Source organism: Erwinia sp. 198, assembly GCF_003937915.1.
GTDB lineage: Bacteria > Pseudomonadota > Gammaproteobacteria > Enterobacterales > Enterobacteriaceae > Erwinia > Erwinia aeris.
In genome coordinates, this window is sequence record NZ_RHUM01000016.1 from 1 (window position 1) to 89,756 (window position 89,756).

At 56.9% G+C, this 89,756-nt stretch carries 80 protein-coding genes, 6 tRNA genes, 1 rRNA gene, 3 other RNA genes and 1 pseudogene; 25 read left to right on the forward strand and 66 right to left on the reverse strand.

Translation table 11 applies throughout. The annotated features are described in order from the left end of the window. Positions 1-373: 373 nt before the first annotated feature. The 4 genes from hemG to pepQ are packed head-to-tail and all read right to left on the reverse strand — an operon-like array spanning position 374 to position 4,346. Positions 374-910 (reverse strand): menaquinone-dependent protoporphyrinogen IX dehydrogenase, encoded by a 537-nt coding sequence (gene hemG / locus EGK14_RS19035; RefSeq protein WP_125290672.1) that lies wholly within the window; start codon positions 908-910, stop codon positions 374-376. Positions 911-925: 15 nt separating this feature from the next. Then, positions 926-2,377 carry a Trk system potassium transporter TrkH gene (gene trkH, locus EGK14_RS19040; protein ID WP_125290673.1) on the reverse strand — a complete coding sequence of 484 codons (1,452 nt, stop codon included), beginning with the start codon at positions 2,375-2,377 and terminating at the stop codon, positions 926-928. 26 nt (positions 2,378-2,403) lie between these two features. Then, positions 2,404-3,015, reverse strand: coding sequence for an IMPACT family protein (locus tag EGK14_RS19045; RefSeq protein ID WP_125290674.1), 612 nt, complete (start codon positions 3,013-3,015; stop codon positions 2,404-2,406). After that, the gene (gene pepQ / locus EGK14_RS19050; RefSeq protein WP_125290751.1) at positions 3,015-4,346 is read right to left on the reverse strand and encodes a Xaa-Pro dipeptidase; all 1,332 of its coding nucleotides are present in this window, start codon (positions 4,344-4,346) and stop codon (positions 3,015-3,017) included. Before pepQ ends, EGK14_RS19045 begins: the two co-directional genes overlap by 1 nt. A 179-nt stretch (positions 4,347-4,525) precedes the next feature. On the opposite strand from pepQ, the gene fadB reads away from it, so the two are divergent. After that, positions 4,526-6,709: a fatty acid oxidation complex subunit alpha FadB gene (gene fadB / locus EGK14_RS19055; RefSeq protein WP_125290675.1), complete on the forward strand. Its 2,184-nt coding sequence runs from the start codon at positions 4,526-4,528 to the stop codon at positions 6,707-6,709. A 10-nt stretch (positions 6,710-6,719) separates the two neighbouring features. Further along, positions 6,720-7,883, forward strand: coding sequence for an acetyl-CoA C-acyltransferase FadA (gene fadA / locus EGK14_RS19060; RefSeq protein ID WP_125290676.1), 1,164 nt, complete (start codon positions 6,720-6,722; stop codon positions 7,881-7,883). Positions 7,884-7,928: 45 nt separating this feature from the next. Here fadA and fre read toward each other — a convergent pair whose 3' ends face one another. Then, complete coding sequence (gene fre, locus EGK14_RS19065) at positions 7,929-8,630, reverse strand: NAD(P)H-flavin reductase (protein WP_125290677.1); 702 nt, start codon at positions 8,628-8,630, stop codon at positions 7,929-7,931. Between the two features lie 21 nt (positions 8,631-8,651). After that, positions 8,652-10,154, reverse strand: coding sequence for a 4-hydroxy-3-polyprenylbenzoate decarboxylase (gene ubiD / locus EGK14_RS19070; RefSeq protein WP_125290678.1), 1,503 nt, complete (start codon positions 10,152-10,154; stop codon positions 8,652-8,654). Between the two features lie 290 nt (positions 10,155-10,444). Here ubiD and rfaH point away from each other — a divergent pair, with 290 nt between their 5' ends. Next, on the forward strand, positions 10,445-10,933 hold the full coding sequence (rfaH, locus tag EGK14_RS19075) for a transcription/translation regulatory transformer protein RfaH (protein ID WP_125290679.1): 489 nt from the start codon (positions 10,445-10,447) through the stop codon (positions 10,931-10,933). Positions 10,934-10,935: 2 nt separating this feature from the next. Here the strand turns inward: rfaH and tatD are convergent, their stop codons facing one another. The 9 genes and pseudogenes from tatD to udp all read right to left on the reverse strand — a co-directional run bounded on the left by tatD (position 10,936) and on the right by udp (position 19,293). Further along, positions 10,936-11,724, reverse strand: a complete 789-nt coding sequence (tatD, locus tag EGK14_RS19080) for a 3'-5' ssDNA/RNA exonuclease TatD (protein ID WP_125290680.1) — start codon at positions 11,722-11,724, stop codon at positions 10,936-10,938. A gap of 65 nt (positions 11,725-11,789) precedes the next feature. Continuing rightward, positions 11,790-12,539 (reverse strand): Sec-independent protein translocase subunit TatC, encoded by a 750-nt coding sequence (tatC, locus tag EGK14_RS19085; protein WP_125290681.1) that lies wholly within the window; start codon positions 12,537-12,539, stop codon positions 11,790-11,792. A 311-nt stretch (positions 12,540-12,850) separates the two neighbouring features. After that, positions 12,851-13,363 (reverse strand): annotated as a pseudogene (gene tatB, locus EGK14_RS21645) (Sec-independent protein translocase protein TatB); the annotation flags it as partial. Positions 13,364-13,366: 3 nt separating this feature from the next. Then, positions 13,367-13,612: a Sec-independent protein translocase subunit TatA gene (gene tatA / locus EGK14_RS19095; RefSeq protein WP_125290683.1), complete on the reverse strand. Its 246-nt coding sequence runs from the start codon at positions 13,610-13,612 to the stop codon at positions 13,367-13,369. 99 nt (positions 13,613-13,711) lie between these two features. Next, entirely contained in the window at positions 13,712-15,349 is a 1,638-nt protein-coding gene (gene ubiB, locus EGK14_RS19100; RefSeq protein WP_125290684.1) for a ubiquinone biosynthesis regulatory protein kinase UbiB, read from the reverse strand. Continuing rightward, the gene (locus EGK14_RS19105) at positions 15,346-15,951 is read right to left on the reverse strand and encodes an SCP2 domain-containing protein (RefSeq protein WP_125290685.1); all 606 of its coding nucleotides are present in this window, start codon (positions 15,949-15,951) and stop codon (positions 15,346-15,348) included. The genes ubiB and EGK14_RS19105 overlap by 4 nt, the downstream gene beginning before the upstream one ends. Positions 15,952-15,963: 12 nt before the next feature. Continuing rightward, entirely contained in the window at positions 15,964-16,719 is a 756-nt protein-coding gene (gene ubiE, locus EGK14_RS19110; RefSeq protein ID WP_125290686.1) for a bifunctional demethylmenaquinone methyltransferase/2-methoxy-6-polyprenyl-1,4-benzoquinol methylase UbiE, read from the reverse strand. 74 nt (positions 16,720-16,793) lie between these two features. Next, a complete protein-coding gene (gene rmuC / locus EGK14_RS19115) occupies positions 16,794-18,326 on the reverse strand; it encodes a DNA recombination protein RmuC (protein ID WP_125290687.1) in 1,533 nt (510 codons plus the stop codon). A gap of 205 nt (positions 18,327-18,531) precedes the next feature. Next, a complete protein-coding gene (udp, locus tag EGK14_RS19120) occupies positions 18,532-19,293 on the reverse strand; it encodes a uridine phosphorylase (RefSeq protein WP_125290688.1) in 762 nt (253 codons plus the stop codon). A 268-nt stretch (positions 19,294-19,561) separates the two neighbouring features. On the opposite strand from udp, the gene EGK14_RS19125 reads away from it, so the two are divergent. Beyond that, positions 19,562-20,389, forward strand: a complete 828-nt coding sequence (locus EGK14_RS19125; RefSeq protein WP_125290689.1) for a dienelactone hydrolase family protein — start codon at positions 19,562-19,564, stop codon at positions 20,387-20,389. A 382-nt stretch (positions 20,390-20,771) separates the two neighbouring features. Here the strand turns inward: EGK14_RS19125 and metE are convergent, their stop codons facing one another. After that, positions 20,772-23,042, reverse strand: coding sequence for a 5-methyltetrahydropteroyltriglutamate--homocysteine S-methyltransferase (gene metE / locus EGK14_RS19130; RefSeq protein ID WP_125290690.1), 2,271 nt, complete (start codon positions 23,040-23,042; stop codon positions 20,772-20,774). A gap of 135 nt (positions 23,043-23,177) precedes the next feature. On the opposite strand from metE, the gene metR reads away from it, so the two are divergent. The 3 genes from metR (at position 23,178) to EGK14_RS19145 (ending at position 25,167) form a co-directional block, all read left to right on the forward strand. Further along, positions 23,178-24,119, forward strand: coding sequence for an HTH-type transcriptional regulator MetR (metR, locus tag EGK14_RS19135; protein ID WP_125290691.1), 942 nt, complete (start codon positions 23,178-23,180; stop codon positions 24,117-24,119). Positions 24,120-24,277: 158 nt separating this feature from the next. After that, on the forward strand, positions 24,278-24,757 hold the full coding sequence (locus tag EGK14_RS19140) for a DUF1456 family protein (RefSeq protein ID WP_125290692.1): 480 nt from the start codon (positions 24,278-24,280) through the stop codon (positions 24,755-24,757). Between the two features lie 155 nt (positions 24,758-24,912). Further along, positions 24,913-25,167: a hypothetical protein gene (locus EGK14_RS19145; RefSeq protein ID WP_125290693.1), complete on the forward strand. Its 255-nt coding sequence runs from the start codon at positions 24,913-24,915 to the stop codon at positions 25,165-25,167. A 45-nt stretch (positions 25,168-25,212) separates the two neighbouring features. On the opposite strand, the gene EGK14_RS19150 is transcribed toward EGK14_RS19145, so the two are convergent. Next, positions 25,213-26,064, reverse strand: coding sequence for a carboxylate/amino acid/amine transporter (locus EGK14_RS19150; RefSeq protein ID WP_125290694.1), 852 nt, complete (start codon positions 26,062-26,064; stop codon positions 25,213-25,215). A 333-nt stretch (positions 26,065-26,397) separates the two neighbouring features. Here EGK14_RS19150 and glpT point away from each other — a divergent pair, with 333 nt between their 5' ends. Both glpT and glpQ read left to right on the forward strand, forming a co-directional pair. Continuing rightward, on the forward strand, positions 26,398-27,741 hold the full coding sequence (glpT, locus tag EGK14_RS19155) for a glycerol-3-phosphate transporter (RefSeq protein ID WP_125290695.1): 1,344 nt from the start codon (positions 26,398-26,400) through the stop codon (positions 27,739-27,741). Further along, on the forward strand, positions 27,738-28,784 hold the full coding sequence (gene glpQ, locus EGK14_RS19160) for a glycerophosphodiester phosphodiesterase (RefSeq protein ID WP_125290696.1): 1,047 nt from the start codon (positions 27,738-27,740) through the stop codon (positions 28,782-28,784). Before glpT ends, glpQ begins: the two co-directional genes overlap by 4 nt. Positions 28,785-28,823: 39 nt before the next feature. Here glpQ and yigL read toward each other — a convergent pair whose 3' ends face one another. Together yigL and pldB are read right to left on the reverse strand one after the other, a co-directional pair. Continuing rightward, on the reverse strand, positions 28,824-29,624 hold the full coding sequence (gene yigL, locus EGK14_RS19165; RefSeq protein ID WP_125290697.1) for a sugar/pyridoxal phosphate phosphatase YigL: 801 nt from the start codon (positions 29,622-29,624) through the stop codon (positions 28,824-28,826). Positions 29,625-29,673: 49 nt separating this feature from the next. Then, on the reverse strand, positions 29,674-30,654 hold the full coding sequence (gene pldB / locus EGK14_RS19170; protein WP_125290698.1) for a lysophospholipase L2: 981 nt from the start codon (positions 30,652-30,654) through the stop codon (positions 29,674-29,676). A gap of 103 nt (positions 30,655-30,757) precedes the next feature. On the opposite strand from pldB, the gene rhtB reads away from it, so the two are divergent. Next, entirely contained in the window at positions 30,758-31,381 is a 624-nt protein-coding gene (gene rhtB / locus EGK14_RS19175; RefSeq protein WP_125290699.1) for a homoserine/homoserine lactone efflux protein, read from the forward strand. Between the two features lie 78 nt (positions 31,382-31,459). On the opposite strand, the gene recQ is transcribed toward rhtB, so the two are convergent. Both recQ and pldA read right to left on the reverse strand, forming a co-directional pair. Beyond that, entirely contained in the window at positions 31,460-33,286 is a 1,827-nt protein-coding gene (gene recQ, locus EGK14_RS19180) for an ATP-dependent DNA helicase RecQ (RefSeq protein ID WP_125290700.1), read from the reverse strand. Positions 33,287-33,336: 50 nt separating this feature from the next. Beyond that, complete coding sequence (gene pldA, locus EGK14_RS19185; protein WP_125290701.1) at positions 33,337-34,215, reverse strand: phospholipase A; 879 nt, start codon at positions 34,213-34,215, stop codon at positions 33,337-33,339. Positions 34,216-34,376: 161 nt separating this feature from the next. Between pldA and EGK14_RS19190 the strand changes: the two genes are divergently transcribed. The 4 genes from EGK14_RS19190 to mdtI all read left to right on the forward strand — a co-directional run bounded on the left by EGK14_RS19190 (position 34,377) and on the right by mdtI (position 36,819). Further along, positions 34,377-34,850: a thioesterase family protein gene (locus tag EGK14_RS19190; RefSeq protein WP_125290702.1), complete on the forward strand. Its 474-nt coding sequence runs from the start codon at positions 34,377-34,379 to the stop codon at positions 34,848-34,850. A 28-nt stretch (positions 34,851-34,878) separates the two neighbouring features. Continuing rightward, entirely contained in the window at positions 34,879-35,778 is a 900-nt protein-coding gene (rarD, locus tag EGK14_RS19195) for an EamA family transporter RarD (protein ID WP_125290703.1), read from the forward strand. Positions 35,779-36,152: 374 nt separating this feature from the next. After that, positions 36,153-36,503 (forward strand): multidrug/spermidine efflux SMR transporter subunit MdtJ, encoded by a 351-nt coding sequence (gene mdtJ / locus EGK14_RS19200; RefSeq protein ID WP_125290704.1) that lies wholly within the window; start codon positions 36,153-36,155, stop codon positions 36,501-36,503. Then, positions 36,490-36,819 (forward strand): multidrug/spermidine efflux SMR transporter subunit MdtI, encoded by a 330-nt coding sequence (gene mdtI, locus EGK14_RS19205; RefSeq protein ID WP_125290705.1) that lies wholly within the window; start codon positions 36,490-36,492, stop codon positions 36,817-36,819. Before mdtJ ends, mdtI begins: the two co-directional genes overlap by 14 nt. 37 nt (positions 36,820-36,856) lie before the next feature. Here the strand turns inward: mdtI and corA are convergent, their stop codons facing one another. The 9 genes from corA to EGK14_RS19245 all read right to left on the reverse strand — a co-directional run bounded on the left by corA (position 36,857) and on the right by EGK14_RS19245 (position 44,276). Then, complete coding sequence (gene corA, locus EGK14_RS19210; protein ID WP_125290706.1) at positions 36,857-37,810, reverse strand: magnesium/cobalt transporter CorA; 954 nt, start codon at positions 37,808-37,810, stop codon at positions 36,857-36,859. A gap of 119 nt (positions 37,811-37,929) precedes the next feature. Next, complete coding sequence (gene ysgD, locus EGK14_RS21925) at positions 37,930-37,986, reverse strand: YsgD/CorL family protein (protein ID WP_367317867.1); 57 nt, start codon at positions 37,984-37,986, stop codon at positions 37,930-37,932. A 194-nt stretch (positions 37,987-38,180) separates the two neighbouring features. Continuing rightward, entirely contained in the window at positions 38,181-40,343 is a 2,163-nt protein-coding gene (gene uvrD / locus EGK14_RS19215; RefSeq protein WP_125290707.1) for a DNA helicase II, read from the reverse strand. Positions 40,344-40,397: 54 nt separating this feature from the next. After that, entirely contained in the window at positions 40,398-41,114 is a 717-nt protein-coding gene (gene yigB, locus EGK14_RS19220; RefSeq protein ID WP_125290708.1) for a 5-amino-6-(5-phospho-D-ribitylamino)uracil phosphatase YigB, read from the reverse strand. After that, positions 41,114-42,019 (reverse strand): tyrosine recombinase XerC, encoded by a 906-nt coding sequence (gene xerC, locus EGK14_RS19225; protein ID WP_125290709.1) that lies wholly within the window; start codon positions 42,017-42,019, stop codon positions 41,114-41,116. Before xerC ends, yigB begins: the two co-directional genes overlap by 1 nt. Beyond that, positions 42,016-42,717 (reverse strand): DUF484 domain-containing protein, encoded by a 702-nt coding sequence (locus EGK14_RS19230; RefSeq protein WP_125290710.1) that lies wholly within the window; start codon positions 42,715-42,717, stop codon positions 42,016-42,018. Before EGK14_RS19230 ends, xerC begins: the two co-directional genes overlap by 4 nt. Beyond that, positions 42,714-43,538: a diaminopimelate epimerase gene (gene dapF / locus EGK14_RS19235; protein ID WP_125290711.1), complete on the reverse strand. Its 825-nt coding sequence runs from the start codon at positions 43,536-43,538 to the stop codon at positions 42,714-42,716. Before dapF ends, EGK14_RS19230 begins: the two co-directional genes overlap by 4 nt. Positions 43,539-43,565: 27 nt before the next feature. Then, on the reverse strand, positions 43,566-43,802 hold the full coding sequence (locus EGK14_RS19240) for a lipoprotein (RefSeq protein ID WP_125290712.1): 237 nt from the start codon (positions 43,800-43,802) through the stop codon (positions 43,566-43,568). A 153-nt stretch (positions 43,803-43,955) separates the two neighbouring features. After that, on the reverse strand, positions 43,956-44,276 hold the full coding sequence (locus EGK14_RS19245; protein WP_125290713.1) for a cupin domain-containing protein: 321 nt from the start codon (positions 44,274-44,276) through the stop codon (positions 43,956-43,958). Positions 44,277-44,540: 264 nt separating this feature from the next. Between EGK14_RS19245 and EGK14_RS19250 the strand changes: the two genes are divergently transcribed. Continuing rightward, positions 44,541-45,353: a helix-turn-helix domain-containing protein gene (locus EGK14_RS19250; RefSeq protein ID WP_125290714.1), complete on the forward strand. Its 813-nt coding sequence runs from the start codon at positions 44,541-44,543 to the stop codon at positions 45,351-45,353. 15 nt (positions 45,354-45,368) lie between these two features. Here the strand turns inward: EGK14_RS19250 and EGK14_RS19255 are convergent, their stop codons facing one another. The 3 genes from EGK14_RS19255 to EGK14_RS19265 all read right to left on the reverse strand — a co-directional run bounded on the left by EGK14_RS19255 (position 45,369) and on the right by EGK14_RS19265 (position 50,647). After that, positions 45,369-46,664: a BNR repeat-containing protein gene (locus EGK14_RS19255; RefSeq protein WP_125290715.1), complete on the reverse strand. Its 1,296-nt coding sequence runs from the start codon at positions 46,662-46,664 to the stop codon at positions 45,369-45,371. Positions 46,665-46,667: 3 nt separating this feature from the next. Further along, positions 46,668-47,930, reverse strand: a complete 1,263-nt coding sequence (locus tag EGK14_RS19260) for an MFS transporter (protein WP_125290716.1) — start codon at positions 47,928-47,930, stop codon at positions 46,668-46,670. A gap of 167 nt (positions 47,931-48,097) precedes the next feature. Continuing rightward, the gene (locus tag EGK14_RS19265) at positions 48,098-50,647 is read right to left on the reverse strand and encodes a class I adenylate cyclase (RefSeq protein WP_125290717.1); all 2,550 of its coding nucleotides are present in this window, start codon (positions 50,645-50,647) and stop codon (positions 48,098-48,100) included. Between the two features lie 287 nt (positions 50,648-50,934). Here EGK14_RS19265 and hemC point away from each other — a divergent pair, with 287 nt between their 5' ends. Genes hemC through hemY form a run of 4 tightly spaced genes read left to right on the forward strand, consistent with a single transcriptional unit; the run spans position 50,935 to position 54,957 of the window. Next, positions 50,935-51,876, forward strand: coding sequence for a hydroxymethylbilane synthase (gene hemC / locus EGK14_RS19270; RefSeq protein WP_125290718.1), 942 nt, complete (start codon positions 50,935-50,937; stop codon positions 51,874-51,876). Next, positions 51,873-52,613, forward strand: a complete 741-nt coding sequence (gene hemD, locus EGK14_RS19275; RefSeq protein ID WP_125290719.1) for a uroporphyrinogen-III synthase — start codon at positions 51,873-51,875, stop codon at positions 52,611-52,613. Before hemC ends, hemD begins: the two co-directional genes overlap by 4 nt. Positions 52,614-52,636: 23 nt before the next feature. Continuing rightward, positions 52,637-53,764, forward strand: coding sequence for a uroporphyrinogen-III C-methyltransferase (gene hemX, locus EGK14_RS19280; RefSeq protein ID WP_125290720.1), 1,128 nt, complete (start codon positions 52,637-52,639; stop codon positions 53,762-53,764). Positions 53,765-53,766: 2 nt separating this feature from the next. Then, a complete protein-coding gene (gene hemY / locus EGK14_RS19285; RefSeq protein WP_125290721.1) occupies positions 53,767-54,957 on the forward strand; it encodes a protoheme IX biogenesis protein HemY in 1,191 nt (396 codons plus the stop codon). A gap of 734 nt (positions 54,958-55,691) precedes the next feature. Here hemY and EGK14_RS19290 read toward each other — a convergent pair. The 19 genes from EGK14_RS19290 to trxA all read right to left on the reverse strand — a co-directional run bounded on the left by EGK14_RS19290 (position 55,692) and on the right by trxA (position 69,896). Further along, positions 55,692-55,805, reverse strand: a non-coding RNA gene (locus EGK14_RS19290) — RtT sRNA. A 35-nt stretch (positions 55,806-55,840) separates the two neighbouring features. Next, a non-coding RNA gene (locus EGK14_RS19295) (RtT sRNA) lies at positions 55,841-55,954 on the reverse strand. A gap of 35 nt (positions 55,955-55,989) precedes the next feature. Next, a non-coding RNA gene (locus tag EGK14_RS19300) (RtT sRNA) lies at positions 55,990-56,103 on the reverse strand. 35 nt (positions 56,104-56,138) lie between these two features. After that, a tRNA-Pro gene (locus EGK14_RS19305) sits at positions 56,139-56,215 on the reverse strand. 26 nt (positions 56,216-56,241) lie between these two features. Next, a tRNA-Leu gene (locus tag EGK14_RS19310) sits at positions 56,242-56,328 on the reverse strand. Between the two features lie 10 nt (positions 56,329-56,338). Continuing rightward, positions 56,339-56,414 (reverse strand) — tRNA-His (locus tag EGK14_RS19315). A gap of 74 nt (positions 56,415-56,488) precedes the next feature. Next, positions 56,489-56,565: transfer RNA gene (locus EGK14_RS19320), tRNA-Arg, on the reverse strand. A 168-nt stretch (positions 56,566-56,733) separates the two neighbouring features. After that, a complete protein-coding gene (gene wecG / locus EGK14_RS19325) occupies positions 56,734-57,474 on the reverse strand; it encodes a lipopolysaccharide N-acetylmannosaminouronosyltransferase (protein ID WP_125290722.1) in 741 nt (246 codons plus the stop codon). Positions 57,475-57,489: 15 nt separating this feature from the next. Then, on the reverse strand, positions 57,490-58,848 hold the full coding sequence (wzyE, locus tag EGK14_RS19330; RefSeq protein WP_125290723.1) for an ECA oligosaccharide polymerase: 1,359 nt from the start codon (positions 58,846-58,848) through the stop codon (positions 57,490-57,492). Next, positions 58,845-59,915, reverse strand: a complete 1,071-nt coding sequence (locus tag EGK14_RS19335) for a TDP-N-acetylfucosamine:lipid II N-acetylfucosaminyltransferase (protein ID WP_125290724.1) — start codon at positions 59,913-59,915, stop codon at positions 58,845-58,847. The genes wzyE and EGK14_RS19335 overlap by 4 nt, the downstream gene beginning before the upstream one ends. Then, positions 59,912-61,162 carry a lipid III flippase WzxE gene (gene wzxE, locus EGK14_RS19340; protein WP_125290725.1) on the reverse strand — a complete coding sequence of 417 codons (1,251 nt, stop codon included), beginning with the start codon at positions 61,160-61,162 and terminating at the stop codon, positions 59,912-59,914. The genes EGK14_RS19335 and wzxE overlap by 4 nt, the downstream gene beginning before the upstream one ends. A gap of 1 nt (position 61,163) precedes the next feature. Beyond that, a complete protein-coding gene (gene rffA / locus EGK14_RS19345) occupies positions 61,164-62,291 on the reverse strand; it encodes a dTDP-4-amino-4,6-dideoxygalactose transaminase (protein WP_125290726.1) in 1,128 nt (375 codons plus the stop codon). A gap of 4 nt (positions 62,292-62,295) precedes the next feature. Then, complete coding sequence (rffC, locus tag EGK14_RS19350) at positions 62,296-63,000, reverse strand: dTDP-4-amino-4,6-dideoxy-D-galactose acyltransferase (protein WP_125290727.1); 705 nt, start codon at positions 62,998-63,000, stop codon at positions 62,296-62,298. After that, positions 62,997-64,259: a UDP-N-acetyl-D-mannosamine dehydrogenase gene (gene wecC / locus EGK14_RS19355; protein WP_125290728.1), complete on the reverse strand. Its 1,263-nt coding sequence runs from the start codon at positions 64,257-64,259 to the stop codon at positions 62,997-62,999. The genes rffC and wecC overlap by 4 nt, the downstream gene beginning before the upstream one ends. Beyond that, positions 64,256-65,386: a non-hydrolyzing UDP-N-acetylglucosamine 2-epimerase gene (gene wecB / locus EGK14_RS19360; protein WP_125290729.1), complete on the reverse strand. Its 1,131-nt coding sequence runs from the start codon at positions 65,384-65,386 to the stop codon at positions 64,256-64,258. The genes wecC and wecB overlap by 4 nt, the downstream gene beginning before the upstream one ends. 45 nt (positions 65,387-65,431) lie before the next feature. After that, a complete protein-coding gene (gene wzzE / locus EGK14_RS19365; RefSeq protein ID WP_125290730.1) occupies positions 65,432-66,460 on the reverse strand; it encodes an ECA polysaccharide chain length modulation protein in 1,029 nt (342 codons plus the stop codon). 41 nt (positions 66,461-66,501) lie between these two features. Beyond that, positions 66,502-67,581, reverse strand: a complete 1,080-nt coding sequence (wecA, locus tag EGK14_RS19370) for a UDP-N-acetylglucosamine--undecaprenyl-phosphate N-acetylglucosaminephosphotransferase (protein WP_125290731.1) — start codon at positions 67,579-67,581, stop codon at positions 66,502-66,504. A 312-nt stretch (positions 67,582-67,893) separates the two neighbouring features. Beyond that, a complete protein-coding gene (rho, locus tag EGK14_RS19375; RefSeq protein ID WP_125290732.1) occupies positions 67,894-69,153 on the reverse strand; it encodes a transcription termination factor Rho in 1,260 nt (419 codons plus the stop codon). Between the two features lie 410 nt (positions 69,154-69,563). After that, positions 69,564-69,896 carry a thioredoxin TrxA gene (gene trxA, locus EGK14_RS19380; protein ID WP_125290733.1) on the reverse strand — a complete coding sequence of 111 codons (333 nt, stop codon included), beginning with the start codon at positions 69,894-69,896 and terminating at the stop codon, positions 69,564-69,566. A 117-nt stretch (positions 69,897-70,013) separates the two neighbouring features. Between trxA and rhlB the strand changes: the two genes are divergently transcribed. Together rhlB and gppA are read left to right on the forward strand one after the other, a co-directional pair. Next, positions 70,014-71,303, forward strand: coding sequence for an ATP-dependent RNA helicase RhlB (rhlB, locus tag EGK14_RS19385; RefSeq protein WP_125290734.1), 1,290 nt, complete (start codon positions 70,014-70,016; stop codon positions 71,301-71,303). Positions 71,304-71,307: 4 nt separating this feature from the next. After that, positions 71,308-72,792, forward strand: coding sequence for a guanosine-5'-triphosphate,3'-diphosphate diphosphatase (gene gppA, locus EGK14_RS19390; RefSeq protein ID WP_125290735.1), 1,485 nt, complete (start codon positions 71,308-71,310; stop codon positions 72,790-72,792). A 45-nt stretch (positions 72,793-72,837) separates the two neighbouring features. On the opposite strand, the gene rep is transcribed toward gppA, so the two are convergent. Beyond that, positions 72,838-74,862: a DNA helicase Rep gene (rep, locus tag EGK14_RS19395; protein WP_125290736.1), complete on the reverse strand. Its 2,025-nt coding sequence runs from the start codon at positions 74,860-74,862 to the stop codon at positions 72,838-72,840. Positions 74,863-74,949: 87 nt separating this feature from the next. Here rep and ppiC point away from each other — a divergent pair, with 87 nt between their 5' ends. Further along, positions 74,950-75,231 (forward strand): peptidylprolyl isomerase PpiC, encoded by a 282-nt coding sequence (gene ppiC, locus EGK14_RS19400; protein WP_125290737.1) that lies wholly within the window; start codon positions 74,950-74,952, stop codon positions 75,229-75,231. A 398-nt stretch (positions 75,232-75,629) separates the two neighbouring features. Here ppiC and EGK14_RS19405 read toward each other — a convergent pair whose 3' ends face one another. The 3 genes from EGK14_RS19405 to ilvC all read right to left on the reverse strand — a co-directional run bounded on the left by EGK14_RS19405 (position 75,630) and on the right by ilvC (position 78,342). Beyond that, positions 75,630-75,881: a hypothetical protein gene (locus tag EGK14_RS19405; protein ID WP_125290738.1), complete on the reverse strand. Its 252-nt coding sequence runs from the start codon at positions 75,879-75,881 to the stop codon at positions 75,630-75,632. Positions 75,882-76,127: 246 nt separating this feature from the next. Then, entirely contained in the window at positions 76,128-76,343 is a 216-nt protein-coding gene (locus EGK14_RS21650) for a DUF2778 domain-containing protein (protein WP_233598540.1), read from the reverse strand. A gap of 520 nt (positions 76,344-76,863) precedes the next feature. Next, positions 76,864-78,342 (reverse strand): ketol-acid reductoisomerase, encoded by a 1,479-nt coding sequence (ilvC, locus tag EGK14_RS19415; protein WP_125290739.1) that lies wholly within the window; start codon positions 78,340-78,342, stop codon positions 76,864-76,866. 155 nt (positions 78,343-78,497) lie between these two features. Between ilvC and ilvY the strand changes: the two genes are divergently transcribed. After that, positions 78,498-79,379, forward strand: a complete 882-nt coding sequence (gene ilvY, locus EGK14_RS19420) for an HTH-type transcriptional activator IlvY (protein ID WP_125290740.1) — start codon at positions 78,498-78,500, stop codon at positions 79,377-79,379. On the opposite strand, the gene ilvA is transcribed toward ilvY, so the two are convergent. The 6 genes from ilvA to EGK14_RS19450 all read right to left on the reverse strand — a co-directional run bounded on the left by ilvA (position 79,376) and on the right by EGK14_RS19450 (position 85,928). Further along, positions 79,376-80,920, reverse strand: a complete 1,545-nt coding sequence (gene ilvA / locus EGK14_RS19425; protein WP_125290741.1) for a threonine ammonia-lyase, biosynthetic — start codon at positions 80,918-80,920, stop codon at positions 79,376-79,378. The genes ilvY and ilvA overlap by 4 nt on opposite strands. 3 nt (positions 80,921-80,923) lie before the next feature. Beyond that, positions 80,924-82,774 carry a dihydroxy-acid dehydratase gene (gene ilvD, locus EGK14_RS19430; protein ID WP_125290742.1) on the reverse strand — a complete coding sequence of 617 codons (1,851 nt, stop codon included), beginning with the start codon at positions 82,772-82,774 and terminating at the stop codon, positions 80,924-80,926. 54 nt (positions 82,775-82,828) lie between these two features. Then, positions 82,829-83,761: a branched-chain amino acid transaminase gene (locus EGK14_RS19435; RefSeq protein WP_125290743.1), complete on the reverse strand. Its 933-nt coding sequence runs from the start codon at positions 83,759-83,761 to the stop codon at positions 82,829-82,831. 18 nt (positions 83,762-83,779) lie between these two features. Then, positions 83,780-84,037, reverse strand: coding sequence for an acetolactate synthase 2 small subunit (gene ilvM, locus EGK14_RS19440; protein ID WP_125290744.1), 258 nt, complete (start codon positions 84,035-84,037; stop codon positions 83,780-83,782). Next, positions 84,034-85,680: an acetolactate synthase 2 catalytic subunit gene (ilvG, locus tag EGK14_RS19445; protein WP_125290745.1), complete on the reverse strand. Its 1,647-nt coding sequence runs from the start codon at positions 85,678-85,680 to the stop codon at positions 84,034-84,036. The genes ilvM and ilvG overlap by 4 nt, the downstream gene beginning before the upstream one ends. Positions 85,681-85,829: 149 nt before the next feature. Further along, on the reverse strand, positions 85,830-85,928 hold the full coding sequence (locus tag EGK14_RS19450) for an IlvGEDA operon leader peptide (RefSeq protein WP_125290746.1): 99 nt from the start codon (positions 85,926-85,928) through the stop codon (positions 85,830-85,832). Positions 85,929-86,255: 327 nt separating this feature from the next. Between EGK14_RS19450 and EGK14_RS19455 the strand changes: the two genes are divergently transcribed. Continuing rightward, positions 86,256-87,773, forward strand: a complete 1,518-nt coding sequence (locus EGK14_RS19455) for a YifB family Mg chelatase-like AAA ATPase (RefSeq protein ID WP_125290747.1) — start codon at positions 86,256-86,258, stop codon at positions 87,771-87,773. 61 nt (positions 87,774-87,834) lie between these two features. On the opposite strand, the gene EGK14_RS19460 is transcribed toward EGK14_RS19455, so the two are convergent. Next, complete coding sequence (locus EGK14_RS19460) at positions 87,835-88,173, reverse strand: DUF413 domain-containing protein (protein ID WP_125290748.1); 339 nt, start codon at positions 88,171-88,173, stop codon at positions 87,835-87,837. 121 nt (positions 88,174-88,294) lie between these two features. On the opposite strand from EGK14_RS19460, the gene hdfR reads away from it, so the two are divergent. Further along, positions 88,295-89,119, forward strand: a complete 825-nt coding sequence (gene hdfR, locus EGK14_RS19465; RefSeq protein ID WP_125290749.1) for an HTH-type transcriptional regulator HdfR — start codon at positions 88,295-88,297, stop codon at positions 89,117-89,119. Positions 89,120-89,387: 268 nt separating this feature from the next. Here hdfR and EGK14_RS19475 read toward each other — a convergent pair. From EGK14_RS19475 to rrf, 3 genes are all read right to left on the reverse strand, one after another. Next, a tRNA-Trp gene (locus EGK14_RS19475) sits at positions 89,388-89,463 on the reverse strand. Positions 89,464-89,470: 7 nt separating this feature from the next. Next, positions 89,471-89,547: transfer RNA gene (locus EGK14_RS19480), tRNA-Asp, on the reverse strand. Between the two features lie 100 nt (positions 89,548-89,647). Then, positions 89,648-89,756, reverse strand: a 5S ribosomal RNA gene (rrf, locus tag EGK14_RS19485); the annotation flags it as partial.

Sequence of the window (89,756 nt, forward strand, 5' to 3'; positions counted from 1 at the left end):
CAAGTGTAAAACGTCATAATGAATTTCATTATGTGTTCACTCTTAAGACTTGATATTTTTTGCGTCCGGAGACGCTGATATCAATCCTGCGAGTGCCCACACAGATTGTCTGATAAATTGTTAAAGAGCGTTGCGGTAAGCGCCTTGGCGACTTACTGCGAGGTGGCGTATCTTACGCTTTCCTCCCTCAGAGTCAACCTCTTTTTCAGAAGTTTTTCTCCGGCGGTTCAGTTTCCTGAACCTCCTGAGCCGCTGGCCCGTAAGCCGTTGTGCCGTCTCAGTGGTTGCGCATTATAGGGAGTTCTCGACGGCTGACAAGCGTTTATTACAAATAAATGAACGACAGCCGTATTTTTCAACAAAGCGTCCGTTTTTACTCCACATTGCCTGATAAAGCGGCAAATTCATGGGCAAAACGCGTTACCTGCTCCCAGTCGGTATACTCCACTTCTTTACTGGCATCCGTTTCGCCGCCGGTCATGCGCATAATCAGCTGGATCATAAAGCGGTCGAAGAAACCGTAACGCGGATAGCGCAGCGCGCCCGCAAATACGGCGCAGCAATCTGGCTGCCACGGCGAGTTCAGCAGGAACTTACGCGTGTAGGCGTTCGTCTGCGGCGTACGCTTCTCCGGCTTGCGCGCAGTCAGGTTAACCGAGAAGAATCCCGAAGGCCTTTTGCCGAGTTCGCTCAGGTGCTGCTTAACAAACTTGTCGACCTTAGGGTGGAAGTGGCCATAGCGAATAGAAGCGCCGATCAGCACTCTGTCGTAGCAGGCCCATTCAATGTTATCCGCCTGAAGGATATTGATCGTATCGCATTCCTGATGCGCTTTGAGCTGGTTAGCTATATAAGCCGCGATTTCACGAGTTTGCCCGTCGCGGCTGGAATAAAGGATAAGTGCTTTCATAAGATCCAACTTTTATTATTCGCGCCAGAAGGTTGGCGTAAACAGAACCAACAGCGTGAAGACTTCAAGACGACCAAACAGCATTGTCAGAATCAAAATCCATTTCGCCGTATCATTCATAGTAGTGAAGTTATCCGCTACTACCCCTAAGCCCGGCCCCAGATTGTTCAGCGTTGCGGCGACGGCGGCAAAGGCTGAAAAATCATCCACGCCCGTGGCGATAATGGCCAGCATGCTCAGCAGGAACACCAGTGCGTAGGCAGAAAAGAATCCCCATACCGCTTCCAGTATTCTTTCCGGCAGCGCTCGCTGTCCCAGCTTAATAGTGTAAACGGCATTAGGATGCACCAGCCGCTTCAGTTCGCGAGATCCCTGTTTGAACAGCAGCAGGATGCGGATTACCTTCAGGCCGCCGCCGGTCGATCCCGCACAGCCGCCGATAAAAGCGGAACAAAGTAACAGCACCGGTAAGAAGAGCGGCCAACGGGCGATACTGTCCGTGGTGAAACCTGCCGTCGTCGCCATGGAAACGACCTGGAAAAAAGCCTGGTTCAGCGTCTGCAGCCCGCTTTGATAGACATTGTGCGCCCAAAGCACCAGCGTACAGATAATGACCAGCGTAAACTGCACGCCGATAAACATGCGGAATTCCGGGTCGCGCCAGTAAACACGCAAATTACGTCCGCTGAGCAGCGTAAAATGCAGACCGTAGTTACAGCCAGAAATCAGCAGGAATATGGCAATAATGCTGTTAATGGTCGGGCTGTGAAAATAGCCGATACTGGCGTCATGCGTGGAAAAGCCGCCGATAGCTATAGTAGAAAAGCTGTGGCCGATGGCGTCAAACAGTGGCATCCCGGCCAGCCAGAGGGCCAGCGCGCAAATGACGGTTAACAACACGTAGATCAGCCAGAGCGTTTTCGCCGTTTCGGCAATTCGGGGCCGCATCTTGTTATCTTTCAGCGGGCCTGGCATCTCCGCGCGGTAAAGCTGCATCCCGCCGACGCCCAGAATAGGCAGGATAGCCACCGCCAGCACGATGATCCCCATCCCGCCCAGCCATTGCAGCATTTGCCGGTAGAACAGGATGGCTTTGGGTAGCGAATCCAGCCCCACCAGCGTCGTGGCACCCGTGGTGGTGAGGCCGGAGAAAGATTCAAAGAACGCGTCGGTCAGCGACAGGTTGGGATGTTCGGCAAAGATAAAGGGCATCGCCCCGACGCTGCCCAGCACCGTCCAGAACAGCACGACGATCAAAAAACCTTCTCGCGGCTTCAGCTCGCTTTTCTGCTTGCGGTTCGGCCACCACAGCAGCGAGCCGATCAGTAACGCCATAAAGAAGGTTTGAGTAAAGGCTCGTCCGGCGCCGTCACGGTAGATTAGCGCCACCAGGCCCGGCACGATCATGGTGCCCGAAAACAAAATGACCAGTAAACCCACGATGCGGGTGATGGCACGAAAATGCATGTAGCCTTTCCTTTCCTGACAAGGTGTTAGTCGGTCGGGGCCAGATGGAGCGCCCCTCTGCTGAAATCGGTGAGGTTGCGCGTGAAGCCTGCGACCTGCGCATGGGGCAGCGCCAGCGTCAGCGAGACGCGCTGTAAAAACTCGCTGTGCAGCAGCTGACCGTTAAAACGGGCGACCATCCTTTCTATTTCCGCCAGCTGCGCGTAGTCGCAAACCAGCGTAAAGGTCAGCATGGGCACCTTCCGCGCACGAGGCAGCAATTTCAATGCCTGCTGCACGCCGCCGCCGTAAGCCTTAACCAGCCCGCCGGTGCCCAACTGTATACCGCCGTAATAGCGCACCACTACTGCCGTTATCTCGCCAACGCCGCTGCCCATCAGCTGGGCCAGCATCGGTTTGCCCGCCGTGCCGGAAGGCTCGCCGTCATCCGAGAAACCCAGCTGCTGCGAATCGTCAGGCGCACCCGCTACCCAGGCCCAGCAGTGATGTCGGGCGGCAGGATGCTCGCTTTTCACCTGCTGTACAAAAGCGCGCGCCGCCTCCACGCCTTCGGTATGCGCCAGCAGCGTGATAAAGCGGCTTTTTTTTATTTCCTCGCTAAAGCTGAAGGTTTCAGCGGGGATCTCCCAGGCGTCCATTAATCCAGCTTCAGATCCCGGGTCATGTTTTCCACGCCCTGCTCATGGATCACCACGTTATCTTCGATGCGGATACCGCCGTAAGGCTTCAGCGCCTCAATGCGCGCCCAGTCGAAGTGCTGGCTGAACCTGCCTTCGCGCCACGGCGCGAGTAGCGACTCGATAAAGTAGATGCCGGGTTCAATCGTCAGCACCATGCGCGGTTCAAGGATGCGCGTACAGCGTAAAAAAGGATACTGCTGCGGCGCGGCCAGATGGGTGCCGCTGTCATCCTGCATAAAGCCAGCGACGTCATGCACCTGTAGCCCAAGCGGATGACCCACGCCGTGCGGCATAAACGGCCCGGTAAGATTTTCCGCCACCATCGCTTCTTCGCTCAGCCCTTTGACCAGCTGGTGTTTCAGCAGCAGTTTTGCCAGCCGCTGATGCATCTGCTGATGGTAGTCGGTATAGCGCACGCCCGCCTTCAGCGTGGCAATCAGCGCCAGCTCTTCTTCATTCATATCCTGAATAAGCGTCGCATAGTCGCTGGCGGGATCGTAAGCGTAGCTGCGCGTCAGATCCGCTGCATAACCGTTATATTCCGTGCCTGCATCCAGTAGAAAGCTGCGCGGCTGTTCCGGCGGCAATTGATCAAGCTTAGTGTAGTGCAGCACGGCGGCATGTTCGTTCAGCGCGACGATATTGCCGTAAGGCACGTCGATATCGCGATGGCCGGTAGCGCTGAGGTAAGCAATATTGATATCGAACTCGCTCATGCCGGAAAGGAAGGCTTCCTTCGCTGCGCGATGACCGATCACCGCCGTCTTTTGCGCTTCGCGCAGGCAGTAAAGTTCGTAATCGGTTTTATAAGAGCGATGATAATGCAGGAAGTCGATCACCCCTTTTGGGTTGATCGCGGCGGCGTTGATGCCAAGCTGAGCGGCACGCTGCGGCACCGGGCCGATATAGGCAACGTTTTCACGGTTTGTCGGCAACAGCTGGCCGATTTCATCCGCTTTTTTCAGCGCCGTAATCTCCATGCCGTCCGTCCAGAAGCTTTGCGGCAGCGGCTCGACGTTGTGCCAGTAATCCACCGGCGAATAAAACCAGAGCTTCGGCTTGTTGACGCCGTCGACCCACAGCCAGCAGTTGGGCACGGTGGTCACCGGCAGCCAGGCTTTAAACTGCGGGTTTACTTTGAAAGGGTAGTCGTGGTCATCCAGAAAAACCGTCAGCAGTTCGCCGGAATGGATCAGCATGGCATCCAGCTTAAAGCGGGCCAGCACCTGCTGCGCGCGCGCCTGTAGCGTCTTCAGATGCTCATGATAAAGGGCGCTCAACGAGTCCATCACTTTACCTCCGTTAATCACGTAATCAGGCGCATCTTAGCACGGCGAGATCGTTTTGCCGCGCCTGTGATCTTGTTTGCAAATAAGCAAACTCTCGTTTGCAAATAATTAACATCAACTCCACACTCTCGATCATCTGGTATGACCAGATCCCTTTAGCGCGGCAGCAGGAGAGAAGAATGCTTTACCAAGGCGACACCCTGACCCTGAACTGGCTGGAAAATGGTATTGCTGAACTGGTTTTTGATGCGCCCGGTTCAGTTAACAAACTGGATACGCAAACCGTCGCCAGCCTGGGCGAGGCGATAGCCGTGCTGGAGCGGCAGCCGGATCTGCAGGCGGTTCTGCTCAGTTCGCGCAAACCGGCGTTTATCGTCGGCGCGGATATTACCGAATTTTTATCGCTGTTCGCCGCCCCGGAGGAACAGCTGACGCAGTGGCTGCATTACGCCAACGCTATCTTTAATCGGCTTGAGGATCTGCCGGTGCCGACCTTGTCGGTCGTACAGGGCTATGCGCTGGGCGGCGGCTGTGAATGTATCCTGGCAACGGACTTCCGTATCGCCACGCCGGACGCGCGTATTGGCCTGCCGGAAACGAAGCTGGGGATCATGCCTGGTTTTGGCGGCTCGGTGCGCCTGCCGCGTCTGCTGGGCGCCGACAGCGCGCTGGAAATTATCGCCGCCGGAAAAGATGTCGATGCGCAAAAAGCGCTGGCGCTGGGCCTGGTGGATGCCGTTGTGGCGGCTGATAAGCTGCGCGATGCGGGCATCGCCATCCTGCGCGAGGCCATTAGCGGCAAACAGCCGTGGCGCGAACGTCGCGAGCCGAAGCTGCAACCGCTGAAGCTCAGTAAAATTGAGGCGATGATGAGCTTCACCACCGCCAAAGGCGTGGTGCTGCAAACCGCGGGCAAGCACTACCCTGCTCCGCTGACGGCGGTAAAAACGATTGAGGCCGCTGCTGCGCTGGGCCGTGATGAAGCTTTGCTGCTGGAAACGCAGGCTTTTGTCCCGCTGGCCCGTTCCGACGAGGCGCGTGCGCTGGTCGGCCTGTTCCTTAACGATCGCGCGCTGAAGGCGAAAGCGAAAAAGCTGGCGCAGAATAGCGCGCTACCGAAGCAGGCTGCCGTATTGGGCGCGGGCATTATGGGCGGCGGCATCGCTTATCAGGCGGCCAGCAAAGGCGTACCGGTATTAATGAAGGATATCAATCCGGCCTCGCTGGAACTCGGAATGAAAGAGGCGGCCGGACTGCTGAACAAGCAGCTGACGCGAGGGAAAATTGACGCGATGCAGCTGGCGGGCATCATCGGCGCTATCCATCCAACCCTGAGCTATGAAGGATTTGAACGTGCCGATATGGTCGTCGAGGCCGTGGTGGAAAACCCGCGCGTTAAAGCGGCGGTGCTGGCAGAGACGGAACAGCATCTTCGTCAGGATGCCGTTCTGGCTTCCAATACCTCGACCATTCCCATCAGTCAACTCGCTGGTGCGCTACAGCGCCCGGAAAACTTCTGCGGAATGCACTTTTTTAATCCGGTGCACCGTATGCCGCTGGTTGAAGTGATCCGGGGGGAAAAAACCTCGGACGCCACGCTGGCGAAAGTGGTGGCCTGGGCCGACCAAATGGGCAAGACGCCCATCGTGGTGAACGACTGTCCCGGTTTTTTCGTCAACCGCGTGCTGTTCCCCTATTTTGCCGGCTTCAGCCTGCTGCTGCGCGACGGTGCGGATTATCGTCAGATAGATAAAGTCATGGAAAAACATTTCGGCTGGCCGATGGGGCCTGCCTGGCTGCTGGACGTAGTCGGTATTGATACCGCGCATCACGCGCAGAGCGTGATGGCTGACGGTTTCCCGAACCGTATGAAAAAGGATTACCGTGACGCCATCGACGTGCTGTTCGAGGCGAAACGGTTCGGACAAAAAAATCAGGCCGGGTTTTATCGCTGGGAGAAGGACAGCAAAGGCAAACAGAAGAAAATTGTCGATCCCGAAGTCGATAAACTGCTGCAAAGCGTCAGCCAGCCGCAGCGCGTTTTCAGCGATGAAGAAATTGTGGCCCGAATGATGATCCCGATGGTTAACGAAGTGGTGCTCTGCCTGGAAGAAAACATTATCGCCACGCCGGCCGAAGCGGATATGGCGCTGGTTTACGGGCTGGGCTTCCCGCCGTTTCGCGGCGGCGTTTTCCGCTATCTGGATACGCAGGGCAGCGCCCGCTTTGCCAGCCAGGCGGCCTTCTTTGCCGCGCTCGGCCCGCTTTATCAGCTGCCGGCCAGCCTGCAGGAAAAAGCGCAGCATAAAACGCAGTGGTATCCGCAGGTTCAACCGGCCGATGACGTCCTGAAAACGGCGTAAGGAAAGAGAAATGGAAAAAGTCGTAATTGTTGATGCCATCCGCACGCCGATGGGCCGCTCCAAAGGCGGCGCTTTTCGTTATGTCCGGGCGGAAGATCTCTCGGCGCATCTGATGCGCTCGCTGCTGAGTCGCAACCCGGCGCTGGCGGCGGCAAGCCTGGATGATATTTACTGGGGCTGCGTGCAGCAAACGCTGGAGCAGGGTTTTAATATCGCCCGTAATGCCGCCCTGCTGGCGGAGATCCCGCATCGGGTGCCCGCTACCACCGTCAACCGCCTTTGCGGCTCCTCAATGCAGGCGATGCATGATGCCGCGCGCGCTATTATGGTTGGCGATGCCGGCGCCTGCCTGGTGGGCGGCGTGGAGCATATGGGCCATGTGCCGATGAGCCACGGCGTCGATTTTCATCCGGGCCTGGGCAAAACCGTGGCGAAAGCCGCCGGGATGATGGGCCTGACGGCGGAAATGCTGGCGCGTATGCACCAGATTGGCCGGGAAATGCAGGATGAATTCGCCGCCCGCTCACATCAGCGCGCCTGGGCCGCCACGCAGGCGGGCCACTTTGCTGCGGAGATCGTCACGACCAGCGGTCATGACGGCGACGGCGTGCTTAAGCGCTATGATTTTGATGAAGTGATCCGTCCCGATACCACCGCAGCGGGTCTGGCCGCGTTGAAGCCCGCCTTCGATCCGGTTAACGGTACGGTAACGGCGGGCAGCTCTTCAGCGCTTTCCGACGGCGCGGCCGCCATGCTGCTGATGAGCGAATCGCGTGCTCGCGAGCTGGGCCTGAAAGCGCGGGCGCGGATCCGCTCGATGGCGGTTGTCGGCTGCGATCCGTCGATTATGGGCTTTGGCCCGGTGCCCGCCTCCCGACTGGCGCTGAAGAAAGCAGGACTGAACGCCAGCGATATCGATCTGTTTGAGATGAACGAAGCTTTCGCCGCGCAGGTGCTGCCGTGTATTAAGGAGCTGGGATTGATGGAGGAGCTGGATAACAAAATCAACCTGAACGGCGGCGCTATCGCGCTGGGTCATCCGCTGGGCTGTTCCGGCGCGCGGATCGCCACGACGTTGTTGAACCTGATGGAACGACGCGACGCACAGTTTGGTCTGGCGACTATGTGCATCGGTTTGGGACAGGGCATCGCTACCGTACTGGAAAGGGTTTGATGCAGCCGCCCGTGACGGGCGGCTTTTTTACGCTATCTTGCCGGCTCAGATAAAGGCGAAGGCGTCGCCAAACATCTGTTCAGCTTTCGCCTCGCGCTCGGCGCAGAAGCGTTCGCGCGCGATTTTCGCCATTTCAAAACGGCCCGCGATATAGATCTCGTACTCGGCCAGGCTGCGGTGGTCGTTCATGACCGCCGTCAGCACGGTGCCGCTACGCCCTTTCCAGCCCGGCTCAGGCTGTTCCACCACCGGGATCACCTTCAGGTTCGGGTGCTTCACCGCCAGCGCTTCCAGTTCGTCCATATCATAGAGGTGCTTGAGTTCACGGCCGCCCCAGTAAATTTCGATATGGCGCTCCGGCCGCTGTGCCAGCGCGGTCAGCAGGATAGAACGAGCGTAGGAAAAGCCCGTACCGCCCGCAATCAGGATCAGCGGACGGTCGCTCTCTTCACGCAGCCACGCATCGCCGTGCGGAATATCCACGGTAATGCTGCGCTGCTCCTGGATCCGTTCCATCACTGCCATCGCGTAGAGATTGAGTTCCGAAGCGCCAATATGCAGCTCAATAATCTCTTTTTCCATCGGCGTGGAAGCCAGCGAGAACGGGCGTTTGTCGCGCTCGTCCATCACTACCATCAGATACTGACCGGCCCGAAAGCTGAAATCGGCTTCCGGCACCATACGGACTCGGTAAACGGTATCGGTTATCGCCTCTACCGAGATCACTTTACAGCTTAACGTTGTCATGCGTTCCCTCTGTCGGGTCGATTATTTGCCGGGCGCGTTTTTGCGCGTGGGCGACTCACTGAAGATGCCTAACTCGTCCCATATGGCATCAATGCGCGCGATGACGGCGGGATCTTTGCGAATAGGGCGGCCCCATTCGCGCTGGGTTTCTCCGGGCCACTTGTTGGTGGCGTCCAGGCCCATTTTAGAGCCTAACCCGGAAACCGGCGAAGCGAAATCCAGATAGTCGATAGGCGTGTTCTCTACCAGCACCGTATCCCTGGCCGGATCCATCCGGGTCGTAATGGCCCAGATAACGTCGTTCCAGTCGCGCGCGTTCACATCGTCGTCACATACGATAACAAACTTAGTGTACATAAACTGGCGCAAAAATGACCAAACGCCCATCATTACCCGTTTGGCATGGCCTGCGTACTGCTTTTTCATGGTCACTACCGCCAGACGATAGGAACAGCCTTCCGGCGGCAGATAAAAATCGACGATCTCCGGGAACTGCTTTTGCAGGATCGGCACGAAGACTTCGTTCAGCGCCACGCCAAGCACGGCAGGCTCATCCGGCGGACGCCCGGTATAGGTGGAATGATAGATGGCGTCGCGGCGCTGCGTAATGTGCGTTACGGTAAACACCGGGAAGTTATCGACTTCATTATAGTAGCCGGTATGGTCACCGTACGGCCCTTCCGGTGCCACTTCGCCCGCCTCGATATAGCCTTCCAGCACGATTTCCGCGCTGGCGGGCACTTCCAGATCGTTGGAGACGCACTTCACGACTTCGGTTTTGGTGCCGCGCAGCAGTCCCGCAAAAGCATATTCAGAAAGCGTATCGGGAACCGGCGTGACCGCGCCCAAAATGGTGGCGGGATCGGCGCCCAGCGCGACGGAGACCGGGAAGCGCTCGCCGGGATGCTGCTGCGTCCATTCCTGGAAATCCAGCGCGCCGCCGCGATGCGACAGCCAGCGCATAATTAGTTTGTTCTTACCAATAACCTGCTGGCGGTAGATGCCGAGGTTCTGCCGCTCTTTGTGCGGGCCGCGCGTAACCGTCAGGCCCCAGGTGATCAGCGGCGCGGCATCTTCCGGCCAGCACTTCATCACCGGAATGCGGCTCAGATCGACTTCATCACCCTGCCAGATTTGCTGCTGGCACGGCGCGTCGCGCAGGCGCTTCGTCGGCATATTCAGCACCTGCTTCCACTGCGGCATTTTGTCGAAAAAGTCGCGAAAACCGCGCGGCGGTTCCGGCTCTTTCAAAAAGGCGAGCAGGCGGCCCACTTCACGCAGCGCCTTCACGTCTTCCTGGCCCATACCCAGCGCAACGCGATCCGGCGTACCGAAAAGGTTGCACAGCACCGGCATATCATAGCCTTTGGGGTTTTCAAACAGCAGCGCCGGCCCGCCGGCTCGCAGGGTGCGATCGGCAATTTCGGTCATTTCAAGATCGGGATCGATCTCTTGCTTAATGCGTTTTAATTCCCCGCGCTGCTCCAGCAGGGAAAGGAAGTCGCGTAGGTCGTGGTATTTCATGACTTCTCATCAATACGGTCAGTGAATCGGCCATTATAGGGAGGATTAAGCTCTCGTGCTTAGTTTTTCGCGGCAGGTGGTCGGCGCGCTCACGCTGCGCCGGCCAAAAATTTTTTCTTCCGGCATGCCGACTCACCAACCGATCCGCTGATAACTGCAGTTAATAAGCTTTATGCTTAACGCTATCCGTTCATTCATCGCGATTTCAGGCGCCTTCTGGCCTGCATGTTGCTATAACTATCACGCTATTTTTGTTATTCTTAGCGACCCTGTAATTGCAAAGTGACGTTATGGAATCCTGGTATTTACTTTATTGCAAACGTGGCCAGCTTACCCGCGCGAAAGAACATCTTGAGCGCCAGGCGGTGCATTGTCTCAGCCCCATAATTGCCTTAGAGAAACTGGTGCGCGGCAAGCGTACTCAGGTAAATGAGCCGCTGTTCCCGAACTACCTTTTTATTGAGTTCGATCCGGAAGCGATTCATACCACGACCATCAGCGCCACGCGCGGCGTCAGCCATTTCGTTCGCTTCGGCAATCTGCCCGCGACCGTGCCGCAGGACGTGATTGAAGCGCTGCAAACGCAGGCGACGGTGACGCTGCCTGCGCCGACGCTACCGCAGCCCGGCGACAGAGTATTGATTACCGCTGGCGCTTTCGAAGGCCTGAAAGCAATTTTTACCGAACCGGACGGCGAGGCGCGTTCTATGCTGCTGCTTAACCTGCTGAATAAGCAGATCTTCCGCAGCCTGGACAATCGGCAGTTCCAGAAACTCTGAGGCTACTGCGCGTTCAGGCGGAAAAGCGCTCGCGCATTGCTGTCGCACTGCTGCCCCAGCATAGCCGCCTCTTCGCCGCGCAACAGCGCAACCTGCTCCACGATATGCGGCAGAAAGCACGGCTCGTTACGTCGCGATGCGGGGCGGGGACGCATGTCACGCGGCAGCAAATAAGGCGCATCCGTTTCCAGCAGCAGCCTGTCAGCAGGAATAAGCGGCATCAGCTCGCGCAGTTCAAGTCCGCGACGTTCATCGCACACCCAGCCCGTAATGCCGATATAAAGCCCGGCGGCCAGACAGGCTTCCAGCTCGGATTTGCTGCCGGTAAAACAGTGTATAACCGCGCCGGGCAGCTTTGGCAGCCAGGGCGTCAGGGTAGAAAGAAAGCGATCGTGCGCTTCGCGACAGTGCAGAAAAACGGGCAGCTGCAGATCGGCCGCCAGCTCAAGCTGAGCATTGAAGGCGTAAGCCTGCTGTTCCGGCCCGCAGATGTTGCGGTTGAAATCCAGCCCGCACTCGCCAATCGCTGCCACCTCCGGGCTTTCCGCCAGCCTTCTTAAGGTGGCGGCCGTTTCCGCTGACCATTCGCTGGCGTGATGCGGATGAACGCCTGCCGTAGCCCAACAGTAGCCGGGACGACGTTTCGCCAGGCTCTGCGCCTGCTGGCTCTCCAGCGCATTGGTGCCGGTAATCAGAATGCCGGTGACGCCCGCGTCAACGGCGCGTTTTACAACCTTGTCACGATCTTTGGCGAACTGCGTGCTGGTCAGATTGACCCCAATATCAAACATAGCGTGTTCCAAACAGTAACCGCCCTTACGGGCGGTTATTTTTTAATGTGGGCAGGCCTTCGCGGCTACTCCGTCTCCTGGTCGCTCTCTTCCCGACGTAATCCGGTATAGAAACGTGAGAAGAACACGCCGACCTCAAACAGGCAGTACATCGGAATGGCCAGCAGCGTCTGGGAAAGCACATCCGGCGGCGTCAACAGCATACCTACGATAAAAGCGCCGACCAGAACATAAGGCCGCTTGGCCTTCAGTTCCTCCGGCGTGGTCACGCCGGTCCAGCACAGCAGCACGATAGCAATCGGCACTTCAAAAGAGACGCCGAACGCCATAAACAACGCCATCACGAAATCGAGATAGTTATTGATATCGGTAGCTATCTGCACACCGTGCGGCGCGGTTTTAGCAAAAAAACCAAAGGCCAACGGGAAGACAACAAAGTAGGCGAAAGCCATCCCTATATAGAATAGGAATGAACTGGAAATCAGCAGCGGCACCACCAGCCTGCGTTCGTGGCGGTAAAGCGCGGGCGCGATAAAGGCCCAGATTTGGTAAAGGATCACCGGTACCGCAAGGAAGACGGAAACGATCATGGTCAGCTTGACCGGCGCGAAAAAAGGCGAAGCCACGTCGGTCGCGATCATGCTGGCACCGGCCGGCATCTGTTCGATTAGCGGCGCGGAAACCATCTGATAAATATCGTTGGAAAAGTACGCCAGGCAAAGGAAAATCGCCACCACGGCGATAATGCAGTTCAGCAGGCGCTTACGCAGCTCAATCAGATGGCTGATAAGCGGTTGGGTATCTTCAACAGCCATGTTTAGCGTTCATCCGGTTGGGTGGTGGAAACAGGCGCACGGCTGGAAAGCGTCGGCGCTTCGTCTTTAACGACCTTTGGCTTTTCAGGCGCGGCGGCTGGCGCAGTATTCGACACGGCATCCGCTTTTCCGGCGGCGGTTTCATAAGGCGCGCTGGCAGCGGCTGGCGCTTCAGCGGCCCTGGCCGTCGCGGATTTTGCTACAGCCGCATCGCTTGCGGCAGGGGAAACAGATTCAGCGACCTCAGCTATACCGCTTGCAGCAGACGAAGCTGGCTCAGCGACGCGAACCGTAGCGGAGTGCGCTGCTGCCCTGTCGCTCGCCGCAGGCGAAACATGCACCACTGGCGCATGTTGTTCCTGCTGCGCAGCAGGCTGTGCCGCTGCACTGGTTGCTGCCTCTGGCGCCTGCGCTGGCGCGCTGGCCTGATGATCGGCTGCGGCAGGCGTCACGCCTTCATGAGAATCCTCGGCGTTTTTCACCAGCGGATTGTGGATCGTGTTAGCTTCGTCGTCCGCTTTTTCGTTCTCGCCCAGATAGGTACGCTTCATGGATTCCGCCGACTGCTTCAGCTCTTCCATTGAGGCTTTCAGCTCCGGCGACAGGCTGTTCTTACTGGCCTCTTCCACTTTTTTCAGGCTATCCTGCAGCTCCTGAAGTTTCAGCTCCTGCGCCAGTTCGTTTTGCACATTAGCCGCCAGCGAGCGTAACGCACGGATCCAGCCGACCACGGTTTTTACCGCGACCGGCAAACGCTGCGGACCCAGCACTACCAGCCCGATAATAAACACCAGAATCAGTTCACTAAAACCTATGTCGAACACGGCTTACACCTTGTCGTTCTTAACGTCTTCTTTCTTCGCTTCTGCGTGCTGTTTGTCGGCCAGAGTGGCTTTAAAATCAGCATCGTCGGCATGTGTTTTTGGCTTTTCGTCATCGTCGCTCATGGCTTTTTTAAAGCCTTTGATCGATGAACCGAGATCGGAACCCAGCCCGCGCAATTTTTTCGTGCCGAAGAGCAGCACAACGATTACGGCAATAATTAACAATTGCCAGATACTAATACCGCCCATAATTTTGCCTCAGATGTCAGTTAATGCAGGTTTCGCAGTATATAAGCCGGGCTGACCACGCGCAAAGCGCTGCCAGCCCCTCTTTACCTTTCATGACAGTCAGTCGGTTTTACGCCAGCCGACCAGCCAGCTTACCAGACCACCGGCGACCATAACCGCCGACAGCAAATCCCACTGCGGCCTGGTCAGCAGAATAGCCGTGCCGCTCAGCAGCAGCGTGGCGCCGATACCGAACAAATAGCGTGACTGATGATGCCGCACCCGGTCGTTGCGCAGATCGTAGGAAAGCTTATCGACGCTGTGCTGCAGATGCTTGTGCCGCTTCAGGCTTTCGTAAACCAGCTCCGGCAGCTCCGGCAGTTTTTCCGCCCAGAACGGCGCTTTTTCTTTCAGCGCGCGCACGATAGCCGGAATGCCGATCTGATCTTTGATCCAGTCTTCCAGAAACGGCTTGGCGGTTTTCCACAGGTCGAGCTGCGGGTAAAGCTGTCGTCCGACGCCTTCCACATACAGCAGCGTTTTCTGTAACAGCACCAGCTGAGGCTGCACTTCCATATTGAAGCGGCGCGCCGTATTAAAGAGGTTCAGCAGCACGTGACCAAAAGAGATTTCCGCCAGCGGCTTTTCAAAAATCGGTTCGCAAACGGTACGAATAGCGAACTCGAAATCCTCTACGTTGGTATCCGCCGGCACCCAGCCGGAATCAACGTGCAGCTCGGCAACCTTGCGGTAATCCCGGTTGAAGAAGGCGATAAAGTTCTCCGCCAGATAGCGCTTATCCTCTTTATTCAGCGAGCCGACGATACCGCAGTCGATACCGATATATTGCGGGTCTTCAGGATGCTCATAGCTGACAAAAATATTGCCCGGATGCATATCGGCGTGGAAAAAGCTGTCGCGGAACACCTGGGTAAAGAAAACCTGCACGCCGCGCTCGGCCAGCAGCTTCATGTTGACGCCGCGCTGTTCAAGCTGCACCACATCGGAGATTGGGATGCCGTAAATGCGCTCCATTACCAGCATGGTTTCGCTACAGTAGTCGGAATAGATTTCCGGTACGTAAAGCATGTTGCTGCCTTCGAAATTACGGCGCAGCTGAATGGCGTTCGCCGCTTCGCGCAGCAGGTTGAGTTCGTCTATCAGCGTTTTTTCGTAATCCGCCACGACCTCCTGCGGACGCAGGCGGCGCCCGTCCGGCAGCAGGCGAGGCACCCAGGCCGCCATGCGGTTGATCAGCTTCATATCGGCTTTGATCACCGGCAGGATATCCGGACGAATAACCTTGATGACCACTTCTCTGCCGTTTTCCTTCAGCGTGGCGGTGTGCACCTGCGCGATGGAAGCGGAAGCGAGCGGCGTGATCACAAAGTCATCAAACAGGGTTTCCACCTTGCAGCCAAGCGACAGCTCAATCTGCTTTTTCGCCTGTACACCATCGAAAGGCGCAACCTTGTCCTGCAGCATCGCCAGCTGATCGGCGATATGCGGCGGAAAAAGATCGCGGCGCGTGGACATCATCTGACCAAATTTGATCCACACCGGGCCAAGCTGCTCCATGGCTAACCTGATACGCTCGCCAAGCTGACGCTCTTTGTGCAAATTAGGCATCCAGAACAGCGTCCGGCGCCACAGGCGCAGCGGCAATGCCAGCCGGGTTTTTGGGATCAGCTCATCCAGTCCGTAGCTCAAAAAGATACGGATGATAAAATAGAGACGACGTATTTCTCCGAGGGTCATTTGCCCTCCAGTTGTTTAAGGCGAGTTTCCAGCGCAGCCAGCTCGCGAGCGGCGGCGTCGACTTCTTCAGCAAACCAGGCCAGCTCCAGGCCGCCCGGTGCCAGGCGCCACTCTTCCGTCAGCGCCTGTCCAAGGTAGCTTTGTTTACGGTCAAGATTGCCGCGCACCAGCTGTAGCCCACGACGGGCGGCCTGGCTGATGCCCTGAGCGGCAATATCGCCAATCCAGGGCGCGAGATATTCGGCAGGGTCTAGCTCGGCCAGATCGATCAGCGCAGAGAACTGCTGGACGACCTGTAGATCGCCCTCAACCTCCAGCTCGCCGCTGCGGATCAGGCTGGTTAACTGCTGACGGTCGCGCAGCTTACGCAGCGTTGCCAGACGGGTTTTCACCTTGCAGTCTGGCGTGTCGCACCAGTCGCCCAGCACATCGACCTGTTGGTCGCTGAAAATAAAGATCAGCGGCTGCTTCAGCTCGGCCAGCTCAATGGCCAGGCTGCGGCCGTTAAGACGCTGACGCGCGGCTTTCAGGCCGCGATCGCGATAAAGGATCTGATTGAGCGCCGTTTCCAGCCCTGCGGTTAACAGCGGCGTTAAGGTCATTCGCTATCCTGTTCAGAACTTGAATCCGCGGTGCAGCGCAACGATGCCACCGGTAAGATTGTGATAGGTAGTATTCTCGAAGCCGACATCATCCATCATCTGCTTTAACGTATCCTGATCCGGATGCATTCGGATAGATTCGGCCAGATAGCGGTAGCTTTCGGAATCTTTCGCCACCAGCTCGCCGATACGCGGCAAAACATGGAATGAGTAGGCGTCATACGCCTTGCTTAGCGGCTCCAGCAGCGGTTTGGAAAACTCCAGCACCAGCAGGCGTCCGCCCGGCTTCAGCACGCGGAACATCGAGGCCAGCGCCTTCTCTTTTTCGGTGACGTTACGCAGGCCGAAAGCGATAGTGATGCAGTCGAAATGGTTGTCCGGGAACGGCAGCGCTTCGGCGTTAGCCTGCACGTAGTTCACGTTGCCGATAATCCCGTTATTACGCAGTTTCTCACGGCCCACTTTCAGCATGGAGCTGTTGATATCCGCCAGCACCACCTCACCCGTTTCACCCACCAGGCGAGAAAATTTAGCGGTCAGATCGCCGGTGCCGCCGGCCAGATCCAGGACGCGCTGTCCGCGACGTACGCCGCTGCAATCGATAGTAAAACGTTTCCAGACACGGTGGATGCCGAACGACATCAGATCGTTCATCAGGTCATATTTGGCCGCAACGGAATGGAAAACATCAGCCACCATTTCAGCTTTGTCGCTTTTCGCTACCGTGCGAAAGCCGAAGTGCGTGGTATCCTTTGATTCATCTGCCATTTGTTTTGCCTGCTCTGCAATCAGTTATCTGCCAAGTGTATCAGAGTCCCGCAGGCCAGGCACAGCCTTGCGGGTTATTCATTAACGCGGGCCGCGCCTGGCCCGGTTTGCGTCGCCAGATACGCGATATCTTCCTCATCTTCGTTCTCTTCCTCGTCAGCCTCATCCGGCATCGCCTGCGCTACCAGGCGGGGATTAATAGGTCGCTTGATGGCTACGCCCAGCTGCCGAAAACTTTCCGTCTGCGCGATCAGGTTGCCCCGCCCTTCCGCCAGCTTCTTCATGGCCTGACGATAGCTTTCGCTGGCCTTATCGAGGTTCTGCCCCATTGCCGACATGTCGTCGACAAACAGGCGCATTTTGTCATAGAGCTTAGCCGCTCTGTCGGCGATACGCTGGGCATGACGGCTTTGGTGCTCGTAGCGCCACAGGTTATTGATGGTGCGCAGCGCCACCAGCAGCGTGGTGGGGCTGACCAGCATGATGTTTTGACCCAGCGCCTCGTTGATCAGTTCCGGCTGACGGTCAATAGCGACCAGAAAAGCGGGTTCGACCGGAATAAACATCAGTACGTAGTCCAGCGATCGCAGGCCGGGCAGCTGCTGATAATCTTTGCGGCTCAGCAGGCGGATATGGCTGCGAATGGCCGCGACGTGCTCGCCGATGGCGATTTCGCGCGTGGCTTCGTCTTCGCCGTTGAAATAGCGTTCGTAAGCAACCAGCGTCATCTTCGCGTCGATCACCACGTCTTTGCCCTGCGGCAGACGGACAATCACATCTGGCTGCATACGGGCGTTATGCTCCAGCTGAATATTGACCTGGGTTTCATATTCGTGCCCTTCCCGCAGGCCAGAGGCTTCCAGCACGCGGCTGAGCACGACTTCTCCCCAGTTTCCCTGCATTTTATTGTCGCCCTTCAGGGCTTTGGTCAGGTTGATCGCTTCCTGCGCCATTTGGGCATTGAGCTGTTGCAGATTGCGGATTTCATGCGAAAGCGTATGGCGCTCGCGCGCCTCCTGACCGAAGCCTTCCTGAACCTGACGACGAAATCCTTCCAGCTGTTCGCGCAGCGGCGAGAGCAGCCCGTCCAGGCTCTGGCGATTCTGCTCATCGACGCGGCGGTTGCTGTGTTCAAAAATACGGTTGGCAAGGTGTTCAAACTGCGCGTTCAGCCGCTGCTCGCTGTTGACCAACAGGCGCTGCTTCTCCTCCGCCGCCATTTTGCTCTCTTCAAGCCTGATGGTGACCTCGCGCAGTTCCGCCTCCTGGGCGCTGTTGATCTCCAGCTGGGTACGCAGTTCACGCGCCAGCTGTTCGGCCTCGCCGCGCCAGTGGTCAAGCTGGGTTAGCTTCTCCTGGGTAGCGGCGAGCGTGCCATGCAGCTGACGCAGCTCCAGCTCCTGCTGTTTTTGCGCCTGCTGCTGCTGGCTCTGTTGCTGCGTCAGGCGATCGCGCTCCTGCTTCAGCTGCTCGCTGGCCTGTTGCAGCAGCCTGCGCTCCGTTTCCTGGTGCGCCGCGCGCTGCTGGCTGTGATACCAGGCGATAAGCCAGCCGACCAGCGCGCCCGCCAGGCCTGAGCCAATGCCGTAACCGATTATTGCATCCACGCGCCTTCTCCCGTCCAGGCTTCTCTGGCAGAAAAGGTAAGGGCAGGCCGTGGCAATGTCGAGTTAAAAAGCGCGATGTAACGGGATCGAAGGGGTTTTCATCAGAATGTCAGAGACGGCTCGAAAAATTTGCCGCGATTGGCGTGACGGCGAAGCCATTAAGGGAGGCTGGCTCCCTTAATGGCGGACGAAGCTGGTACAACCACTAAAGCAGGCGGCGCGCCGCCTCAACCACGATACGCACCGCATCGCTTTCGGTTTTCTTCATGGTTTCCGCATCGGGAATTTCCTGCTGGGTGCGGTTCACGATCACGCCCGCCACCATGCCGGCACGCAGACCCTGACTGGCGCACATGGTCAGCAGCGTGGCGGATTCCATTTCGTAGTTCAGCACGCCCATTTGCTGCCACTCTTTCATGGAGTTCTGGAAACGGCTTACCACGCGGCCAGAAAAGGTGTCGTAACGCTCCTGTCCCGGATAAAAAGTGTCGGAGGACGCGGTGACGCCGATATGCGTGGTTGCGCCAAGCACTTTCGCCGCTTCGACCAGCGCGGTGGTGCAGGTGAAATCGGCCACGGCCGGGAATTCCAGCGGCGCAAAATGCAGACTCGCGCCGTCCAGACGCACCGAGCCGGTGGTTACCAGCACGTCGCCCACGCTGATGTCAGGCTGAATCGCGCCAGTTGTACCTACGCGCAGAAAAGTACGGATGCCCAGCTGCGCCAGCTCTTCTACCGCGATGGAGGTGGAAGGGCCACCGATGCCGGTTGAACAGACGATAACGGCCTTGCCGTCAATGTCGGCACGCCAGGTGGTGAATTCGCGGTGCGACGCCAGATGAACCGGATTATCCATCAGCGCGGCAATCTTTTTAACGCGCTCGGGGTCGCCTGGCACAATGGCAAGGGTGGCGCCCTGAAGATCGGCTTTGGTTAAACCCAGGTGAAAAACGTCTGACTGTGCCATGACAAGATCCTGTAATTAAAAGGCGATGAAGCGCTTACAGTAGCGCAAAGCTGTGGGGATTTATGTGAGTAAATTCACTCTGAGCAATGAAAGTTACATTTGGAGTCTATTGAATCGTGACAGCAATCACACAAAAGAGCCTTCCCGCACGAATCGCGCTGTCGGAAAACGATAACGCCGTCAAAGATGACAGGCTGACCTTTACCCGATCGAAACGTAATCCTGGCTATAGTTAGCTGATTGCGCTACTGCATGTATGGAGAGGACAATGAAAAGCGACGATAATCCGACTCAAACATTGAGCAATAAGGGATTCGCTCCTGCGGTTTCACCTGCCGCATCGACCACCATCATTACCGACAGTGCCGATATCGTTTCCGGCGAAACGTCAATTCCGACGCAGGGCGAGAATATGCCTGCTTTCCACGCCAGACCGCGCCAGACCGATGGTTCGCTGCCGGTGGTGCTGGTCGTGCAGGAAATTTTTGGCGTGCATGAGCATATTCGTGATATCTGCCGTCGCCTGGCGACCGAAGGCTATCTGGCCGTGGCGCCCGAACTCTATTTTCGCCAGGGCGATCCCGCCGGGTACGATGATATTCCTACGCTGTTTAAAGAGCTGGTCAGCAAGGTGCCGGATAGCCAGGTGCTGGCCGATCTGGATCACGTAGCCAACTGGGCATCGCGCCACGGCGGCGATATGCGCAATATGGCCATTACCGGCTTTTGCTGGGGCGGCCGGATAACCTGGCTCTACGCCGCACACAATCCTCAGCTGAAAGCGGGCGTTGCCTGGTATGGCAAGCTGACAGGCGATAAAACTTTACAGCAGCAGAAGCACCCGGTTGATGTTGCTGTTGACCTGAACGCGCCGGTATTGGGGCTGTACGGCGCGCTGGACGAGGGCATTCCGTTAGAAAGCGTGGAAACCATGCGCCAGGCGCTGCGGGCGGCGAACGCCAAATCGGAAATCGTGGTTTATCCCGAGGCCGGGCACGCGTTTAACGCCGATTATCGTCCCAGCTATCATGAAGAGTCTGCCAAAGACGGCTGGCAGCGAATGCTGGCCTGGTTCAGACAGCACGGCGTCAGCTAACGCTCAGGCCCGCCTCAATCGGCGGACTGAGGTTGCTGACAAACTCAAACTTAGGCCGCTTGCAGATTGATGAAAAGCGGCAGAGGCAGATCGGAACACGGACACGCCGTAGATACGTCCATGTAGGCTCGTTTCGCGCGTCCATGCGCGAAAACGGTCCGCTTATCCGCTCAGCCTCTGCCACCGTGAAACAGCTGGGTTGCTGTAAGAAACACCAGGATGCATCCGCTATTTAGATTTGTCAGCAGTCTGAGCCCGCCTCAATCGGCGGGCTTTATTTATGCCGTTCTCGCTGCGGGCACCACGCCAACTTCAGCGCCCGTACATTCCAAACGCCGCTAAATGCCATCAATAAACGAGAGGCTCACGGGCAACATCGCCATCAGACAGCGGCTTTGCGAAGATTGCGTGCCGCCTCCACCATATTAGCCAGCGCCTGACGGGTTTCCGGCCAGCCGCGCGTTTTCAGGCCGCAGTCCGGGTTCACCCACAGACGCTCCACCGGAATACGCTTTGCCGCTTTCAGCAGCAGCGCCTCTATCCATGCCACGCTCGGCACGTTCGGCGAATGAATATCGTAAACGCCCGGGCCGATTTCGTTCGGATAATCAAATTCCTCGAACGATTGCAGCAGTTCCATATCGGAACGTGAGGTTTCGATAGTGATCACATCCGCATCCAGCGCGGCAATGGCGTCCATGATGTCGTTGAATTCGCAATAGCACATATGGGTGTGAATTTGGGTCGTGTCCTGCGCTACGGCGGCGTTCAGGCGGAACGCGCCCACGGCCCATTCCAGATAGGCAGCCCACTCTGACCGCCGCAGCGGCAGGCCTTCACGCAGCGCCGGCTCATCAATCTGGATAATGCCGATACCGGCTTTTTCGAGATCGGCCACTTCGTCCCGCAGCGCCAGCGCGATCTGCTTAGCGATGGTTTCACGCGACACGTCTTCACGAGGGAAAGACCAGCAAAGGATGGTTACCGGGCCGGTCAACATGCCTTTTACCGGCTTGTCGGTCAGCGACTGCGCATATTTTGCCCACTCGACGGTGATCGCTTCCGGCCGGCTGACGTCGCCGATAATCACCGGCGGCTTCACGCAGCGGGAACCGTAGCTCTGTACCCAGCCGTTTTGCGTAAAGGCAAAGCCTTCCAGATTTTCGCCAAAGTATTCCACCATGTCGTTGCGCTCGGCCTCGCCGTGAACCAGCACGTCGAGCCCCAGCCGCTCCTGCTCCACAATCGCCTGCCTGATATGTTCAGCGATGCCGGTGCGGTAGCTTTTCCCGTCCAGGCGCCCCTGTCTGAAATCCAGGCGCAGGCCACGAATTTCAGTGGTCTGCGGAAAAGAGCCGATAGTGGTGGTTGGCCAGGCCGGCAGCTGAAAGCGCTGACGCTGGACTTCGGCACGCGCCTTATAGCTGCTGTTACGCTCACTGTCTTTAGCGATGATAGCGGCCAGCCTTTTGCTGACGGCCTCGTTATGCACGCGCGCAGAGTCGCGGCGGGCACGGATTGGCGCACTCCAGGCTTCCAGCGACCTTGCGTCGTTGTGGTTTAACGCATGGCTCAACAGCGCCAGCTCCTGGCATTTCTGTAGCGCAAAGGCGAACCAGCTTTTTACTTCTCCATCCAGACGGGTTTCGGTACTTAAATCGATGGGGCTGTGCAGCAGCGAGCAGGAAGAGCCGATCCATAGCCGCTGACGCTTGCCGACCAGCGGCTGTAAACGCTCAAACCAGCTGCTGAGATCGGCGCGCCAAACGTTGCGGCCGTTGATCACGCCGACGGAAAGCAGCCAGTCGGCCGGCACTTTAGCGTTCAGTGCGGCGATATCGTCTTTACCCTGTACCAGATCGACATGCAGACCCTGAACCGGCAGCTTAACGATAGCGTCCAGATTGGTGCCGACGCTGTCAAAGTAGGTGGTCAGCAGCAGTTTGGTTTGCCCTTGCAGCGCCTCATAAGCCGGTTTAAAGGCGTTGAGCCATGCCTGCGGCAGCTCCAGCACCAGCGCAGGCTCGTCGATCTGAACCCATTCGATATCACGCCTCGCCAGCTCGCTCAGCACCTGGTGATAAACGGGCAGAATTTCGTTTAACAGGCTCAGACGGTCGAACGGCTCGCCTTTAACTTTACCCAGCCATAAATAGGTCACCGGGCCAAGCAGCACGGGCTTCACTTTATGACCCAACGCCAGCGCTTCGTCCACTTCGTCCAGGATCTGCGTCCAGCTGAGCTTAAACTGCTGCCCCCGGGTAAATTCAGGCACCATATAGTGATAATTAGTGTTAAACCATTTGGTCATTTCAGCCGCCGCCGCAGGCTCGCCGGTTGGCGCACGGCCACGGCCCAGACGGAACAACGTATCCAGATCGACAGAGCCATCTTTATTTTGATGACGGGCAGGCACGTTGCCCAGCAGCAGGCTGGTAGTCAGCACATGATCGTACCAGGCGAAATCACCGACCGGCACATAGTCTACTCCAGCCTGTTTCTGCTGTTCCCAATGGCGGGCGCGCAGCTCGCGACCTACCGCCAGCAGCGCTTCCTGCGAGCTGTTGCCTGCCCAGTAGCTTTCCTGTGCTTTTTTCAGTTCGCGACGCAGGCCTACGCGGGGGAAGCCGAGCGTATGGTTCAGAATAGTCATCAATGCATTCCTCAGTTACCGCCCGCTGTCGTGGCAATCGGGCTTTTAGACGTCCAGATGTTTACACATCTATAATCCGCAGGTACTGTATTCCCCACAAGCGCAAATTGTTCATTGTCGATGTGAAGGACTCTCATGATCGAACTCAAACACCTGCGGACGCTGCAAGCGCTGCGCAACAGCGGTTCGCTGGCCGCCGCCGCCGCTCAGCTTCATCAAACGCAGTCGGCCCTGTCCCATCAGTTCAGCGATCTGGAGCAGCGCCTGGGCTTCCGCCTGTTTGTGCGTAAAAGCCAGCCGCTGCGCTTTACGCCGCAGGGCGAAATTTTGCTGCAGCTTGCCGAGCAGGTGCTGCCGCAGATCCAGCACGCTTTACAGGCCTGCCACGAACCGCATCAGGCCACGCTGCGTATCGCTATCGAGTGCCACAGCTGTATCCAATGGCTGACGCCAGCGTTGAGCAACTTCCGTCAGAGCTGGCCGCAGGTGGTGATGGATTTTAAATCCGGGGTGACTTTCGATCCCCAGCCTGCGCTCCAGCAGGGGGAGCTGGATGTGGTGCTCACCTCCGATATTTTGCCGCGCAGCGGGCTGTTCTATTCGCCGATGTTTGATTTTGAAGTTCGCCTGGTGCTGGCGCCGGACCATCCGCTGGCGCAGGTTGATCGTATTTCACCGGAGGATTTGGCCAGCGAAGTGCTGATGATTTATCCGGTGCAGCGGCAGCGCCTGGATATCTGGCGGCATTTTTTGCAGCCCGCAGGCGTCAGCCCGGCGTTAAAAAGCGTGGATAATACGCTGCTGCTGATCCAGATGGTGTCTGCGGGCATGGGCATCGCCGCTCTGCCGCATTGGGTTGTGGAAAGCTTTGAGCATCAGGGACTGGTGGTGACCAAAACGCTCGGCCAGGGTTTATGGAGCCGATTATATGCCGCCGTGCGCGACGGCGAGCAGCGTCAGGCAGTAGTTGAAGCTTTTATCCGCTCCGCCCGTCAGCACGCCTGCGAGCATCTGCCGCTGGTCAGGGACGCTTCCGCGCCGGGCACGCCGCTGCCGACCTCTTTGCATCATTCCTGAACGGCCAGCGTGGGCGATTGCTTTTGCGCGATGGCCCTTTTAGCACAGCCGCACCCTTATAAGGCGCTGGCCGCCCGCCTTTTTGCTGACGGTATTCCTTTATCCATCGCCATTTGTCTCTATAATGCGGCCAACGATCCTGAACCAATGAGATTTTTATGACCAATAATGACGTTTTGCGCAGCGTGCGCTACATGCTGAGCCTGAGCGATGCTCAGATGGTTGGCATTCTGGCGCTGGCGGAAAGTGAAGTCAGCGAAGCGGAAATGCAAGGCTTCCTGAAAAAAGAAGACGAAGCGGGCTTTCGCGCCTGTCCTGACGTGGTAATGGGCTATTTCCTGAACGGGCTGATTTTCCAGCGCCGTGGCAAAAGCGAAGATGCGCCTGAGCCCTCTGTCGAACGCAAAATGACAAATAATATTATTATTAAAAAACTGCGCATCGCTTTCGATTTAAAAACTACGGATATTATTGACGTGCTTAAGCTGGCGGACTTCGCCGTAGGTCAGTCTGAAATTGGCGCTATTTTCCGAAAGCCGGGGCATAAAAATTACCGTGAATGCGGCGATCAGATTTTAAGGAATTTCCTGAAAGGAATGACGATGAAATTACGCCCTGCCCCTGTTAAAAAAGCTTAAATATTAGTGCAGCCTTCGGGCTGCCTGCCATTTTAAATACCTGAAAATGGATATATTATATTTCCCTTCCATCTTGACAGCTTAAATAAGGCCTCATAACATCCGCCAGGTATTTACGCATCGTAAATACGGCAAACCATGAAAAAGGATATATCATGAGAGAGCTTAATAGCACTGAAGTCGCCGTCGTCAGCGGCGCAGGTAAAATTCAGGACACCACCACAAATATGTTCGGCACGCTTTTTTCTAATATCTATAAGCTGCTCCCGCTGTCAGAACTGGGCTATACCGCCGATCAGGTAAGGACTGCGGGGGAAGATATGGGTAGCCGTATCGGCAAAACCATCGAAACAAATCTTAATCTGCTAAGGGACAAAATCATAGCGGCGCTTGATTCGTTAACAAGCTAAGCCATGTCGCTAAGCAGGGCCTGGCACGCCCTGCTTAGCGTGGTTTTATTTTTTGATCACCCAGTGTCGGTGTACCCATAGCGAGGCGAAAATTACCGCTGCGCCAACGATAAAGCTCGGCCAGTGCGGCTGCTGCTGCCAGATTGCAAGATTAACCAGTAACCCGGCTGGCACGTGCATATTATTCATAATGCCCAACGTGCCGGCATCAACCTGCGTCGCGCCGTAGTTCCACATAAAATAACCCAGTCCCGAAGCCGCCACGCCCAGCCAGATCAGGATGCTCCACTGTAGCGTGGTTGTCGGCAGCTTTTGCGGATTGCCCCACAGGCACCAGGCGATGACCGCGACGAGCGCTGCGCCCATATAAAACCAGGAAAAGGCGGCGTGCTGCGGCATCGGACGCGTTTCCTGCAGACGCTTGTAGCCCACCATGCCCACGGCAAAGCAAAGGTTGGCAAGCTGCACCAGCAGCAGGCCAAACCAAAAGTGGTCACTGACTTTGTCGTAGCGAATAATCGCCGCGCCCGCCACCGCCAGCAGCGCGCTCAGCGCATAGCCGGGCCGCACGCCTCTTCCGCTCATCAGGTCATAAATCAGGGTGATATAGAGCGGCGTCATCACCGTAAACAGCAGCAGCTCGGAAACGCTGAGGTAGAGATAAGCCTCAAAGCTAAACAGATACATAATGCCCAGCTGCAGCGCGCCTACGCCCATATAGAGCAGCAGCGTTGACGGCCGATAGCCGCGCCAGCGCAGAAACGGCAGGAAAACCACGGCGGCCAGCAGCAGGCGGATCAGCACGGAAAAGACGCTGTCGACCTGACCTGCCAGATATTCGCCGATCAGGCTGAACGAAAAGGCCCACAGGATAGTGGTGATTATCAGTAAAATCACGATAAAAACTCGCTGGTGAAAAGTAGGCACAGTGTAGCGAAATCATCCTGACCAGGGGGAAATATCTGATTGACATCTGATTGTAAAATGTACGCACTAGTTTTTACCCGGCCATTTTAGTGAGCCTGCTCACACTCCTTTCCGACATGGCTAAAAGCATTCAGAGAAGCGTGCTGCATAATTCGTTTGATTGTCATAAAAATGTAACCTTTGGGTTCTTCTTCACAGCGAAACCCTGCGTTTTCTTTTAGGCTCTTTCCGCTACGGATCGTGTTTATTATCTGTTGCTGCACTACGTAAAAAAACGAATATAAATTGCCATCGGAGGCTGTTATGTTATCTGTTTTTAAACCTGCGTCGCATCGAACGCGCGTAGATACCAGCGAAATCGATCCGCTTTATCGTAAATTACGCTGGCAGATATTTTTTGGTATTTTCTTCGGCTATGCGGCCTATTATCTGGTGCGAAAAAACTTTGCGCTGGCGATGCCTTCGCTGATTGAACAGGGTTTTTCTAGGGGGGATTTAGGCTTTGCCCTTTCAGGTATTTCCATCGCCTACGGTTTTTCTAAATTTATTATGGGATCCGTTTCCGATCGCTCGAATCCACGATACTTTTTGCCCGCTGGCTTAATTCTGGCGGCGGCAGTCATGCTGTTTATGGGATTCGTTCCGTGGGCCACTTCCAGTATTACCGTGATGTTCGTGCTGCTGTTTTTATGCGGCTGGTTCCAGGGCATGGGATGGCCGCCCTGTGGACGCACTATGGTGCACTGGTGGTCGCACAAGGAGCGCGGCGGTATCGTTTCCGTCTGGAACTGTGCGCACAACGTCGGCGGCGGTCTGCCTCCGCTGCTGTTTCTACTGGGCATGTACTGGTTTAACGACTGGAAAGCATCGCTTTATATGCCCGCTTTCGCCGCCATTCTGGTGGCCGTCATCGCCTTTACGTTAATGCGCGATACGCCGCAATCCTGCGGTCTGCCGCCGATTGAAGAGTATAAAAACGACTATCCGCCCGACTACGATAAAAGCCAGGAAGAGGAGCTGACCGCCAGGCAAATTTTTATGCAATACGTACTGCCCAACCGGCTGCTCTGGTATATCGCGCTGGCCAACGTATTTGTCTATCTGCTGCGCTACGGCATTCTCGACTGGTCGCCGACCTATTTAAAAGAGGTGAAGCATTTTACGCTGGATAAATCCTCCTGGGCCTACTTCCTTTATGAGTACGCAGGCATCCCCGGCACGCTGCTGTGCGGCTGGATGTCCGATAAGGTCTTCAAGGGCAATCGTGGCGCGACCGGCGTCTTTTTTATGCTACTGGTGACAATTGCTACCGTAGTTTACTGGCTGAATCCCCCCGGCAATCCGGGCGTGGATATTACCTGCATGATCGTTATCGGCTTTCTGATTTATGGGCCAGTGATGCTGATCGGGCTGCACGCGCTGGAGCTGGCGCCGAAGAAAGCCGCGGGTACGGCGGCAGGCTTTACCGGGCTGTTCGGCTATCTTGGCGGCTCGGTGGCCGCCAGCGCTATCGTCGGCTATACCGTTGATTACTTTGGCTGGGACGGCGGTTTTATCGTGATGATCGGCGGCGGCGTGCTGGCCGTTATCCTGCTGGCTATCACCATGCTGAACGAACACAAGCACAAAAAAGGGGCAACGCAATGAAAAAGCTGATAGCTATGCTGCTGCTGGGCGCTTCGTTCGGCGCAATAGCCGTAGAAGCGCACAAGATCGTCATTGCCCACCGTGGCGCGAGCGGCTACCTGCCGGAACACACGCTGCCGGCCAAAGCGATGGCTTACGCGCAGGGATCCGACTTTCTTGAGCAGGATCTGGTGATGACGCGAGACGATCGGCTGGTGGTGCTGCACGATCGCTATCTGGATCGCGTAACGGACGTGGCGAAACGCTATCCAGACCGCGCCAGAAAAGATGGGCGCTATTACGCCATCGACTTTACGCTGGACGAAATCAAGGGGCTGAAATTTACGGAAGGCTTTACGCTAAAAGACGGCAAAAAAGTCCAGACTTATCCGCAGCGTTTCCCGATGGGCAAGTCGGACTTCCATGTGCATACCTTTGCCGAAGAGATTGAATTTATTCAGGGGCTGAACCACTCGACGGGAAAAAATATCGGCATCTACACCGAAATCAAAGCGCCGTGGTTTCACCGCCAGGAAGGCAAAGATATTTCCGCAAAGGTGCTGGATGTGCTGAAGCGGTACGGCTACAGCTCGAAAAGCGACAACGTCTATCTGCAATGCTTTGACTATAACGAACTTAAACGCATTAAAACGGAGCTGGAGCCGCAAAGAGGCATGGACGTCAAACTGGTGCAGCTGATCACCGAAACGGACTCAAAAGAGACGCAGGAGCAGCAAAACGGCAAATGGGTGAACTACAGCTATGACTGGATGCTGCAACCCGGCGCGATGAAAACGCTGGCCCGTTACGTCGACGGCATCGGCCCTGATTATCATATGCTGATTGCCAACGGCTCGACCAGGGGCGCGGTTCACTTTACGCAGATGGTGCAGGAGGCGCATCAGAATGGCCTGGCCGTGCATCCCTATACCGTGCGGGCCGACCAGCTGCCCGACTGGGTAGATAATGTGGACGAGTTGTACGACGCGCTCTATAACCAGGCTGACGTGGACGGCCTGTTTACCGATTTTCCGGATAAGGCCGTGCACTTCCTGAAGCGGTAAGCGTTGCCGCCTCTGTGACAGAGGCGGCTTTTACAGGCTTCAGACGTTATAAAGCTTGCGCAGATAGTTCGGCACCGCGTTATCCGCATTGCTGCCAATCACTTCCAGTTCGGGCAGCAGATCCTTCAGCCGCTGATGCGAATTACTCATGATGCAGCCTTTGCCCGCCATGTTCAGCATCTCTTTGTCGTTCATGCCGTCGCCAAATGAGATGCAGTCCGCCAGCGTAAAGCCCAGCAGTCGGGATACCGCGTCCAGCGCGTGGCCTTTGGAAACGCCGCCCGCCATCACTTCCAGACAGGTCGGCAGCGAGAAGCTGACGTTGACCCGATCGCCCCAGCGCGCCATCAGTGCCTCTTCCAGCGGGATCAGCAGTTCCGGCCTGGCGCAGGTAAAGAACACCTTGCTGATGCCGTCGGTTGGCAGCGAATCCGGCTGATAGGTTTGATAGTTAAAATTGGACTCGCGGAAAAAATCCATCTCTTCCGGGCGATGGCGGTTAAGGAACCACTCTTCATCGCGGTAGACGTTGGTATAGATATCCTGGTGGCTGTGGTGTAAAGCAAAAAGCTCACGGGCGATGTCTTCTTCCAGGTTATGACTGAAGATCAGCTCGCCTGCGGTATTGTGCACGCGCGCGCCGTTCGAGGTGATCATATAGGCATCAATACCCAGGCTGTCACGCATCTGCCCGACATCAATGTGATGGCGACCGGTGGCGAACACAAAATGGACGCCCTTTTGCGTCAGCAGCTGGAGCGTTTCACGGGCGAAAGCGGATAAACGGTGATCCGGCGACAGCAGCGTGCCGTCGAGATCGGAAGCAACAATCGGGTACATAAAACCTCTGTTAATGGTGAGCTAGGGTTGCTATATCTGAGCAGTAAAATCAGGGATGCCGCGCAAAAAACGCCGTAATGGCCTCCAGCGCTTCGGCGCGCATGCTGTCTTTTTCAAACAAGATCTCATGACGCGCGCCTGCGATAGTCAGCGGGCCCTCGCAGGGGTTTTCCGCCGCTTTCATGGCCTGACAAAAGAGATCCTGAGCGCGGTTATCCACCACCTTATCCGCGCTGGCCTGTAACAGCAGCAGCGGCGTTTTGATCTCTTTTGCCTGAGCCAGAATGTTTTTGCCGGCCAGAATGCCTTCTCTGACCCAGTGATAAGTCGGCCCGCCGACGCGCAGCGCCGGATCGTCGGCGTAAAAGCGCAGGTTGCGCCGGTAGCGCTCGCGGCTGTGGGTCAGCTGGTTCATGCCGAACGGCCTCGGCTGCCACTGGCCGGTGCCGATGGCGTAACCGTCGCGCACCACGGGACGTTTTTCCGCCCAGTTCAGAATACAGTGCGTCATCCACAGCGGCATCGGCAGAAAGATCCCAAACATCGGCGCGACCAGCGCCACGGCGTTAAAGGCCTGCGGCTGCCTGGCCAGCATCAGCGTCAGGATCGCGCCGCCCATTGAGTGCGCCAGCGCATAGCGATGCTGATAGTGACGGCTGAGGATCGCTTTCAGATAGAGCGTCTCCAGATCTTCAACATAGTGGTCGAACAGCTCCACATGGCCGCGATGGCTATCCTGTAGCAGCCTGCCGGAACGGCCCTGCCCGCGATGATCGACAATAATCACATCATAGCCGCAGTGAAACAGGTCGTAGGCCAGCTCCGGGTATTTTACGTAGCTTTCGATACGGCCGGGGCAAATCAGGATAACGCGGCTATGTTGCGATGACGTGAAACGAACGTAGCGAATGGGCACGTCTTCTACGCCGATAAACTCGTCTTCCTCCCGCCGCCGCCAGAAATCCAGCAGCGGGCCGGTGGCGAAAGCGGCAAAAGCTTTTTCACGATTTCGCCAGCCATGCTTTTTCATTGACCCGATCTCCGCTTTTTTCACATTCCGCCCGACCCCGTAGCCTGCGCAGCCGCAATGGCGTATTGTGTCATACTTCTGTGCTATCAGGGAGTCTGACCCAATGACCATGCAGTGGTGGCTGGCCTATCTGTTAACGACCAGCATCTTAAGCCTTTCGCCGGGTTCCGGCGCAATCAATACCATGAGTACCGGTATCAGCCACGGCTATCGCGGCGCGGCGGCCTCTATTTCCGGCCTGCAGGTTGGGCTGGCGGTGCATATTCTGCTGGTCGGCATCGGCCTGGGCGCGCTGTTTTCGCAATCCGTGCTGGCTTTTGAGGTGCTGAAATGGGCGGGCGCGGCTTACCTGATCTGGCTGGGCATCCAGCAGTGGCGCTCGGCAGGCGCGATAGATCTTCAGGCGGTCGCCAAAGCGATGCCGCGCCGCAGGCTGTTTAAGCGTGCGGTGCTGGTGAACCTGACCAACCCAAAAAGCATTGTTTTCCTGGCGGCGCTCTTTCCGCAGTTTATCATCCCGCACCAGCCGCAGGCGATGCAGTATCTGGTACTGGGCGTGACGACGGTGGTAGTCGATATTATCGTGATGATCGGCTACGCCACGCTGGCACAGCGGATTGCAGCCTGGATTAAAGGGCCAAAACAGATGAAGCTGTTAAATCGCCTGTTTGGCGGCATGTTTATGGCGGTCGGCGCGCTGCTGGCTTCCGCCCGGCGTATTGCCTGATGCATCAGAGGCTGGCATGGAGGACGCGCTGACCATACCTTGCCCGTGTCCTCCACGTTCTCCGGCCACCCGCCTGGTCTACTCTTCGCCGTCGACGTGCTCGCGGATCATCACCATAAACGGCTTGCCGAAGCGCTCCAGCTTGCGCTGGCCAACGCCGTTGACGCTCAGCATTTCTGAGGCGGTCAGCGGCATCTGCTCGGCCATTTCTATCAGCGTGGCGTCATTAAATACCACATATGGCGGAATATTCTCTTCATCGGCAATGGCTTTACGCAGCTTACGCAGCTTGGCAAACAGCTTGCGATCGTAGTTGCCGCCAAACGATTTCTGATTGCTGTTGCGCGGCTTGACGCTGACCATGCGCGGCACCGCCAGCAGCAGCGGGGCTTCGCCACGCAGCAGGGGACGCGCCGCTTCCGTTAACTGAAGCGCGGAATGCATCGCAATATTTTGCGTTGCAAAGCCCAGATGAATGAGCTGACGGATCACGCTTATCCAGTGTTCGTGGCTCCGATCGCGGCCAATGCCATAAACCGGCAGCTTGTCGTGCTGCATATCGCGAATACGCTGATTGTTGGCGCCGCGCAGCACTTCCACCACGTAACCCATGCCAAACCTTTGGCCGACACGATAAATGCAGGAAAGCGCCTTTTGCGCTTCTACCGTGCCGTCGTAACGACGCGGCGGATCGAGACAGATATCGCAGTTGTCGCAGGGCTGCTGACGCCCTTCACCAAAATAGTTCAGCAGCACCAGACGGCGGCAGGTCTGCGCTTCCGCAAAAGCGCCCATCGCGTTCAGCTTGTGGCGTTCAATATCCTGCAACGGCCCCGGCGCTTTCTCTTCCAGACAGCGGCGCAGCCAGGCCATATCGGCCGGATCGTAAAGCATCAGCGCTTCCGCCGGCAGGCCATCACGACCGGCACGGCCCGTTTCCTGATAATAGGATTCGATGTTGCGCGGGATATCAAAGTGCACCACAAAGCGCACGTTGGGCTTGTTGATGCCCATGCCGAAGGCGACCGTGGCGACGACGATCTGAAGATCGTCACGCTGGAAGGCTTCCTGCACGCGGGCGCGATGCACGTTATCCATCCCGGCATGATAGGCACCGACGCTCAAGCCACGGCTTTGCAAACGCGCGGCGGTGTCTTCCACCTTCGCCCGGCTGTTGCAGTAGATGATGCCGCATTTGCCGCGCTGATCCTGCACGTAGCGGATCAGCTGATCCGTTGGCTTGAATTTTTCCACCAGCGTATAGCGGATATTAGGCCGGTCGAAGCTGCTGACCTGGATCAGCGGATCGTCAAGCTGTAGCAGGCGCGCGATATCGTTACGGGTGGTTTCGTCGGCGGTGGCGGTCAGCGCCATCACCGGCACGTCCGGCAGCCGCTGACGCAGCTGGCCCAGCGCGCCGTATTCCGGACGGAAATCGTGGCCCCATTGCGAAATACAGTGGGCCTCGTCTACGGCCAGCATTGCCGGGTTCCAGTGCGCCAGATTATCCAGGAAGTTATCCATCATCAGGCGTTCAGGCGCGATATAAAGCAGCTTGATCCGGCCCGTGCGGCAGCCGGCGAAGACCTCCTGCTGCTCTTCCCGCGTCTGCGTTGAGTTCAGACAGGCGGCGGCCACGCCGTTAGCCAGCAGCTGGTCGACCTGATCCTTCATCAACGAGATCAGCGGCGACACCACCAGCGTCAGCCCCTCGCGCACCAGCGCCGGGATCTGATAGCAAAGCGATTTGCCGCCGCCGGTCGGCATGACCACCAGGCAGTCGCGCCCTTTCAGCGACGCCTGAATAATAGTTTGCTGCCCCGGACGAAATTGCTGATAGCCGAAGGTTTCCTGCAAAACCTGTTGCGTCAGCATTTCCTGATTGATCACTGCAGCCGTAGACACGTGTACTCCAACTTGATGGCGGGCAGCACGTGATGGCCGCCCGGAAAGCATTAAAACAGGTCGTTCAGAATGACGCCGACGCCGACCCTGGTCTGACGATGGTTATAGTCAATCAATGATTCACCATAGCCGCTAAAGACTTGCGTATAGAAACGGACATGTTCGGTAATCGGGTAGCTCCAGCCTGCCTGCGCGCCACCGAAACCGCTGTTCCAGTTGTAGTTGCCCTGAAGGCTGAAGACGCTTTCGCCCAGCTGATAGCCGACCGTCAGGCGATAATACCCCATGTACTTAGTGATATCAGGGTTATCGTCATTATTTTCGCCTTCTGGAAGACGGTACCAGGGTTTGGCTTCGACCATCCAGTTACCGTTCTGCGCCATCAGGCGGGCGTAAACGCGGTTCCAGCTGCGGGAGGTCGGCTCCGAGCGGCCGTTGGACTGATGGTTCAGGCCCAGCTCCACGTCGCGTAGCGTCCAGCCGGCGAAGCTGTAGTCGGTGGCCCAGCCGAGGAAAATCTGCGGCTGATAGTCGGTTTCGCGAAACGGCGACGAGGCGCCACGGTTAGAGAGCTGCCACCAGGAAGACTGAGTATAGGAGGCAGCAAGCACCGAGTTGTCACCTAAAATGCCTCGCCAGAGAGGAAAGGCCAGGCTCAGCTGGAATTTTACCTCATCGTGCTTCGCCTTATTCGACCAGTTATAGGAATCAATCGCCTCTTTATTGATGTTGCTGGTATCGGTGTACAGCAGATAGTTGCTTTCATAAGGAAAAAGCACAAAAGGGTTGTCATGCTTTTCCAGAAGATTAGCAATAATACTGCCACGCACCGCGGGCTGGTCATGCACCTCTGTGACCTGAGCCTCTTGCGCCAGGGCCAGACAGGGGAAAAGGAGCGCTGCAGCCAGCGGGCCTTTCAGCATCGACATAAGATTCTCCAGAACTGATAAAGGTGATGAATAAAAAGCACGCCATTCTACACAGAATTACTGGTCGACATTAGTGCTGTTTTTGTAAAGTAAACGACCCGTTAGCAGCGGATAAAAATAGTCAGTCTGATAAGCGACTTACGTTGTAAAGGAATTTTGCTATGACCTCATCTGCGCCGCTCGATCGGCAGGCCGCTCGTCGCCTGATTGGCGACATCTTTGTTTATGATATGCCGTTTAACCGTACGCTTGGCCTCACGCTGGATCGGCTGGAGCCGGATTATGCGGAGCTGAGCTTCGCTAACCAGCCGCAGCTGGTGGGCAACATCGCACAAAAAATTCTGCACGGCGGTGTAATTGCGGCCGTACTGGACGTGGCGGCCGGTCTGGTCTGCGTCAGCAGCTCGCTCACCCGGCAGGAGACCATTACGGAAGAAGAGCTGCGGCAGCGCCTGTCGCGCATGGGTACTATCGATCTGCGGGTGGACTACCTGCGGCCCGGTCGCGGCGAACGCTTTATCGCGACCAGCAGCCTGCTGCGCGGCGGCAATAAGGTCGCGGTGGCACGCGTTGAGCTGCATAATGACGCTGGTCTTTATATTGCCAGCACGACGGCAACCTATCTTGTAGGTTGATTCCCCGACATTAACGGAGTGATGTTACATGGATGCGCAGCAAACTCGTCAGGGCATTTTTTATGCCCTGGGCGCTTATTTTATCTGGGGCATAGCGCCTGCCTATTTCAAACTTCTTCAGCAGGTTGCGCCAGGGGAGATCATGACCCATCGGGTGATCTGGTCATTCTTTTTTATGCTGCTGTTGCTGAGCGTCAGCCGCAGCTGGGGCAAGGTTAAAGCGATTTTCAAAACGCCGAAGAAGGTGCTGCTGCTGGCGGTCTCCGCGACGCTGGTGTGCAGCAACTGGCTCATCTTTATCTGGGCGGTCAATAATCAGCATATTCTGGAAGCCAGCCTGGGCTATTTTATCAACCCGCTGCTGAACGTGCTGGTAGGGATGCTGTTTCTGGGCGAACGCTTCCGGCGGCTGCAATGGCTGGCGGTGGCGCTGGCGGCCTGCGGCGTAATTATCCAGCTTTGGCGATTTGGGTCGGTGCCGGTCATTGCGCTGGGTCTGGCGGTGACCTTTTCGCTGTACGGGCTGATGCGCAAAAAAATCGCCGTCGACGCGCAGACCGGCATGATGATTGAAACCAGCTGGCTGTTGCCCTTCGCCGCTCTTTATCTTTTCGGCATTGCGGACAGCAGCACCAGCCATCTGACGCAAAATGCCTCGTCGTTAAACCTGCTGCTGATCGCCGCTGGCGTGATAACCACCGTGCCGCTGATGTTGTTTACCGCTGCCTGCACGCGCCTGCGCCTCTCTACCGTTGGGTTTTTCCAGTACCTTGGCCCAACGCTGATGTTTCTGCTGGCGGTGATCTTTTACGGCGAGAAAATGACGCCGGATAAAGTGATGACCTTCAGCTTTATCTGGGCGGCGCTGGCCTTATTTATTTTCGATGCGCTTATAACGTTAAAACGCAGGCGGCCCGCTGAGGTCTGACGGTTAATTGCTTTCCCCGGTTACTGCCTGGCCGGGGAAAGTAACACCTAAGTAAAAACTTTATAACCTGACGTTCCTATCGTAAATCAGTGCAAATCTTTTGGCACAGCAGGTCTGGATAATGCCAGAATAGCCGCGTGTTTAACTACTGAGGACAATATTCACTCCACCAGGATGAGAAGCAATAGCGTGGATGAGTTGTAAATCTATGGACAGTTTGTTCATTTCACTGATACTCCCTGCATTTTCCCGCCCCCGGCTTGCCTGCCGTCCCGTCTCTGACCAGCACTGGCGTTTCGCGCTGTAGCGCACTCTCTACGGATTTTCTGCCGCGCATCAATTGCGCTAATTATTTCAGTTTCCGGAGAGAGAAAATGTTTTATTGGTTATTGTTGGCGCTTGCCATCGTTTTTGAAATTGTTGGCACGCTGGCCATGAAATGGGCCAGCCTTAACGGTCACGCCGCCGGTTATTTTTTTATGCTGGCCATGATCGCCCTTTCTTATATTACTTTGTGTTTCGCCGTTAAAAAAATCGCGCTGGGCGTGGCCTATGCTATTTGGGAAGGCGTGGGCGTCCTGTGTATTACGCTGTTCAGCGTCATGCTGTTTGGCGAGGCGCTGCCCCTGATGAAAGTGGTCGGACTGGCGACGCTGGTGACCGGTATCGTACTGGTGAAGTCGGGTACGGTAAGCCGCAAGGAGGCCAGCCATGCTGCCGCTTAACGGGACGCACCTGGCCTGGCTGGCGCTCGCCGTGGTGCTGGAAATCCTGGCCAATATTTTTCTTAAATATTCGAACGGCTTTCGCCGCCCGCTGTATGGCCTGTCGTCGATTGTTGCCGTGCTGGCTGCCTTTAGCGCGCTGGCGCAGGCGGTTAAAGGTATCGATCTGTCGGTAGCCTATGCGCTGTGGGGAGGTTTCGGTATCGTCGCGACGGCGGCGGCAGGCTGGATACTGTTTGGTCAGCGTCTGAGCCGCCGCGGCTGGTTCGGCCTGGGCGTACTGCTGGTCGGAATGGTGTTGATCAAGCTTGCCTGAGAGTGGAGAGCGTCCCCGAACGCTCTCTTATCGTCTGCTACAGCCAGTTTTTACGCTTGAAATAGGCGTAAGGCGCCAGGCCCGCCAGGATCATCAGGCAGATAGCACCCGGATAGCCGAAGCTCCACTTCAACTCCGGCATAAACTCAAAGTTCATGCCGTAGCTGGAAGCAACCAGCGTTGGCGGCAGAAACACTACCGATACCACCGAGAAGATTTTGATAATGCGGTTCTGCTCGATATTGATAAAGCCCATCGCCGCCTGCATCAGGAAGTTGACCTTCTGGAACAGCGATTCGTTGTGCGGCAGTAGCGATTCGATATCGCGCAGTATCTCGCGCGCCTGCTCCAGCTGATTGCCCGGCAGACGCGCCTTGCGCACCAGGAAGTTCAGCGCGCGCTGGGTATCCATCAGGCACAGGCGCACTTTCCAGCCAATGTCTTCCAGCTCGGCCAGCGTGGAGAGCGCGGCATCGAACTCATCGCCCTGCTGGCCTTCCATAATCACGCGGCTGAGCTTTTCCAGATCGCTGTAAATGTTTTCGATTTCGTCTGCCAGCTGTTCGATTTTGGTTTCAAACAGATCCAGCAGCAGCTCATACGCATTGCCGTCGGTCAGCACCTGGTTACGCGCGCGCATACGATAAAGACGGAACGCGGGCAGTTCGCGTTCGCGCAGCGTATAGAGGCGACCGTCGCGGATAGTAAAGGCTACGGTGGAGTTGCCCGCGTGATCTTCCGCATCTTCGTAGAAGAAAAAGGAGTGGATATGCAGGCCATCTTCATCTTCAAAAAAGCGCGCGGAGGCCTCGATATCTTCCAGCTCGGGGCGGGTCGCCAGGCTTTGGCCCAGCTCGTTCTGTACGCGGTCGCGCTCGGTATCGATCGGTTCGATCAAATCGACCCAGACCGAACTGGACAGTTCGTCCGTGGTTTCTTCCAGCTCCAGGCGGGCAAGGCGGCTTTGATCAAGTTTAAATGCGCTCAGCATAGCTGTACTCCCAATTCGTCATAGCGTGGGACGCGCCTGAACACGGGGAATCTGACTCAGAGCGAAGCGGGATGCGGGTCGCCAACAACCACGAAGGCTATCGGCAGAGGAGGATAGCCTTAGGAGTTGTACCTGTTTTCCAGGTCAATGAGCCAGTATCTACTGGGTGTGTCCAAGGCGAATGTCCTCTGAGGGTGATAGTGCGCGCATGTTACGCTGTGCTGAAAATGGCGTCAACAGCCAGCCGGGAGAAACGAAGCGGCAGGCACGGGCATCCCCGCCGACCGCCGAAGAAAGCGCGCAGGCGGCGCTGAAGCAGCGAAGGGGAAAACCCCAAAGGCGGCGCGGGGTTAGCCGCGCCGCAGCGGGATCACACCGTTTCTAACTTCGCGTAGGCGGCCACCAGCCATTTGATGCCCTGGCCCTGGAAAGCAACCTGTAACCGGCTGTGATCGCCGCTGCCTTCCAGATTGACGATGGTGCCCTCGCCGAATTTAGCGTGGCGCACCCGCTGGCCAAGCGCAAAACCGCTGTCGTTTTGCGTAACCGGCGTGCCCATCCGCTGATGGTTAACCGGACGGCTGACGCTGGCGCGCAGGCGAACTTCCTCCACGCACTCTTCCGGCAGCTCGCCGACAAAGCGGGAAGGCCGGTGATAAACCTCTTTGCCATACAGCCGACGCGTTTCCGCATAGGTCAGCGTTAGCTTCTGCATGGCGCGCGTGACGCCAACGTAGGCCAGGCGACGCTCTTCCTCCAGCCTGCCGCCCTCTTCCAGCGACATCTGGCTCGGGAACATGCCCTCTTCCATTCCCACGATAAAGACCTGGCGGAACTCCAGGCCCTTAGCCGCATGCATGGTCATCAGCTGCACCGCATCCTGCCATTTGTCCGCCTGGCCTTCGCCCGCCTCCAGCGCCGCGTGGGAAAGAAACGCCTGCAGCGGCATCAGGTCTTCGTCTTCATCCTGATAGCTGTACTGCCGCGTGGCGTTGACCAGCTCCTCAAGGTTTTCGATACGCGCCTGGCCTTTTTCGCCTTTTTCCTGCTCGTACATCAGCCACAGGCCGGAATCTTTGATCACCCGGTCAGTCTGCACGTGCAGCGGCATTTCGCTGGTTTCCTGCGCCAGCGAGTCCACCAGTTCGGTGAAGCGCTGCAGCGCCGAAGCGGCACGGCCGGCCAGCGCTTTCTCCTGAAGCAGAACGCGGGCGGTCTGCCACAGCGTCAGCTGGCGCTCACGCGCCGTTTGCCGCACCACGTCCAGCGTGCGATCGCCGATGCCGCGAGTCGGCGTGTTGACCACACGCTCGAAAGCGGCGTCGTCGTTACGGTTGGCGATCAGCCGCAGGTAGGCCAGCGAATCTTTGATTTCCTGACGCTCGAAGAAGCGCATTCCACCGTAGATACGGTAAGGCATACTGGTTTGCAGCAGTGCCTCTTCCAGCACGCGCGACTGGGCGTTACTGCGATAGAGAATGGCGCAGTCGTTAAGCGCGCCGCCGCTTTCCATCCACACCTTGATGCGGTTCACCACGAAGCGGGCTTCGTCCAGCTCGTTGAACGCGCAGTAGATAGAAATCGGCTCGCCGTCGCTGCCATCCGTCCACAGCTCTTTCCCCAGACGACCGTTATTGTTGGCAATCAGGGCGTTGGCCGCCTTCAGAATATTATTGGTGGAGCGGTAGTTCTGCTCCAGACGGATAGTCTGCGCGCCGTGAAAATCGTTAAGAAAACGCTGGATATTCTCAACCTGCGCGCCGCGCCAGCCGTAGATCGACTGATCGTCATCGCCTACGATGATGACTTTTCCGCTGTCGCCCGCCAGCATTCTGATCCAGGCGTACTGGATATTGTTGGTATCCTGAAATTCGTCCACCAGGATATTGGTGAAGCGCTCGCGGTAGTGGTTAAGGATATGCGGCTTGTTCAGCCACAGCTCGTGCGCGCGCAGCAGCAGCTCGGCGAAATCCACCAGCCCGGCGCGGTCGCAGGCTTCCTGGTAGGCCTGATAGATACGCAGCCACGTCTGCTCAACGGGATTGCCGTAGCTCTCAATGTGCTTTGGCCGCAGGCCTTCGTCTTTTTTGCCGTTGATGTACCACATGGCCTGGCGGGCGGGCCACTGTTTCTCATCCAGATTCATCGCTTTGATCAGGCGTTTTAATAAGCGCATCTGATCTTCGCTGTCGAGTATCTGAAAATCCTGCGGCAGGTTGGCATCCAGGTGGTGCGCGCGCAGCAGGCGGTGCGCCAGGCCGTGGAAGGTGCCGATCCACATGCCGCCCTGGCTGGTGCCGATCAGCTGCTCGATACGGTGGCGCATCTCGGCGGCGGCCTTATTGGTAAAGGTCACGGCCATGATGGAGTAAGGCGAACAGTTTTCAACCCCCAGCAGCCAGGCGATGCGGTGAACCAGCACGCGAGTCTTGCCGCTGCCCGCCCCCGCAAGCACCAGCAAATTGCTGCGCGGCGCGGCTACGGCCTCGCGTTGTTTGTCATTCAAGCCGTCGAGAAGGTCAGAAACGTCCATAAGCACCGTCAGATTAGGGGAAGCTGTTGCTCCACTGGATATTTAACCAGCGTATTATAACAACGCGGTCAGGGATGCCAACTGCGAAATTTCCAGCGTGGGCAGCAGGCGACTGTCGCTGGCCTGCATCAGGTTGTGATGATGCAGGTTGATCCAGCACGCCTGCATTCCGCAGCGCACGGCGCCAGCCACGTCCGTAGTAAGATCGTCGCCCACGTGCAGAATGCTATGTAAAGGCAGGCTAAGCTTTTCTGCCGCCAGGTGATACATATCGTGATAAGGCTTGGCGCGGCCGTGCGGCCCGGCTCGCAGAATAAATTTGAAGTATTTATCCAGCCCGAACAGGTGCGGCTCGGCGTTGCCGTTGGTGATCGCCACCAGCGGGATTTTCGCGGCCAGCGCGGCCAGCGTGCTGTGCGTTTCGGCCGGCACCTCGATTTGGCTGCGCCAGTGGGCGAAGTGTGCCATCACCGCGCGCGCGCCTTTTTCCGCTTCCGACGCGTTAAGGCCACTATTCAGCATCGCCAGCTCCACCGCGCGGCGACGCCATTCGCTGACGTCGTGATAGATGTCCGGCTCCTGTTCAAGCAGGCTGTCGCGCAGCTGCTGGTACTCTAAGGGGCTGAACTCGTTCAGTGCCGGATGATAGGCCTGCAAAAACGCGTGGGTTTCTTTGGCGGTGCGGCTGATTACCGGCCGATTATCGTACAGCGTATCATCCAGATCGAAGGTCATGGCCGCGATCGGCCGCAGCGAACGGTAAAAATGCATCAGGTTTTTCCTCGTTTGGCACGGGGATGCGCGGCATCATAAACCGAGGCCAGATGTTGAAAATCAAGGTGGGTATAGATTTGGGTCGTGGTGAGATTGGCGTGGCCCAGCAGCTCCTGTACGGCGCGCAAATCGCCGCTCGACTCCAGCATATGCGTCGCAAAAGAGTGGCGCAGCTTGTGCGGATGAATATGGCTGGACAGCCCCTGCTTCACGCCCCACTCCGCAAAACGCTTTTGCACATTGCGGGTGGAAATGCGCTTGCCCTGTTTTGACAGAAACAGCGCGTTATCGGATGGCGCGAACAGCTCGCGCAGGGCCAGCCAGCGCTCCGTCCATTCCACCGCCAATCGGCCAATCGGCAGGCGGCGCTCTTTGCTGCCCTTGCCGGAAACCCACACTTCGCCAGAGGCCAGATCGAGATGGGAAATATCGATGCCGACCAGTTCAGACAGGCGCAGCCCGGCGCCGTACATGACTTCCAGCATGGCGCGATCGCGCACCGCCAGCGGGTCGTTCAGATCGATATCCAGCAGGCGGTCAACCTCGTCCACATCGATATTTTTCGGCAGATGCCGGGAAGCGCGCGGCGTGGCGACGCCCTTGGCCGGGTTAGCTTTCAGCTTGCCCTGGCTGATTTGCCAGTCCAGAAAGCTGCGCAGCGCGGAAAGACGTAGCGCCAGGCTGGCGGGTTTAAGGCCGCCACGGCGGCTGCGCGCGGCCAGCGCGCGTACCTGGGCGGCGTCCAGCTTCTCCCAGGCGGCGAGCTTCATCTCATCCAGCAGGGTAATACAGGCGCTCAGCTGTCGCTCGTAGCTAATCTGCGTGAGCGGGCTGAGCTGGCGCTCGACTTTCAGGTAGCGCAGGAAGCCCTCTACGGCTGGCTGTAGAGGAGACGCGTTCATACCCTTTCCACCCAGCGCTGCAGCAGCTCTGGCAGCATATGCGAAAGGTGCTGCAAAAGCACCGTGCCCATGCCGGACTGATAGTGCTGGCTGTCACGGCTGCTGAAGATCAGCACGCCCAGCTCGCCGCGCTCGCCCAGCAACGACATCGCCACCGAGCCGACCGCTTTGGCCTGCGGTAACAGCAGCAGCAGTTCCGGGCCGTTAAGGCTGCCCAGATAGTGCTGCTGCTTGCCCAGACGCTGAATGCGTACCGGCTCGAACGCCTGCCGCGACAGCGCCAGCTGCGTAAAGTCGGACGGCGCGCCAATCCGCCACTTTTCGCTGAACAGCCGCACGTTGGCGCCCGCCAGCCCCAGCTCGCGCGCCCAGCGATGCAGGCGGTTGAGCATCTCGTGCAGGCTGTCGGCCGCCGCCAGCCGCGTTTGCAAGGTCAAAAGCTGTTCGAACAGCCGATGATTGGCGCTGGCCTGCTCCATCAGCAGCGTAATTTCCTCTTCCAGCTGCGCAATCTGGTGACGTTGGCGGCTGAGCTGCCACTCCACCAGCGAAACCGTGCCGCGTACCGGATGCGGTATCACCATTTGCTCGACCTGACGGGCATTGCGGATAAAGAAATCCGGGTTTTGCAGCAGGTAATCGCTCACCACGCGATCGTCCAACAGGATATCGCTGGCGGCCTCGCTGACATGTTTCATAGATGAATAAATCCGTCGTAAACGTGAGTGGCCGGGCCGGTCATATAGAGCGGATGTCCCGGCCCTTTCCAGGCGATATGCAGGCTGCCGCCGGGCAGATCGACGCGGACCTTTTCCGCCAGCAGGCTTTGCTGAATGCCGACCGCTACCGCCGCACAGGCGCCGCTGCCGCACGCCTGGGTTTCGCCCGCGCCGCGCTCGTAAACGCGCAGGCAGATATGCTCGCGGCTGACCACCTCCATAAAGCCGACGTTAACGCGTTCAGGAAAACGCTCGTGGCTTTCCAGCACCGGCCCTAAGCTTTCTACTCGCGCCGTTTTCACGCTGTCGACCTGTAATACGCAATGCGGGTTGCCCATCGATACCACGCCGCACATCACCGTCTGCTCTGCCACGCGCATCAGATAGAGGCTTTCCGCCTTGTTCGCGCGAAAAGGCACCTGCTGCGGCTCAAAATTCGGCTCGCCCATGTTGACGCATACCAACTCATCCGGCGTGACGCTCAGCACCATGCGCCCGGTCTGCGTGCTGACGCGGATCTCGCTTTTATTGGTCAGCCCTTTCAGGCGAACAAAGCGGGCGAAACAGCGCGCGCCGTTGCCGCACTGCGCCACTTCGCTGCCGTCGGCGTTGAAAATGCGGTAGTGAAAATCCAGGTCGGGATCGTAAGGCGGCTCTACGATCAGCAGCTGATCGAAGCCGATCCCCAGATGCCGATCCGCCAGTCGCCGGATCAGTTCAGGAGAAAAATAGACGTTTTGCGTCACGGCATCGACCACCATAAAGTCATTGCCCAGACCGTGCATTTTGGAGAACTGCATGTTTGGCTCCAGCGAGTGCGTCATGAGTTACTGAGCCGATTGCTGTTCCGCATCGGTAGTCGTTGACTGCTGCTGCGCGCCGGACGCCGTACCGCTGGCGATTTTTGGCGGTGTTCTGGCGCCGGCATTTTTTGGCGGTGTGGTCGCGCCGGCCTTTTTTGGCGGCTGCTCCTGCTTTGGAAAATAGAGAGGGCCTTTCAGTCCGCATCCCGCCAGGCTGACCACGGCCAGCGCCAGCGCCATCCGGCAAATCATCTTCTTCATGCTTGTTCTGCTCATCATTGCTGCCTGTTGGTAGACTATCATCGCAGGTGAAGTGCTAAAAGCAACAGGAAAAAGGCGAAGGTTGCAGAAAGGAAAGCGGTAAAAGGCCCGGCATCCTGTTTGCCGTGCCGGGCGAAAAGCGGCAGCGATGGGCTACAAAAAGTCTTCGCGCTGTGGCGTAAAAAGATCGATCAGTACGCCGCTTTCCAGGCAGACGCATCCGTGCGGTATATTCGGCTGCTTATATAAGCTGTCGCCCGCCCTCACCTCGCGCTGTTCCCTACCGATAATGAACAAAAACACGCCGGAACGCACCCAGGTTAGCTGTTCGTGGGGATGGCTGTGCATCGGGCCGATCGCGCCCTGCTCGAAACTGACCTCCACGCACATCAGCTTGCCGCCGTGCGCCAGCACGCGACGGGTGACCCCCTCGCCCGGTCTTTCCTGACGTGAATCTTTATAAAAGAAAAACATGCGTGTTCCCCCTGCAGTAAATTTGGCCGCTATTCTGCTCCGGCAGCAGTAATATTCCAGCCAGCGCAAGGCCAACTGTGACGGCTATCATGCCGGTTTGTACAAAAGCGCAAACGGATGAGGCGGGATGGCGTAATAGTTATTCCCGCCGCGAGGCTGATTAATTTTTTATCGTTTTGTGATGGGCGGCAATTACAGGGCGGGCAGCCTGGCTGAAGATGACGATTTATTAGCAAACGACGTCCGTGATAAGGATATAAAGCAATGACGATTACGCTTCCACGCGAGACGCATTTCCGTCATCCCGATGAAAAAATCATTTTTCATTTCTGGCGGCCGGAAAAGAGCCTGTGTCAGGAGCACCGGCATGAGTATTGCGAACTGTTTCTGGTGGAAAAAGGCAGCGGCATCCACGTTATTAATGAAAAACCCCACTTATTGACCGCAGGCACATTGTGTTATCTCAACCGTCATGATTATCACCTTTTCGAAGAGATGAAGAATATCAGGCAGGTGAATTTACTTTATCTGGCGCCCGATCGTTTTAACGTGCTGAAAAGCATTGAGCACTTATTGATCCAGCCGGGTGAAAGCCGCGTCTGGCAGATAAATATGCGGGTGATGCAGCAGATTATTGTCAGACTAATGGCGCATTCGACCACAAAGTACGAAAACAAGCTGCTTTGCGAAAGCCATAAGGAAGCTATTTTTCTGGAAACGCTGCATACGCTGAACCAGTGGCGCTATAAAACCCAGGATTTCGCCTCCAGCGACGATCGCATCAGCCAGATTATTATCTGGCTGAATAATCATCTGGCCGACCCGCTGGATATGACGCGCCTCTGCCAGACGTTTGCGATTTCACGCCGCACGCTGCAGCGAGGGTTTGTCGACTATACGGGCGTATCGCCGCAAAAATACCTGACTATCACAAGGCTGTTACAGGCAAAATATCACCTGCAATACGGCGATATGACCATCTCCGAGGCGGGAAAACGCGTCGGCTTTAACGAGGTCAGCTATTTTTCCCGCCAGTTCCGCAAGCAGTTCGGTATTTCGCCCGGCCAGTGTTTGTAAGCCTGACCTGAGCGCTTACCCTTGCGCCTCAATAAGTTCCAGTTTCCCCGCCGCTACCGTCGCCGGATAGGGTTCGTCGCGGCAGATCGGCAACGCCTCCCAGCGCAGCCAGTAGCGATGCTGCGGGCTATAGTCGCTGTTCTGCGCCGCCAGCAGCTGCACCTCCGCCTGCGGATGCAGCTGCTGGCGTGGCCGCGTTAGCGCTTCCGGCAGCGTTACCCGGGCGGGAAGCGTTGCCGCTACGGTTAAGGACGCTTCGTCAATCAGCCAGCGTCCTGCGTCGTTCCACAACGAACGCCACGCCACCTCCAGCCCTTCTGCCGTCACGCACGGCGGCTGCAAAACCAGATCCGGCGGGATAGAGCCGGGCCCGTTGAAATCCCAGCGAAAACGCCACTGGCTGAGCTGGCTTCTCTGCCAGTTTCCCGTGCCGTCCGGCCTGGCGAGATAAGCCTGCGAGCAGCCGTGCCGATCGTAGCGGTGATAAATCAGTAGCGGTCTTCCCTGACTGTCAAAACCGATTTCCTGCACCATATTAATCAGCCCTTCGCCAACCCCGGCGCTATCGACGATTTCGCCTCGTTCCCGCGAGATGGGCAAGCTCAGGCTTTGTCCCGCAGAGGTTTCCCAGCGTTGCAGGTCGCGGCTACGCGCATAGGACAAACTGTTATTGGTTTCACAGTGAGGCGTCTCGCGCCACATCCAGACCAGATGCCACCAGCCATCCGGCCCGGCGACCGGCGGTCGCGCGTAGCCGTTGCGTAAGCCTTCGCCGTCGAGCAGCGGCGTGTCCAACAGGCGCGACCACTGCCGCCGCGCCGTGCTGTAGACGTTATAGATATCGTCGCCGTTGCCGCTACAGCCGTCGCGATAGCGGAACAGTAAACGTCCCTGCGCGTCTTTAAAAAACAGCGGATAAGTCGCGCGCGCTTCGCGCGTGCCGGTCATCGCTCTGACCACGCGCAGCGAATAAATATCCAGCGGGCGTTCGGAGCGAAAATAGATCAGCGGATCGACATGCATATTGCCGGAAAGGTGCAGATAGCCTGCGCTGTCTACGGCCATCGTCAGATAGTTATGTGAATCGTAATCGGTGATATTGGCGTTACGGCTGCGCGACGCCAGCCAGAAGCCTTCCGGCTGAAAAGTTTCCCATGTCGCTACGCCTGCCCGACGGCATCCTACGGTAATGCGATGCGCGGCGTCGTACCAGGCGGCAAACAGCGTTCCCTCATGATGCAGCAGGCAATAGAGCACGTTAAAATCTGCGCAGGCCTCGCCCACGGCAGAGACACGAACCTCTTTACTCATCTTTCACTCTCCTTGATTGTTTTTACGGCGCAGAAAATAAACGGCCAGCACGATGGCCCCGGTGGGGTGAAGGATCGCACCGATATAGATCGGCACGGCATAGCCAAAGGCATCGATAATCGTGCCGACAAAGCCGTTGAAAAGAGTGGCGCTGATGCCGCCGAGCGCGCTCATGATGCCAATAGCGGTGGCGATGGCCGCGCGCGGCACCAGCCCGCCCATCATGATGGTCACCATACTCAGCCAGGCGGTGCACATAAAATTAATGACGGTCATAATGCCTACCGCCAACCAGATGTTTTGCACCGTGGGCAGTAAACAAATCAGCGGTGCCAGACAGGTTACCGTCCAGATCAGATTCAGCCGCGCCCGGGTTGGCCCGACGCCGCGCGCTACCAGCCGATCGGAGATCCGGCACACCAGCAGCACGCCAAACACCGCCGCCAGCGGCGGAAACCACATCAGCTCGCCTACGCGCGCCAGACTCAGCCCCAGCTTTTCCTGCATAAAGCCGATCTGCCAGTATTGATAAAAGAACCAGAAAGGATCGGTCAGCAGCCGCGCGATAATCAGCGTCCAGACGGGCGCGGAAGCCAGCACCAACTTGTAGCGTTGCAGCGTGGAAACGCGGTCGTCCTCTCTTTCCGACAGCGGCTCTGCCGACGTCGGCTGGCGACGGCTGGCGAGAAACCACAGCAGGCCGACCAGGATGCCCGCCAAGGCCGGAATAAAGAATGCCCAGCGCCAGCCGCCCGCCAGCGTAACCCAGGCGATAAAGGGCGGCGCGACGATCAGGCCCAGCGACTGAATAATATTGGTCAGCTGAAAAGCGAAAGCACGCTGCTCCGCTTTAAACCAGGTAAATATCGCCAGCGTTAAGGCGGGCACGACGCCGGACTCCGCTATGCCAAGAATAAAGCGACCAATTAGCATCCCGGCCAGCGAATGCGACAGGCCGGTGATCAGCGTGGCTGTCGACATTAGCAGCGTTAAAAAGGTCAGCACGCAGCGGCTGCCGAATTTATCCACCAGCGCGCCCGAGAAAAAATACATCACGATATACGGCAGCATAAAAGCGGTAATCAGCAACGAATACTCTTTATTGCCCACGCCCATTTCATCCATCAGCGTGGTTTTAAGGATGGAAACAATTTGCCGATCGAAAGAGAAGAAAAACAGAATGCAGCCGAGCAACAGCAGAAGCAGGGAAATAAAAAGACCGAACTTATTTCCTTCCCTGGTGAGTAATGCCTGTCCTTTTTCCATATATCCCTCGCGGTAATGCCTTTAAATGAGAATACGGCGCGAGTATAAAATGGATGATATCGGGCAAAAGAGCGGGATGATTTACTCTGTGAATAGCATCATGGCGATTTGTACTTTAGCGCCAGAACGGCGGGAGAAATGGCATTTGCCCGCAGATGGCGGGCGCATCAATGCATCTGATAACGCGGCGTGTAGTCGCTGGGATCGTTGTCTGAATCGGTCGCACACAGCTGCGTCAGCGTCTGGCTGCGGAAAGGAATAACCTGAAAACGATCGTCCACCTGCACAATCTGGTAGAACTGCGGCAGGTTAAAATTGATAAAGCTGGAGCCGTAGGTAAAGCGATCGTGTGAGGAGGAGTAGAAGCGGCTGACGTCGCGCACCAGCTCCTCTTTACTGCCCTCGCAGTGGTGATAGATCTCGACCCGGTTAGTCTCATCCAGGATGTAGATATTAAAGCCACGATCGTCTTTCGTATCCTCAAAGAAAAACTGGATGATGCCTTCGCTGGCGTAGCCGTTGACTACCGACGGCAGCCGCGTCTGATCGGTTTCCACCTTGATCGACAGGCCGTGCAGCTTGTTGTTGGAGATGGCACCGTAAAACTCCACGGCGTTTTCCAGCTTTTGCACCGAGACGCTCAGCCGCTCAAAGAACAGTCCCCAGGTTTGTCCGGCCACGCGCACGGCTTTAAACCGGCCGGGTTCCTGGCGCGTGCTGGAGAGGCGCAGTTCGATACACTCCGAAACCAGCTGTTGCACGCGAGTACGGATCAGACCGCGCAGATGCTGGCTATAGCAAAAAACCTCGACGTTATCCGGCGGCGCGGCATCCTGATGCATTTTACCCAGGATGGTTTTCAGCGCCTCGATCATTGCCTGCTCGCCGTTGAAATGCAGCGTGCGGACTTCATTCCACGAATTGCGGTAAAGCAGATCGATGCTGCCGATCAGGCACTGCTGCTGCTGCCCAAAGCTGAATACATCCAGCTTGCGGAAGTCAAAATGCACCACCTGATTGCGGAAGGCCGCGGTAGGATCGTGTTCCAGGTTAACGATGATTGCCAGATGGCGGATTTCGCACGGGCTGTAAAGCGCCTTTGCCGTCGGCGCGGGCAGCCGCAGTGGGAAATGGTGCGACACGTCCGCCACCAGTTCCTGCAGCCTCGCCAGATCGCAAATTTCATTGCCTTTAATGTGCAGCCGCGTTTTGCTGGTCAGCAGGCCGTTGAACCACGCCCACGCCACCAGCTTGTTCAGGTAGCGGTTATATTCCAGCGGCTGATGGCTGATGATGGACTGCATATCCGGCGACTGATTATAAAGATACCAGCCGGCGCGGTTGGCGCGGCCGTGCGGCACGTGAATAAAGGTCAGATGCGGCTCGGAAAGATCGGGCGAAATCTGTGGATTGAGCAGCGTCACCTTGCCCGGCAGCGCTTCGAAAGCGGCGTAGAGCTTGCGGGTCAACACGCCGATATCCTGTGGACTGGCGCTGACGCTCAGATTATTGCGGCGGGCAAAGCGGATCAGGTTGCGGTAGCTCTGCATCATCGCGTCCAGCAGCTCGTTGTGCGCTTCACGCACGCGACCGATTTTCCACTCGGCGCGGCTGTCGAGCATGGTAAGCCGCTCCTGGTCCCAGCCCCATTCGCTGACCAGCTGGCTGAGGATTTCACGCCGCCAGCCCGGATCGCTGTCGACGGACAGTTTTTCACGCACCTTCAGATAGAAGCAGCGGCGTACCAAATCCAGACGCGCGTGATCGTCAATGCTGGTGAGATAATGCGTAACGCGTTCCAGCATCATGCAGTAGGGATCCAGACCGTAAGAGACGATTTCGCCATCGTGCAGGCGCTGTTTGATATCCATCGCCAGCAGCCTGGTGCCCGGGTACTCCCAGGAGTAGGCTTCCAGCAGCAGCGTTTTCAGCACCGCCTTATAGGGCGAATCGATACTTTTATAGAGCTGCCACAGGCTCGCGCCAAAATACTCCTCGGCGGAAAGCGTGCTCAGACCGCCCAAATCAAGCCACTCGTTCGGGGTCAGCACGCCTTTTTGATACAGCGACATCACATAGTCGTCGTAATGCTCTTCTTCTTCGCCCGGCACCATATTCCACAGGATGCGTTTGCCGGCCATGCGTACGGCGGTGCGATAGAATTCGTCCAGCAGCAGGATATGCTGCGTGGAACCGCAGTCTTCACCGCCCAGGCTGCCGCTTTCGTTATGACGGAAGCGGTTTTCGTCAATCAGAAAGAAGCTGGCATCGACGCCCATACCGGCGCACCATTTTTGCAGCAGCGTACATTTCTTTTGCAGCGCCAGACGCTCTTCGTTATCCAGCCAGGATTGATGGCAGACCCAGATATCCAGGTCGGAAGTGGCATTCTGACCGACGGAAGAAGTGCTGCCCATGGAGTAAACGCCGGTAATTGGCATCTCACCCTGCGGCGTAAGCGCGGCGAGAGATCCAGATTTACCTTCTAAATCATAAAGATAATTTTTTTGGCTTTCGTCAGGCGTGTAGAAGCTGATGCCATGTGGAACGTTACCTGCAAGGTAACCCGGCATCAAAGGATGATGATAATGTAATAAGGTCGGCAGCAGACTGTAAACCTGTTGAAAAGCAGGTCCCATGGCCGCCAGCGCGCGATCGACGCGTAGCTGGTTGATGGCATCCAGTCTCTGTTTCAGTGTCTCAATGTAGAGGTACAAGACGTCTCGCCTGATTATCCCAGTGCCTGCAAAAAACCCCGTTCCCGACATCCGCCGCTTGCTTTAAAAATAGTCGTGCGAATAATTGCTGGAAACGTGATCAATCTAACACCTGGTCGGTTGACCGTAAAGAAAGTTGCGCTACCAAACAGTTTAGCACGTTTTACCATCACCCCGACCGAAAAAGCCCGCATACAGCCAGCGCCTGCCGTTTCAGGCGGCGGAAACTGTCAGCCTTCCCGTATCAATGATAGGATAATCAGTGAACGATAAAAACGGTAACCAGCATGTCAGACAAAATTTTAAGAATAGCTACCCGCCAGAGTCCGCTTGCGCTGTGGCAGGCGCACTATGTTCAACAGCGCCTGATGGCCTGTCATCCGGGGCTGAGCGTTGAGCTGGTGCCCATGGTCACCAAAGGCGACATCATTTTAGATACGCCGCTGGCCAAGGTCGGCGGCAAGGGCCTGTTCGTGAAAGAGCTGGAACAGGCGCTACTGGACGGCCGCGCGGATATTGCCGTTCACTCCATGAAGGATGTGCCGGTCGAGTTTCCTCAAGGCCTGGGGCTGGTCACGATTTGCGAGCGCGAAGATCCGCTGGACGCCTTTGTTTCCCATCGCTTTGATTCCGTTGACGCGCTGCCTCAGGGCGCGGTGGTCGGCACCAGCAGCCTGCGCCGCCAGTGTCAGCTGAGCGCGCGCCGTCCGGATCTGGTTATCCGCTCGCTGCGCGGTAATGTCGGCACCCGTTTAAGCAAGCTGGATGCGGGCGAATACGATGCCATTATCCTTGCCGTCGCCGGACTGAAGCGTCTGGGCATGGGCGATCGCATTCGCCATGCCATGCCTGCGGAAGAGTCGCTGCCTGCGGTCGGCCAGGGCGCGGTCGGGATTGAATGCCGTCTTGACGACGCGCAAACCATCACGCTGCTCGCCGCGCTGAATGATGAAGACACCGCGGTGCGCGTTAAGGCCGAGCGGGCGATGAATACCCGGCTGGAAGGCGGCTGTCAGGTACCGATCGGCAGCTTTGCCGAACTGGAAGGCGACGAGCTGTGGCTGCGCGGCCTGGTCGGCTCGCCGGACGGGCGCGCTATGATCCGCGGCGAGCGCCGTGGCCCGCGCGAAGACGCCGAAAAGATGGGCATCTCGCTTGCAGAAGAGCTGCTGAATAATGGCGCACGCGAAATTCTGGCGGAAGTGTATAAAGGAAATCCGCCCAGATGAGCATCCTGGTAACCCGTCCGACACCGGCGGCCGAAGAATTGGTCAGTCGTTTACGTACCGCTGGCCGGGTTGCCTGGGCGATGCCGCTAATCGAATTTACGCCGGGCACCGGTCTGGACGATCTGCCGGGCCAGCTGACGTCGCTACAGCGTGGCGATCTGGTTTTTCTTTTGTCGCAGCATGCGATCCATTACGCTCACCCCGCCTTAGCGCGAGCCGGCGTGTCATGGCCCGCTTCGCTGCACTACTATGCTATAGGCCGCACTACCGCGCTCGCCTTGCATACCGTCAGCGGACACGATGTCGTCTGGCCACACGAGCGCGAAACCAGCGAGATCTTAATTCAGCTTCCTGCCTTACAGCAGGTAGCCGGCAAACGCGCGCTGATCCTGCGCGGCAACGGCGGGCGGGAATTACTGGCGGAAACCTTGCAACAGCGCGGCGCTGATGTACAGTTTGTTGAATGCTATCAACGCTGTGCGAAAATTTATCAGGGCGCCATTGAAGGCCGCCGCTGGCGTGACCGCCAGGTGGATACGCTGGTGGTTACCAGCGGCGAAATGCTACAGCAGCTTTATTCGCTGTTCCCGGAGATCGATCGCGAGGAATGGCTTCTGCACTGTCGGCTGATTGTCGTCAGTGAACGTCTGGCTACCCGTGCCGCAGAACTGGGCTGGCGCGATATCAGGGTGGCCGAGGGTGCCGATAACGACGCCTTACTGCGCGCGTTACAATAAACTTAAATATGGGATGTGCCACAATGACGGAACAAAAAGAGTCCTCTGCCATGGTTGAAGCAACCACCCCGGAGGAAGCGACCTTAACGCCAAAGCAACAGCCCGACCGTAAGCCGCGTAATGCCGCTACGGCGCTGGCCGTGCTGGCGATTGCTATTGCGCTGGCTACGGGCGCAGGCCTCTATTTCCACGCCCGCACTCAGGCTCAGCAGCAGGCCGCGACTAACCAGGCGCTGGCCAGCCAGCTTGCCAGTTTGCAGCAGGACGCCGCTGGCGAAAAACAGAATCTGGTGCGTCAGCTGGCCACGCAGAGCAGCGCGCTGGATACCGCACGCGCTCAGCAGGCGGCCACGAGCAAGCAGCTGGAAGAGCTGAAAGAGAAAGTGGCGACTATCTCGGGCAATGACGCACACACCTGGCTGCTGGCGCAGGCGGATTACCTGGTCAAACTGGCCGGGCGCAAACTGTGGAGCGATCAGGACGTAACTACTGCTGCTGCGCTGCTGAAAAGCGCCGATGCCAGCCTGGCCGATATGAACGATCCCAGCCTGATCGACGCGCGTCGCGCGTTAACTCAGGATATCAGTTCGCTCTCCGCCGTGAGTCAGGTTGACTACGACGGTATTATCCTCAAGCTAAACCAGCTATCCAACGGCGTGGATAATCTTCGCCTGGCCGATAACGACAGCGACGACGCGCCGATGGACGCCGACGGCGGCGAGCTTTCCTCTTCGCTGCGCGAGTGGCGGCAGAATCTGGTGAAAAGCTGGCATAACTTTATGGATGATTTCATCACTATCCGTCGCCGCGACACCACCGCAGAGCCGCTGCTGGCCCCTAATCAGGATATTTACCTGCGGGAAAACATCCGTTCGCGCCTGCTGATCGCCGCTCAGGCCGTACCGCGTCATCAGGATCAGGTTTATAAGCAGTCTATTGATACGGTCTCTGCCTGGGTTCGCGCCTGGTTCGACACTAACGATGCGGCAACCAAAGCTTTCCTGAGCCAGCTGGACGAGCTGAGCCAGCAGAGCGTGTCGATGGACGTGCCGGATACGCTGCAAAGCCAGCCGATGCTGGATAAGCTGATGCAAACGCGCGTGCGCAACCTGCTGGCCCAGCCGGGTGTCCAACAGCAGCAGGGAGAATGAGCATGCTTAAGGTACTGATTATTTTTGTCTTGCTGATGGTCGGCGTCGTGCTTGGCCCGATGCTGGCGGGCCATCAGGGCTACGTGCTGATCCAGACCGACAGCTGGAATATTGAAACCAGCGTCACAGGGCTGGCGATCGTGCTGATCCTTACGCTGCTGGTGATCCTGTTCGTCGAGTGGATCCTGCGCCGTTTATTCCGCACCGGCGCCAAAACCCGCGGCTGGTTTAAAGGACGCAAGCGCAGCCGGGCGCGTAAGCAGACTAATGCCGCGCTGATCAAACTGGCGGAAGGCGATCATCGTCAGGTTGAGAAATTGCTGTCGCGCAATGCGGATCATGCTGAACAGCCGATGGTTAACTATTTGCTGGCCGCGGAAGCCGCCCAGCAGCGTAACGATGAGGCGCGCGCTAATCAGCATCTGGAACGCGCTACCGAGCTGGCCGGCAACGATCAGCTGCCGGTGGAAATTACGCGTGTGCGTTTACAGCTGGCACGTAATGAAGATCATGCCGCGCGTAACGGCGTTGATCGCCTGCTGGAGGTCGCGCCTCGCCATCCGGAAGTGCTGCGTCTGGCCGAGCAGGCCTACGTTCGCACCGGCGCATGGAGCGCCTTGCTGGATATCCTGCCCGCAATGGAAAAAGCGCACGTCGCCGATGAAACGCACCGTCTGGCGCTACAGCAGCAGGCCTGGCTGGGCCTGATGAATCAGGCGATGGCCGATCAGGGCAGCGAAGGCCTGAAACGCTGGTGGCACGACCAGAGTCGTAAAACGCGCCAGGAAACGGCATTGCAGGTGGCGATGGCGGATCATCTGATCGTTTGTGACGATCATGACAGCGCGCAGACTATCGTGCTGGACGGCCTGAAGCGCGGTTACGATGAGCGGCTGGTGCTGCTGATGCCGCGTCTGAAAACCGGCAATCCTGAACAGCTTGAAAAAGCGCTGCGCCAGCAGATCAAGCAGCACGGCGCTACGCCGCTGCTGCACAGTACGCTGGGTCAGCTGCTGATGAAGCACGGCGAATGGGAGCAGGCGAGCGAAGCCTTCCGTGAGGCGCTGAAGCAGCGTCCTGATGCCTTTGACTACGCGTGGCTGGCCGACACGCTGGATCGCCAGCACAAGCCGGAAGAAGCCGCGCAGATGCGTCGCGACGGTTTGCTGCTGACGCTGAAAAACAATCCCTGATCCAACCTGGATTAACGAGCCGGGCGCCCTGCCCGGCTTTTTTTTGCCCGTAGCCAGATAAAAAAACACCCGCCGATTTGGCGGGTGTAAATAAACAGGCCGAAAGACCGGCTGGTACCTGACTCAACGTTTTGCCCTGAACCTCCGTTAAGGCCTGACGGCGATAGCGGCAGATGGACAACAGGTACCCTAATGGCTCTGCATCATTCCCGGGTTTATGAAGCTTACGCGAACATAAGAGGTGGAATGAGCATTCTACACAGGGATTGTAGCATATACCGTGCCAGGTCTTCAGCCACGTCTGTGAATAATGTTTATTTCAATCAGATTCAACCGCTTATCCTGAAAACGTTCTGATATTACTTTTCGCGAGCCGTCGCTAAAAAGCAACAGAGGCCGCTTACAGCGTCGTCAGCTGGCGACAGCTTATGGCCAGGTGGATAAAACTTATCAATAACAACAAGATGAATGTCGTCTTTCAGAGACAAAGCGAAGAGGTTATTGCTGGAGCTGTGTTTACTGTATTTCGCGTATGGACGCGCGAAACAAGCCTACAGGGACGTATCTACGGCGTGTCCGTGTTCCGATCTGTCTCTACTGCTTTTCACCGGCCGAACGCGACCTGATGGCAGAGCACGAGTTTGTCAGCAACCGCAAACCTCCTTCGGAGGTTCTTATCCTCTGGAAGCTACAGAGACAAAAAGGCCAGCTCGAGAGCTGGCCTTTTCTTAAAGTGGTCGGCGAGAGAGGATGATTCCCCTCCGGGCCGTTGCTGAAGCAACGTTGTCTCGCTGCGCTCGGCGCAAACCTCCTTCGGAGGTTCTCATCCTCTGAAAATCACAGAGACAAAAAGGCCAGCTCGAGAGCTGGCCTTTTCTTAAAGTGGTCGGCGAGAGAGGATGATTCCCCTGCGGGCCGTTGCTGAAGCAACGTTGTCTCGCTGCGCTCGGCGCAAACCTCCTTCGGAGGTTCTCATCCTCTGAAAATCACAGAGACAAAAAGGCCAGCTCGAGAGCTGGCCTTTTCTTAAAGTGGTCGGCGAGAGAGGATGATTCCCCTGCGGGCCGTTGCTGAAGCAACGTTGTCTCGCTGCGCTCGGCGCAAACCTCCTTCGGAGGTTCTCATCCTCTGGAAATCACAGAGACAAAAAGGCCAGCTCGAAAGCTGGCCTTTTCTTAAAGTGGTCGGCGAGAGAGGATTCGAACCTCCGACCCACTGGTCCCAAACCAGTTGCGCTACCAAGCTGCGCTACTCGCCGAATACTGCGTACTGCTAAAGATTTTGTGGTGCGAAGAGAGGGACTTGAACCCTCACGTCCGTAAGAACACTAACACCTGAAGCTAGCGCGTCTACCAATTCCGCCACCTTCGCATACAAAATCTGGGGTGGCTAATGGGACTCGAACCCACGACAACTGGAATCACAATCCAGGGCTCTACCAACTGAGCTATAGCCACCACACCTGTTACTCGTACTGCTTTACTACCTAACGCGGTAATACTACCACCGCAGCTCTTGCGCACAAACTTAATGGCGCGCCCGACAGGATTCGAACCTGAGACCTCTGCCTCCGGAGGGCAGCGCTCTATCCAGCTGAGCTACGGGCGCGTAGCGCCGTTGCGGATGGGCATACTACGGATTCGAGCCGATCCTGTCCAGTGCTTTTTGCACAAAAAATTCCGTTTGCTTACGCTTTGTGCGTTCTGTCTAAACTACAGGCGTTTTAGCGCGTTAATGCTTGTATTTTAGCCGTTGAGGCCGTTTAAAAGCCGTTAATTAAAGATCGCCGCGCAGGTGATAACGCAGGTATTTTAGCAGGCTGAGCTGCCTTCCAATCCGCGAAGGCTGCACGATCAGCCGATAAAGCCACTCAAAGCCCGTCCTCTGCCATATTTTCGGCGCGCGCTTCACGTTGCCCGTGAAAACATCGTAGGTGCCGCCTACGCCCATATAGAGCGCATCAGGATAAATAGCCTTACAGTCGCGCATCAGGATCTCCTGACGCGGCGATCCCATCGCCACGGTAACAATCTTTGCGCCGCTGGCGGCAATGCGGGCAAACAGTGCTTCCCGATCGGCAGGCGCGAAATAACCGTCCTGCGAGCCAACGATATTGACGTTCCACTGGCGCTTCAGCTTCTCTTCGGTCTGGGACAAAATGCCCGGCTTGCCGCCGATCAGAAAAACCGGCGTGCCTTCGCGACCGGCACGCTCCATAATTCCTTCCCACAAATCGGCTCCGGCAATACGCGTAACCTTAGCCTGCGGATACTTTTTGCGAATAGAGCGCACGATACTGATACCGTCAGCGTACTTATATTCCGCCTCGTCGATCAGACGATGAATTTCCGGACGGCTTTCCGCCGTCAGCACCTTTTCCGCATTGATAGCCACCAGCGTGCCGCTTTTCAGGCGTTCCCCCAGCCAGAGATAATCAATGAATTCGGCCATATCGCGAAAGCCCAACAGCGTAATGCCGCGGATCGGGTAGTGCGGCGGCGTAAAAGCGGAGTCCATGACAGGTCCTTAAAGTTACTGGCTAACAGGTTTTGTTTTTGCGCCCGGATGGCGCACCGGCCGCGCACGGATTACGCCCGCACTGTCGAGCAACCAGTAGAGCAGCTTGGCTGCCACCACCGCCGCCGCAAAAATCAGGCAGAAGAAAACCACGCGGGAAGCAAACGCGTCCAGCCCTTCTCTGGCGAGCACGATCATATTAAAAACCGCGCCGAAGCAGAAGCTTTGCAGAATGGCGGCCTTGTAGCGATTTTTCTCATGACGTCCTTTGGCATAAAGCCAGTCGAACCATTTGATAATCATGCCTACTGCCACCGCGCCCAGCGGAATAAACCAGACGCCGCCCATCACCACCAGCGAGCCTAACAGCGTCGGCGAGATCGCCAGCCCGGAATGGTTGTTCAGCACTTCCCAGGTAAAGTAGTTGGCGCTGTTCAGCACCACCGAGGGCCTGTCCGGCCACAGCCACCCCGGAATAAATACATAGAAATCCCGGACAACAGGCGCCAGCCCCTGGAATTCGATTTTGTCGTAATTTTGCAGCAGGAGGCCCAGATTTTCCCAGGGCGAAAAGGTATCGCGCGTCAGGTAAAGGAAGGTGTAAAACGCCTCGCTGCCGCTAACGTCGAGGTTATAACGGCGCAGCGCCAGCCAGAACATGCCGACGATGCCCGCGACGCCTGCGGCGGCCAGCATCCACAGCGTGATCCAGCCCTGGATGATGCCGATAAAAAGAAACAGCGCGAAGGCGATGATGATGTTGGCGCGCGTACCGCCGACAATCGCATAGGTCAGCAGCCCAAAAGCGACGGTAGCCACAAGGAACAGCAGCCAGCTTTTCAGGCCGGGACGCAGGAAATAGACCACCAGCATCGCCGGGATAAAGAAGTAGAAGAAGCGCTTAAGCGCCACGCCCGACACTTCCGCTGAAAAAATCTGGCTGTAGCTGTGCAGCTTAAACAGCAGAAAACCGTTATGCAGGAAGAACACCAGCACCGTGCCCAGCGCAATCAGCGCCAGAATGCTCCACGTCAGGTGCGCCTCGACGCGGTTGATGGAAAATACCTGGCGAGCGGGCCTTTCCGTCGCCTGCCTGAGGCGGGTTTTATAGCTGACGTAATAGATAGCGTAGAAGCTGGTTGCGGCAAGCATCGCCTGCAGCAGGTACTCCGCAGGCACCACCTGCACATTGAAACCAAACACCAGCACGCAGGTCAGCGGGAAGCCAAAGTAAAAGGTCAGCAGAAAAAGCAGCGAGAAGAAGACGTTGAAGTTAAATCGCACGCGCCGAAACTCCCGCCAGGTCAGCGTCAGGATCAGACCCAGTGACAGCAGCCAGACCGTCAGCAGGCCTGCAAACTGTGAAAACATCATGCCGTTGCTCCTTCCGCCAGCGCCAGCGCCTGCTGCCAGCCCGCCACAAAGGCCGGGTCGAAAAAGGCGATAGCGGCTTTATCCATGCCTGCCATCTGCCGCTTTGTTTCGGCGATCAGCTCGGGCGTCAGTGTATCACCGGCAAAAAGCACCGGCACCTGCTGCTCGGTCAGATCCTGCCAGAAAGGGTTTTTCCGGTTGATAACAAACGGGATGTTGGCCTGGATCAGCAGACACAGTGTGCCAATGCCCTGCTGGCGTTCGAAGATAAAATAGCCCAGATCGCAACGGGCAAGCAGCGCCAGGTAAGCCGTAAAATCAAGCTTTTCGGTTAGTACGTTCAGCCTGGCGCCAAACAGCGCCGCGCCGGCTTCCCGCACGCGCTGGATATAAGCGTCGTTATTTACCGGGTAGCCCATGGGCACAATAACGTTCACCCGCTCGCCGAACTGCTGGTGGATCGCCTGCAACGCCTGAAGGTGACGGTTGCTGGCATCACCGGAGTTGCCAACCAGAATGGTCAACTCGCTGTTTTTTGGCGCATCGGGCAATGCGACCTGCGACATGCGCGTAGGGAAATAGAGCAGCGAAGCGGGCACGGAAGACTGACGCTGCCGGAAAAAGGCGATATCGCCACGCGTGGCGAAGACATGGCCAATGCGCTTTTGCGCCAGGCGACGCATGGCGTAAAACAGGCGGAACTTCAGGCCGCCAGCCTGCTCGTAGAGATCGGCGCCCCAGATATGCCAGTACGCCTGCTCAGGCCGGATTTTGCGCAGCAGCAGCGCCAGCCACAGCGTCGGATTGAACTGGCCATGAAAGAAGAAGCGCGTCTGTCGATCGGCCTGTGCGTGGGCGGTCACCGCCTCAGCAATGCTTTTTTTATCCTTAAACCAGCGAATAGCCAGTGAGGGAAACGCCGTTACCGTCGCAGGTTCGCCCACAACCCAAAACTGGCGCTGTTCATCGCGCGGCGCGGCCTGAGCCATGACATCATTAAAAAACCGCAGAACGGTCTGGTTGTGGTGCTCAATCAGCGAGCCAAGAACGTGGATCAGTGTTGTCATACTTGTCTTTGATAAAGAAAAAATACGCCCGCGCAAAGCGCAAAATAGACGATGTAGGTTGCCATATAGGCCTGCGCCGCGCCGACAGCGCCGTGCAGCGGGATCAGCCACCAGGCAAACAGCGTCAGCAGCAGAAACTGGCTGACTTCCGTCAGCAGGTAAAAACGCAGCGAGGCTTTGGCAATGACCAGATAGCCGAACACATAAGCGCCTACCTTAAAAACGTCGCCGGTCAGCTGCCAGATAAAGAGGTCGCGCATCCCGGTGAACTTGCTGGAAAACAGCAGCCAGATCGCCACGTCGCGCAGCAGCCAGACGGTAAGGCTGACCGCCATCACCGCCGGCAGCACAAAGCTCAGCGACCGCCGGATCTCGCGCGAAATCGCTTTTTTGTCGGTCAGCTTTGCCAACGTCGGCAGCAGCCAGACGCTGAAAGAGGCGGTGATAAACTGCAGATAAGCGTCCGAGATGCTGGTCACGCCCTGCCACAGACCGACCTGCTCCCAGCCGTCGTGCGCCGCCAGCAGATTACGCATCATTACCCAGGCGACCGGCAGCGTTACGGCGGTCATCAGCGCCATGAGCGTGAATTTACCCAGATTACGCGCGATATCGCCGTGCCACTGCGGCTTAAGGAAATGCAGCGGCAGATGGTCGCGCTTTGCCAGCAGCGCCGCCGCCGGCACCACGACCAGCGCCGGAACCAGCGCCATGCCGATAAGCGCGCCGCTGTAGCCGCCCAGCCAGTAACAGACAAACCACGCCGCCACGCCGATCAGGCTGCCTGCGATCAGTGACAGCGCGTTGCCCATCGCATCGCGAAAGCCTTTGATCACCGCCAGCGCCAGGTTGGCCCAGGCGATGCCGACCTGCACAAAGGCCAGCACCCGCACCACGTTCGCAAAGCCGCCATGACCAAACAGACCGACGCTGACCGGTTCGGCAAACAGCAGGAAAACCACCGCCAGCAGCGTAGAGAAGCCAAGCACCATTGTCGACGCCGTACCGGTTACGGCGCGCAGCCGCACAGGCTGCTGCTGATATTCCGCCACGTATTTGGTGACGCCGTTGAAGATACCTGCGCCAGCCAGCACGCCCAGCACGGTGATCAGCTGGCGAAAGTTGCCCGCCTGCCCCACGCCCGCCGGTCCAAAGGAAACGGCCAGCATCTTAACCACCAGCAGACCGGCAGCGATTTTTACCAGCGTGGACGCTGCCGTCCACACCGAAGCTTTAGCCAGCGACATATCAGAACCAGCTCAGCAGCGAGTTGATAACCGTTTTCTGGTTATTGTCGGAAAGGTTGTAAAACAGCGGCAGCCGCAGCAGGCGCTCGCTTTCTGCCGTGGTGTAGCGGTCAGCCCCATGAAAACGGCCAAAACGCTGCCCGGCCGGTGATGAATGCAGCGGGATATAATGGAATACGGCCAGAATTTCTGCTTCTTTTAGCCAGTTAATCAGCGCGTTACGGTCATCGTTGTCGTGCAGCTTGATATAAAACATATGCGCGTTGTGCTGGCAATCCGGCGCAATGGTCGGCAGCGAAATTCGTCCGCTGGCGGCGACGGGCAGCAGCGCGTCGTAGTAGTTCTGCCACAGGCGCAGGCGCTGCTCGTTGATGCGTTTAGCCTCTTCCAGCTGCGCCCAGAGATAGGCAGCCTGCAAATCGGCCATCAGGTAGCTGGATCCGATATCTCGCCAGGTGTATTTATCCACCTGACCACGGAAGAACTGGCTGCGGTTGGTGCCTTTTTCCCGGATGATTTCCGCTCTTTCCACCAGTACCGGATCGTTGATCAGCGTCGCGCCGCCTTCGCCGCCCGCGGTATAGTTTTTGGTTTCGTGAAAGCTGAAGCAGCCGATATGGCCAATCGTGCCCAGCGCTTTGCCTTTATAAGTGGACATAACGCCCTGCGCTGCATCTTCAATCACGTAAAGTTTATGCTTTTCCGCCAGCGCCACGATCGCGTCCATCTCACAGGGGACGCCCGCATAATGCACGGGCACGATCGCGCGCGTTTTCTCGGTAATGGCCGCTTCAATCAGTTTTTCGTCGATGTTGAGCGTATCGGGACGGATATCGACAAATACGATAGTCGCGCCGCGCAGCACAAAGGCGTTGGCGGTAGAGACGAAGGTGTAGCTCGGCATAATCACTTCATCGCCGGGCTGAATGTCGATCAGGATGGCGGCCATCTCCAGCGAGGCGGTGCAGGACGGCGTCAGCAGCACCTTGCGGCTGCCGAACCGGTTTTCCATCCACTGCTGGCAGCGACGGGTAAAGCCGCCGTCGCCGCACAGCTTGCCGCTGCCCATCGCGGACTGCATATACTCAAGTTCGGTTCCCACCACCGGTGGGGCATTAAACGGGATCATAAAATTACCTGTAGAGCCACCAGGCGGTGCGTTCAATTACGCCGCCGCAGCGATGATAAAGTCGGAGTGCCGGCAGATTGCCAAGCTGGGTGGCAACATGCAGGCGCGTCAGGCGTCGCGCGCGACACCAGTCAATGGCGGCCTCGATCATACGTTGACCGACGCCCAGTCCCTGCGCTTCAGGCAGCGTCGCCAGCAGGCCGATCCTGCCGCTGCCGTCGGCCAGCTCGCGCAGCGAGACGAAACCCTGTAGTTCGCTCTGGTCGTTGACGGCGATCAGGCACTGATGGTCGAAAGTCCCCAGTACGGCGTTTTCTACCCACTGCGCATAGAATCGCCCGCTGTCTTCCGCTTTATACCAGGGCGCGCGAAAGCGACTCCGGGCAAACGCGCTGCTGGCTACCTCGCGCAGCGCCGGGATATGCTCTTTACGGGCAATGCGAATGCCTTCCGGCCTGCCGCCCACGCCGATGCCCAACACGAAATCCGCTTCGCCTTCCACAAAGCGAAACCCCAGCGCGCTTAACGCATCCAGCTCCGCCGTTTGCTGCGACAGGATTTTCGCCTGGACAAGGTCATATTGCCCTAGCGACGCTTCATCGATCGGTGCCTCGTGCAGATCGACGGTCAGCAGGGCGCTGTTGATGTCGAAGAACGCATTTTCCCACGTCAGTGGTTCGACGCGTCCCGGCAGAGCGGTGGCGTTCATCGCCAGAGGCCTTTGGTATCCACCAGCCAGCGCGAGCGCAGGCCTTCGACGTCGATGGTTTTGAACTGCTGATGATCCACCAGCATAACCAGCACGTCGGCCTGGCGTAACGCCTCTTCCTGCGTAACCAGCACGCTTCTCTCCGGCATCCCCTTCGGCAGCTCGTGAATATTCGGCTCGACCAGCTGGGTGACGCCCTGATGCCAGTCGGCAATCATCTGCGCCACTTCCATTGCCGGACTTTCCCGCAGGTCGTCGATATTGGGTTTAAAGGCCAGGCCAAAGCAGGCGATGGTCAGCTCGCTGGGACGCTTGTCGCTGGCGACCAGGCACTCTGCCAGCTTTTTCTTCGCCTGTTCCAGCACCCAGTGCGGCTTGCTGTCGTTAACTTCGCGCGCGGTGCGGATCAGGCGAGCCTGTACCGGATTCTGCGCCACGATAAACCACGGATCCACAGCGATGCAGTGGCCGCCGACGCCGGGGCCGGGCTGTAAAATATTAACGCGGGGATGGCGGTTGGCCAGCGCGATCAGCTCCCAGACGCTGATGCCCTGATCGGCACAGATCAGCGACAGCTCGTTGGCGAAGGCGATATTGACGTCGCGGAAGCTGTTTTCCGTCAGCTTGCACATCTCAGCGGTTCGAGAGTTAGTGACCACACACTCGCCTTCAAGGAATATCCTGTAAAGCTCGCACGCTCTCTGCGAGCAAAGCGATGTCATACCGCCGATCACGCGGTCGTTTTTAATCAGCTCAACCATCACCTGGCCGGGCAGTACGCGCTCCGGGCAATAGGCAATCTGCACGTCGGCTTTTTCGCCCGCGTGCTGGGGAAAAGCCAGATCGCTGCGCGCCATGGCCAGCCACTCGGCCATTTGCTCCGTCGCGCCCACGGGTGAAGTGGACTCTAAAATAACCAGATCGCCTTTTTTCAGCACGGGCGCGATGGACTCGGCCGCCGCTTTTACCCAGGCGAGATCCGGCTGGTGTTCGTCTTTAAACGGCGTCGGCACCGCGATCAGAAAAGCGTCCGCCGGCTCTGGCCGGGTGGTCGCCCGCAGATACCCCTGCTCAACGGCAGTTTTCACCACCACGTCCAGGTCCGGCTCCACGATATGAATGTCGCCGCGATTAATCGTCTCGACCGCCCGCGTGTTGATATCCACGCCGATCACTTTTTTCTGGCGGGAGGCGAAAGCCGCAGCGGTAGGCAGGCCAATATAGCCCAGCCCGATAACAGAAATGGTATTGAACATTATAAAGAAATCCGATTGTTTTTAAGGGCCTGCACAATGCGTTCGCAGGCCAGGCCGTCGCCATAGGGATTATGGGCGCGGCTCATCGATTGGTAAGCCTCTTCGTCCGTCAGCAGGCGCGTAACCTCGCGAACGATTTTTTGTGTGTCGGTGCCTACCAGCCTGACGGTGCCTGCGTCTACCGCTTCCGGGCGTTCGGTGGTATCACGCATTACCAGCACCGGCTTGCCCAGTGAAGGCGCCTCTTCCTGGATGCCGCCGGAGTCGGTCAGGATCAGCCAGGCACGGTCCATCAGCCAGACAAACGGCAAGTATTCCTGCGGCTCGATCAGCACCACGTTGTCGATATCGCTGAGGATACGATTGACCGGCTCGCTGACGTTAGGATTCAGGTGCACCGGATAAACGATCTGCGCCTCAGGATGGCGGCGGGCGATATCGGCCAGCGCGCTGCAAATGCGCTCAAAGCCGTCGCCGAAGCTTTCCCGACGGTGCCCCGTCACCAGAATCAGCTTCTTATCGGCCTCAAGGAAGGGATAGCGAGTCGTCAGGCCGTCACGCAGCTGCTCATCGCTTAATACGCGATCGCGTACCCAAAACAGCGCGTCGATCACCGTGTTGCCGGTAACAAACATGCGCGCGGCGGGCAGATTTTCGCGCAGCAGATTTTGCCGCGCCGTTTCCGTCGGCGGGAAGTGCCAGGTTGCCAGATGCCCGGTCAGCGTGCGGTTGGCCTCTTCCGGCCACGGCGAATAAAGATCGCCGGTACGCAGTCCGGCCTCCACATGTCCCACCGGAATACGGTGATAAAAAGCCGCCAGGCTGGCTGCGAACGTCGTGGTGGTATCGCCGTGCACCAGCACGACATCCGGCCTGAACTCGGTAAACACGCCTTTCAGCCCTTCCAGAATACGGCTGGTGATCTCCGTCAGCCCCTGGCCTGGCCGCATAATATTCAAATCGTAATCGGGGACGATAGCGAACAGCTGCAGCACCTGATCCAGCATCTCACGATGCTGCGCGGTAACGCACAGACGCGCGTCTATCTCGCCATCCTGGGCAAGTGCATGAACCAGCGGAGCCATTTTGATCGCTTCCGGGCGCGTGCCAAAAACAGTTAATACTTTCACTGTTGTTCTCTTTCCTTCGTCTGTCAGGTAACTATAAATCGGCGCTTAACCGCGACGTCGGCGTAGCAAAGCGGTGCCAGCGCCAACCAGCGCGCCTACGGCACCCCACATGATCATCATAAACAGGCGACGTGGGCTGTCGCGCTTTACCGGCTCTTCCGGCGTACGCAGATAGCGCCAGGTCTGGAAAGCGTTATCCGGCTTCGGCCCGGCATTCAGCGTGCTCAGCATGGCTCTGTTTTGATCATAGTCCAGATCGTAAGTCGGCCCGCTGGCCTGCAGGTTTTCCAGGCGAGCCTGCAACAGCGAGCGGCCCAGCAGAAACAGCTCGGAATCGGGCAGCTGTTCTGAAGGCGTGCTGGTTTTCGCATGCTCGAAGCCCTGCTGCTGCGCGATTTTCAGCGCCTGCTGTACACTGTTGATCTGGCGGTCGTAAATGGCTTTCGCCACCGCTTCCTGCCGCTGCACCTGCGCCTTCAGCTGCTGAGCGCGCGCGGCCCAGCCGCCTGCCAGCTCGGCGTTAAGATGCTGCGCGGCGCGCTGGCCGGCAAAAGCGACATACTGACGCAGCAGCGTGTTGGCCGCCGGCGCGGTTTCCGCAATCAGCTTGACGCTGTCATTCAGGCTTTTTGCCGCGTCGCCGGGCTGATACTGAATATTGGCGATCAGCTCGTCGAGCAGGGCGGCATCGTCGCGAGCCTGCCCGCTCTGCCGCTGTTTGTAGTAGTCGCTTTGCAGCCAGAACTCGCGGCGGGTGTCATAAGACGCCAGCTGCATCACGAACTCCTGATAGGCTTCGTCCGCAATGGCGGGCGCGACGATGGGCGCGCTGCTGCTACGGCTGTCCAGATTGTTCAGGAACAGCTGTTGCGAGTAGTAATTGCCCAACATATTGACGGTGGGACGATCGGTGACCGCCGTGGTGCTCCATTTTGGCGTGATCAGCAGCGAGCAGAGCCAGGCCAGCAGGGCAAAAAGCAGCGCGCTGCCGATAATCCACAGCTTTCCTCGCCATAGCGCGCAGCATAGCCCGCGGATATCCAGCTCGTTCTCTGCAACGTCAGGATGCGTCATACATGATATTCCTTGTCCAGGGTAAAGAGGTCCGAAACGGTCTAGCGGGCTTTGCGCAGCCTTCTTTTGACTCTTTTCAGCATTCGCGCCACGCGCCACGCGCGTTTAATACAGTAGCCGTAGAGCATAAACGCCAGTAAAAACAGCACCAGCATCAGCCACTCCGGCACAAAGCTCAGCGACTCGCCCAGCACGCCGACGCCGGCCAGCAGCGCGGCCGCCATCGTGATCAGAAAGCAGGCCTGCCGCGAGGTAAACCCGGCGCGCATAATCAAATGGTGAATGTGCTGGCGATCGGCGGAAAACGGGCTCATGCCCTTGCTGAGGCGGCGATACATAATGGCGATCATATCCATCAGCGGAATGGCGATCAGCCACAGCGCCGTGACGGGCGTGACGGGATGGCTTTGCCCCTGGGTCGCCTCCAGCAGGATCCAGATAATGGTAAAGCCAATCAGCGTGCTGCCCGCATCGCCCATGAAAACCTTATAGCGACGGCCAAAAACGCCAAGATTAAGCAGGATATAGGGGATAATGGCGGCGATCATCGCAAAACACCACATCGCCAGGCTTTGCTGGCCATCCACGAACAGAATAATGCCCATTGCCAGGAAGGTTACACAGGACAGGCCGCCCAGCAGACCGTCGATACCGTCCACCATGTTAAAAGCATTGATGGCCGCCCAGACCGCAAACAGCGTCAGCACGTAGCCGAAGGGCCCGACGATCAGCTCCCAGGGACCAAAAATAAAGCCCAGGCTGAGCAGATAGAGTTTGGCCATGGTCATCATTACCACGGCGATGCCTGCCTGAACGCAGGCGCGTATCTTTACGCTGATATCAAAGCGGTCATCAAGCGCTCCGACCAGCACCAGCACGCCGGCGCAGCTCAGGTAAAGCAGACTATGGGGAATGTAGTAATCGGTCACCGCGAAGCTAAAACAGATGCCGGCGAAAACAGAGATGCCGCCGACCAGAGGGATAACGCCCTGGTGACGTTTGCGATAGTTGGGCTTGTCCACAAGACCCACTTTCTTGGCTGCTTTACGGGCGAAAAAGAGAAACACCAGCGAAAACAAAAATATTAAAGCAAGCTCAGTACTCATATTGAGTAAATTCACATTAACCAGCTCTCTGCTAAGAATCCCAGTGTTATAGCAATTTCTGTGCCACAAACCGCTGTCTGATTCTGATGTCCATTGTGCCACGGGGAAAATCCAGCCTTATCGCCCGATTTCCTGCCCGCCACACCTTTAATTTAATTCTCCAGTGGCAACATCGTATAGCCCATAAACGAAAAACGCCACGTCTGAGCGCGGCGTTCCCCGAGTTTTCTTCTTTTTCCGGCTTCTGTTGTGAATTCGCATAAAAACAGGCCAAAAAAAGAGAGGGTCGATTGCTCAACCCTCTTTCTTTCCAGCAGACCAGCCGACTTACGAACGCTTCATCATGTCGAAAAATTCGTCGTTGGTTTTGGTCATCGCCAGCTTGTTGATAAGGAATTCCATCGCATCGATCTCACCCATTGGGTGGATGATTTTGCGCAGGATCCACATCTTCTGCAGCTCTTCAGAGCTGGTAAGCAGCTCTTCTTTACGCGTACCGGAACGGTTGTAGTCGATAGCAGGGAACACACGCTTCTCGGCGATTTTACGCGCCAGATGCAGTTCCATGTTGCCCGTACCTTTAAATTCTTCGTAGATAACTTCGTCCATCTTCGAACCGGTATCGACCAGCGCGGTAGCGATGATGGTCAGGCTGCCACCCTCTTCCACGTTACGCGCGGCGCCGAAGAAGCGTTTTGGACGGTGCAGCGCGTTGGCATCCACACCACCGGTCAGCACTTTACCGGAAGCCGGCACCACGGTGTTGTAGGCGCGAGCCAGACGCGTGATGGAGTCGAGCAGGATGATAACGTCCTTTTTATGCTCGACCAGTCGCTTGGCCTTCTCGATAACCATTTCAGCTACCTGCACGTGGCGGGAAGCCGGCTCATCGAAGGTAGAGGCGATAACTTCGCCTTTTACCAGACGCTGCATCTCGGTCACTTCTTCCGGACGTTCGTCAATCAGCAGCACCATCAGCACGCAGTCAGGGTGGTTATAAGCGATGCTCTGCGCGATGTTCTGCAGCAGCATAGTTTTACCCGCTTTTGGCGGCGCCACGATCAGACCACGCTGGCCGCGACCGATTGGCGAAGCCAAATCCAGTACGCGTGCGGTTAAGTCTTCGGTAGACCCGTTGCCGCGCTCCATGCGCAGACGCGAGTTAGCGTGCAGCGGCGTTAAGTTTTCAAACAGGATTTTGTTACGGGCATTTTCCGGCTTGTCAAAGTTAACTTCATTAACCTTCAGCAGGGCAAAATAGCGCTCGCCTTCTTTCGGCGGGCGGATCTTGCCGGAGATGGTGTCACCAGTGCGGAGGTTAAAGCGGCGAATTTGGCTGGGGGATACGTAGATGTCGTCAGGGCCGGCGAGGTAGGAGCTGTCTCCAGAGCGGAGGAAACCAAATCCATCCTGCAATATCTCCAGTACGCCGTCGCCGAAGATATCTTCGCCGCTTTTCGCATGTTGTTTAAGGATGGCGAAGATAATGTCCTGTTTACGCATGCGCGCCAGGTTTTCCAGCCCCATATTTTCGCCGAGTGTTATCAGGTCAGAAACCGGCGTATTTTTTAATTCGGTAAGATTCATAATGGTGGGTTCTTAAACTCGGGGTAAATCTCGAAATGTTTGTCGTCAATGGTATGGCGAAAAATCCATGCCTGTTAATGGCTTTCTTGTCAGACTCCCGATCATCGCGTGCAGGAATACGCGGATCCGATACGGGGAGACGGTAAGGACAAGGTGCCGGAAATTCTGGATACTAACCGTCAGATTGCTGAACATTCGTTACATTCAGAGGAAAACAGTGTTCAACAAGGAGTAAATATTAGATTCAAACTACAGGTAAGTGCGTAATGCAGTAAAAGTAAGTTAGCACGCTCTATGGCAAACGTCTAGCGATGAGCTAAAAATATGAACGAGGCAAAAACAAAACCGCAACGGGAAGCAGACTCGCGCCTGCGGTGAGCGCACAGGGCCCACCGCAGCAGCAGGGCTGGTTAGCCCAGGTTCGCGTTCAGGAACTCTTTCAGCTGTCCTTTAGAAAGTGCGCCCACTTTCGTTGCCGCTACTTCGCCGTCTTTAAACAGCAGCAAAGTAGGAATACCGCGGATCCCGTATTTTGGCGCAGTGCCTGGGTTTTCGTCGATATTCAGCTTGGCGATAGTCAGCTTGCCGTCGTATTCTTCGGCGACTTCGTCAAGGATCGGGGCGATCATTTTGCACGGACCGCACCATTCTGCCCAGAAGTCGACCAGCGTCAAGCCTTCTGCTTTCAGGACGTCGGTTTCAAAGCTGTCATCGGTCAGGTGGACAATTTTATCGCTGCTCATGTCTTACTCCAAAAGATTATGCCTGGCTGCCTGGCGTAAAATCTGCCAACTTAGGTTGACTTTATTTCACCGGATACGCTTTCGTAAAGCAATAGTAAGCTGATATTCTACCACACTATGAGCAAAACACACTTAACCGAACAGAAGTTTTCCGACTTCGCCCTGCACCCACAGGTCATTGAAGCCCTTGAAAATAAAGGCTTTCATAACTGCACGCCTATTCAGGCGCTGGCATTGCCTTTCACCCTTAACGGGCGTGATGTAGCGGGACAGGCGCAAACCGGTACCGGGAAAACGATGGCGTTTTTAACGTCAACGTTCCATCATCTTCTTTCTCACCCCGCGCCGGAAGGCCGTCAGGTCAATCAGCCGCGTGCGCTGATCCTGGCACCAACCCGCGAACTGGCCGTGCAGATCCACGCCGATGCGGAACCGCTGACGCAGGTGACCGGCCTGAAGCTGGGGCTGGCCTACGGCGGCGACGGCTACGATAAGCAGCTGAAAGTGCTGGAGAGCGGCGTCGATATTCTGATCGGCACCACCGGCAGGCTGATCGATTACGCTAAACAGAACCACGTGAATCTGGGCGCGATCCAGGTCGTGGTGCTGGATGAAGCCGACCGCATGTTCGATCTGGGCTTTATCAAAGATATCCGCTGGCTGTTCCGTCGCATGCCTGCGGCGAACCAGCGCCTGAACATGCTGTTTTCCGCTACCCTTTCCTTCCGCGTACGCGAGCTGGCGTTTGAAAACATGAACAACGCTGAGTATGTGGAAGTCGAGCCGGAGCAGAAAACCGGGCACCGCATTAAGGAAGAACTTTTCTATCCTTCTAACGAAGAAAAAATGCGTCTTCTGCAAACCCTGCTGGAAGAAGAGTGGCCGGATCGCGCCATTATCTTTGCCAACACCAAACACCGCTGTGAAGATATCTGGGGCCATCTGGCCGCGGACGGTCATCGCGTCGGCCTGCTGACCGGCGACGTGGCGCAGAAAAAACGCCTGCGTATCCTGGACGACTTTACCAAAGGCGACGTGGACATCCTGGTGGCGACTGACGTGGCGGCGCGCGGCCTGCATATTCCTGCGGTGACGCACGTCTTTAACTACGATTTACCTGACGATCGCGAAGACTACGTGCATCGCATCGGTCGTACCGGCCGCGCAGGCGCCAACGGGCATTCAATCAGCCTGGCCTGTGAAGAATATGCGCTGAACCTGCCGGCGATTGAAGAATATATCGGTCACAGCATCACCGTAAGCCGCTACAACAGCGATGCGCTGATGACCGATCTACCGCCGCCGAAGCGCCTGACACGCAGCCGTTCCGGTACCGGCCAGCGTCGCAGTAGCGGCCCGCGCCGCAGCGGCCCGCCGCGTAATAATAACCGCAAACGTTCAGGTTAACGCCATGCCCAGCGCCTCATCGCTTTATGCTGCAATAGATTTAGGATCTAACAGCTTTCATATGCTGGTGGTGCGCGAGGTGGCGGGCAGTATCCAGACCGTTGCGCGTATCAAACGCAAAGTCCGCCTGGCGGCCGGTCTGGACAGCGACAGCCGTCTCTCTGATGAGGCAATGGCGCGCGGCTGGGAGTGTCTGGCGCTGTTTTCGGAGCAGCTGCAGGATATTCCGGCGGGCCAAATCCGCGTGGTCGCTACGGCGACGCTGCGGCTGGCCGCCAACGCAAAAACTTTTCTCGCCAGGGCGCAGGACATTCTGGGCTGCGCCATCAATGTGATCAGCGGCGAGGAAGAAGCCTGCCTGATCTATCAGGGCGTGGCGCACACCACAGGCGGCTCCGATAAGCGGCTGGTGGTCGATATCGGCGGCGGCAGCACCGAGCTGGTTACCGGTAGCGGTGCACAGCCCGGCGCCCTGTTCAGCCTGTCGATGGGCTGCGTCACCTGGCTGGAGCGTTATTTCGGCGATCGCCACCTCGGTAAAGATAATTTTGCCGCGGCGGAACAGGCCGCAAGCGACATAATCCGACCGGTTGCCTCAAAACTGCGCGAGCAGGGCTGGGAAATTTGCGTCGGTGCCTCCGGCACCGTGCAGGCGCTACAGGAAATCATGATGGCGCAGGGCATGGACGAACGCATTACGCTTGCCAAGCTCCAGCAGCTGAAGCAGCGCGCCATTCAGTGCGGCAAGCTGGAAGAGCTGGAAATCGAAGGACTGACGCTGGAGCGCGCGCTGGTTTTCCCCAGTGGCCTCTCTATTCTGATCGCCATTTTTACCGAGCTGAACATCAGCAGCATGACGCTGGCCGGTGGCGCGCTGCGGGAAGGATTGGTATACGGAATGCTCAGGCTGCCGGTCGATCGGGATATCCGCAGCCGTACCCTGCATAACATTCAGCGTCGTTTCGTGATTGATGCCGAACAGGCGGAACGCGTGCGCGCCCTGGCGGAGAGCTTTGGCCGTCAGGTCAGCCACAGCTGGAAGCTGGATGAACGCTGCCGGGAACTGCTCAACAGCGCCTGCCTGATCCATGAAATCGGTCTCAGCGTCGACTTTAAACAGGCGCCGCAGCACGCTGCCTATCTGGTTCGCCATCTCGATCTGCCTGGTTTTACGCCCGCCCAGAAAAAGCTGCTGGCCACGCTGCTGCAAAACCAGGTCAACGGTATCGATCTGGCGCTGCTCAGCCAGCAAAACGCCGTACCGCCGCGTATGGCGGAAAGAATGTGCCGGCTGCTGCGGCTGGCGATTATTTTCGCCAGCCGTCGCCGTGACGATACGCTGCCTGCCGTGCGGCTCCATGCCGACGACGACGCGCTACAGCTGACGCTGCCGAGCGGCTGGCTGGAGGCGCATCCGCTGCGGGCCGAGCTGCTGGAGCAGGAAAGCCGCCGGCAGAGCTATGTGCACTGGCCGCTGCTCGTCAGCTAAAGAATAAGGGGACAGCTATCGTCCCCTTGCTGTACCCGCCAAAGCCTATCCGGCGTTTTTCGCCTTATCCAGCATCGCCCGCAGTCCCGCTACGCGGCTTTGACCGGTCTGCATCCGCTGTTCCGGGCTTACCACCTTGCGTTCCGTTTCCCAGTTCAGATCGTCCTGCGGCAGCTCCAGCAGAAAACGGCTTGGCTCCGGACGGATCGCTTCGCCATACTGACGGCGTTCGCGACACAGCGTAAAGGTCAGCTCTTTTTGCGCACGCGTGATGCCGACGTAGGCCAGCCGACGCTCCTCTTCCACATTGTTTTCATCAATGCTGCTCTGATGGGGCAACAGCCCTTCTTCCATGCCGACCAGATACACATAGGGAAACTCCAGCCCTTTTGAAGCGTGCAGCGTCATCAGCTGTACCTGGTCCGCCTCTTCTTCGCTTTCGCCGCGCTCCATCATGTCGCGTAACGTAAAGCGGGTCACCACCTGCGTCAGCGTCATCGGCTCGTCAATGTCGCTGCCTTCCAGCATTTCGGTCATCCACTGGAACAGCGTATTGACGTTTTTCATGCGCATTTCGGCGGCTTTTGGGCTGGCGGAAGTTTCAAACAGCCAGCTTTCGTAATCGATACCGCGGATCAAATCCCGCACGGCGGCCACCGGCTCCCGCTCCGCCAGCTGCGCGACTTCCTGCAGCCAGAAAGTGAAGCGCTGTAGCGATTCCAGCCCGCGCCCGGTCAGCGTCTGGCCCAGCCCCATATCAAAACTGGCGGTGAAAAGACTTTTATTACGCTGCATCGCCCATTCGCCCAGCTTGCGCAGCGTGGTAGGGCCAATTTCGCGTCGTGGCGTGTTGACGATGCGCATAAAAGCGCTGTCGTCGTCAGGATTGGTCAATACGCGCAGATAGGCGAGCAGATCTTTGATTTCCGGCCGCGAAAAGAACGAAGTGCCGCCGGAAATACGATAGGGAATGCGGTTCTGCATCAGCATTTTTTCAAAGACGCGCGATTGGTGATTGCCACGATAAAGAATGGCGTAATCTTTGTACTGCGTCCTGTTGATAAAATGGTGCGCGATCAGCTCGCCCGTCACGCGCTCGGCTTCGTGATCCTCGTGATTGGCCGTCACCACTTTCAGTTCCGCGCCGTAGCCCAGCTCTGAAAACAGGCGTTTTTCAAACACGTGCGGGTTATTGGCGATCAAAATATTGGCCGCTTTCAGGATACGTTCGGAAGAACGGTAGTTCTGCTCCAGCTTGATAACCTGTAACGCCGGAAAATCCTCTTTCAGCAGCACCAGGTTTTGCGGTCTTGCGCCTCGCCAGGAGTAAATTGACTGATCGTCGTCGCCTACCACCGTGAAACGCGCGCGCGCGCCGACCAGCAGCTTTACCAGCTCGTACTGGCTGGTGTTGGTATCCTGATACTCATCCACCAGCAGGTAACGGATACGCTGCTGCCAGCGCTCGCGCACTTCCATATTGCGCTGGAACAACAGCGTTGGCAGCAGGATCAGGTCATCAAAATCCAGCACGTTGCAGGCTTTCAGATGCCGATCGTAAAGGCTGTAGCAGTGAGCGAAAATTTTATCGCGCTCGGACTGCGCCGCCGCCGCCGCATGCGCAGGATCCAGCAGATCGTTTTTCCAGTTCGAGATCGTAGAGATCAGCTGTTGCAGCAGATTTTTATCGTTTTCCAGCCACTCTTCGGTCAGCTCTTTCAGCAGCGCCAGCTGATCCTGATCGTCAAACAGTGAAAAGTTGGACTTCATGCCCAATGCGGCGTATTCGCGTTTGATAATTTCCAGTCCCAGCGTGTGGAAGGTGGAGATCATCAGGCCACGCGCCTCTTTGCGGCCCAGCGTTTGCGCCACGCGTTCTTTCATCTCGCGTGAGGCTTTATTGGTAAAGGTCACCGCCGCAATATGGCGAGCCTGGTAGCCGCATTCGCGGATCAGATGGGCAATTTTGTTGGTGATCACGCGCGTTTTGCCCGAGCCGGCACCGGCCAGCACCAGACAGGGCCCGGTGACGAATTCGACGGCATGTTGCTGACCAGGATTAAGACGCATAGGGGTTTACTCGATGAAATGACAGAGGGAAAGAAATCACAGCGTGGTAGTATAGCCAGCAGCATCCATACGACTCAAGGTACGATCATGGCAAAAACCGCAGCAGCACTCCATATCCTTGTAAAGGAAGAGAAACTGGCTCAGGACCTTCTGGCACAGCTGGAACAGGGCGCAGATTTTGAAAAACTGGCGAAAAAGCACTCTATCTGCCCGTCAGGCAAAAAAGGCGGCCACTTAGGCGAATTCAAACAGGGCGCGATGGTGCCGGCTTTCGATAAAGTGGTGTTCTCCTGCCCGCTTATCACGCCTTACGGCCCGCTGCACACGCAGTTCGGCTATCACATCATCAAGGTGCTGTACCGTAACTAAGCGCCCCTTGTCACCGCTTCCGCCTGCCGTCGCGCCTGCGGAAGCGGTTTTTACCCCCCTTCTTCATTCCAGTCCTTTCCAGCTTTTACTTTATAAGCCCGTTCCTGTTGACGAAATAATGTATAAGCCCCGATAAACCGGCCTGACTTGCAGCATGCGTGGCGTTAGTTATGGCAGGATGAGCGCAAGCAACCTTAAACGGCAGCCATTTAGTAAAATGCTGATGGTGAAACGCGAGACAGCAAAACGTCACGCTGGCGTGCAGTTCAGAAAGGCGATGCGTTAACGGTAAATTGCCCTGCGCGGTGAAGCACGGGACACAGGTTAAAACTCACGTTTGACAATTACATAGCCATTAAATCTTATATTGCACTCATAATCGCTCGCAATCGCTGATATCAGGAAAATATTTTCTTTTTTTGACTATTTTTAACGGTAAATTTAATTATCAGGTTTACCGGATTATCTTCCGAATACATTTCCTTGTACGCATCAAGCGTTAATTCTCTGTCCTCTTCGTAACTCTGCTTTGCATAATATTCTGATAGCATATCAGTGACAGGCTCGTTAAACAGCAACTCAGTTGTGAGATCTTTTTCGTTTATTCCTTTAGTGTCTATATGCATTTTCTCACGCATTTCGTCCATCATGGCTACCCCCGTGCTGGACAGGGGAGATTTACAGTTATTGCATTCACCTTTACAGCAAAGGAACTGGCGCTAAAAACCGTCAATAAAAGAGGAAAGTATTTCATTCAATAATTATCTCCTTGCCCATTGACTCCCAGATCTTTCTACGGAATTTCTGATCAAGGATAATGCAGACGTTACAGGCGGTACCTGGCGTTTTGATGCTGTCACCATGGAATCAGAAAACCATCGCGACCACACATGCTGTTACCCGTCCAGACGTAATGTGAATCTACCGGCTTTGTGATGAGTGAACGGTACACCTGTAATTCTGTATTTTCCTCTGGGTAAAGGACCTCTGTCCTTCAGGCATTCATTCTCAGGGTTATTTTTGTAACCCGGCGCCCCAGCATATCGTGCACTGAACTCATAGCGCCCGTTGTGCCGGAATGTTTTCAGCGTCACATTATAGATCCATGCCATTATTACTCTCCTTGTTTATATCGGCTATCCTGCCGATATGTACTTAACAGGATCCCTGCGAGCGTTTCTATAGCAGCAAAGCGAAAACAATAGCTATCATGATCGTAATCAAAAAGGGAATGGATTCTGTTTAGCGGCGGCATATTATCATCCACAACGGCAACCTCAATACATGCGCCATTTATAAATTAATAACATCGCCAGTCGGCGGGGTTTTTTATTTCCTGAGCCTGGGGCAGACTTGTCGGGTAGTCATTGTCGTAATGCATCAGGGTACCCTGATAACGTCACGGATATATAGCGTTCGCTTCGCCAGGCCTTTTTACTTTTTAAGAATGGCTAATCGCAGGGCCGTTAACCACGGCTACGGCAGCATCGGTGACTGGATGGGGGTTTATTATAACGCCAGGGGGATTAACAACCTTTGTAGCTGACTTAATGATCGGTGACGCAATCGCTAAGGCAGAGAAAATGCCAAAGGCGCGGCAAATTACCACGCCTTTGGTTATCAGCAGCGCGGTTAGCCCGCTACCGCGATACGTTTCATATCGGTCATATAGCCACGCAGCTTGCGGCCAACGGATTCGATAGGATGGTTGCGGATAGCTTCGTTAACGTCACGCAGCTGCGCGTTATCCACCGTAGTCGTGGTTGCCGTCGCCTTGCCCAGATCGCCCGTTTGTAACGTGCTCATAAACTCTTTCAGCAGCGGAACAGCCGCGTAAGAGAACAGATAGTTACCGTATTCGGCAGTGTCGGAGATCACCACGTTCATCTCGTACAGACGCTTACGAGCGATAGTGTTAGCGATCAGCGGCAGCTCGTGCAGCGATTCGTAGTAGGCAGACTCTTCGATAATGCCGGAAGCGACCATGGTTTCAAACGCCAGCTCAACGCCCGCTTTCACCATCGCAATCATCACCACGCCTTCGTCAAAATAATCCTGCTCGGCGATTTTACCTTCAAACTGCGGCGCGGTTTCAAAAGCGGTTTTACCGGTCTCTTCACGCCAGCCCAGCAGTTTTTGGTCGTCGTTGGCCCAGTCGGCCATCATGCCGGAAGAGAATTCGCCGGAGATGATGTCGTCCATGTGCTTCCGGAACAGCGGGGCCATAATGGTTTTCAGCTGTTCAGACAGCTCGAAAGCGCGCAGCTTAGCCGGGTTAGAGAGGCGATCCATCATCAGCGTGATGCCGCCCTGCTTCAGCGCTTCGGTCACGGTTTCCCAGCCGAACTGGATTAATTTTTCCGCGTAGGCCGGATCGGTGCCTTCTGCCACCAGCTTGTCAAAGCACAGCAGCGAGCCGGCCTGCAGCATGCCGCACAGGATAGTCTGCTCGCCCATCAGGTCGGACTTCACTTCCGCCACGAAGGACGATTCCAGCACGCCCGCGCGGTGGCCGCCGGTTGCGGCTGCCCAGGCTTTGGCAATCGCCATGCCTTCGCCTTTTGGATCGTTTTCCGGGTGAACGGCGATGAGCGTAGGCACGCCGAAGCCACGCTTATACTCTTCACGCACTTCCGTACCCGGACATTTTGGCGCAACCATCACGACGGTGATGTCTTTACGGATCTGCTCGCCGACTTCTACGATATTAAAACCATGCGAGTAACCCAGCGCCGCGCCGTCTTTCATCAGCGGCTGTACGGCACGCACTACCGAAGTATGCTGTTTGTCCGGCGTCAGGTTTACCACCAGATCCGCCTGTGGGATCAGCTCTTCATAGGTGCCGACTTTAAAACCGTTTTCCGTCGCTTTACGCCAGGAAGCGCGTTTCTCCGCGATGGCCTCCGCGCGCAGCGCATAGGCGATATCCAGCCCGGAATCACGCATATTCAGGCCCTGGTTCAGGCCCTGAGCACCACAGCCAACAATCACGACCTTTTTGCCTTTCAGGTAGCTTGCCTCGTCCGCAAATTCATCGCGCGCCATAAAGCGGCATTTACCTAATTGCGCCAGCTGATTGCGCAGGTTCAACGTGTTGAAATAGTTAGCCATGGGAACTCCTGAGGTTGTGTTCGTCTTTTATTTTATCGGTGATGCCGTATCACCCTCTTAATCCCCATCATATGACAGGAAATGTATTGCTTAAATTGATATATTAACAACGTCATATTGCAAATACTGCAACGCTAAAATGAGGCCGCAAGCGCATGGATTTACGCGATCTGAAACTCTTCCTGCATCTGGCCGAAAGCCGTCATTTTGGCCGCAGCGCGCGGGCGATGCACGTCAGCCCTTCCACGCTTTCCCGCCAGATCCAGCGGCTGGAGGAAGACCTGGGCCAGACGCTGTTTCTGCGCGACAACCGCACCGTTACGCTGACCGACGCCGGAGAACAGCTGCGCCAGTTTGCCCAGCAAACGCTGTTGCAATATCAGCAGCTGCGTCACGCCATTGGCCAGCACGGCCCGTCGCTGAGCGGCGAGCTGCGTCTGTTTTGCTCGGTAACGGCGGCCTATAGCCATTTGCCGCCGATCCTCGATCGCTTTCGCGCCGAACATCCGCTGGTGGAGATCAAACTGACCACCGGCGATCCTGCCGACGCGGTGGATAAGGTGCAGAGCGCCGAAGCCGATATCGCCATCGCCGGACGGCCAGAAACGCTGCCCGCCAGCATTGGCTTTACGGCCTTAGGCCCGATCCCGCTGGTGCTGATCGCGCCCGCGCTGCCCTGTCCGGTTCGTAGCCAGGCCAGCCAGCCGGAACCGGACTGGCCGCAGATCCCGTTTATCCTGCCCGACCAGGGGCCAACCCGACAGCGTATCGATCTCTGGTTCCGTCGCCGCCGCATCGCCAGTCCGCTGATTTACGCCACCGTGGCGGGGCATGAGGCTATCGTCTCAATGGTGGCGCTGGGCTGCGGCGTGGCGCTGATCCCGGACGTAGTGCTGGAGAACAGCCCGGAGCCGATCCGTAACCGTATTCTGGAACTGGAAAATATTGATATTGTCGCGCCGCTGGAGCTGGGCGTCTGCGTACAGAAAAAGCGGCTCAACGAGCCGCTGATTGATGCGTTCTGGAGCCTGCTTTAGCCCGCCAGGAAGAAGCTGAAGGCCGGGTTATGGGTTTCGTCATGACAATCATAGCCCAGAGCCGCCAGATGTTCTTCAAACTGCGGTTCGTTCTCGCCCAGCTCGAATCCCGCCAGCACGCGGCCATAGTCCGTACCGTGGCTGCGATAGTGAAACAGCGAAATATTCCAGTGGGTGCCCAGCGTCTGCAAAAAGCGCAGCAGCGCGCCGGGCGCTTCCGGGAACTCAAAGCTGTAAAGCCGTTCTTTAAGCGGCTTTGACGGGCGACCGCCGACCATATAGCGTACGTGCAGCTTCGCCATTTCATCGTCGGAGAGATCCACCACCTTATAACCGCCTTCGTTCAGCAGCTGCAGGATTTCATGTCGCTCTTCCAGACCGCGCGTCAGCCGCACACCGACAAAAATGCAGGCGTTGTCCGGGTCCGCGAAGCGGTAGTTAAACTCGGTAACGGCGCGTCCACCCAGCAGCTGGCAGAACTTCAAAAAACTGCCCTTTTGCTCGGGGATCGTAACCGCCAGCAGCGCCTCACGCTGTTCCCCCAGCTCGCAGCGTTCGGAAACGTAGCGCAGGCCGTGAAAATTGACGTTGGCACCGGAAAGAACATGCGCCAGCCGCTCGCCTTTGATCTGATGCTGCTGGATATATTTTTTCATGCCCGCCAGCGCCAGCGCGCCAGAAGGCTCCGCGACGGCACGCACGTCTTCAAACAGATCCTTCATCGCCGCGCAGATAGCATCGCTGTCCACGGTGATAATGTCGTCAAGATACTCCTGGCAAAGCCGGAAGGTTTCGCTGCCGATCCGCTTTACCGCCACGCCTTCGGCAAACAGCCCGACGCGCGGCAGATCGACTGGCTCGCCCGCTTCCAGCGCTGCTTTCAGACAGGCGGAGTCTTCCGCTTCCACCGCAATGACCTTGATCTGCGGCATCAGCTGTTTGATCAGCACCGCTACCCCAGCCGCCAGACCGCCGCCGCCGACGGGCACAAAAATACGGTCGAGGTGCGCATCCTGTTGCAGCAGTTCCATTGCCAGCGTGCCCTGCCCGGCAATCACCATCGGATGGTCGAACGGCGGCACAAAGGTGTAGCCCTTCTGTACCGCCAGCTCCAGCGCCTTCGCTTTCGCTTCGTCAAAATTGGCACCAAACAGGTAGGCCTCACCGCCAAACGCCCGCACGGCCTCTACTTTGATATCAGCCGTCGCTACCGGCATAACGATCAGAGACTTAATCCCCAACCGGGTCGCCGACAGCGCTACACCCTGGGCATGATTGCCCGCCGAAGCGGTCACCACGCCGCTGGCCTTTTGCTCCTCGTTAAGCGAAGCGATCATCGCGTAGGCGCCGCGCACTTTGAAGCTGTGCACCGGCTGACGATCTTCGCGTTTAACCAGCACCGTATTGCCAAGACGAGAGGAGATTTTCTCCATCTTTTGTAGGGGCGTGACCTGCGCAACTTCGTAAACCGGCGCACGGAGTACCGCTCGCAGATACTCCGCGCCACAAGGCTCGGCGGATAACGGTTGAGACTCAGCCATGTTTTAGCCTCCCAGCTTGCTTTTGTCGCGTACTGCGCCTTTGTCCGCGCTGGTCGCCAGTAAAGCGTAGGCGCGCAGAGCAAAGGAAACCTGACGTTCGCGGTGATGAGGCGTATAGGCCGCGTCGCCGCGCGCCTCTTCCTCTTCACGACGCGCGTGCAGTTCGTTGTCCGGCACATCCAGTTTGATGCCGCGATTCGGAATATCGATATCAATCATGTCGCCGTCTTTCACCAGCGCGATGGTGCCGCCGCTGGCTGCTTCCGGCGAAGCGTGACCGATAGAAAGCCCTGAGGTGCCGCCGGAGAAACGGCCATCGGTGATCAGCGCGCAGCTTTTGCCCAGCCCCATCGATTTCAGGTAGGTGGTCGGATAAAGCATTTCCTGCATTCCCGGCCCGCCTTTCGGCCCTTCGTAGCGGATCACCACCACGTCGCCCGCCACGACTTTGCCGCCGAGAATGGCCGCTACCGCATCGTCCTGACTTTCGTAGACTTTGGCCGGGCCGCGGAAGGTGTGGCTCTCTTTTTCTACGCCGGCGGTTTTTACGATACAGCCATCTTCTGCCAGATTGCCATACAGCACGGCAAGGCCGCCGTCCTGGCTGAAGGCATGTTCACGGGAGCGGATGCAGCCTTCCTGACGATCGTCGTCCAGCGTTTCCCAGCGCGTATCCTGTGAAAACGCCTGAGTGGTGCGGATACCCGCCGGGCCGGCGCGGAACATTTTTTTTACCGCCTCGTCTTTGGTCAGCATGATGTCGTACTGTTGCAGCGTTTCCTGCAGGCTCAGACCCAGCACGTTGCGCACGCTGTTATCCATCAGGCCCGCCCGATCCAGCTCGCCCAGAATGCCGATGACGCCACCAGCGCGGTGTACGTCTTCCATATGATATTTCGGGGTGCTTGGCGCAACCTTACAGAGATGCGGCACCTTGCGGGAAAGCCGATCGATATCGGAGATATTAAAATCGATTTCGCCTTCCTGCGCGGCCGCCAGCAGGTGCAGAACGGTATTGGTCGATCCGCCCATCGCGATATCCAGCGTCATCGCGTTTTCAAAGGCGGCCTTGCTGGCGATATTACGCGGCAGCACGCTTTCGTCATCCTGCTCGTAGTAGCGTTTCGCCAGGCCAACGATGCGTTCGCCAGCCTTCAGGAACAGCGCCTTACGATCGGCATGGGTTGCCAGCAGGGAGCCGTTGCCTGGCTGCGACAGGCCCAGCGCCTCCGTCAGACAGTTCATTGAGTTAGCGGTGAACATACCGGAGCAGGAACCGCAGGTCGGACAGGCCGACCGTTCGATTTTGTCGCTGTCTTCGTCGCTGACGTTCGGGTTAGCGCCCTGGATCATCGCATCGACCAGATCCAGCTTGATGATCTTATCGGAAAGTTTGGTTTTCCCGGCTTCCATCGGGCCGCCGGAAACAAAGATCACCGGAATATTCAGGCGCAGGGAAGCCATCAGCATTCCCGGCGTGATTTTGTCGCAGTTAGAGATACAGACCATGGCGTCCGCGCAGTGGGCGTTGACCATGTATTCGACCGAGTCGGCGATCAGCTCGCGCGAAGGCAGAGAGTAAAGCATACCGCCGTGCCCCATCGCGATGCCATCATCGACAGCGATAGTGTTGAATTCTTTGGCGACGCCGCCGGAAGCTTCAATCTGTTCGGCAACCAGTTTGCCCAGGTCGCGTAAATGTACGTGCCCCGGTACGAACTGCGTAAAGGAGTTGACCACGGCAATGATAGGCTTGCCAAAATCGTCGTCGGTCATACCCGTGGCGCGCCACAGCGCGCGGGCACCGGCCATATTACGGCCATGAGTGGTGGTGGCGGAACGGTACTTAGGCATGCTCATACTCCAGAATCAGATGATACACGGGCGTCAAACGACGCCCGTAAAATGTCATTGTTGTGGGTTGACCGGATCCAGCCAGCCCCACTTGTCTTCGGTTTCGCCGGTAAACAGCCCAAAGAAAGCGGACTGGATGCGGGTCGTGATCGGGCCGCGTTTGCCTTCGCCAACCTGAATGCCGTCCACGCTGCGTACCGGAGTGATTTCCGCCGCCGTACCGGACATAAAGATTTCGTCGGCCAGATAGAGCGATTCGCGGGAAAGCACCTGCTCGCGTACCTCAATGCCCATCTCTTTCGCCAGTTTGATGATGGCGTCGCGCGTGATGCCCGGCAGCGCGGAGGAGGTAAACGGCGGCGTAAACAGGATGCCATCTTTCACTTCAAACAGGTTCTCGCCGGCGCCTTCAGAGATATAGCCCTGGGTATCCAGCGCGATGCCTTCCTGATAGCCGTGACGGCGCGCTTCACTGCCCACCAGCAGAGAGGAAAGGTAGTTGCCGCCCGCTTTCGCTGCGGTTGGCAGCGTGTTTGGCGCCACGCGGTTCCAGGAGGAAACCATCGCATCAATACCCTGCTCCAGCGCTTCCGCGCCCAGGTAAGCGCCCCACGGGAAGGCGGCAATGATCACATCGGTGCTGTAGCCGTCCGGCGGGTTCACGCCCAGGCCCACGTCGCCGACGAAAACCAGCGGGCGAATATAAGCGCTGGTCAGCTTGTTGACGCGCAGCACTTCGCGGCAGGCTTCCATCAGCTCATCAACGCTCTGGCTGACCGGAAAGCGATAGATCTTTGCAGAGTCGTGCAGACGCTGCATATGTTCACGATGGCGGAAGACTACCGGGCCTTTGTGCGAGTCATAGCAGCGAACGCCTTCAAATACGGAGGTGCCGTAGTGCAGCGCGTGGGACATGACGCTAACTTTCGCCTCTTCCCACTTCACCATCTCGCCATTGAACCAGATAAAGTCAGCTTTCTTCGTCATTCTTCTTTCCTTTCGCGCTCAGGCGCGGATTTGTTGTGTTGTCTGGTGTTGGATGTGAACGGTGGCAACATCCATCAACTTACTTAACTGTGTTGACAGTAAATCGACCGGGCGCTGGCTGGCAACGGTCATGGCAATATTTATGCTGTCGCTATTTTCGCCGGAAGACATATTCATTGCGCAGACCTGAAAGCCGCGATGGCGAACAACGCGCAGGATGCGTTCCAGGATTTCAGGGCGCAGGCGCGCCTCTATGGATAACTGATGCTGCATCATGAGGTTTTCTCCATCATATTTTCGTTGCTGGCACCCGGCGGCACCAGCGGCCAGACGTTTTCGAGTTCATCAATGGCGACATGCAGCATGTAAGGTCCTTCGCTGTTCAGCAAAGCGTCTACCGCGGCGGCCACCTGGTCTTTACGGGTAATGCGCTGGCCGGGAATGTCGAAAGCGCGAGCCAGCATCAGGAAATCGGGGTTGTCGGAGAGATTGGTTTCGCTGTAGCGCTCCGAGAAAAACAGCTGCTGCCACTGGCGAACCATGCCCAAACGCTGGTTATCCAGCAAAACGATTTTCACCGGCAGCTGCTTGCGCTTGATGGTGCCCAACTCCTGCACATTCATCATAAAAGAGCCGTCGCCAGACACGCAGATCACGGTATCTTCCGGGCGGGCGACCTGCGCGCCCACGGCGGCTGGCAGACCGAAGCCCATCGTACCGAGGCCGCTGGAAGTAATAAAATCTTCCGGCTGGTTAAAGCTCATATGCTGCGCTGTCCACATCTGATGCTGGCCGACATCGGTGGTGACGACCGCGCTTGCCGGTTTACGATCGGAGAGCTGTTTCAGAAACAGCGGCGCGTAGATCGCCTGACCCGGATGATCGTAACGCCAGCCGTGATCGGCCTTCAGCGCCCGTACATGCTCGCGCCATGCGCTGATTTCCGTCGGATGATATAAGTCCGGCAGCAGCTTATTGAGGTCGCCTCGTAATCCCACATGCGCCTGACGCAGTTTGTTCAGCTCGGCGGGATCGATATCCATATGGATAACGCTGGCATGAGGAGCAAACGTATCCAGCTTGCCGGTTACGCGATCGTCAAAGCGGGCGCCGACGGCGATCAGTAGATCGCACTGCTGGACGGCAAAGTTGGCGGCCTTGGTGCCATGCATACCCAACATCCCCAGATAACAGGTATCCTGAGGATCCGGCGCGCCCAGCCCTTTCAGCGTGGCTACGGTAGGAATGCCCGTTTCGCGAGCGAACGCACGCAGAGCCTCTACGGCGCCGGCCATGCCAACACCGCCGCCTACGTACAGAACAGGTTTCTTCGCCTGAGCCAGCATGGCGCGCGCCTGCACCAGCGCCTGATGAGGATGCTCCGCCTCGTCTTCAACCGCCGCCAGATGGGCGGTCAGCTCGCCGCTGGCTAACTGAATATCTTTAGGGATATCGATCAGCACAGGGCCGGGGCGGCCGGAGCGGGCGATGGCGAAAGCTTCGGCCATGACTTCCGGCAGCTCCTCCAGCGAGCCAACCAGGAAGCTGTGTTTGGTACAGGCCAACGACAGACCGAGCACGTCAATTTCCTGAAAAGCGTCGGTGCCGATCAGACCGCCGGCGACCTGGCCGGTAATCGCCACTACCGGCACGGAATCCATCATTGCATCAGCCAGCCCGGTGATAAGGTTGGTCGCGCCGGGGCCGGAGGTGGCAATGCAAACGCCGACTTTTCCGGTAGAACGGGCATAACCGATGGCGGCCATGGCAGCACCCTGCTCATGTCGGCACAGTAGATGTTCGACGCCGCCATCATAAAGCGCATCATAGACGGGCATAATCGCACCACCCGGATAGCCGAAAACAGTCTCGACTCCCTGCCCACGCAACGCCTGAACCACCCACTGAGCACCATTCATAGTTATTTCCCCGCCTCTCGCTGGGAACAACAGCATTTTATTCTACTGTTCATCTTCTGTTCCTCTGTCGTTGATAGCCTGTCAGCCCTGCCAAAAAAAAACCCCCGGACCTTTCGGTGCGGGGGTTCTTCTGAATTCAGGCTTGATTTTTAAGCCTTTCTTCCTCCGAGCGTAGCCCCGCACGGCGTGATAATAATCACGACGACGTTGATAATGACAAGGCTTAGGACTCGTAGAAGGGCTTTCATTTAGATTCGATAAATTCACTTGTTCGAAGTAATGCCTACAGAGTTATCACAGTTAGCTCGATGCATTCAACTTTTTTCATCACTTTATTTTATGACGGCTGACCCGATTAATAAAAAACCAATGGTTAATCAAAGAATAAGCCAAATCCTGAAAATTATTCATTACGCACCAGACGCAATGGTTTTGCCCTGTTTTTGTCGGTAGCGTCAAATTTTTTATAAGGGCTTCAGTAAGCGATATTTTTTTGCGAGCCGCTTCGATAAGCGAAAAATCGGTTCTCGCCACCCATCAGCAAGCGGGACAGAATACAGCCATAAGGAGATTTTATGTCGCTATCTGTTACCTATACGCGTGCGGCTATCGGCGTGGAAGCGCCTCTGGTAACCGTTGAAGTGCATTTGAGTAACGGTCTGCCTGCCCTGACGCTGGTCGGCCTGCCGGAAACCACGGTTAAGGAAGCGCGCGAACGTGTCCGCAGCGCGCTGATAAACTGCGGTTTCACCTTTCCCGCGCGACGCATTACCGTCAATCTTGCGCCAGCCGATCTGCCCAAAGAAGGCGGCCGATACGATCTTCCCATCGCCATAGCGATTTTGGCGGCCTCAGAGCAAATTTGCGGAGAAAAACTGGGGCAGTATGAGTTACTGGGAGAATTAGCATTGACGGGTGCTCTGCGAGGCGTACAGGCTGCTATTCCTGCTGCCATGGCGGCGGCGGAGGCGAAGCGGACGCTGATCCTCTCCACGGACAACGGCCACGAGGCCAGCCTTGTAAAACATGCGCATAGCCGTCTTGCGAACAGCCTGCTTGACGTATGCGCTTATTTAAATGGTCAGGCGGATCTCCAGCAGGCCAGCGATGCTCCCGCCGACATCGTGATGCCCGCCGAGGATTTAAGCGAGGTCATCGGCCAGCAGCAGGCTAAAAGAGCGCTGGAGATCGCCGCTGCCGGCGGTCATAACCTGCTGTTGATTGGCCCGCCCGGCACGGGCAAGACGATGCTGGCGACCCGTCTTGCAGGTTTGCTGCCGCCGCTGAGCGATCGGGAAGCGCTGGAGAGCGCCGCTATCGCCAGCGTGGCGGGTTCGTTGCTGGCCGATCACCCATGGCGTCAGCGGCCTTTCCGGGCGCCTCATCATACCTCTTCACGCTATGCGCTGGTTGGCGGCGGCACTTTGCCTAAACCCGGCGAGATCTCTCTGGCGCACAACGGCGTATTGTTCCTTGACGAACTACCGGAGTTTGAACGCAGGACGCTGGATGCCCTACGAGAGCCTGTCGAGTCGGGAAGTATTTCCCTGTCGCGTGCTAAAGCAAAGGTCATCTATCCGGCACGATTCCAGCTGGTGGCTGCCATGAATCCCAGTCCTACCGGTCAGCATGGTGTAAAACACAACCGCAGCACTCCTCAACAGACGCTGCGCTACCTCAGCCGTCTTTCGGGTCCCTTTCTCGATCGTTTCGACCTCTCGCTGGAAGTCCCCCTCCTGCCGCCCGGCACATTAAGCCAGGCCTGCGTCAGCGAATCCAGCGCAACGGTGCGTCAACGGGTCGTGACCGCCAGAGACGTCCAGCTAACGCGGGCCAGGGCGATTAACGGGAAGTTAACGCCAGGCGATATACGGCGATTTTGTGAAATAAGCAAAGAGGATGCGCGCTGGCTGGAAGAGGTGCTTAATCAGCTGGGGCTTTCCGTTCGCGCCTGGCAGCGCATTTTGAAAGTAGCCCGAACCATTGCTGATTTAGCGCAAAAAGAGAGTATTAAACGGGAGCATTTACTTGAAGCATTAAGCTATCGGGCAATGGACAGATTGCTGGTTCATCTGCTTAACAGTCTGGAATAGGTTTTTATCTTGCAAAAAAGCGTTTATCGCTGACAATAAAGGGGCCGAAGCCCCTTTATCATTAATCATCGCTGTCCGAATAGTCTTCCACGCCTTCCATCTGCGGCTTGCCGCCGGAAAGCGTATGAAAACGCTTAGGACGTTTGATACGCGTCATATACTTTGACCATACCCGTTCTGCTTCGGACTGAGGTTCGCGTACACCACGGCATACCTCAATAAACAGACGCTCTTCTTCCGTTGCGGGTTCGCGCTTTGCCAAATCCAGCTCGTTAAAAGCGTAACCATAACGCTCAAGAAGTTGAGCTTCTTTGATAGTGAAATCACCGTGGCGCGAGAAACCGCGTGGGTAATGTTTGTTATCGAAAAAACGATTCGTTGTTGCGAAGCTTTCCGCCATTTTACACGCTCCTAACTCTTTTATGGCCGTGCTATTTATGGCGCGGAGTATTAGATACGCTTGACAGAGTGTAAAACAAAACATTTAAATCATGACGACAAATGATTTTCAGGAGACGGATGTGGATACGGAATTATTAAAGACCTTTCTTGAAGTGAGCAGAACCCGCCACTTTGGACGTGCCGCTGAAGCGCTCTATCTCACGCAATCTGCCGTAAGTTTTCGCATCAGGCAGCTGGAAAATCAGCTGGGCGTTAACCTTTTCACGCGTCACCGTAACAATATCCGCCTGACTTCGGCGGGTGAAAGGCTGCTTCCTTATGCCGAAAGCCTGATGAGCACCTGGACGATGGCCAAAAAAGAGGTCGCGCATACCCAACAGCATCATGAACTTTCTATCGGTGCCAGCGCGTCTCTTTGGGAAGCTTATCTGACCCCCTGGCTACAAACGCTGTATGAAAATCGGGAAGATTTGCACCTGGAGGCAAGAGTGGCTCAGCGTCATTTGCTGGTTAAACAGCTGCATGAGCGCCAGCTGGATCTGCTGATCACCACGGAAGCGCCTAAAATGGATGAGCTGACCAGCCAGCAGATCGGTCATATTTCGCTAACGCTTTATCGATCGCGGCAATCGGAGAAGCGTGAAAAGTATGATTACATTAAGCTGGAATGGGGCGCTGATTTTCATCAGCATGAAAGCTATCTGGCGGGTGCGGACGATGTACCCGTGCTGACGACAACATCAGCTCATCTGACGCGTCAGCTACTGCATACCACCGGTGCCTGTGCTTTCTTACCGGATATCTGGCACAGCGAGTACCCCGATTTATCCGTTATCCCGGATACGCCCGTCGCCGTACGCCCGCTTTACGCCGTCTGGCTGCAAAACAGCGATCAGCAGTCACACATCAGACAGTTGCTCAAGTTTCCGGTTAATACGCCTTAGTTTAAGTTTCCGGTCATATGCCCTTGTTTCAGGGCCCTCAGGACAGAATGGTCAGCCGCTGGCCATTTCCTGACTTTAATATCAGGAGGTAAGGTCGTTTGATATGCAGGGATAAAGGCCAGGATCCGTTGAGAAACAGTACAGACAGGCAGGACAGGCAGGACAGGCAGGACAGGCAGGACAGGCAGGACAGGCAGGACAGGCAGGACAGAATAGCCGTTTTTCAAACAAAAAAAATCCTTTGCCGGAGCAAAGGATTATTTTTAAATGGCAGGGGCGGAGAGACTCGAACTCCCAACACCCGGTTTTGGAGACCGGTGCTCTACCAATTGAACTACGCCCCTAAAAGGGTGGCGGAACGGACGGGGCTCGAACCCGCGACCCCCTGCGTGACAGGCAGGTATTCTAACCAACTGAACTACCGCTCCACCGATTCTGTACTGAACTCAGAATGTTGCTTCTGATATCAGGTGTTTCGCCTTTTCCGCGTCACGGGAAAAGTCATGACCATAAATGGTCTAAATTGATGCCTGGCAGTTCCCTACTCTCGCATGGGGAGGCCCCACACTACCATCGGCGCTACGGCGTTTCACTTCTGAGTTCGGCATGGGGTCAGGTGGGACCACCGCGCTAAAGC

Coding starts and splice junctions, on each gene's coding strand:
- ilvM (WP_125290744.1), bottom strand. CDS start 84,037: ATGATGCAGCATCAGTTATCCATAGAGGCGCGCCTGCGCCCTGAAATC.
- trxA (WP_125290733.1), bottom strand. CDS start 69,896: ATGAGCAGCGATAAAATTGTCCACCTGACCGATGACAGCTTTGAAACC.
- hemC (WP_125290718.1), top strand. CDS start 50,935: ATGTCAGACAAAATTTTAAGAATAGCTACCCGCCAGAGTCCGCTTGCG.
- EGK14_RS19045 (WP_125290674.1), bottom strand. CDS start 3,015: ATGGACGCCTGGGAGATCCCCGCTGAAACCTTCAGCTTTAGCGAGGAA.
- rhtB (WP_125290699.1), top strand. CDS start 30,758: ATGACCATGCAGTGGTGGCTGGCCTATCTGTTAACGACCAGCATCTTA.
- fadB (WP_125290675.1), top strand. CDS start 4,526: ATGCTTTACCAAGGCGACACCCTGACCCTGAACTGGCTGGAAAATGGT.
- gppA (WP_125290735.1), top strand. CDS start 71,308: ATGCCCAGCGCCTCATCGCTTTATGCTGCAATAGATTTAGGATCTAAC.
- EGK14_RS19190 (WP_125290702.1), top strand. CDS start 34,377: ATGACCTCATCTGCGCCGCTCGATCGGCAGGCCGCTCGTCGCCTGATT.
- tatD (WP_125290680.1), bottom strand. CDS start 11,724: ATGTTTGATATTGGGGTCAATCTGACCAGCACGCAGTTCGCCAAAGAT.
- dapF (WP_125290711.1), bottom strand. CDS start 43,538: ATGCAGTTCTCCAAAATGCACGGTCTGGGCAATGACTTTATGGTGGTC.
- corA (WP_125290706.1), bottom strand. CDS start 37,810: ATGCTGAGCGCATTTAAACTTGATCAAAGCCGCCTTGCCCGCCTGGAG.
- ilvY (WP_125290740.1), top strand. CDS start 78,498: ATGGATTTACGCGATCTGAAACTCTTCCTGCATCTGGCCGAAAGCCGT.
- EGK14_RS19240 (WP_125290712.1), bottom strand. CDS start 43,802: ATGAAGAAGATGATTTGCCGGATGGCGCTGGCGCTGGCCGTGGTCAGC.
- rffC (WP_125290727.1), bottom strand. CDS start 63,000: ATGAACGCCACCGCTCTGCCGGGACGCGTCGAACCACTGACGTGGGAA.
- yigB (WP_125290708.1), bottom strand. CDS start 41,114: ATGCATTTTTACCGTTCGCTGCGGCCGATCGCGGCCATGACCTTCGAT.
- tatC (WP_125290681.1), bottom strand. CDS start 12,539: ATGGCTGTTGAAGATACCCAACCGCTTATCAGCCATCTGATTGAGCTG.
- wzyE (WP_125290723.1), bottom strand. CDS start 58,848: ATGATGTTTTCACAGTTTGCAGGCCTGCTGACGGTCTGGCTGCTGTCA.
- ilvG (WP_125290745.1), bottom strand. CDS start 85,680: ATGAATGGTGCTCAGTGGGTGGTTCAGGCGTTGCGTGGGCAGGGAGTC.
- rfaH (WP_125290679.1), top strand. CDS start 10,445: ATGGAATCCTGGTATTTACTTTATTGCAAACGTGGCCAGCTTACCCGC.
- wecG (WP_125290722.1), bottom strand. CDS start 57,474: ATGGACTCCGCTTTTACGCCGCCGCACTACCCGATCCGCGGCATTACG.
- mdtJ (WP_125290704.1), top strand. CDS start 36,153: ATGTTTTATTGGTTATTGTTGGCGCTTGCCATCGTTTTTGAAATTGTT.
- ilvD (WP_125290742.1), bottom strand. CDS start 82,774: ATGCCTAAGTACCGTTCCGCCACCACCACTCATGGCCGTAATATGGCC.
- EGK14_RS19460 (WP_125290748.1), bottom strand. CDS start 88,173: ATGGCGGAAAGCTTCGCAACAACGAATCGTTTTTTCGATAACAAACAT.
- EGK14_RS19255 (WP_125290715.1), bottom strand. CDS start 46,664: ATGAGTAAAGAGGTTCGTGTCTCTGCCGTGGGCGAGGCCTGCGCAGAT.
- EGK14_RS19405 (WP_125290738.1), bottom strand. CDS start 75,881: ATGATGGACGAAATGCGTGAGAAAATGCATATAGACACTAAAGGAATA.
- xerC (WP_125290709.1), bottom strand. CDS start 42,019: ATGAACGCGTCTCCTCTACAGCCAGCCGTAGAGGGCTTCCTGCGCTAC.
- metE (WP_125290690.1), bottom strand. CDS start 23,042: ATGACTATTCTGAACCATACGCTCGGCTTCCCCCGCGTAGGCCTGCGT.
- pldB (WP_125290698.1), bottom strand. CDS start 30,654: ATGAAAAAGCATGGCTGGCGAAATCGTGAAAAAGCTTTTGCCGCTTTC.
- hemG (WP_125290672.1), bottom strand. CDS start 910: ATGAAAGCACTTATCCTTTATTCCAGCCGCGACGGGCAAACTCGTGAA.
- EGK14_RS19230 (WP_125290710.1), bottom strand. CDS start 42,717: ATGAAACATGTCAGCGAGGCCGCCAGCGATATCCTGTTGGACGATCGC.
- mdtI (WP_125290705.1), top strand. CDS start 36,490: ATGCTGCCGCTTAACGGGACGCACCTGGCCTGGCTGGCGCTCGCCGTG.
- ppiC (WP_125290737.1), top strand. CDS start 74,950: ATGGCAAAAACCGCAGCAGCACTCCATATCCTTGTAAAGGAAGAGAAA.
- wzzE (WP_125290730.1), bottom strand. CDS start 66,460: ATGACGCATCCTGACGTTGCAGAGAACGAGCTGGATATCCGCGGGCTA.
- hemX (WP_125290720.1), top strand. CDS start 52,637: ATGACGGAACAAAAAGAGTCCTCTGCCATGGTTGAAGCAACCACCCCG.
- wzxE (WP_125290725.1), bottom strand. CDS start 61,162: ATGTCGCTGGCTAAAGCTTCGGTGTGGACGGCAGCGTCCACGCTGGTA.
- pepQ (WP_125290751.1), bottom strand. CDS start 4,346: ATGGACTCGTTGAGCGCCCTTTATCATGAGCATCTGAAGACGCTACAG.
- EGK14_RS21650 (WP_233598540.1), bottom strand. CDS start 76,343: ATGGCATGGATCTATAATGTGACGCTGAAAACATTCCGGCACAACGGG.
- EGK14_RS19125 (WP_125290689.1), top strand. CDS start 19,562: ATGAAAAGCGACGATAATCCGACTCAAACATTGAGCAATAAGGGATTC.
- tatA (WP_125290683.1), bottom strand. CDS start 13,612: ATGGGCGGTATTAGTATCTGGCAATTGTTAATTATTGCCGTAATCGTT.
- udp (WP_125290688.1), bottom strand. CDS start 19,293: ATGGCACAGTCAGACGTTTTTCACCTGGGTTTAACCAAAGCCGATCTT.
- trkH (WP_125290673.1), bottom strand. CDS start 2,377: ATGCATTTTCGTGCCATCACCCGCATCGTGGGTTTACTGGTCATTTTG.
- EGK14_RS19450 (WP_125290746.1), bottom strand. CDS start 85,928: ATGAAAGCCCTTCTACGAGTCCTAAGCCTTGTCATTATCAACGTCGTC.
- metR (WP_125290691.1), top strand. CDS start 23,178: ATGATCGAACTCAAACACCTGCGGACGCTGCAAGCGCTGCGCAACAGC.
- fadA (WP_125290676.1), top strand. CDS start 6,720: ATGGAAAAAGTCGTAATTGTTGATGCCATCCGCACGCCGATGGGCCGC.
- rho (WP_125290732.1), bottom strand. CDS start 69,153: ATGAATCTTACCGAATTAAAAAATACGCCGGTTTCTGACCTGATAACA.
- uvrD (WP_125290707.1), bottom strand. CDS start 40,343: ATGGACGTTTCTGACCTTCTCGACGGCTTGAATGACAAACAACGCGAG.
- hemY (WP_125290721.1), top strand. CDS start 53,767: ATGCTTAAGGTACTGATTATTTTTGTCTTGCTGATGGTCGGCGTCGTG.
- pldA (WP_125290701.1), bottom strand. CDS start 34,215: ATGTCGATGCTGAAAGGCCCGCTGGCTGCAGCGCTCCTTTTCCCCTGT.
- hemD (WP_125290719.1), top strand. CDS start 51,873: ATGAGCATCCTGGTAACCCGTCCGACACCGGCGGCCGAAGAATTGGTC.
- rffA (WP_125290726.1), bottom strand. CDS start 62,291: ATGATCCCGTTTAATGCCCCACCGGTGGTGGGAACCGAACTTGAGTAT.
- EGK14_RS19260 (WP_125290716.1), bottom strand. CDS start 47,930: ATGGAAAAAGGACAGGCATTACTCACCAGGGAAGGAAATAAGTTCGGT.
- ubiB (WP_125290684.1), bottom strand. CDS start 15,349: ATGACCCTCGGAGAAATACGTCGTCTCTATTTTATCATCCGTATCTTT.
- EGK14_RS19455 (WP_125290747.1), top strand. CDS start 86,256: ATGTCGCTATCTGTTACCTATACGCGTGCGGCTATCGGCGTGGAAGCG.
- glpT (WP_125290695.1), top strand. CDS start 26,398: ATGTTATCTGTTTTTAAACCTGCGTCGCATCGAACGCGCGTAGATACC.
- EGK14_RS19435 (WP_125290743.1), bottom strand. CDS start 83,761: ATGACGAAGAAAGCTGACTTTATCTGGTTCAATGGCGAGATGGTGAAG.
- ubiE (WP_125290686.1), bottom strand. CDS start 16,719: ATGGCAGATGAATCAAAGGATACCACGCACTTCGGCTTTCGCACGGTA.
- yigL (WP_125290697.1), bottom strand. CDS start 29,624: ATGTACCCGATTGTTGCTTCCGATCTCGACGGCACGCTGCTGTCGCCG.
- EGK14_RS19145 (WP_125290693.1), top strand. CDS start 24,913: ATGAGAGAGCTTAATAGCACTGAAGTCGCCGTCGTCAGCGGCGCAGGT.
- ilvC (WP_125290739.1), bottom strand. CDS start 78,342: ATGGCTAACTATTTCAACACGTTGAACCTGCGCAATCAGCTGGCGCAA.
- ilvA (WP_125290741.1), bottom strand. CDS start 80,920: ATGGCTGAGTCTCAACCGTTATCCGCCGAGCCTTGTGGCGCGGAGTAT.
- fre (WP_125290677.1), bottom strand. CDS start 8,630: ATGACAACGTTAAGCTGTAAAGTGATCTCGGTAGAGGCGATAACCGAT.
- EGK14_RS19250 (WP_125290714.1), top strand. CDS start 44,541: ATGACGATTACGCTTCCACGCGAGACGCATTTCCGTCATCCCGATGAA.
- EGK14_RS19335 (WP_125290724.1), bottom strand. CDS start 59,915: ATGACAACACTGATCCACGTTCTTGGCTCGCTGATTGAGCACCACAAC.
- rhlB (WP_125290734.1), top strand. CDS start 70,014: ATGAGCAAAACACACTTAACCGAACAGAAGTTTTCCGACTTCGCCCTG.
- EGK14_RS19140 (WP_125290692.1), top strand. CDS start 24,278: ATGACCAATAATGACGTTTTGCGCAGCGTGCGCTACATGCTGAGCCTG.
- rep (WP_125290736.1), bottom strand. CDS start 74,862: ATGCGTCTTAATCCTGGTCAGCAACATGCCGTCGAATTCGTCACCGGG.
- ubiD (WP_125290678.1), bottom strand. CDS start 10,154: ATGAAATACCACGACCTACGCGACTTCCTTTCCCTGCTGGAGCAGCGC.
- rarD (WP_125290703.1), top strand. CDS start 34,879: ATGGATGCGCAGCAAACTCGTCAGGGCATTTTTTATGCCCTGGGCGCT.
- EGK14_RS19245 (WP_125290713.1), bottom strand. CDS start 44,276: ATGTTTTTCTTTTATAAAGATTCACGTCAGGAAAGACCGGGCGAGGGG.
- EGK14_RS19105 (WP_125290685.1), bottom strand. CDS start 15,951: ATGACCTTAACGCCGCTGTTAACCGCAGGGCTGGAAACGGCGCTCAAT.
- glpQ (WP_125290696.1), top strand. CDS start 27,738: ATGAAAAAGCTGATAGCTATGCTGCTGCTGGGCGCTTCGTTCGGCGCA.